General features: G+C 40.4%; 101 protein-coding genes and 1 tRNA gene (2 of these 102 only partly in view). 66 read left to right on the forward strand and 36 right to left on the reverse strand.

Features of this window, described 5'->3' with window-relative positions; genetic code table 11:
- From IPM34_07950 to IPM34_07960, 3 genes are all read right to left on the reverse strand, one after another.
- Positions 1-424, reverse strand: partial view of a tRNA-(ms[2]io[6]A)-hydroxylase gene (locus IPM34_07950; protein ID MBK8955472.1) — the 5' portion only. Its footprint begins 161 nt before the window's first position; the window shows 424 of its 585 coding nt (coding positions 1-424); its start codon is at positions 422-424; its stop codon lies off the left edge, out of view.
- Positions 425-632: 208 nt separating this feature from the next.
- On the reverse strand, positions 633-1,928 hold the full coding sequence (locus IPM34_07955) for an AAA family ATPase (protein MBK8955473.1): 1,296 nt from the start codon (positions 1,926-1,928) through the stop codon (positions 633-635).
- On the reverse strand, positions 1,925-2,953 hold the full coding sequence (locus IPM34_07960; protein MBK8955474.1) for a hypothetical protein: 1,029 nt from the start codon (positions 2,951-2,953) through the stop codon (positions 1,925-1,927). The genes IPM34_07955 and IPM34_07960 overlap by 4 nt, the downstream gene beginning before the upstream one ends.
- A gap of 65 nt (positions 2,954-3,018) precedes the next feature.
- Between IPM34_07960 and IPM34_07965 the strand changes: the two genes are divergently transcribed.
- The 3 genes from IPM34_07965 to IPM34_07975 are packed head-to-tail and all read left to right on the forward strand — an operon-like array spanning position 3,019 to position 8,559.
- Positions 3,019-5,763 (forward strand): hypothetical protein, encoded by a 2,745-nt coding sequence (locus tag IPM34_07965; GenBank protein ID MBK8955475.1) that lies wholly within the window; start codon positions 3,019-3,021, stop codon positions 5,761-5,763.
- Positions 5,760-7,820 carry a hypothetical protein gene (locus tag IPM34_07970; protein ID MBK8955476.1) on the forward strand — a complete coding sequence of 687 codons (2,061 nt, stop codon included), beginning with the start codon at positions 5,760-5,762 and terminating at the stop codon, positions 7,818-7,820. Before IPM34_07965 ends, IPM34_07970 begins: the two co-directional genes overlap by 4 nt.
- Complete coding sequence (locus IPM34_07975) at positions 7,807-8,559, forward strand: methyltransferase (GenBank protein MBK8955477.1); 753 nt, start codon at positions 7,807-7,809, stop codon at positions 8,557-8,559. Before IPM34_07970 ends, IPM34_07975 begins: the two co-directional genes overlap by 14 nt.
- On the opposite strand, the gene IPM34_07980 is transcribed toward IPM34_07975, so the two are convergent.
- From IPM34_07980 to IPM34_07995, 4 genes are all read right to left on the reverse strand, one after another.
- On the reverse strand, positions 8,537-9,871 hold the full coding sequence (locus IPM34_07980; GenBank protein ID MBK8955478.1) for an MATE family efflux transporter: 1,335 nt from the start codon (positions 9,869-9,871) through the stop codon (positions 8,537-8,539). The two genes, IPM34_07975 and IPM34_07980, sit on opposite strands and share 23 nt — an antisense overlap.
- 79 nt (positions 9,872-9,950) lie before the next feature.
- Entirely contained in the window at positions 9,951-10,196 is a 246-nt protein-coding gene (locus IPM34_07985; GenBank protein ID MBK8955479.1) for a DNA-binding protein, read from the reverse strand.
- A gap of 95 nt (positions 10,197-10,291) precedes the next feature.
- Positions 10,292-11,404, reverse strand: a complete 1,113-nt coding sequence (gene ald / locus IPM34_07990; protein MBK8955480.1) for an alanine dehydrogenase — start codon at positions 11,402-11,404, stop codon at positions 10,292-10,294.
- Positions 11,405-11,862: 458 nt separating this feature from the next.
- The gene (locus IPM34_07995) at positions 11,863-12,690 is read right to left on the reverse strand and encodes a 1,4-dihydroxy-6-naphthoate synthase (protein ID MBK8955481.1); all 828 of its coding nucleotides are present in this window, start codon (positions 12,688-12,690) and stop codon (positions 11,863-11,865) included.
- Between the two features lie 2 nt (positions 12,691-12,692).
- On the opposite strand from IPM34_07995, the gene IPM34_08000 reads away from it, so the two are divergent.
- Entirely contained in the window at positions 12,693-13,394 is a 702-nt protein-coding gene (locus tag IPM34_08000) for an RNA pseudouridine synthase (protein MBK8955482.1), read from the forward strand.
- A gap of 139 nt (positions 13,395-13,533) precedes the next feature.
- On the opposite strand, the gene IPM34_08005 is transcribed toward IPM34_08000, so the two are convergent.
- Positions 13,534-13,686: a hypothetical protein gene (locus tag IPM34_08005; protein ID MBK8955483.1), complete on the reverse strand. Its 153-nt coding sequence runs from the start codon at positions 13,684-13,686 to the stop codon at positions 13,534-13,536.
- Positions 13,687-13,689: 3 nt separating this feature from the next.
- Here IPM34_08005 and fsa point away from each other — a divergent pair, with 3 nt between their 5' ends.
- On the forward strand, positions 13,690-14,361 hold the full coding sequence (gene fsa / locus IPM34_08010) for a fructose-6-phosphate aldolase (protein MBK8955484.1): 672 nt from the start codon (positions 13,690-13,692) through the stop codon (positions 14,359-14,361).
- Here the strand turns inward: fsa and IPM34_08015 are convergent.
- Positions 14,347-15,195 (reverse strand): nucleoside phosphorylase, encoded by an 849-nt coding sequence (locus IPM34_08015; protein ID MBK8955485.1) that lies wholly within the window; start codon positions 15,193-15,195, stop codon positions 14,347-14,349. The two genes, fsa and IPM34_08015, sit on opposite strands and share 15 nt — an antisense overlap.
- Before the next feature lie 12 nt (positions 15,196-15,207).
- On the opposite strand from IPM34_08015, the gene IPM34_08020 reads away from it, so the two are divergent.
- Positions 15,208-15,582, forward strand: coding sequence for a hypothetical protein (locus IPM34_08020; GenBank protein ID MBK8955486.1), 375 nt, complete (start codon positions 15,208-15,210; stop codon positions 15,580-15,582).
- 2 nt (positions 15,583-15,584) lie between these two features.
- On the opposite strand, the gene IPM34_08025 is transcribed toward IPM34_08020, so the two are convergent.
- Positions 15,585-16,070 (reverse strand): hypothetical protein, encoded by a 486-nt coding sequence (locus IPM34_08025; GenBank protein MBK8955487.1) that lies wholly within the window; start codon positions 16,068-16,070, stop codon positions 15,585-15,587.
- 36 nt (positions 16,071-16,106) lie between these two features.
- On the opposite strand from IPM34_08025, the gene IPM34_08030 reads away from it, so the two are divergent.
- Positions 16,107-17,096, forward strand: a complete 990-nt coding sequence (locus tag IPM34_08030) for an acyl transferase (GenBank protein MBK8955488.1) — start codon at positions 16,107-16,109, stop codon at positions 17,094-17,096.
- On the opposite strand, the gene IPM34_08035 is transcribed toward IPM34_08030, so the two are convergent.
- The gene (locus tag IPM34_08035; GenBank protein ID MBK8955489.1) at positions 17,093-18,529 is read right to left on the reverse strand and encodes an N-acetylmuramoyl-L-alanine amidase; all 1,437 of its coding nucleotides are present in this window, start codon (positions 18,527-18,529) and stop codon (positions 17,093-17,095) included. The two genes, IPM34_08030 and IPM34_08035, sit on opposite strands and share 4 nt — an antisense overlap.
- Positions 18,530-18,660: 131 nt before the next feature.
- Between IPM34_08035 and IPM34_08040 the strand changes: the two genes are divergently transcribed.
- The 9 genes from IPM34_08040 (at position 18,661) to IPM34_08080 (ending at position 27,505) form a co-directional block, all read left to right on the forward strand.
- A complete protein-coding gene (locus tag IPM34_08040; protein ID MBK8955490.1) occupies positions 18,661-19,302 on the forward strand; it encodes an ABC transporter permease in 642 nt (213 codons plus the stop codon).
- On the forward strand, positions 19,303-20,397 hold the full coding sequence (ccsA, locus tag IPM34_08045) for a cytochrome c biogenesis protein CcsA (protein ID MBK8955491.1): 1,095 nt from the start codon (positions 19,303-19,305) through the stop codon (positions 20,395-20,397). It abuts the gene before it with no gap.
- A gap of 53 nt (positions 20,398-20,450) precedes the next feature.
- Positions 20,451-20,663 (forward strand): CcmD family protein, encoded by a 213-nt coding sequence (locus IPM34_08050; protein MBK8955492.1) that lies wholly within the window; start codon positions 20,451-20,453, stop codon positions 20,661-20,663.
- Entirely contained in the window at positions 20,653-22,077 is a 1,425-nt protein-coding gene (locus tag IPM34_08055) for a Glu/Leu/Phe/Val dehydrogenase (protein MBK8955493.1), read from the forward strand. The genes IPM34_08050 and IPM34_08055 overlap by 11 nt, the downstream gene beginning before the upstream one ends.
- 473 nt (positions 22,078-22,550) lie before the next feature.
- A complete protein-coding gene (locus IPM34_08060) occupies positions 22,551-23,036 on the forward strand; it encodes an Lrp/AsnC family transcriptional regulator (protein ID MBK8955494.1) in 486 nt (161 codons plus the stop codon).
- Positions 23,037-23,058: 22 nt separating this feature from the next.
- A complete protein-coding gene (locus IPM34_08065; GenBank protein MBK8955495.1) occupies positions 23,059-23,850 on the forward strand; it encodes a TraB/GumN family protein in 792 nt (263 codons plus the stop codon).
- Between the two features lie 32 nt (positions 23,851-23,882).
- Positions 23,883-26,240, forward strand: a complete 2,358-nt coding sequence (locus IPM34_08070; GenBank protein MBK8955496.1) for a TonB-dependent receptor — start codon at positions 23,883-23,885, stop codon at positions 26,238-26,240.
- Positions 26,230-27,168, forward strand: a complete 939-nt coding sequence (locus IPM34_08075) for a DUF4249 family protein (GenBank protein ID MBK8955497.1) — start codon at positions 26,230-26,232, stop codon at positions 27,166-27,168. Before IPM34_08070 ends, IPM34_08075 begins: the two co-directional genes overlap by 11 nt.
- Before the next feature lie 25 nt (positions 27,169-27,193).
- Complete coding sequence (locus tag IPM34_08080; protein MBK8955498.1) at positions 27,194-27,505, forward strand: gliding motility protein GldC; 312 nt, start codon at positions 27,194-27,196, stop codon at positions 27,503-27,505.
- Between the two features lie 7 nt (positions 27,506-27,512).
- Here the strand turns inward: IPM34_08080 and fdhD are convergent, their stop codons facing one another.
- The gene (gene fdhD / locus IPM34_08085) at positions 27,513-28,382 is read right to left on the reverse strand and encodes a formate dehydrogenase accessory sulfurtransferase FdhD (protein MBK8955499.1); all 870 of its coding nucleotides are present in this window, start codon (positions 28,380-28,382) and stop codon (positions 27,513-27,515) included.
- A gap of 218 nt (positions 28,383-28,600) precedes the next feature.
- On the opposite strand from fdhD, the gene IPM34_08090 reads away from it, so the two are divergent.
- Positions 28,601-30,352, forward strand: a complete 1,752-nt coding sequence (locus IPM34_08090; protein MBK8955500.1) for a M28 family peptidase — start codon at positions 28,601-28,603, stop codon at positions 30,350-30,352.
- 349 nt (positions 30,353-30,701) lie between these two features.
- On the opposite strand, the gene IPM34_08095 is transcribed toward IPM34_08090, so the two are convergent.
- Positions 30,702-32,387, reverse strand: coding sequence for a formate--tetrahydrofolate ligase (locus IPM34_08095; GenBank protein ID MBK8955501.1), 1,686 nt, complete (start codon positions 32,385-32,387; stop codon positions 30,702-30,704).
- A gap of 33 nt (positions 32,388-32,420) precedes the next feature.
- Here IPM34_08095 and IPM34_08100 point away from each other — a divergent pair, with 33 nt between their 5' ends.
- Entirely contained in the window at positions 32,421-33,536 is a 1,116-nt protein-coding gene (locus IPM34_08100; GenBank protein MBK8955502.1) for a PD40 domain-containing protein, read from the forward strand.
- Positions 33,537-33,565: 29 nt separating this feature from the next.
- Here IPM34_08100 and IPM34_08105 read toward each other — a convergent pair whose 3' ends face one another.
- Entirely contained in the window at positions 33,566-33,913 is a 348-nt protein-coding gene (locus tag IPM34_08105; protein MBK8955503.1) for a hypothetical protein, read from the reverse strand.
- A 380-nt stretch (positions 33,914-34,293) separates the two neighbouring features.
- Complete coding sequence (locus IPM34_08110; protein ID MBK8955504.1) at positions 34,294-35,400, reverse strand: endonuclease; 1,107 nt, start codon at positions 35,398-35,400, stop codon at positions 34,294-34,296.
- A gap of 13 nt (positions 35,401-35,413) precedes the next feature.
- Between IPM34_08110 and IPM34_08115 the strand changes: the two genes are divergently transcribed.
- From IPM34_08115 to IPM34_08150, 8 genes are all read left to right on the forward strand, one after another.
- Positions 35,414-35,764, forward strand: a complete 351-nt coding sequence (locus IPM34_08115) for an MmcQ/YjbR family DNA-binding protein (GenBank protein ID MBK8955505.1) — start codon at positions 35,414-35,416, stop codon at positions 35,762-35,764.
- Complete coding sequence (locus IPM34_08120) at positions 35,755-36,819, forward strand: FAD-binding oxidoreductase (protein ID MBK8955506.1); 1,065 nt, start codon at positions 35,755-35,757, stop codon at positions 36,817-36,819. The genes IPM34_08115 and IPM34_08120 overlap by 10 nt, the downstream gene beginning before the upstream one ends.
- 122 nt (positions 36,820-36,941) lie before the next feature.
- Positions 36,942-38,042 (forward strand): Re/Si-specific NAD(P)(+) transhydrogenase subunit alpha, encoded by a 1,101-nt coding sequence (locus IPM34_08125; GenBank protein ID MBK8955507.1) that lies wholly within the window; start codon positions 36,942-36,944, stop codon positions 38,040-38,042.
- Positions 38,043-38,044: 2 nt separating this feature from the next.
- Positions 38,045-38,344, forward strand: a complete 300-nt coding sequence (locus IPM34_08130) for an NAD(P) transhydrogenase subunit alpha (GenBank protein ID MBK8955508.1) — start codon at positions 38,045-38,047, stop codon at positions 38,342-38,344.
- Positions 38,344-39,756 (forward strand): NAD(P)(+) transhydrogenase (Re/Si-specific) subunit beta, encoded by a 1,413-nt coding sequence (locus tag IPM34_08135; GenBank protein MBK8955509.1) that lies wholly within the window; start codon positions 38,344-38,346, stop codon positions 39,754-39,756. Before IPM34_08130 ends, IPM34_08135 begins: the two co-directional genes overlap by 1 nt.
- A gap of 367 nt (positions 39,757-40,123) precedes the next feature.
- Positions 40,124-40,504, forward strand: coding sequence for a hypothetical protein (locus IPM34_08140; protein MBK8955510.1), 381 nt, complete (start codon positions 40,124-40,126; stop codon positions 40,502-40,504).
- Positions 40,505-40,540: 36 nt separating this feature from the next.
- On the forward strand, positions 40,541-46,876 hold the full coding sequence (locus IPM34_08145; GenBank protein MBK8955511.1) for an HYR domain-containing protein: 6,336 nt from the start codon (positions 40,541-40,543) through the stop codon (positions 46,874-46,876).
- A gap of 508 nt (positions 46,877-47,384) precedes the next feature.
- Positions 47,385-52,022: a T9SS type A sorting domain-containing protein gene (locus tag IPM34_08150; protein ID MBK8955512.1), complete on the forward strand. Its 4,638-nt coding sequence runs from the start codon at positions 47,385-47,387 to the stop codon at positions 52,020-52,022.
- 69 nt (positions 52,023-52,091) lie between these two features.
- Here the strand turns inward: IPM34_08150 and sppA are convergent, their stop codons facing one another.
- The 6 genes from sppA to IPM34_08180 are packed head-to-tail and all read right to left on the reverse strand — an operon-like array spanning position 52,092 to position 59,723.
- On the reverse strand, positions 52,092-53,870 hold the full coding sequence (sppA, locus tag IPM34_08155) for a signal peptide peptidase SppA (GenBank protein MBK8955513.1): 1,779 nt from the start codon (positions 53,868-53,870) through the stop codon (positions 52,092-52,094).
- A 3-nt stretch (positions 53,871-53,873) separates the two neighbouring features.
- Positions 53,874-54,524: a deoxynucleoside kinase gene (locus tag IPM34_08160; GenBank protein ID MBK8955514.1), complete on the reverse strand. Its 651-nt coding sequence runs from the start codon at positions 54,522-54,524 to the stop codon at positions 53,874-53,876.
- Positions 54,508-55,011: a 2-amino-4-hydroxy-6-hydroxymethyldihydropteridine diphosphokinase gene (gene folK / locus IPM34_08165; protein ID MBK8955515.1), complete on the reverse strand. Its 504-nt coding sequence runs from the start codon at positions 55,009-55,011 to the stop codon at positions 54,508-54,510. The genes IPM34_08160 and folK overlap by 17 nt, the downstream gene beginning before the upstream one ends.
- Positions 55,004-56,548, reverse strand: coding sequence for a M28 family peptidase (locus IPM34_08170; protein ID MBK8955516.1), 1,545 nt, complete (start codon positions 56,546-56,548; stop codon positions 55,004-55,006). The genes folK and IPM34_08170 overlap by 8 nt, the downstream gene beginning before the upstream one ends.
- An 11-nt stretch (positions 56,549-56,559) precedes the next feature.
- Positions 56,560-57,897, reverse strand: coding sequence for an RNA methyltransferase (locus IPM34_08175; GenBank protein MBK8955517.1), 1,338 nt, complete (start codon positions 57,895-57,897; stop codon positions 56,560-56,562).
- Positions 57,894-59,723, reverse strand: coding sequence for a UbiD family decarboxylase (locus IPM34_08180; protein MBK8955518.1), 1,830 nt, complete (start codon positions 59,721-59,723; stop codon positions 57,894-57,896). The genes IPM34_08175 and IPM34_08180 overlap by 4 nt, the downstream gene beginning before the upstream one ends.
- Positions 59,724-59,828: 105 nt before the next feature.
- Between IPM34_08180 and IPM34_08185 the strand changes: the two genes are divergently transcribed.
- The 16 genes from IPM34_08185 to IPM34_08260 all read left to right on the forward strand — a co-directional run bounded on the left by IPM34_08185 (position 59,829) and on the right by IPM34_08260 (position 76,934).
- The gene (locus tag IPM34_08185) at positions 59,829-60,623 is read left to right on the forward strand and encodes a thymidylate synthase (GenBank protein MBK8955519.1); all 795 of its coding nucleotides are present in this window, start codon (positions 59,829-59,831) and stop codon (positions 60,621-60,623) included.
- Between the two features lie 208 nt (positions 60,624-60,831).
- Positions 60,832-62,238, forward strand: a complete 1,407-nt coding sequence (locus IPM34_08190; GenBank protein MBK8955520.1) for a c-type cytochrome — start codon at positions 60,832-60,834, stop codon at positions 62,236-62,238.
- Between the two features lie 22 nt (positions 62,239-62,260).
- On the forward strand, positions 62,261-65,452 hold the full coding sequence (locus IPM34_08195; protein ID MBK8955521.1) for a 4Fe-4S dicluster domain-containing protein: 3,192 nt from the start codon (positions 62,261-62,263) through the stop codon (positions 65,450-65,452).
- Between the two features lie 17 nt (positions 65,453-65,469).
- Positions 65,470-66,891, forward strand: a complete 1,422-nt coding sequence (nrfD, locus tag IPM34_08200) for a polysulfide reductase NrfD (GenBank protein MBK8955522.1) — start codon at positions 65,470-65,472, stop codon at positions 66,889-66,891.
- 27 nt (positions 66,892-66,918) lie between these two features.
- Complete coding sequence (locus IPM34_08205; GenBank protein MBK8955523.1) at positions 66,919-67,440, forward strand: DUF3341 domain-containing protein; 522 nt, start codon at positions 66,919-66,921, stop codon at positions 67,438-67,440.
- A gap of 2 nt (positions 67,441-67,442) precedes the next feature.
- Positions 67,443-68,222 (forward strand): cytochrome c, encoded by a 780-nt coding sequence (locus tag IPM34_08210; protein ID MBK8955524.1) that lies wholly within the window; start codon positions 67,443-67,445, stop codon positions 68,220-68,222.
- A 31-nt stretch (positions 68,223-68,253) separates the two neighbouring features.
- The gene (locus tag IPM34_08215; protein MBK8955525.1) at positions 68,254-69,582 is read left to right on the forward strand and encodes a hypothetical protein; all 1,329 of its coding nucleotides are present in this window, start codon (positions 68,254-68,256) and stop codon (positions 69,580-69,582) included.
- Between the two features lie 25 nt (positions 69,583-69,607).
- The gene (locus IPM34_08220; GenBank protein MBK8955526.1) at positions 69,608-70,795 is read left to right on the forward strand and encodes a cytochrome c oxidase subunit II; all 1,188 of its coding nucleotides are present in this window, start codon (positions 69,608-69,610) and stop codon (positions 70,793-70,795) included.
- A gap of 31 nt (positions 70,796-70,826) precedes the next feature.
- Positions 70,827-72,677, forward strand: a complete 1,851-nt coding sequence (locus IPM34_08225; protein ID MBK8955527.1) for a cbb3-type cytochrome c oxidase subunit I — start codon at positions 70,827-70,829, stop codon at positions 72,675-72,677.
- Between the two features lie 23 nt (positions 72,678-72,700).
- On the forward strand, positions 72,701-73,591 hold the full coding sequence (locus tag IPM34_08230) for a protoheme IX farnesyltransferase (protein MBK8955528.1): 891 nt from the start codon (positions 72,701-72,703) through the stop codon (positions 73,589-73,591).
- Between the two features lie 77 nt (positions 73,592-73,668).
- Positions 73,669-74,172 (forward strand): cytochrome c oxidase subunit 3, encoded by a 504-nt coding sequence (locus IPM34_08235; protein ID MBK8955529.1) that lies wholly within the window; start codon positions 73,669-73,671, stop codon positions 74,170-74,172.
- Positions 74,173-74,186: 14 nt separating this feature from the next.
- On the forward strand, positions 74,187-75,029 hold the full coding sequence (locus IPM34_08240) for a cytochrome c oxidase subunit 3 (GenBank protein ID MBK8955530.1): 843 nt from the start codon (positions 74,187-74,189) through the stop codon (positions 75,027-75,029).
- A gap of 20 nt (positions 75,030-75,049) precedes the next feature.
- A complete protein-coding gene (locus IPM34_08245; GenBank protein ID MBK8955531.1) occupies positions 75,050-75,526 on the forward strand; it encodes a cytochrome C oxidase subunit IV family protein in 477 nt (158 codons plus the stop codon).
- 36 nt (positions 75,527-75,562) lie between these two features.
- On the forward strand, positions 75,563-76,147 hold the full coding sequence (locus tag IPM34_08250; GenBank protein MBK8955532.1) for a hypothetical protein: 585 nt from the start codon (positions 75,563-75,565) through the stop codon (positions 76,145-76,147).
- Between the two features lies 1 nt (position 76,148).
- A complete protein-coding gene (locus IPM34_08255; GenBank protein MBK8955533.1) occupies positions 76,149-76,679 on the forward strand; it encodes a DUF420 domain-containing protein in 531 nt (176 codons plus the stop codon).
- Positions 76,680-76,688: 9 nt separating this feature from the next.
- A complete protein-coding gene (locus IPM34_08260) occupies positions 76,689-76,934 on the forward strand; it encodes a hypothetical protein (protein ID MBK8955534.1) in 246 nt (81 codons plus the stop codon).
- Positions 76,935-77,023: 89 nt separating this feature from the next.
- On the opposite strand, the gene IPM34_08265 is transcribed toward IPM34_08260, so the two are convergent.
- Positions 77,024-77,521, reverse strand: a complete 498-nt coding sequence (locus tag IPM34_08265) for a hypothetical protein (protein ID MBK8955535.1) — start codon at positions 77,519-77,521, stop codon at positions 77,024-77,026.
- A 60-nt stretch (positions 77,522-77,581) separates the two neighbouring features.
- A complete protein-coding gene (gene ung / locus IPM34_08270; GenBank protein ID MBK8955536.1) occupies positions 77,582-78,259 on the reverse strand; it encodes a uracil-DNA glycosylase in 678 nt (225 codons plus the stop codon).
- Positions 78,260-78,312: 53 nt separating this feature from the next.
- Between ung and IPM34_08275 the strand changes: the two genes are divergently transcribed.
- The 3 genes from IPM34_08275 to IPM34_08285 all read left to right on the forward strand — a co-directional run bounded on the left by IPM34_08275 (position 78,313) and on the right by IPM34_08285 (position 81,601).
- Positions 78,313-80,397 (forward strand): hypothetical protein, encoded by a 2,085-nt coding sequence (locus tag IPM34_08275; GenBank protein ID MBK8955537.1) that lies wholly within the window; start codon positions 78,313-78,315, stop codon positions 80,395-80,397.
- A gap of 180 nt (positions 80,398-80,577) precedes the next feature.
- Positions 80,578-80,651 (forward strand) — tRNA-Arg (locus tag IPM34_08280).
- A 194-nt stretch (positions 80,652-80,845) separates the two neighbouring features.
- A complete protein-coding gene (locus IPM34_08285; GenBank protein ID MBK8955538.1) occupies positions 80,846-81,601 on the forward strand; it encodes a hypothetical protein in 756 nt (251 codons plus the stop codon).
- 226 nt (positions 81,602-81,827) lie between these two features.
- Here the strand turns inward: IPM34_08285 and yajC are convergent, their stop codons facing one another.
- Together yajC and IPM34_08295 are read right to left on the reverse strand one after the other, a co-directional pair.
- On the reverse strand, positions 81,828-82,109 hold the full coding sequence (gene yajC / locus IPM34_08290; GenBank protein ID MBK8955539.1) for a preprotein translocase subunit YajC: 282 nt from the start codon (positions 82,107-82,109) through the stop codon (positions 81,828-81,830).
- Positions 82,110-82,169: 60 nt separating this feature from the next.
- Positions 82,170-82,637, reverse strand: a complete 468-nt coding sequence (locus tag IPM34_08295) for a DUF1573 domain-containing protein (protein MBK8955540.1) — start codon at positions 82,635-82,637, stop codon at positions 82,170-82,172.
- Between the two features lie 27 nt (positions 82,638-82,664).
- On the opposite strand from IPM34_08295, the gene IPM34_08300 reads away from it, so the two are divergent.
- Positions 82,665-83,195: a hypothetical protein gene (locus IPM34_08300; GenBank protein MBK8955541.1), complete on the forward strand. Its 531-nt coding sequence runs from the start codon at positions 82,665-82,667 to the stop codon at positions 83,193-83,195.
- Positions 83,196-83,201: 6 nt separating this feature from the next.
- Positions 83,202-84,131, forward strand: a complete 930-nt coding sequence (trxB, locus tag IPM34_08305) for a thioredoxin-disulfide reductase (GenBank protein MBK8955542.1) — start codon at positions 83,202-83,204, stop codon at positions 84,129-84,131.
- 5 nt (positions 84,132-84,136) lie between these two features.
- Here trxB and IPM34_08310 read toward each other — a convergent pair whose 3' ends face one another.
- Both IPM34_08310 and dapB read right to left on the reverse strand, forming a co-directional pair.
- Positions 84,137-86,086 carry a DNA primase gene (locus IPM34_08310; protein ID MBK8955543.1) on the reverse strand — a complete coding sequence of 650 codons (1,950 nt, stop codon included), beginning with the start codon at positions 86,084-86,086 and terminating at the stop codon, positions 84,137-84,139.
- A 49-nt stretch (positions 86,087-86,135) separates the two neighbouring features.
- A complete protein-coding gene (gene dapB / locus IPM34_08315) occupies positions 86,136-86,858 on the reverse strand; it encodes a 4-hydroxy-tetrahydrodipicolinate reductase (GenBank protein MBK8955544.1) in 723 nt (240 codons plus the stop codon).
- Between the two features lie 150 nt (positions 86,859-87,008).
- Here dapB and IPM34_08320 point away from each other — a divergent pair, with 150 nt between their 5' ends.
- Positions 87,009-87,866, forward strand: coding sequence for an acetyl-CoA carboxylase carboxyltransferase subunit beta (locus IPM34_08320; protein MBK8955545.1), 858 nt, complete (start codon positions 87,009-87,011; stop codon positions 87,864-87,866).
- 12 nt (positions 87,867-87,878) lie between these two features.
- Here the strand turns inward: IPM34_08320 and bshC are convergent, their stop codons facing one another.
- Positions 87,879-89,495 (reverse strand): bacillithiol biosynthesis cysteine-adding enzyme BshC, encoded by a 1,617-nt coding sequence (bshC, locus tag IPM34_08325; protein MBK8955546.1) that lies wholly within the window; start codon positions 89,493-89,495, stop codon positions 87,879-87,881.
- A 48-nt stretch (positions 89,496-89,543) separates the two neighbouring features.
- Here bshC and IPM34_08330 point away from each other — a divergent pair, with 48 nt between their 5' ends.
- Positions 89,544-90,596 carry an ABC transporter permease gene (locus tag IPM34_08330; protein ID MBK8955547.1) on the forward strand — a complete coding sequence of 351 codons (1,053 nt, stop codon included), beginning with the start codon at positions 89,544-89,546 and terminating at the stop codon, positions 90,594-90,596.
- Here the strand turns inward: IPM34_08330 and IPM34_08335 are convergent.
- Entirely contained in the window at positions 90,586-91,221 is a 636-nt protein-coding gene (locus tag IPM34_08335) for an outer membrane beta-barrel protein (GenBank protein MBK8955548.1), read from the reverse strand. The two genes, IPM34_08330 and IPM34_08335, sit on opposite strands and share 11 nt — an antisense overlap.
- Before the next feature lie 105 nt (positions 91,222-91,326).
- On the opposite strand from IPM34_08335, the gene IPM34_08340 reads away from it, so the two are divergent.
- The 6 genes from IPM34_08340 (at position 91,327) to IPM34_08365 (ending at position 97,205) form a co-directional block, all read left to right on the forward strand.
- Entirely contained in the window at positions 91,327-91,923 is a 597-nt protein-coding gene (locus tag IPM34_08340) for a YihA family ribosome biogenesis GTP-binding protein (protein MBK8955549.1), read from the forward strand.
- A 2-nt stretch (positions 91,924-91,925) separates the two neighbouring features.
- Positions 91,926-93,638 carry a 1-acyl-sn-glycerol-3-phosphate acyltransferase gene (locus IPM34_08345; GenBank protein MBK8955550.1) on the forward strand — a complete coding sequence of 571 codons (1,713 nt, stop codon included), beginning with the start codon at positions 91,926-91,928 and terminating at the stop codon, positions 93,636-93,638.
- A 23-nt stretch (positions 93,639-93,661) separates the two neighbouring features.
- On the forward strand, positions 93,662-94,207 hold the full coding sequence (locus tag IPM34_08350) for an exonuclease domain-containing protein (GenBank protein ID MBK8955551.1): 546 nt from the start codon (positions 93,662-93,664) through the stop codon (positions 94,205-94,207).
- On the forward strand, positions 94,200-95,297 hold the full coding sequence (gene mnmH / locus IPM34_08355) for a tRNA 2-selenouridine(34) synthase MnmH (protein MBK8955552.1): 1,098 nt from the start codon (positions 94,200-94,202) through the stop codon (positions 95,295-95,297). Before IPM34_08350 ends, mnmH begins: the two co-directional genes overlap by 8 nt.
- The gene (gene selD, locus IPM34_08360; GenBank protein MBK8955553.1) at positions 95,275-96,348 is read left to right on the forward strand and encodes a selenide, water dikinase SelD; all 1,074 of its coding nucleotides are present in this window, start codon (positions 95,275-95,277) and stop codon (positions 96,346-96,348) included. The genes mnmH and selD overlap by 23 nt, the downstream gene beginning before the upstream one ends.
- 194 nt (positions 96,349-96,542) lie before the next feature.
- Positions 96,543-97,205 carry a hypothetical protein gene (locus IPM34_08365; GenBank protein ID MBK8955554.1) on the forward strand — a complete coding sequence of 221 codons (663 nt, stop codon included), beginning with the start codon at positions 96,543-96,545 and terminating at the stop codon, positions 97,203-97,205.
- A 198-nt stretch (positions 97,206-97,403) separates the two neighbouring features.
- On the opposite strand, the gene IPM34_08370 is transcribed toward IPM34_08365, so the two are convergent.
- Positions 97,404-97,847 carry a hypothetical protein gene (locus IPM34_08370; GenBank protein ID MBK8955555.1) on the reverse strand — a complete coding sequence of 148 codons (444 nt, stop codon included), beginning with the start codon at positions 97,845-97,847 and terminating at the stop codon, positions 97,404-97,406.
- Positions 97,848-98,007: 160 nt separating this feature from the next.
- Between IPM34_08370 and IPM34_08375 the strand changes: the two genes are divergently transcribed.
- The 8 genes from IPM34_08375 (at position 98,008) to IPM34_08410 (ending at position 102,850) form a co-directional block, all read left to right on the forward strand.
- On the forward strand, positions 98,008-98,601 hold the full coding sequence (locus tag IPM34_08375) for a hypothetical protein (GenBank protein ID MBK8955556.1): 594 nt from the start codon (positions 98,008-98,010) through the stop codon (positions 98,599-98,601).
- Positions 98,602-98,607: 6 nt separating this feature from the next.
- On the forward strand, positions 98,608-99,210 hold the full coding sequence (locus IPM34_08380) for a hypothetical protein (protein ID MBK8955557.1): 603 nt from the start codon (positions 98,608-98,610) through the stop codon (positions 99,208-99,210).
- A 354-nt stretch (positions 99,211-99,564) separates the two neighbouring features.
- The gene (locus IPM34_08385; protein ID MBK8955558.1) at positions 99,565-99,924 is read left to right on the forward strand and encodes a hypothetical protein; all 360 of its coding nucleotides are present in this window, start codon (positions 99,565-99,567) and stop codon (positions 99,922-99,924) included.
- A gap of 151 nt (positions 99,925-100,075) precedes the next feature.
- The gene (locus tag IPM34_08390) at positions 100,076-100,594 is read left to right on the forward strand and encodes a hypothetical protein (protein MBK8955559.1); all 519 of its coding nucleotides are present in this window, start codon (positions 100,076-100,078) and stop codon (positions 100,592-100,594) included.
- 4 nt (positions 100,595-100,598) lie between these two features.
- Positions 100,599-101,114 carry a hypothetical protein gene (locus IPM34_08395; protein ID MBK8955560.1) on the forward strand — a complete coding sequence of 172 codons (516 nt, stop codon included), beginning with the start codon at positions 100,599-100,601 and terminating at the stop codon, positions 101,112-101,114.
- Positions 101,115-101,369: 255 nt separating this feature from the next.
- The gene (locus IPM34_08400) at positions 101,370-101,960 is read left to right on the forward strand and encodes a YtxH domain-containing protein (GenBank protein ID MBK8955561.1); all 591 of its coding nucleotides are present in this window, start codon (positions 101,370-101,372) and stop codon (positions 101,958-101,960) included.
- A gap of 19 nt (positions 101,961-101,979) precedes the next feature.
- On the forward strand, positions 101,980-102,420 hold the full coding sequence (locus tag IPM34_08405) for a hypothetical protein (GenBank protein ID MBK8955562.1): 441 nt from the start codon (positions 101,980-101,982) through the stop codon (positions 102,418-102,420).
- Between the two features lie 25 nt (positions 102,421-102,445).
- The gene (locus IPM34_08410; GenBank protein ID MBK8955563.1) at positions 102,446-102,850 is read left to right on the forward strand and encodes a hypothetical protein; all 405 of its coding nucleotides are present in this window, start codon (positions 102,446-102,448) and stop codon (positions 102,848-102,850) included.
- 276 nt (positions 102,851-103,126) lie between these two features.
- Here the strand turns inward: IPM34_08410 and IPM34_08415 are convergent, their stop codons facing one another.
- The 3 genes from IPM34_08415 to gyrA form a co-directional block, all read right to left on the reverse strand.
- A complete protein-coding gene (locus IPM34_08415) occupies positions 103,127-103,603 on the reverse strand; it encodes a nucleoside triphosphate pyrophosphohydrolase family protein (protein ID MBK8955564.1) in 477 nt (158 codons plus the stop codon).
- A gap of 91 nt (positions 103,604-103,694) precedes the next feature.
- Positions 103,695-104,987, reverse strand: coding sequence for a hypothetical protein (locus IPM34_08420; GenBank protein MBK8955565.1), 1,293 nt, complete (start codon positions 104,985-104,987; stop codon positions 103,695-103,697).
- A gap of 82 nt (positions 104,988-105,069) precedes the next feature.
- Positions 105,070-107,637, reverse strand: coding sequence for a DNA gyrase subunit A (gene gyrA / locus IPM34_08425; protein ID MBK8955566.1), 2,568 nt, complete (start codon positions 107,635-107,637; stop codon positions 105,070-105,072).
- Positions 107,638-107,771: 134 nt separating this feature from the next.
- Between gyrA and ubiE the strand changes: the two genes are divergently transcribed.
- Both ubiE and IPM34_08435 read left to right on the forward strand, forming a co-directional pair.
- Entirely contained in the window at positions 107,772-108,551 is a 780-nt protein-coding gene (ubiE, locus tag IPM34_08430; GenBank protein ID MBK8955567.1) for a bifunctional demethylmenaquinone methyltransferase/2-methoxy-6-polyprenyl-1,4-benzoquinol methylase UbiE, read from the forward strand.
- 17 nt (positions 108,552-108,568) lie between these two features.
- Positions 108,569-109,240: a PorT family protein gene (locus IPM34_08435; GenBank protein MBK8955568.1), complete on the forward strand. Its 672-nt coding sequence runs from the start codon at positions 108,569-108,571 to the stop codon at positions 109,238-109,240.
- Here IPM34_08435 and IPM34_08440 read toward each other — a convergent pair.
- On the reverse strand, positions 109,212-109,811 hold the full coding sequence (locus IPM34_08440; protein ID MBK8955569.1) for a DUF479 domain-containing protein: 600 nt from the start codon (positions 109,809-109,811) through the stop codon (positions 109,212-109,214). The genes IPM34_08435 and IPM34_08440 overlap by 29 nt on opposite strands.
- A gap of 75 nt (positions 109,812-109,886) precedes the next feature.
- Here IPM34_08440 and ychF point away from each other — a divergent pair, with 75 nt between their 5' ends.
- Positions 109,887-110,981, forward strand: coding sequence for a redox-regulated ATPase YchF (gene ychF, locus IPM34_08445; protein MBK8955570.1), 1,095 nt, complete (start codon positions 109,887-109,889; stop codon positions 110,979-110,981).
- 14 nt (positions 110,982-110,995) lie between these two features.
- Here the strand turns inward: ychF and IPM34_08450 are convergent, their stop codons facing one another.
- Entirely contained in the window at positions 110,996-111,889 is an 894-nt protein-coding gene (locus IPM34_08450; GenBank protein MBK8955571.1) for a class I SAM-dependent methyltransferase, read from the reverse strand.
- A gap of 67 nt (positions 111,890-111,956) precedes the next feature.
- Positions 111,957-115,343, reverse strand: the 3' portion of a protein-coding gene (locus tag IPM34_08455) for a gliding motility-associated C-terminal domain-containing protein (protein MBK8955572.1). The gene runs 234 nt beyond the window's last position; the window shows 3,387 of its 3,621 coding nt (coding positions 235-3,621); the start codon falls outside the window, past its right edge; it ends in the stop codon at positions 111,957-111,959.

Here is a 115,343-nt window from a genome sequence, read left to right on the forward strand (position 1 = left end):
AGAATTTTTTCATCTCCGGATCATTTAAATGTTCTTCAACCAAACGGAATCGCTCAGCACCTCGGGTTTCGGCAACAGAAGCAATCAGAAGCCGATCCAGAAAACGTTGCTCAATTCCCGTGTGGCAATGCTGAAGTAAGGCCTTTATGTAAGGATCTTCACTCATGCTATGCGGTAGTGATACAGCCCGTTCTTGCATGATCTCATAGACCATTTTAAAATGTTCGAGTTCTTCCAATGCCGTTTCTATCAATTCGGGGATGATCTCTTTGCGATTTGGATATTTAGCCACGAAACTCATCGCCATGGCGGAAGCTTTACGCTCGCAATCAGCATGATCCTGCAAAAAGCTGTTAAAATCATTCATGACCGCTTCTATCCATTCGGGCGGACTTGGAAATTTAATATCCAGATTGAGTTTCAAATTTTTTGGGCTTAGGTAGTGGCGCGGAACATCAGGTACATCAATGCCATCAATCCGAATGCTATGGCAATCATGATCCACACTAATTTTTTTCCAGCCTTTTGATCGTGAATTCTACTGTGTCGCTTATGGGTAGACATATATTCCGGAATTTAACGGTAAATGTAAAGGTTTTTTCAGGGTAAATCCAAATAATACCCGATATCATTTAACGGTATAAGTTCATGAAATCGACTACGCGCTCATCCATCTTTATATCGCTGAATTTCAGGGGCCTCGCCAGTTGCAATCCTTCGAGCGTAGTGCACCGGCTCAAGGCTACATAGGCCTGTCCGAATTCGAAAGCTCCGGGTCCCATATCGACAAGCACATGCTCGAAGGTTTTTCCCTGACTTTTGTGAATGGTAACAGCCCAGGCCAGCCTTAATGGGAATTGTCTATAGGAACCCGTAATTTCAGTTTCCAATGCGGAATAAGCGCCGGAAGTGGTTTTATACCTGATCATTTCCCATTCGTATTTTTCAAGACTGATGATCTTACCAGTGTCTTCCAGTTCGATTTCTACACGATCGTTATGTAATTTGTATATCATAGCCAGGCTTCCGTTTACAAACTGTTTCTGAGGATCATTGCGCAGCAACATCACTTGAGCGCCTTCCTTTAATACTAAATGTTCATCGGCCGGGAACTGAGAGGGATGGATGCTCCCTGTTTTATGAGCCTGATAGACTTTTGATTCTCCGGGCAAACGCTCCAGCTTGCTGAGATTGATCGATTGTGCAATGTTGTTCAGGGTACACAAATGTATGCGGAATACATGCTCTTCATCTTTTGTTCCCAATGGAAAATACCGTTCATTGATTTCATCGAGATCGGTTTCGTCCAGGTCGTTATTCCTGATTTTGTTAAGCAATCTTATGAATTGTAATTCCTTTTGTCTGTATATTTTCGAGAGCTCGATCATTTCAAAATGTTCGAGTTGTTGAAATACTTTGGATGAAAAGAAATAAGGACTTCCAAAATTGTTTTGCAAATAAATTTTTTCTTCCTGGGTTGCTACAACAGGAGGCAGTTGGTACAGATCTCCAATCCAGAACATGGGTTTTCCACCAAATGCTTTGTCGGTTTGAAGTGAGAATCGAAGCACTTGATCGATGTGATCCATCAAGTCAGACCGTACCATTGAAATTTCATCAATGATAAGCCAGTCAGCACTTTCAAGCAGACTTCGTGCAATTTTTTTATAATGGTCGCGGGTGATAAAACTGGCAGGAAATTTGAAAAAACTGTGGATCGTCTGGCCTTTGATCTGAATGGCAGCAATCCCTGTCGGGGCTAAGAAAATTGCTTTTTTATCAGACATTCTGCGAAAGGCATTCAGTAATGTCGATTTACCGGTTCCCGCTTTACCTGTTAAAAAATAATTTCCTTCTGTTCGGTCCAGGCAATCGAGCACATAATGCTGTTCAGATTCCAGTATGAGAACGGAAGGATCAGACATCATTCAGTTGAAAAAATGCAATAAACCGGAAAATGATCGCTGTAGCCATAATTGTAGATGTTGCCTGAAAAAGTTCTTTTTGGATAATTTTTGTAATGCCCTTCTCTTTCGAGCATAAAAGTTTTCCGGAATATCCTGTTTTTGCGGAATTTCCAAATTGATTTTGTGCCCAGCATGTTTTCAGAAATCAGAATCTGGTCAAACAGCCCCCAACTATCGTTAAAAGCTCCTGTGCCTTCTCCTTTTTGATAATTTTCAAAGAAGGGATTGTAAAAATCAAAGGCGTCCAATCCATTGCGCCTGGATTTCGCAGATAACACTGAAATGAGCGAATTATCGCTTGGGTTGTCGTTCAGGTCTCCCATAACCAACATGCCGGCTTCCGGATGTTGCAGCCTGATGGAGTCGGACAATTTTTTATTGATCCTCGCGGCCTCTTCACGAAATGGTTTGGTAATCATTTCGCCACCTCTTCTCGAAGGCCAATGGTTGACGGTAATAAACAGAAGTTGATCCTGTAACATGCCTTTAATGAGCAGTATATCCCGGGTGATCCGCTCCCGTTCTCCATCGGGAGGCAAAACAACCGGATAAGCTTTCACCTGGATGACGTGGAATAAATCTGAACGATACAGTAATCCTACATCAATGCCGCGAAAGTCTCTGCTATTCCGATGCACGATTTTGTAGTATTTGTCTTTGATGGCAGGATGACGGACCAGGTCCTCAAGAACTTTTTGATTTTCAATTTCGCAAACCCCCAGAATGGCTAAAGGTATGTTCTGTAGTTCTGTTTGGATGCTCCTGATTACCTTGGATAGACGGTCGAGTTTATCTTGATATTTATCTGTCGTCCAGTTCTTTTCGCCACCCGGGGTGAACTCTTCGTCTTGGACATCCGGATCGTCATGGGTGTCAAACAGGTTTTCGAGATTGTAAAACCCTATGGCCAGCTGCTTTTCCTGACCATTGACCATTATTAATGGAATCCAATAAAAAGTTAACAACAGGATTGATTTTGCTCTCATTTATTTTTTGTTACTTTGACCGAAGATTGCGCAAATAAACCAAATTTACCCGGAATTTCAATCCAATGCAGTTAAACTCGTTTCTTTATTTGGTCATCTTTCTAACAGCCGGCCAGATAAATCTTTATTCTCAAGTAATTCAGGCAAGATTACTGGATAACGTCGATCAAAAACCTGTCGGTAATGCCAAAGTTACCGAACTGGTGTCCGGTGCCAAATTGATATCCGATCAGGAAGGATATTTGCAACTTGATCAGACGAAACTCGGTCTGAACATCAGATTGGAGATCATTGCCGATCAATACAAACCCTATTATTTGCAATTGAGTGTTGCCGACTGGGGCCAAAATTTGCAGGAAATTTATTTGCAACCGGTTCCCCACGCAGTCGAAGCACGTCTGGATATCATCCAAAATGAAGAAACAGATGATGAGTCTTCAGGCGACGTATACAGTCTGCTTTCTTCTTCCGAGAATGCCTTGTTGAGAGTGGCAGGTTTTGAGTGGAGTGCCTTCCGGTTTAAATTGAAAGGATTGCCCAATTCATATGATCAATTGGGATTTAATGGTTTTTTACTCAATGATCTCGAATACGGAAGATTGCCTTTTCATTTATTTTCGGGACTAACACTTGTTAGTAAATACTCCGAAGATTATGTAGGATATAAAGAAAACCTGTTTGATTTTGGAAGTGCTGGTGTCGGACAATGGATTACTTCGAATCCGGCGGCATACCGAAAGGAATTTGCAGTGAACTATGGCGAAACAAATCGCAGTTACGATAGACGCATTGGTGTTCATTTTGCGTCCGGGATCAGATCAAAAGGATTTTCGTGGATTGCAGGGGGTACAAGAAGATGGGCCCAGGAAGGTTTTATTCCAGGAAGCTTCTATGATGCCTGGGGTGCATACCTGGGTTTCACAAAGTCGTTTAATGCTAAAAATCAACTCAGCTTCATGGCTCTTTATGCCCCGGTGATCAGAGGCAAAAGCAGTCCTGGTACGCAGGAAGTTTACGATCTTAGCGGGGATCATTTTTATAATTCATACTGGGGCTACCAAAATGGAGAAAAACGGAACAGTAGGGAAGTAAAGACCAACAGTCCGGTAGCCTTCCTCAACTTCCGGTCCAACATCAGCGAATTCCTAAGTTTTCAAACAGGAATTATGGCTGTGCGGTCTCAACGTTACGATAGTCAGTTGGATTGGCACAATGCACCGGATCCGCGTCCGGACTATTACCAAAAATTACCATCTTCAATTGAAGACAGTTCGGTTGCAGCGATGGTAACTTCCCAATGGAAGTCAGATGTAAACATCCGTCAGATCAATTGGGATCGACTTTATCAGGCAAACTACAACAATATACAGTCGATACAAGGTGCCGATGGGATTCAAAATCATGTAGTGAACGGAAAAAGGGCTGTTTACTGGATCAGTAAACGGTTTTCAAACTTTACTGAATTTGAACATTTTGGTAATTTAAACTGGATCCGTAAACGTCATGAACTCAATTTAAAATACAGAATCGAATTTTCAAATCTTCAGCAATACCTCGAGGCTAGTGATTTGTTGGGAGCAGATTTTTTGGTCGACGTAGAAGATTTTATAGATGATCCTGCAAAACAACATCCGGATGTATTGCAAACCCAGAAAATTGTCACAGAGAATGAAAAGTATGGGTATAACTACGAAGTTGCATCGCGTCAGACAAGCGCAACTGCAGGATATGTTTATTACGGTAGAAAATTTGATTTAAATCTTGCTGCCCATATTAAAAATGCCTCATTCCAGCGAGAGGGCTTTTGGCAGAATGCTATCTTTTCGAATAGTTTGGGTAAATCAGATTGGAATTCTTCGTTCGGATGGTCTGCACGATTGTCGGGAACCTGGAAAATAGACGGCAGAAATTATGTTCAAATGAATGGTGCGTATCAAAAGTTGCCCAACAGATTTGATCAGATTTTCATTAACCCGGAATGGCGGTCAGATGCCTTCCACATCAAAGATCAAACGGAGATTCGATCTTCAGATTTGACATATCACCACAGAAGTCCCGGCTTAAAAATTCAACTGGGGGCTTATTTTGTTCAGCTGCAAAATCAAATCATCAACAAGAACTTTTTTCTCGACGATCAATTGGAATCAGCGGCCAACGCAGAACTTGCCGATGGAAGCCTCATTAATGCATTTTATACAAATTACGACCAGAATCATTTAGGCATTGAAGCTTCATTGGAAATGAAACTTGGTGCTGGATTTAAAGTTCTTGCTGCAACTTCATTGGGCGATCACTACATCAGTTCCCGACCTACACTGCATATCAATGATAAACTCAGCACAGCTACCGCAACGCATGTGATCTATATCAAAAATTACAAAGTTCACGGCTCTGCAGAAAGTGCTGCAAGCCTTGGTGTTTTTTACGATCTTCCTAAAAGTGGGTTTGTTACCCTGACAGCAAATTTTTTAGACAGGCAATTCCTCGAATTAAATCCATTGCGAAGGATAGCTGAAGCCGTCGACGAAGTCGATAGAAATTCTCAGCAATTTGCTGATATCCTTGCTCAGGAAAAACTGCCATCTGCATTTTATCTCAATTTGTTTCTGTATAAGCCATTCAAGTTGTTTGGGGAATCGTTTACAGCTTCGATGAGCGTGCAGAATTTATTAGATAATAAAAATCTGAAAAGCGGCGGATTTGAACAATTCAGATTTGATTATGAAACAAAAAATCCAAATGCATTTCCTTCGAAATATTATTACCTGCAAGGAATCAACTATTTTATCAGCTTAACTTGGAAAATATGACAATTTTAAAAAACAATACTGGCGATTTCAATTTTACCAGCTTGCTTATAGCTTTATTATTCTTAGGATTTGCGTCTTGTGTCGACAGGGAATTTGACGAACCACCCATTATTGTGGATACCCTGGATTTTCCTGCCACCGGTACAATTGCGCAATTAAAATCCTATTATGCTGCCGGAAAATTTGTCGAAATCCCGGTCGAACTGGATATTCATGCAGTTGTTGTTGCTGACGACCGGAGTGGAAATTTTTACAAAACTCTAATCATTCAGGATTCTACCGGAGGGATTGAACTTAAACTCAATCGCATTGGCTTATATTCAAGTTTTCCCGTTGGGATGAAAGTGGGACTGAGATGTCAAGGACTGACCATTGGCGATTACAATGGCTTAATTCAACTCGGATTGGGAACTTATCAGGATGGGAGTTTTACAAACATTGCCGGGATCGAAGATGTGCTGATTGAGAACTATTTATTCAAAGGACCTAAAAACCAAACCATCACTCCGAAAATCAAAACAATCAATACGCTAACGGCACAAGACATTAGTACGATAGTTCAATTGGAAAGATTGGAATTTTCAAGCGGTGAACTCGGAAAAACATATGCTGATGCTGTAGGTCAGAATTCCGTAAATTTAATCCTTACCGATTGCGATAAAAACGAAATCATCCTCCGCAGCAGCGGGTTTGCGGATTTTGCCAACATTCAAATTCCGGAGGGGAATGGACCAATTGTAGGTATTCTGGGTAAATTCCGAACAGATGTGCAATTGTTTATACGGGATACCAGCGATATAAAATTTTACGGACCAACCTGCAATACAGGTCCCGCTAATTTGCGGGAAATTTCTATACAGGCTCTGCGTGCATTGTATTCAGGTGCTACTACTGCTGCTCCCGACAGTACAAAAATAGTTGCCACGGTGATCAGCGATAAAGAGCAATCCAACATCACTAGCAGAAATGTGGTTGTTCAGGATGCAACGGGGGGTATTGTGGTACGCTTTCTCACCAGCAATACATTTGCATTGGGAGATCTGATTGAAATAAATATCTCAACGCAGGAATTATCTGAGTTTCAAGGCTTGCTTCAGTTAAATAACGTCGATATCTCCCGTGCAAAGAAGACAGGAACAAATACCATTACGCCTGTAGTCAAAACCCTTGCAGAAGTACTGTCAAATTTTGAGGCTTTGGAATCCACGCTGGTGGAAGTGCGAGATGTGCAGATAAATAAGGCAAGCGGCAGTAACTTTTCCGGTACTTGCATTTTAACGGATGCCACTGGAATCATGGATTTGTTTACGCAATCTTATGCCGCTTTTGCAAATTCTAATTTTCCGGTTGGTAATCTTAAACTGGTTGGATTTATCAATCAGGGAGGTAGTTCTCAAGCCAAACAAATATCCATAAGAAATTTGAATGACATTACGGGAGGCAGTAATCCGACCGCTGAATACATTACTATTCTTGCTCTGCGGAGGTCATTTTCCGGTTCAACAAGCTCTGTACCTGCCGGTAAAAAAATTAAAGGAATCGTAGTCAGCGACAGAACTCTTGAAAATACAACGCTTCGAAATATTCATATTCAGGATTCGACCGGAGGGATTGTAGTGAGGTTTACGGCAAATCATAGTTTTAATTTGGGCGATGAATTGGATATAGATATAAGCGGACAAGAATTCACCGAGTTTCAAGGCTTGCTTGAAGTCAACAATGTTCCCTTGGATAAAGCAGTTAAAACAAGTACAGGCCAAATTCAGGCAAAGACTTACACCATTGCTGATGTGCTTGCAAATTTTGAAGATCTCGAATCCAGTCTTGTCATCATTCAGGATGTTCAAATCTCCAAAGTCAGCGGAACAACATATTCCGGAAGTTGCGTGATTACCGATGCGAGCGGACAAATGGAACTATACACCCGGCCTGCTGCCTTGTTTTCAAATCAGGATTTCCCAACAGTAAAAGTCAGGATTACAGGTATAGTCAATCAGGGAGGTGCGCTATTAGTCAAGCAAATCAGTATCAGGAGCCCTGGCGATGTCCAACCCTGATACCACTGGTTTGCTTTCAAAGCAATTCAGATTTAAGCAATTTTCCATTCATACAACGGATCGGGTATTTCCTGTAACGACAGATTCCGTTTTATTGGGTAGCTGGGTAGGAACCTCGGGTGTTCACAAGGTCCTTGATCTTGGTTGCGGCAGCGGTATTTTAAGTCTGATGATTGCACAACGCACAAGCGATGATTGCGTTGTCATTGCTTTGGATCATCATGCTGAAAGTATCGAAATTGCAATGGGAAATTTTATGCGATCAGACTGGCGACACAAGCTTTTTGCGTTGCAGTTGAATGTAGTCAATTTAATAGAAAAATTGGGTACGGATCCATTTCAAAAACAGTCGTTTCAATTGATCATTTCCAATCCGCCTTATTTTAAAAAATTAAAGAATTCGCCAACGGAAATGAAGTCGAGAGCGAGACATCAATTGGATTTTGATTTCGAAGCACTGGCCAGACTGGCTTCTTTTTATTTGGCACACGAAGGGAATCTGGCCGTTGTCATTCCCCGGGACCTGGAGTACAAACTAACAAGTGTTAGTAGTAAATATGGTTTGTATCTGAAGCGGAAATGTACGGTGAAGCATTCATCGAATTCCGAACCGGGATTGTGTTTGTGTGAGTATGGTCCCCACAGCAGTCCATTTGAATTTACGGAGCTGACTTTATACGAAAACGAACACACGAAAACGCCTGAATTTCGGGCACTCACTCAGGACTTCTATTTATAGGCAAATTTGTAATTTTTAAAAACCTGGTCAGGAGCAGGATGCCCATGAAACTCAAACAGACAATAAATCCAATCCATATCCCGACGACTTCCCATTTAATCCAAACACTGAAAATATAACCGGCGGGAATTCCTAAAAACCAATAGCACAAGGTGGTATATAAGGTCGGCACTTGAACATCCTGGATACCTCTGAGGATGCCGATTCCAACCGCTTGCAGCGAATCTCCGAGTTGAAACGCAGCGGCAAGACAGAAGAGCAGAGCAGCTTGTTGAGCGACTTCCTTTTCATTTGTAAAAATTAAGGGGATCCAATTTCTGAATACAATAAATGTGGCTGCACAGATGATTCCATATACAATCGCCATTTTGAGTACAGTGATTCCGATGGTTCTCACCAGCGTGAGATTTCTTTGACCATAGGCTTCACCAACGCGAATGGAGCCCGCCGTAGATAATCCCATGGAAACCATAAACGTTAGAGCGGCTACTGACATGGATATTTGATGAGCCGCTTGTTGTATGGCGCCAAACCATCCAACCATGATTCCCAACACTACAAATGCACCCACCTCGCTGCAGTATTGCCAAGCCGAAGGAATGGCGAGGCGGAGTATTTTATTGATTTTAGTTTTGAGCAGTTTTCTTTTTTCGAGCTGATACTTTTTATACTTGGGATGCTTGATTACGTAAATTCCAAGAGCCAGAGCTATCATGATCCTGCTGATAAACGTGGCAATGCCTGCACCTTCCAGTTCCATTCTTGGAAAGCCAAAAGTTCCATATATCAGAAAATAATTTAACAGTGCATTGAGCGGAATGGATGCCAGTGAAAGGATCATAGGGACTTTGGTGTGATTAAGTCCATCGCAGAATTGCTTGATGCTTAAAAATACGATCATGGGTACGATCGACCAGAGCATCCAGTTTAAATATGGCCTTCCCAAATGGCTGACCTGGGGGTCCTGTTTTAAATGATAAATGACGTCGCCACAAAAGAAAAGAATGGTGACGACTAAAAAACTCAACAAGGTATTCAGGAATACCGCATTGTTTAACAATGAGCCACTGAGTTCTTCTTTTCCGGCACCTCTTAATTCTGCAACCAAAGGAGAAATTGCAACGGTAAATCCCATCGACATGACTAAAGGAAAGCCGATCATGTTATTGACCAGCGACGCTGCTGCAAGATGAACATAACTGATCTGGCTGACCATGGCGGAGTCGATGATATTTAAGATCATCTGCGAAAGGTTTCCCAGAATAATGGGGATGGCCAGCGCGATCAATTTTTGTTTTTGAGAGGTCTCCAAGTTGCAGCGTTTAAAAAAAAAGGGTTTGCTGTCGTATGGCAGGCAAACCCATAAATTAATAGGTAAGGAAATATTTATTTTAATTGTCCTGGGAACTTTCTTGTAAGATTTGTTTGGCCATATTTAAGATGGTCAAATCCTCGATATAAACAATTCCACCATGGGGTCCTGGTTGAATATGATTTCCGGAATTTTCCATATGGTGAGCGCCGAAATAATTTCGAACGGTTTGTTCATCCAGATTTAACTGGTCAGCTATTTTCTTGATACTGCCAGTTGGTAAACTGTGTTTGATCTTTCTGAGTTCGTCTAAAGTGATGTTCATAAAGATGAATTTAGGTGATTAAAAATTGGACCCTTGAAATTAATACGTTCCAAAGGATCTTCCAAGTATTTTATACAAAAAAAATCTAAGAAGGTTTAGAGAAACCCTTCTACAGCATGATACTCAAGGTCAAATGCTTCTGCTACGCCTTTATAAACGACTTTTCCCTGAATCACATTCAAACCCAGACTTAATGGTTTGCTTTCCCTGCAGGCAGTTTTCCAACCTTTGTCGGCAAGTTGTATGGCAAAAGGAAGTGTTGCATTGGTCAAGGCCAGAGTAGATGTGAATGGTACTGCTCCGGGCATATTGGCCACGCAGTAATGCACGACATCGTCTATGATATAAATTGGATCGTCATGAGTAGTGGGCTTACTGGTTTCCATACAACCCCCCTGGTCGATCGCCACATCCACCAGAACAGTGCCTTCCTGCATTGTGGACAGCATATCCCTTGTAATCAGGCTCGGGGCTTTTGCGCCGGGAATTAAAACTGCTCCAACGATGAGGTCATGGGTTTTGATAAGATTTCGGATGGTGAGTTCATTGGAATACATCGTCGTTACATTGGATGGAAGTACATCTGCCAGATAACGCAATCGAGGTAAATTAATATCGAGAATGGTAACTTGGGCTCCCATGCCTGCAGCCATTTTAGCAGCCTGAGTCCCAACAATTCCACCACCCAAAACCAAAACTTTAGCGGGTGGCACTCCGGGAACGCCTCCGAGTAATATTCCTTTTCCTTTTTGAGGCTTTTCTAAAAATTTGGCACCTTCCTGAATGGCCATTCTCCCTGCTACCTCAGACATGGGTATCAAAAGCGGCAAACTTCGATCGGCCAATTCAACCGTTTCGTAGGCAAGACAGACCGCTCCGCTTTGAATCATGGCCTCAGTAAGCGGCTGGTAGGAAGCAAAGTGAAAATAAGTAAAAACGAGCTGATTTTCCCTGATCAATCCGTATTCAGATGCAATCGGTTCTTTGACCTTCATGATCATATCGGCTTTGGCATATACAGAGCCAATATCCTCGAGGATTCCGGCACCGGCGTTCAGATAATCCTGATCGGAAAATCCGCTTCCAATGCCTGCAGTGGATTGTACATAAACTTCATGGCCTCTTTTTTTAAATTCAAGGGCTCCTGCTGGCGTCAACGCCACGCGGTTTTCATTGCTTTTAATTTCTTTGGGAACTCCAATAATCATAGGGGACTGTTTTCGACAGGGCGAAAATACGACAGATGGATAAATTACGCCTTTTTATAAAAAAAGATAGCCCGTATACAGTTATACGGGCAAATCTTCATTTAATAACCAAAACTCAAAACTCGAATTAGTTTATCCAAGAATCATGCCAATTCCGGTCAATGAAGAATTATGAAAAGTATTTTAAAAATGAATTCCCTGTATATGGGAGAGAAGAGCAAAAGATTATTGCGATAATGGAAGATTGAGATCGCAGTGGGGTAAAATTCAAACAGAGGTGGGCTTAAATAAAAAAGCTCGTGACGTTTCACGAGCAAAAACGAATTTTACATTTAATAACCAAAACTTACACGGTGTAAATTTAATACACATTATTCAAATATTTAATATATAAATGTTTATAATTATTTAATATAGATATATTTATATTAATTAATATGTAAAAAAAAGAAATACAATTAAATAAACAAGCTCTGTCGATTCGTTTGGTCCGTATTTTCTAAAGAATTAAGTCTCAAAATGGCCGATTTTCCCGTTTCCCCCAGTTCGGAACTGTATGCATTTACATATAATTCAATATGTGCTTTTATCACTTCTTCAGCCATTTCCTGAGCATGGGACCGTATAAAAGGAAGTAATTCATCGTAATGAGCATAGGCAAAACTCAGGCTTTCGCGAATTTGGGCTTTGATGAACTGCTTTATGGAGTCGTCGAGTTCGCTTTTTATAGCGATTAATCCAAGTGGAATGGGGAGTCGGTTTATGGTTTGCCATAATTGGCCCAGATCCGCTACCAGCTCAAGTCCCTTTTCCCGATAGGTAAACCTGGATTCATGAATGATAATGCCGGCATCAAATTCCCCATTCAATACGGCTTCTTCTATTTTTGAAAAGCATATTGCTTCAATATGCACACATTCGGGAAATAAACTTTGAAATAACAATTGTGCAGTGGTGTCTTTACCCGGACTGGCTATTTTCCAGTGTTTTTCCGGATTCGTGCGGCGTGGTGTTTTGGATACAAGTAAGGGTCCGCAATCTTCACCGAGCGCTGCTCCAACCTCGAGAATCTGATAATGGGGATGAATCCTGTGCGCCTGACTCGCACTGATTTTGATCACATCGTAATCTTTTGTCATCGCAGCTTCGTTCAACTTCTGTATATCGAGGTAATTTACCTGCAATTCCAGCTTGTTGGAGTCTTCAATGAAGCCCAATATCCAGGCGCCGAAGATAAATGTATCATTCGGACACGGAGAAATCCCTACTTTTAAGCACTTGTTCATCTATGTTACAACTCGATCCAATCACCATTTACGAAGACAACCATTTGATCATTCTGGATAAGCCTTCGGGTTTGCTTTCCCAGGGAGACCAGACAGGCGACCCCAATTTATTTGATCTTCTTAAAGATCATTTGAAGATAAAATACCAAAAACCCGGAAATGTTTACCTGGCTTTGATAAATCGACTGGACAGACCGGTAAGTGGCTTGATCATTTTTGGCAAGACCTCCAAGGCAGCCTCGCGTTTGCATAAAATGATGCTTGAGGGCAATTTTCAAAAGAAATATCTGGCTTTATGCGAAGGGCATCCTATGATAGAGAAAGCTACATTGGAGCACTACCTCATTAAAGATGAAGCAAAAAACAAAACGAAAGTGTACGAGGCGCCCAGACCAGGCGCTAAAAAATGTTTATTGTCGTATGCCACCCTGGCCAATATTCATGGAAACAGTCTCTTGCAAATTGATTTGATGACCGGCCGTTCGCACCAGATCAGGGCACAATTGGCTCACATCGGCTGTCCGATACTTGGGGATACCAAGTACGGAAAACAAGTTAAAGGTATCGAAAGCGATCTGGCTCTTCATGCCTACTCTTTGAGTTTTGAACACCCGGTCAGTAAAGAGCAGATGCACCTGGTTTCCCTGCCAAAAGATCGAAAATTCTGGTATGAATTTAAAAATTTCCTGAATAAGCTGAGTTAAATAAACCTGTCATAAACCAAGGGATTCACCTGGCGTACAGGAGGCTCATTTTGAAATTTTATCTAAAAAAATTTAATTTTAAAGTATTGTGCGATAAGGCTTTAGCATTAACTCATGCGCAGAAAGGTGACCGGACTGGTCAGCAGAACCACATCGCTCCTGTGAATTCGATTATTTTTGCGGCGTAAGAGTTCACGACCAGCTCCCGCTGAATCCCCCAGGGTAGAAATGCAGCAAGGGTGTGTGGTTGAGCGGTGCGATGAGCTCTTACATTTTTTGCTAAAATTCCCAACTCATGAAATTTTTTATTGATACTGCCAAGCTGGACCATATTCAAGAAGCCAAAGATTTAGGAATTTTAGATGGGGTGACGACCAATCCCAGTTTGATGGCGAAGGAAGGGATTACCGGACGAGAGAATATCTACCGCCATTACAAGAAAATCTGCGATCTGGTTTCCGGTGATGTAAGTGCGGAAGTCATTTCAACGGATTATCAAGGCATGATGAAAGAGGCCAGGGCTCTTGCAGAAATTGCCGAGAACATAGTGGTTAAAATTCCGATGATCAAAGATGGGATTAAAGCGATCAGTGAGTTGACCGCTTTGGGAATCAAAACCAATTGTACACTCGTATTCAGTGCCGGTCAGGCTATTTTAGTAGCCAAAGCGGGTGCAACATACATTTCTCCATTTATTGGGCGTATAGACGACACCAACTGGGATGGGATGCAGTTAATCAGCGACATTTTTGATATCTACTCCCTTCAAAGTTATGAAACCGAAATTCTCGCTGCTTCCATTAGGAATGGTTTGCACATAGTAGAAGCAGCTAAGGCAGGCGCAGATGTGGTCACTTGTCCTTTGGATGCTATTTTATCTTTACTCAAACACCCATTGACCGATATCGGTCTGCAAAAATTCCTCGAAGACCATCAGAAAGCTCATGAATTGTCAGGAAAAGCTTAAGATCTTTTCCAGACTGAGTTCAATCATTTTTTGGATGGTTTTTTCCGGATGTACAGAAAATTGTTGGGTGACGCGATTTGCCAGGATCGCATTGATTGATAATGCACGGTGGCGAAAAAACTTAGACAAGCCATATATACCGGCAGTTTCCATTTCGAGATTGGTGATTTTTCCAAATTCGGGGCTACGATATGTACTCCAGTCATTTAAATAATTATGGGTACCGATCCCGTTGACCCGGCCCTGGGGTCCATAAAATCCATCGCAGGTCATGGTCGTACCTTCCAGAAATTCATGGCTTTGAAAATGATTCATTAATTGATGATCGCATGCCACCTGAAAAACGGGGACCTCCGGGAGATGATTTAAAAATTTGTTGAATTCCAATATCCGGATTTCCGGACAGGGATAATGCGATAGGAAACAACTTCGGTGAATTGCATTGGAGCTGATCAAAATGCTGTCTACAGCAATTTCATGCTGTATGGCACCTGAAGTACCCAGTCTCACAAAATTCAAAGTGGTAGTTTGCTCTTTCCTGCATTGATTTGCTACATCCCAATTGAATAAATAATCAATTTCATTGATCACAATGTCGATGTTATCTACGCCGATTCCTGTAGAAACGATACTGATCCTTTTGGAATTGATGACTCCGGTAACGGTTCTGAACTCGCGGCATTGTTTTTGCGTTTCTATGGAATCAAATAAAGCAGAAATCTGATGCACGCGATCGGGATCTCCTACAGTGATGATGGTTTCCGCAAGCTCTTCGCGATGCAGATTTAAGTGGTAAATACTGCCGTCTTTGTTGAGTATCCAGTGGGTATCCATAATTTAACGATAATGAAAAAAATAAAAATATTTCATCTGACGCATTGCGGAACCTGTAAAAAAATATTAAGTGAGATCGATACGTCGGAATGCACCTTGCAAGATATCAAAGAATCTAAAATAAAAGCTTCTGAATTGGATGCGATGGCTAAAATTACAGGTTCGTATGAATCTTTGTTCAGCAGAAAAGCAATCAAATATCAATCCCTCGGATTGAAAGATCAAAATTTAAAGGAGCATGATTTCAGAAAGTGGATTCTCGAGGATTATACTTTTTTGAAAAGGCCGGTGGTGTGGGGTAAAAAGCAGGTTTATGCGGGCCATACAAAAGAAGCTATAAGTGGAATGAAAAATTTAATCGAAGGCCATACTGCAGGGGATCGTTAAGTTCAGATACAAAACAGGGTTATTTTATCTGTAACTACTTCATTGCTCATGTTACCGGCACGATCGAGAATGTGAATTTTTAATCGAAGGCTATCCTCCGGAAATTGGGGTGGGGAGCTACAGGGCGGTATGCCATTGGGGAATAAACAGCAACTGGTGAATAGTAAGATCTGTATCGTTCCTTTTTGTACGGCACCATTAGAGGGGGGAAGTTCAGGGATCTTGAACTGATCGTACAGAAGATTTGTGCGATTGTCGAATACTTTGATTTCCGATCTGGAATCGTTAACCCCATATCCAAAATCACCATCGCCATCTTCAAAGCGAAATTGCAGCCATACGGAGTCCTGATTTAAGTCTCCCTGTTTCATAGCATGTTTACTCAAGCCGATGATTTCTATCTTTGGCGTTTCATCGCCTTGATTTTCCTGGCTGCAACTGAATGTTAGGGTAAGCAGCACCGTGAAAATATAAGGCCAAAACTTCATCCTAGGGCTTGAATTTAAACAGGAATTATACATGCCATGTCTGTGAGTTTCGAAGATACAATATTTAAAGTAAACGAAAATTCTTTCGAGGAGATTGCATTGAATTTATTCAGGTTTCAGGCACACCACAACCCTGTTTATTCCGAATACTTGGAAAGACTTTCAGTAAAAGTTCAGGATGTAGATCATTCCAGTCAAATTCCATGTTTGCCAGTGGAAGTTTTTAAATACCGGGATATCAAAACAGGCTCCTGGGTGGAAGAAACATTTTTTGAATCCAGCGGGACCTCCCGGCAAGTGCCTTCCAGGCACTATGTAAAATCGCTAACCTGGTATCACAGAGTTTGTAAACATTGTTTTGAATATCATTTTGGTCCAATAGAAAGCTATGTTTTTTTTGCTTTGTTGCCGGGTTATCTGGAGCGCAAACATGCTTCATTGGTCAACATGGTTAAGTCTTTCGTTGATGCATCAGACCAGTCATATGAAAAACAGTTTTTTATTCGTGAATTCCATCAACTTCGGGAAATTTTAAATTCGAATTTCAATGGAAAAAAACCCTTGCTTTTCGGTGTTCGGTTTGCACTCCTCGATTTTGCTGAAGCTTACCCGGGATCTTATAAAGGATTGACTGTTATTGAAACAGGTGGGATGAAAGGTTGGCGTCGAGAAATATCCAATCTGGAGTTTATAGAAAAAATAAAAAACAAAATGACAGGCATCTCGCTGGCTGCTGAATATGGTATGACCGAACTTACAGCTCAGGCTTACGGTCTTGAACCCGAGCGGTTGAAAGCCCCCCCGTTTTTAAAATTTTCGATCACACATCCCACTATTCCCGGAGTGCTGTTAGAGAAGGGGAGCAGAGGATTACTGCGGATCATCGATTTAAGCAATATACATACATGTGCATTCTTGCAAACATCTGATATGGCTTGCATTTCAGATGATGGATCGTTGCAAATTTTAGGCAGAGCTGAAGTTGCCGAACAACGGGGCTGCGCGCTGCTTTACGATCGAAGTTAGTTCATAAATCCCTCAGTGATCCAATCGGCTAGCAGTTGCCTGTTTTTTGGAAACAGAATGCGCTTTCGGTCTTCCGGATTGTGAATGTTGGCCAATTCAATAAAAACAGGTTCCGGATCCGAGTTGCGGACGACATAGAGAGGGCGGGCACTCACCGTGCCATCGTATTCCCGGTTCTTTCGGTAGACCTGGTATTTATCTTCAAAAACTTTTTGGATGTCTATGGCTTTGTTCTTACTGGTCTGACTTTCCGATTGATAATAAAAGAAGACATCCTGCCTGTTGACTTCACTTTGGGCATCAATATGCAGGGATAACATCCATTGTTTTGTATAACCTTTCTTTTTGTATTTCTTATAAAGCTTATTCACTTTCGTGATTCCCTGTTTTAATCGTTTTTTCTGATTAACAGGAATTTTAAGTCCGCCAATGTTGGTTTCATCCTGATCGCATTCGAGGTACATTTCATCTCTGATTCCGTCATTTTCGTCTTCGACGATGATGTAAACGATTGCCCCTTGTTCCATCAGATTTTTAGCTAAACGCAAACTGACATCATAGGCATATTCATCTTCGCAAATGGTATAAGCGCCATCGACATTTTTAGCAATAGCGCCCGGATCAGGCCCTCCATGGCCGGGTACAATATAAAACACCTGATTGCTTAAAGACTCATTTTTAATTTCGACAGATTCATATTTCTTTCCAAACAACGGGACCTTCAAAGTATTCGACGATGCCCTGACGGCACTTCCAACCAAAGATTTTGAATTTGCAGTTAAGCGGACTTCAAGTTCCCTGATTTCACTTAAACTGAGTTTACGATCTGCAACCAGTTTTGATTCTATCGAGGTTTTTCCCATGCCGGCAATTAAAAATTGTTGTTTGCGATCGATTTGTTTTGTTGCAACGGTTTCTTTGATTTTGCCTTTACCTGGAGCATTTTCCAAATTTGTTGATTTCTTTTCACTCGGATTTTTTTGATGAACAACGGTCTGCTCTATTTTACTCCAGCCCTGAAGCATCTGTTTTTTTTCAGGAACATAAATTTTTTTCGCTTTTTGATCAAATCCCGATTTTAATTTTTGTTCGCTTAGAAACTGATTGTAATTCTCCAGTCCTTTAACCAAAATGGCATCTTTCCATCCCATACTGCTTTTGATGCTTTTACCATCGTAATTATGAATGGTAAGGGGTAATTTGTAAGTTTTACCTTTAATAAGTTCAACATTGGGCTTTAACTTGTTAAAACTGTAAAAAAGTTTTAGATTGGAAGGGTCATCCAATAATCTGTATTTTCTCAACAGCGAATAGACGCCATCGCCATCTGCAGCTTTTACGGTGACGTATACAGATTTTGACTTCGGAACAGGATTTGATGATGCCATTCCCGGAAGGAGACAAAGAAGCATATATATGAGGAAGATCCGCATACTAAAATATTTTGGCTTCAAATATATTACGAATATTTATAATTTATAAAACATTGTATAACATTATTTTATAATTTAAAAAAAATCATTATATAAACTACTGATATTCAGTTTAATTTTGTTTGGAAATCATGTTGCAATTAATCAAAAAAGAAGCCCTGGCGGAATGGAGAAATCCTTATCAGATTGGGGGCTTGATGAGTTTTCTGGCTGGAGTCAGTTTTCTGGTTTACTTTTTCTCCGGGCGCACAGATCCCAAAGTTTGGAATTTGCTTTACTGGCTGGTTTTTTTATTTCTTTGTTTTTTCTCCGCCGCGAGGGTTTACGAAGAAGACAATCTGAAATACAGAATTTACAACCATCAGCTCTATCAACCCATGCAGCTGTTCCTGGCTAAAATGGTATACCTGGGCTTTTTGCTGTTTGCTTTAGGCATGGTTCTGCTCTTCGTTTACAATATTCTATTGCCAATACCCGGGGGGGCTGATTGGAAATGGTTGCCGTTGTTGGTCTTGGTAAGTTTTGGATTTGCCTGCCTTACTTGTTTTACCTCATTTATTGCAAGCCATGGACAGTCCAGGCAAATGCTTATGGTGGTGATCACCCTTCCTCTATGCTTCCCTTTGATGGGTACAGCTTTTGCATGTTCAGCCGGGATTTTATCAGGACAAGAATTGCAAATGGTCCTTTCTAAATTATATCCGGTTATTGCTATTGATTTGTTTGCGTTTGCATTCGTGCTATTCCTCTTACCTTTGACCTGGAAAAATTAGATGATGACCCCCAGGCATTTGTGGTGGAAAATATTGGCTGCACTCCTTTTTCTCGTGGTACTCCACCGGGGACTGCTTACCCCCTTGAAACACGGCTTGGTCGATGTGCAGCCTTCCCGGTTTCTTGCTGGTGAAGACATCAGTTTTGATATTTATGCTTATAACAGCAATTACGATCTATGTAAAGATTCCCTACAAGTATATCTGCGACCTGTACCCGGTGAAATACATGGATCTTCTATATTAATGCTCGCAGCAAACAAGGTTGAAGCAATAGATCACGCGAAACTTCGCGCTTTTTTCAAACTTCCAAATTTTAATCCCGATATCGTCGGCGTCAGTTTATTCAGCGTACTCGTAGACAATCCCGTCGATGGAGCTGCAGTGATTCCATCGAAAGTGATCATCCAACAGGATAGCATCAACCTGGAAAGCGGCCTGGCTTCGTGGACCTCGAAGGAAAAACCGGAATTTCATTTTAAAAACAAGTTCCATTTTCCATACAGAAACATACTTGTAGAAACGATACGAAATACGTTTTTTCATGTATCGCTGTGGTTTGCTATGTTCCTGCTTCTGGGCATGTCTGTTTATTTCAGTTTCAAATATTTAAAAGACCCCAATCCGGATCACGACCTCAAAGCATTTGCTCTGATGAGAACGGCACTGCTTTTTGGATTGCTCGGATGCATCACAGGTTCCATTTGGGCCAGATATACCTGGGAAACCTGGTGGATCACCGATATTAAGTTAAATATGGCAGCATTGAGTATGTTGATTTATATCGCTTATCTGGTCCTGCGCGCTTCTCTCGAAGACATGGACAGGAAGCGTAGAATTGCTGCTGCCTACAACATATTTGCACTGATCGCTGTCATTCCTATGATCTTTGTTTTGCCCAGACTGACGGACAGTCTCCATCCGGGTAATGGGGGGAATCCAGCTTTTGGGACCGATGATATGGACAATGCCCTGAGGCTTATATTTTATCCGTCTGTTTTGGCATTTATGTTGTTGGGTTTGTGGTTGGCAAGTTTGTTGTACAGAATAGACCGGATCCATGCAATTATTTCTGAAAAAGAGAATAATTACTGAAATACTTCTCCGTTTGAAAATTATACCCCAATTTCGCCCAGTATTTTCCTAAAATGGTTAATATCTTCCATCAGATCCGCAATTTCCTAAACACCAATGCACCTGGATTTTTTATCTTAGGTTCTGCCGATTTTATGAGGCAAACCGGTAAAATTCATGTCGTATATGCTGTTTTGACGGTTATTTTCCTCGGTATCGTTGTTTTTTTACTCTTTCTTGAAAAACGTTTAAAAAATTTAGAAAATAAAACAGACCATGAGCAATAATAAAGTTCAATCCTTTTTAGCCAGTGTCAACCAGAATTTTGATAAAGCGGCATCCTTTACAAAAATACCCAAAGGCATCCTCGAGCAAATAAAGGTCTGCAATGCCGTTTACGAAATGAAATTTCCGGTTCGCATTGGAGACAATATTGAAGTAATCAATGCTTTCCGGGCTCAGCACAGCCATCACAGGCTTCCGACCAAAGGAGGTATCCGATACAACGAACACGTCGATAAACAAGAAGTGGAAGCACTTGCAGCGCTAATGACCTACAAATGTGCAATTGTCGATGTTCCTTTTGGGGGTGCTAAAGGTGGAGTTAAAATCAATCCGAAATTATATACAGAAGATCAACTCGAAAAAATCACGAGGAGGTATACCACTGAGCTTATCCGTAAAAATTTTATTGGCCCGGGCCTTGATGTTCCAGCTCCAGATTACGGAACGGGCTCTCGTGAAATGGCTTGGATCTACGACACATTTTTAACGTTCAGAGGTGGAGATATAGATGCTGCCGGCTGCGTAACGGGCAAACCGATCAACCAGAATGGGATCCGTGGTAGAACAGAAGCTACAGGAAGAGGTGTCTATTATGGATTGCGCGAGATGTGCGATACAGAAGATGCTATGCATAAAATTGGTCTCACCAAAGGGCTTGCGGGTAAAAAAGTAGTGATCCAGGGTCTGGGAAATGTAGGCTCATATACCGGGTCTATCATGCAGGAAGAGGGGGATGTTAAAATCATCGCAGTAAGCGAATACGAAGGCGCTATTTACAATGAAAATGGCATCAATTTTTCTGAATTATTAAAATTCAGAGATGAAAACAACGGAAGTATTGTTGGTTTTCCGGGATCAAAAACGCTGAATAGCAGGGAAGAAGCCCTCGAGCTGGAATGTGATATCCTTATTCCGGCAGCATTGGAAAATCAAATTACCTTCGAAAATGCAAACAACATTAAAGCAAAAATAATAGGTGAAGCGGCTAATGGTCCGGTCACTTCAGTAGCAGAAGAAATTCTACTAAAAAAAGGAATATTCATTGTTCCGGATATGTATCTCAACGCAGGGGGTGTAACCGTTTCTTATTTTGAATGGCTGAAGAACCTTTCCCACATGCGCTTTGGCCGGATGGAAAAACGATTTGATTCAAACACTTATTCAAACTTTGTGGGCCTCATCGAAAAACTTACATCCAAAACGATAGGTGAAAAAGAAAGGCAATTCCTTACACGTGGAGCAGACGAAATCGATTTGGTGCGTTCGGGACTTGAAGAAACGATGGTGACCTCTTTTCAGCAAATTTGGGAGACCTACAAGCAAAATTCCAATATCGACGGATTGAGAAGTGCGGCTTTTGTCGCGGCACTGGAAAAAATCTCCAACGACTACGCAAGTCTGGGTATATTTCCATAGCCAGTATTTGTTCCAGTATCCTCCAGGCCTACATGCCTGCATGCCTCCAGGCCTACAAGCCTACAAGCCTACAAGCCTACAAGCCTACAAGCCTTCATGCCTCCATGCCTCCATGCCTCCATGCCTATATGCCTATATGCCTATATGCCTATATGCCTATATGCCTACATGCCTACATGCCTACAAGCCTCCAGGCCTCCGTGCCTACATGCCTACATGCCTCCAGGCCTCCGTGCCTACATGCCTACATGCCTACATGCCTACATGCCTATATGCCTACATGCCTACATGCCTACAAGCCTCCAAGCCTCCAAGCCTCCAGGCCTCCGTGCCTCCAAGCCTCCGTGCCTAATCCCCAGGAGAGTTCAATTAAACAACCAGTCGCGGGCCTTTTTTAGTTAATATGGCATTTTTCAAAATAATATTCTAATTTTGCCGTTATTTACTGCTAATTACAAATTATTATTTTATTTATGGCTGATAAACTGGACAAAGTAGACATTCGCATTCTCAATTTTTTACAAGAGAATAGCAAAATAACCAATCTTGAATTGAGCAGGAAAATTGGTTTGTCTCCTGCTCCAACATTAGAAAGAGTGAAAAAGCTCGAACAATTGGAGATCATCGAGAGCTATCATGCTAAAATAAACCCCAACAAGGTCAATTTATCAATAAGCACTTTTGTGCTAATCAATCTGGCCTGGCATATTCCCGGAGCAATGGATAGCTTTGTTGCAAAAATTAAAGAGATCGATGAAATCACAGATTGTTATGTGATCACGGGCGATGCCGACATTTTAATGAGGGTCGTTTGCAAGGATATTCAGGCTTATGAGAATTTATTGTTCAGAAAATTATCCCAGATCAAAGAAGTTGAGCGCTTGAAGACTTTGATGACCTTGTCCATTGTCAAGTCTTCCAATAAATTGCCAATCCGCCTGGAAGATATAGATTCCTGATTATTCAGACGCTCGTCAAGGAATGGCATTGAGTAATGGATTATTGTGGTCCATCCAACAACCGGAAAGTAAACCATCCTATTTATTAGGAACGATTCACATGAATAGTGTTTTTTTTGAAAGGCATTTCATGCTTTTTAAAAAAATTTTATCAGAATGCCACACATTTGCAGCTGAGGTAAATCTTGACCAATTGCAGGGTATTCCAATGGCAGAATTATTCAGAATGAATGATCTGCCAAGCTGGTTTCAACTTCTTAGGGAAAACCAAAGAGTAAAACTCGAAAAACGTGCTTTGCAGTATTTTAATATTCATATTCAGGACTATCAGTCCTATCATCCCATTTTATTGATTCATTTGCTGACATTGCAAATGATTGAGATTCAAAATGCAAAAAGCTTCGATCAGTCGCTTTGGGAGCTTGCTGATGATTTGGGTCTTGAAAAAACAGGTTTAGAATCGATCGAACAACATTTTGATGCCATGCATTCATACCCGGTGCCACAACAAATCAAAATGTTAAAAAAGTTGATTGCGAATCCTGTAAAAGCCCGTACCCGGTTGAAACAAATGGTGAAGCATTATAATCAACAGGATATAAAATACCTGTATCAGGAAAGCAAACGAATGTTAGGCAGCCATCGAAAGTCTATGTTGTACGACCGCAACGCCATCATGGTTCAAAAAATTCTTAATGAAATGCAAACCAAAAGCTGCTTTTTTAGTTGTGGAGCAGCACATTTATATGGATCTTTTGGTGTCCTCCGGTTGCTTAAAAATAAGTCCTGTTTATTAAAACCGATTCCATTGTAATTTGTTTTCCTTTTTTTACAAATTCGGTACCCATGAACGCCCTCAAAATAGCAAGCTTGGTTTTCTTTTTCTGTTGGGATGCATCTGCACAGCAATTTCATACGCTGAGTGGTTATGTAAAAGAGCAGGAATCCGGAGAAACCATGATTGGAGTAAACATATTTTTAGCCGATCAGCCTCATATCGGTACAGTAAGTAATTTGTACGGATTTTATTCGCTTACATTGCCCAAAGGCACTCATACATTGGTTTTCTCTTATTTGGGTTATCTGCCTTTTCCATTAAAAATTGAACTCGACAGCAACATCCATCAAGACATTTTAATGTCCCCAGGAATTCAGATGAAGGAAGTTGTTGTGTCGGCTGAAGATCCGCGGAAAAATGTGGAGAACACCGAAATGGGTACGATCGATCTCGACATGGAAACTGTCAAAAAGTTGCCGGCTTTGTTCGGAGAAGTTGATCTTTTGAAATCATTGCAATTGTTGCCTGGAATATCATCTGCATCTGAAGGCACTGCAGGAATTTATGTGAGAGGTGGCGGACCGGATCAAAATCTCGTTTTGCTGGACGAAGCCATCGTTTACAACACGGGTCACCTTTTTGGATTTTTCAGCGTATTTAATTCAGATGCGATAAAAAATACAACCCTCATCAAAGGAACCATTCCTGCACAATATGGAGGTAGAATTTCATCGGTAATTGATGTACAGATGAAAGAAGGCAATTCAGAAGATTTTGTAGCTGAAGGAGGGATAGGGTTGATTGCCAGCAGACTCACGGTCCAGGGACCTCTTGCTTCCGGTAAAAGTAGTTTTATCGTGTCTGGAAGAAGAACCTACGCACTGGATCTCGCTCAACCGTTTATCAATAAGACAAAATTCGAAGGCACTAATTATTATTTCTACGATCTGAATGCAAAAGTCAATTATAAATTGGGAGATCGCGATCGGGTATATCTCAGCGGTTACTTTGGAAGAGATGTTTTTAAATTCAGAAATGTGGAGCGCGATTTCGGGATCTCTCTCCCTTATGGAAATTCTACGGGAACCATACGATGGAATCATTTATGGTCTGACCAATTCTTTTCCAATGTCTCTTTGATCACAAACAATTACGATTTTAATTTGTACGGCGGACAGGAGAGTTTCCAATTTGATATTAAATCGGGTGTTCGCAATTTTACGTTAAAGACGGACGCAGATTATTATCCAAATCCACAGCATCAATGGAAATTTGGATCCAGGTATACTTACCATAAACTGAGTCCGAATGTTGTTACAGCAACCAGTGGCGATGTAAACTTTGAAACTGAATTTGAACCAAAATACGGACACGAAATTGAGCTTTATGTTCAGGATGAATGGAGCATCCACAGCCATCTGAAGTTTAATTTAGGACTCAGATTATCTTCATTCTTGCATGTGGGTCCATACAATTCAATAATTCAACAAAAAGAATTTAATAGCAATGAATTGGTGAAAACCTATTTCAATCCGGAACCCAGGATCATAGCCAACTGGATACTGAATCAAAGCAGTTCCATAAAAACCGGATTTACGCTTTCCAACCAATATATACATCTGGTCAGCAACTCTGGCAGCACCTTGCCGGCTGATGTCTGGGTGCCTAGCACGGAATTGATCAAACCACAACAAGGAGCTCAGGTTGCCATAGGGTACTTTAAAAATTTCGACGACAATTCTTTCGAAACATCGGTAGAACTGTATTACCGGAGAATGAACAATCAACTGGATTACCGGGAAAGTTATGTTGAAAATTTCAGCTCCGATGTCGAAAATGAATTCATATCCGGCAAGGGAAGGGCCTATGGATTAGAACTTTTCTTAAAAGAGAACAAAGGCAGTTTTACAGGATGGATCGGTTATACTTTTTCGAAAACTGAACGGTGGTTTGATGCCATCGAAAATGGAAGGATCTATCCGGCTGTATACGACAGGCCTCATGATTTGTCGCTTGTGCTGAACTACAATTTATCGAGAAACTGGAATGTTTCAGCAAGTTTTATTTATGCAAGCGGGAAGACATTTACCCCTATCAAGAGTTTGTTTATCATTGAAGGACGGCCAAACATAGAATACGGACCAAGAAACAGTCAGCGCTTGGACGATTATCATCGAATGGATTTGTCGTTTGTTTATGAAAACAAAACAAAGAAAAATAAATCATTTCATTCGAGTTGGGCATTCAGTATTTATAATGTGTACAATAATAAAAATTCATTTTTTACATACACCGATTTCAATTCAGACATTCTTACCGGCAATGCATCAGTGAAATCATATGAAGTTACCATTTTTACCATTATTCCGTCTGTGACCTGGAATTTTTATTGGAACCTTTCTAAAAAGAAATCAAATGATGAATAAATTTAACCGCATCCTAACATACGTTAGTGTCGTTTTATTTGCGGCATGTGAAACAGAATATTTTCCCTCCACAGATATATATGAAAAGCAGTTAACAGTCGAGTCTTATCTTGAATTGAGCAATGAAACAGTACCGCCGTTCTGCATCCTGACATCCTCTATTCCTTATACCTCAGGCCTGGATACTGGTGTGATCAATAATATCTACGTAAGAGGCGCACAGGTTTCAGTTGAATACAACAACCAAAAAGTGATCTTACAGGAATTCTGCCTCAGTCAGCTTCAGGAGCCTTTCCGGTCTGAGTTGATCAGGCAATTTGGTTTTGATCCCGATAGTGTTCAGACTGATTTTTGCGCTTATCTGGATATCGCAAGGGAAATAGTGTTGCAGCCTGGAGATTTTTATACTTTGGAAATTGTATTCAATGGCGATACAACGCGGTCCATCGCTCAAATGCCGCTATACAACAATATTGATAGTTTCTGGTTTGAAAAGCCTCCCGGGAGAAATAACAACGATACCTTTGCACAGCTGTATTGCATTATTTCCGATAATCCTTTAGTTGCTGATTACTACCGCTATTATACTGCGGGTCAAGGTGAGCGGCTGATACCCGATCTGAATTCTGTGACCGACGATGTTTTTTTTGATGGCAAGTCCTTTGAATTTTCATTGTTTAAAGCCAGAGGCCTGGATGAAGAATTTGATGATAATACAGGATTGTTCCGCAGAGGAGATACCATCCGTGTCAAATGGTGCAATATCCCCAAAGAACATTTTCAATTCTGGAATTCTCTGGAAGCTTCGCGGACAAGGCAAGGTCCATTTTCTTCTTATGTCAGGATAGAGGGAAATATTCCAGGTGCCTTAGGTATCTTTGGCACACAACATTGCAGAACTTATACTTTAATTGTACCAAAAGAGTAGTATGGATGCTTATAAAATAATACAAATGAGAGTTCGACTGGATGAGGGTCAAATACCAGCTTCCATAGAGTGGAGAGCAGACGAAAACCAGGAAAACTGGATAAAAGCTAAAGCCTTTTTGTTGTCGATTTTCGAAGAAGATTCCAGAAATACGATGAAACTCGATTTATGGACTTCAGATTTCCAAATGGGGGAAATGGATCGATTTATGTTTTATACCTTGAGGTCATTATGTGAAACGTATTTAAGAGCTACGAATAATGTAGACTTGGCAAATGATTTCAATTCGTTTATCGAACATTTTGGAAAGCAAACTGAATTGTTGCAAAAGTCTTAGTTAGCGTTTAAATCTTTATTTTCGAAAATTCAGACACTCTTTGAGGATGGGTGTAAATATTGGCTTGATCTGATTTTAGAAATCCAATCAATGTCATTCCATAAGCATTTGCTGTTTCGATGGCCAGGCTGGAAGGTGCACCGATGGACGCGATGACCGGACAACCAATCATACAGGCTTTATATATCAACTCAAAACTGGCCCTGCCACTTAAAACGATGATGTGATCACCGAGGGGTATTCTGTTATTCTTTAGCAACATTCCACACAATTTATCCATGGCATTATGTCTCCCGACATCTTCAGCCCACAGCTCTAAATGTCCGCTGGAATCAAATAAAGCACAGCAGTGGATACCGCCCGTTTGGTTGAAGGAAGCTTGAACTTGCCTGAGCTTTTCGGGCAACGCGTAAAGCGTTTGAATAGGAATTACGGCTTGTTCATTCCGGAGTAAATACACACACTGGTTCATCAATAAATCAATAGAGGCTTTACCGCAAATTCCGCAACTGGAATTGCTGTATCCCGTCCGACTCATGTGTTCGGTATGGGGTAAAATTCCTTTTTTAATATGGATGACAATGGTCTGTTGTTCGATGCATTCTCCGTGGCAATCAAATCTGAATTCCAGTTGACTTACATCTTCGATGGGGTGTTGAAGTATGCCTTCATTGTGTAAATATCCCAGTACCAATTCTTCATCCTGGCCTGGTGTGCGCATGGTAATGCTCAGGGTATTTACTACTTGCTTCTCGTGTTTATAATATTTAAGTACCATTTCCAGAGGTTCTTCTACGCTAACCACATCATCAACGATTTGATGCGTTTCTTTTGATTTAAGGATTTTAATGTGTTTAAGATGAGGTTCGTGGTTCATTGTTCCCATTAAATTGGAATTCCAGGTACGATTGATTGCTTTGACGATTCAAATATAATCTTATATGTGGTATGATAGTATTGGCTTGGGGGGAGGATTTAGAACCGCGGCATCCCTAATATGGAAGGATCAGGGCACTATTTTGATTTCTGTTAATTTTCTCCGATGATTGTGAAGACTGCGTTTAAAAAATTACCTTCGAACTAAAATAAAAACAAATGAAAGCTCAATTCATCTTTTTAGTATGGGCATTATTGCTGAATTCTGGTGCTGCCGCACAAACTAACTTTAGCCTTTCAGACCCATCATTGAAAAATCTGCTTACCGGAAATTTTCGGAGCGATTCATTTGACAACAGAACGATACTTCCAAATGCAGAATTACCAGCCAATTTGGTCAATTTAATTTCAGTCGATTCTTTAAAAAAGCACCTGGAGGCCATTGTTTCTTTTCAAAACAGAAATACGATAAATGACGATGTCGTGTTTCCTGAAAAAGGAATTCGCGCAGCAAGAAATTATTTAATAAGTCGATTGAATGCCTGGAATTCTGAACCCGGATCATCGCTCATTCCTGGAGAATTCTCATTTGACTATACGATGTGCCAAAGATTAAGGCATACACAAGCATTTGCAGTGATTCCTGGCACAGGCGATAAAAGGAATGAATTGGTCATCGTTGAAGCGCATTTGGATAGTCGCTGTGAAGTGCTTTGTGATACTGCCTGCCTTGCTGAAGGTGCAGACGACAATGCAAGTGGATGCGCTTTGCTGTTGGAAATGGCAAGAGTTATGAAATCAATCAAACTAAACAGGACCTTGGTTTTGATCTGGACGACAGGTGAAGAACAAGGATTGGGAGGGGCCCGTGCTTTCGCGACTTTTTGCAAAGAGAACAACATCGTCATCAAAGCTGTATTCAACAATGATATAGTAGGCGGCATAGAATGCGGGATGACTTCTTCTCCTCCCGGCTGTCCGGGTCCGGCCCTCGTCGATAGTTTGAGATTGCGCATTTTTTCAGCAGGGATCACTAACAGTATGCCTAAAAATCTGGCCAGACTAACAAGGTTATTGGTTGAAAGGAATCTGGCACCAGTTTACCCTCAGGCGCCAGTTATTGATGTCATGTATGGCGAAGACAGAACCGGACGCGGAGGCGATCATATACCTTTTCGCGAACAAGGTTTTACTTCCATCCGATTTACTTCATCTTATGAAAACGGAGATGGCAATCCCAGTCAGCCCGGATATGAAGACCGGCAACACAGCACTCGCGATATCCTGGGAATGGATACAAATGGCGATGGTAAATTGGATAGTTTTTTTGTAAATTTTAATTATTTGCGCAACAACACCCTGGTCAATGCATTGTCTGTTTCCAATGCCGCAAGTAATGAGCTTAGTCCTTTCAATCTGTCTCTTACAGCCAAGCCATTTACCCTAATTGCTGAAATAACGAATCCTCAAAATGCAAAGCAGTTTGTTTTCGGTCTGCGCAGGATCAATAGTGTTTATTTTGATACAATCTTTATTTCTGACCAGCCTCAGGTGGAAATAACAGGCCTCATTCCTACGCAATATTATGTTGCGGCAGCGGGTATCGATGATCAGAATTGGTTGAGTATGTTCGGACAAGAATACAACATTCGCATACCAAATAATACCTCGGGAAGCGAAGAGAAAAACGAAGCAGTTGAATTGTGGCAAAACAAACCCAATCCATTTGATGAATTGACCATGATCCCTATACAGGTCAACAATCTTGCTGTGATCAAATCAGCTTATTTGAGCATTCACAACGAAGAAGGAAAATTAATTAGAAACATCCCTCTGGAATTACAGCATGGAATGAATGAGGTGATGTATGATTTTGGCTGGCATGAATACGAATGTGGAACCTATATGTATACACTCTACATCAATGGGAAAAAAGTGGATTCAAGAAAAATGCTTTTACTGAATTATTAATTCTTGAACCGGAAATTTCGAAACTTCGAAAAGTTCATTTTCATAAAAACCAATTCCATTTATTTCCCGCTCCTGCCCGACTGATATTTTGTTTTAAAATAATGGAAAACTTGTTCGGTCAGGCGGGGATTTCGCAGATTTACGCAGATCTTTATATTTAACTTATAATAAAAAGTCAAAAAGTCAAAAAGTCAAAAAGTCAAAAAGTCAAAAAGTCAAAAAGTCAAAAAGTCGAAATCCCGAAAAGTCGAAAAGCCTTCCCAATAAAATTATATAGTTTTTTTACAAAATGAATAATCACGAACATTTTATCGGGATGTCGAAATTTCGAAACTTCGAAAGGCCGCTCTTAAAACAACCCGCTGATCACCCCATGCTCATCGATGTCAATTTTTTCTGCGGAAGGTTCGTCCGGTAAACCAGGCATACGCATCATTTCTCCGGTGATCGGTATGATAAATCCAGCGCCTGCCGCGATTTCAATTTGTCTCACCGTTAGTGTGAATTGTTTTGGTCTTCCAATGAGATCCGGGTTGTCAGAAAGTGATTTTTGCGTTTTTGCAATGCAAACCGGAAGTTGTGTTAAATTTAAACTTTCTATTTTTTTAAGATCAGCCTTTGCTTCTACTGAATACTCAACTTTGGAAGCCCCATAAATTTTTCTTGCAATGGCATCAATTTTTTCAATGGGTTGCCAGTTGTTGTCGTAACAGGGTATAAACGGACTGGTCCATGTATCTGCGAGTGCTGCTACTTTTTCTGCAAGTTCCAAGGCTCCATCGCCACCTTTTGCCCATACTTCTGAATAAACGGCTTCAACTCCGAATTTTTCACACGAAGCTTTGATCGTTTGCAATTCTTCGTCAGTATCCGCAGTGAAACGGTTGATGGCAACAATGGCGGGTAATCCAAATTGTTTGGCATTTTCAAGATGTTTTTCCAGATTTTCACAGCCTTTGCCAACAGCCGCTGCATCTGGGTCAGACAATTTTTTTAAAGACTTTCCTCCATGATACTTCAGAGCTCTCACTGTAGCTACAAGGACCACGGCATTCGGGGATATTCCTGCTGTCCGGCATTTGATATCGAGGAATTTTTCTGCTCCGAGATCAAATCCAAAACCGGCTTCAGTCACTACATAATCAGATAATGACATTCCCATTTTTGTGGCGACTATGGTGTTGGTGCCTTGAGCAATATTTGCAAAAGGTCCACCATGGATAATGGCTGGATTTCCCTCAATGGTCTGCACGAGATTGGGTTTGATCGCGTCTTTCAACAAAGCGGCCATGGCTCCTTCAGCTTTGAGATCGCGTGCGTAAATCGGTCTTCTGTCCCAGGTGAAGCCCACAAAAATGTTTCCCATGCGTGTTTTTAAATCCCTGAGATCCTTAGCCAGACACAGTATGGCCATGATTTCAGAAGCGGCTGTGATATCAAATCCTGTTTCTCTGGGAATTCCATTACCGGTTCCACCAAGTCCGATCGTTATTTTTCGCAACGAACGATCGTTCATGTCCATAACCCTTTTCCAGGAAATAGTCCTTGGATCCAGACCTAATCCGTATTTTTTATTTTGAAGATTGTTGTCGATGAGTGCCGCCAGCAAGTTATGTGCTTTTTCAACCGCTGCAAAATCCCCGGTAAAATGTAGATTAATGTCCTCCATGGGCAATACCTGAGACCATCCTCCACCGGTAGCGCCGCCCTTCATGCCGAAAACCGGTCCGAGAGAGGGTTCCCTCAGAACCACTGTCGTTTTTTTACCGATTTTATTGAGGCCTTCCGACAATCCGATGGATGTAGTGGTCTTGCCTTCTCCTGCAGGGGTAGGAGAAATGGCTGAAACCAGGATCAGCTTGCACTTTTTAAGTTTTTGCTCATCGATGAGCTCCAGGGGAAGTTTAGCCTTGTATCTGCCATACAACTGCAGTTGATCTTCATTTAAATTCAGCTTTTCAGCTATTTTTGCGACCGGAGTCAGCTTTACCGACTGGGCAATTTCGATATCAGAGGGTACTTTCGCTTGATTCATGGGCTAATATTCAAAAATATGTATATATCAAAAATGACACCAATTGTGTTTGGAGCCTTAATTTTCTTTTTAGGCTGTAAAGCAAAAGAAGAGCAAAAACCCGAAGTACCGGTCTCCCATGCAGGCACAAATATCGATAGTGCGGCCGGAGTGGTCCATTATCCCGAAGAAATTCACCTCAAAAATGTTAAACAGCTGACCTTCGGAGGAAACAATGCCGAAGCTTATTGGAGCTCTGATGGGCAAATGTTGGTTTTTCAATCCGATAATCCGAAATGGGGTGTTTCCTGCGATCAGATCTTTGTTTTTAATCCATTCACTGAAGATCTTTCTAAAAATCCTCCGAAAAGAATCTCACTGAGAGATGGACGGACCACTTGTGCTTACTTTTTGCCTGGAGATTCTTTAATCATATTTGCTTCGACACATTCGGATACGATTGGTTGTCCACACGTTCCACCGCGCAAACAAGGGGGAAAATACGTCTGGCCGATTTATAAATCCTACGACATTTATGCCGCCGATCTTCGCGGTAATTTGAGAATCCAGTACACCAATTCCGAAGGTTATGATGCAGAACCAACCGTGTCTCCGAAAGGAGATAAAATTGTTTATACGGCCCTCAGACAAGGAGATTTGAATCTATGGACCATGGATGTCACGGGAAAAAATAAGAAGCAGGTAACCTTCCTTCCCGGGTATGACGGAGGCGCATTTTTTTCGCCCGATGGAAATTCATTGGTTTTCAGAGCTTCAAGGCCGCCTACTTCAGAAAAGCGAATGGAATACTATAAATTGTTGGCGGAAGGATTGGTTGAACCTACCGAAATGGAAATCTTTACCTGTAATGTCGATGGGACCAATCTTAAACAGATCACCCAATTAGGTAAAGCCAACTGGGCGCCATTTTATCATCCTTCAGGTAAAAAGATTGTATTTTCTTCAAACCACGCCAGTGAAAGGGGCTATCAATTTAATTTGTTTATGATCAATACGGATGGCACAGGTCTGGAGAAAATTACTTTTGATAAGACTTTTGATTCTTTCCCCATGTTTTCACCCGACGGCAAAAAAATTGTATGGTCATCCAACAGAAATAATGGAGGAACGCACGATACCAATTTGTTTATGGCAGATTGGGTAGATTGATATTCTATTATTTTGGGTTTAGTTGAGCTTTAGTTGAGGTGATCGATCTCAAACAGCATGCCTTTCTTAGCGTCGTAACTGGCAACACCAGATTGGAGGTATAATTCTTTTTTATAGGGAAATTGACGGGCGTCGATGATGTAAACTTTACAACCAATGGCTTTTTGTAATTCTTCATTGCGTTCCTTCCAGCAAAAGGCAAGCTCCTCCGTGGTTTCGTTGTAATCTTTCTTCCATTTGTTGGTAAACATGACTTCGAGGTAAATCACGCCGTTTCTGAAATTGACCAGCCTGCTGCACAATCCGTAATTGATCCTATAAACGACATCCGATTTTAACAGATGTTTTCTATTGATTTCTTTGATATTAATTGCCATGATAGGGCATGCACATAAATTATGCCACATTTGGAAAAGGGAGCAAAAAATCATACCAATAATATTAAAAATGCTTGAATAACAGCTATATACAATTTATAAAATATTATAATATGTAAATTTGAATTTATTGTTATCTTCATGGTGATGGGCTCGCTTTAGACTCTTCACCTCACCCCAGGCCCCCTGCTTGGTCGGCAGACAGGCTCTCCCTGACCAAGAAGGGGAATCCCTAAAATAGAATAAATCAAAAACCGAAATCGCTCCCTTCTCCACGCCATCCCGATACATTCGAATCGGGAGAGAAGGGCTGGGTATGAGGTAGATATTTTACAACATCGATTAGTATAACCGACTGTTCATTAAAATCCAATCTTGAATTAATATTTCAGCACTCTTGCTTTGTTTAAAAGTCTTCCTTCAGCTGAGATTGTCAAAGTGTAAAATCCGGACGGAATTTCTTGCAGATTTAATTCAAATTTAGATGTACCGGATGCGTTGAATCGTTTCTTGAGTCTTAAAATTCCGTGCATGTCAAAAAGTTGTACCTCTTGATCTCTGATGAAAACATTCGTTTCTACGAACAACTGTTCGTTGCAGGGATTGGGATGAACCCTAAAAGGTGTGGCATGTTGATTTTCTGTTTGCGTGATCGCATGGCATTCAGGAAGGGTAGGACAGTAACACCTTCTCGCCAGGCTGCAATCCAATACAAATGGATTGGGTTTCTGATCCTGATATTTTGCAATGAGAAAAGTTCTGTGATATTCAATAGAATCGACCGGATCCTTCAAATGCCAGGAGCATAAAGTTGATTTCATGTTTTCAAAAAATGCTGCGTCGGCCTGCAATTCATACATATTGAAAAAGTAAAAAATAGCCCGCGCAACATTCCCTTTATGATCTTCGCGTGGTTCAAACAGTCCGCTGATGGATTCACTGTATTCGTCTTTGTCTTTTGTTGGGATAAAATTCTGCGATTGTGATTTGTAAAACCATTTGCTGGTTTTGTTGTCGTCAATTTCACCAAATGGATAATTACTTCTTGCTTCGTTAACAGCAGCTCTTGCCGGATACAAATGATGCATATCGGATTTTGCATTTCCATTCTCTGCGCCCTTGCTTTGCGGGAAACTATGTTCGCAGTTGATGCCGTTGTCGTTTCCATTTTTTGATAAATAACCAATCGGATCCGAATAATTGGGATCGAGGTAAAGACTGTGCCTCGTATAAACACAATCCACGCTGTCCGTTCTGTTGTATATTTCCTTGTACATCTTCACGCGCGCTGCGCTGTAATCCAATACATTGACAGGTTTATATGCCATCACAAGTTTTTGGATCAGGAAATATCCGCTGTCTGTTGGAAATATTTTTTGCTGCTGATACTGGCATGCGGGCATGGAGCATTCAAAGAAATAAAGCACAATCGAAATAGCCAGGGTTTTCTTTAGTAAAAACATTTGGTAAATATCGCAATTTTGCATGGAAATTGAAATAATGAACATTGAAGAATTCAGGGAATACTGTCTGAACAAGCCTCATGTGACCGAAGACTTTCCATTTGGGCCGGAAACACTGGTTTATAAAGTGAAAGGCAAAATATTTGCAATCACGGGGCTGAACGATGAACGCTTTAAAGTAAACCTCAAGTGCGAGCCTGAAAAAGCCATATTGCTCCGGGATTCTTATACCGAAGTTCAACCCGGCTACCACATGAATAAGAAACATTGGAATACCGTCGACTTTGAAGGACGGGTTGGAAATCAATTGCTCAAGGAATGGATTGATCATTCCTTTCATTTGGTAGTAAAATCTTTGAAATTTAAAGACCAATTTGAATGCCGGTAACCGATTATCTGATCGTTGGAGCTGGAGTTGCAGGATTGACGCTTTCAGAATACATGGATGCATCGCAGCTGGACTTTTACCTGATGGATTCTGACCTTCCCGGAAAATCTACCGCGGTAAGTGCAGGTTTAATAAATCCCGTCACAGGGATCCGCTTTGTGCTGAGTTGGAAATTTCCGGAACTCGAAAATGAATTCATCCGGTTTTACCGGTCTCTTGAAAACAAATATCAGATTAAACTTTTGGCGGTTATTCCTTTGTATCAACACCTGAAATCAGATCTTGAATGTAATGCCTGGATGATCAGAAATCAGGACCCCTTATACGAAAAATATATCGCCGAAATCACATTGGATTTTCCAGATACGTTTGTGGCCAAAAAGGGAATGCACTTCGGAATTATGAAGAATGCCTGGAGGGTCGATGCGCGAAGTTTACTAACAGTTGTTAGTAATAGTGTCAGACAGCTTGGAAAATGGATAGATGAAGTATTTGATTATAGTCAATTAGTGCACAGCAATGGTCAACTTTTGTACAAGGATCTCGTGATTAAAAAGGCCATCGTTTTTGCAGAAGGTTTCAGGATAATTCACAATCCATATTTCAACAAATTGCCTTTTATGCCATTAAAGGGCGATTGTACTATTTTTTATTCGAAAGAGCTGAAATGGGAATTCATTTTGAAAGATGAGTTTGCAATTGTTCCTATGGGCGATGATTTTTATTGGTGCGGGTCCAATTTTTCCATGCACGACGATGGTGTTCATGTAGATCCCAAACTTGCCCGTGAGCGACGCTTATTTATTGAAAGTTATCTTCATGTAGATTACGAAATCATTAATGATTTTTCAGGTATTCGCCCAGCCATTCGCGACAGGAGACCAGTCATTGGTTTTCATCCTGCAGACGGCCAACTGGGCATTTTCAACGGATTGGGTACCAAAGGATTTTCTCTGGCTCCGTATATGGCTAAACTTTTTACCGAGCATTTGATTCAGGGCTCCATGTTGCCTAAAGAGGTTTCGATTTTAAGGTTTTTAAAATATTTCCACTAAACAGTCAGAACGGACTTTTAAACACGTATTGCCATTTAATAAGACCACTTTAACCCCAAGACAAAATTGTCTTTTATTATGACCGAATTGGATTATTTTTGCACCTTCAAAAAATGAAGCAAATGATTCTTGGGATTCTCAAAGAGAGCAGGGAAGGGGAGTTGAGGGTGTCAGGGACACCACAGGTGGTTAAACAATTGATTGCAAAAGGCTACCAGGTATGTGTTGAAAAATCAGCAGGTCTTGGATCTGCTTTCAGAGATCAGGACTACGAACTGGCCGGGGCTCAAATTATAAATGACAAAAATGAGTTGTTGCAAAAAGTGGACCTTGCTGTTAAAATCAACCCACCTACCTCTGAGGAGATCAAAGCAGGAAAACCAGGTTTAAGCTGGATGAGTTTGATGTACCATTTATTGAATCCCGAGTTGTGTCAGCAAATCGCCGCTGCCGGGCAATCCGCAATTTCAATGGATGCCATTCCGCGGATCTCCAGAGCCCAGAGCATGGATGTGTTGAGCAGCCAGAGTAATTTAGCCGGGTACAAGGCAGTGCTGCTTGGTTCTGATTACATGACCCGGGCATTTCCTTTGATGATGACTGCGGCCGGCACGGTAACACCTGCGAAAGTTTTGATTTATGGCGTTGGTGTTGCAGGATTGCAAGCCATTGCCACAGCGAAAAGATTGGGTGCTGTCGTGGAAGCCACAGACGTAAGAGCGGAGACTAAGGAACAGGCTGAATCGCTCGGTGCAAAATTCATTTCCGTAGAAGATAATAGCGTAACCACAGAGGGCGGATATGCAAAAGAAGTTACCGCTGAATATCTCGAAAAGCAAAAAGCCGCAGTCAACAAATCTTTGTTCAATGCCGACCTGGTGATCACAACTGCCTTGGTGATGGGCAAGAAAGCTCCAACATTGATCACGGCTGATCAGGTGCATCAGATGAAATACGGTTCCGTAATAGTAGATATGGCAGCCGAGCAGGGAGGAAATTGCGAGTTGACCAAAACAGGAGAAATCGTACAGGCAAACGGCGTGCGCATAGTGGGTATTACCAATTTACCTTCGAGTCTTGCCACCAATGCAAGCGAGTTGTATGCTAAAAATATTTACAATTTACTCACCCACCTTTCAACAAAAGACGGATGGGTCGATGATTTTAACGAAGAGATCACTCAAGCCACACGTATTGTTCACCAGGGAAAAATTTTAAAATAATAATGGGTATTCTACAATTGATCAGTGAAAACATTGAAATGATCTACCTGATCATTCTCATGATATTTGTGGGTATTGAACTGATATCACACGTGCCTTCTGTTTTACATACACCGCTCATGTCTGGTGCCAATGCCATACATGGAGTGGTTATCATTGGAGCCATTATTGTAATGGGCCAGGCTCAGGAAACGCTGCATTTGATTTTGGGATTTATAGCAGTTGTTCTGGGGACTCTGAATGTCGTTGGAGGATTTGTGGTGACAGATCGAATGTTGGAAATGTTTAAGAAGAAAAAATAATGGAACATATACTGGAGATCCTATACTTGATAGCCGCTGTAACATTTATGGTTGGACTCAAAATGTTAAGCAAACCCGATTCTGCGAGAAATGGAAATACCATTGCAGCTGTAGGCATGACGCTGGCTATTTTTGCAACTATTTTTTTATACACCAATAGCGAAGGCCAGCATCTTGGAAATCTGCTCTGGATTTTTGTTGCACTGATCGTCGGAACTGCCATTGGTTATGTGATGGCTAAAAAAGTCCAAATGACTGCCATGCCACAAATGGTATCTTTTTTCAATGGAATGGGAGGTGCTTGTGCCGCGATGATCTCTTTGATCGAATATGGACACCTCGCCCACGACCCAAACCTGGCTTCGAGCGAAACCTTTTCTCAAAAAATCGTCATCATTCTGGCAGGTTTGGTCATCGGTTCTGTTTCTTTTGCAGGGAGTATGATCGCCTTTGGTAAATTGGAGGGTAAAATAAACGACTGGAGTATTAAAGGGCAACAGTTTCTGAATATCGGTTTGCTGCTTGCGATATTAGTTTCTTCGGTTCTTTTTGCCGTCGGACAACTTGGTGGAGATCTTTGGTTTTACACAATTCTGGCTTTGTCCCTGATCTATGGATTACTTTTTGTTTTTCCGATAGGAGGAGCAGATATGCCTGTTGTCATTTCCTTATTAAATTCATTTACAGGCGTAGCTGCAGCTTGCGGAGGTTTCTTGTACGACAATTATGTAATGCTGATCGGAGGAATTTTAGTGGGTTCTGCCGGAACGATTTTGACAGTGGCCATGTGCAAGGCCATGAATCGCTCGCTGACCAATGTTTTAGTTGGTAATTTTGGGGGAGGAAGCTCAGGTGGTGGTTCGGGCCTTAATGTCCAGGGTAATATCAAAGAAATTGGGATGTCGGATGCTGCAGTCTTGATGAAATATGCAAAGAAAGTGGTTATTGTTCCCGGTTATGGATTGGCTGTGGCTCAGGCACAACACGTTTGTCATGAAATCGAAAATCTGCTCGAGGAAGAAGGAGTGGTGGTAAAATATGCCATACATCCTGTTGCCGGACGGATGCCCGGTCATATGAACGTATTGTTGGCTGAAAGTAACGTCAGTTATGACAAACTCGTTGAAATGGAGGACATCAACCCTGAATTTGCTACAACAGATGTCGTTCTTGTGGTGGGCGCAAATGACGTGGTTAATCCTGCTGCCAAAACCGACCCTGCAAGCCCAATATACGGCATGCCGATTCTGGATGTTGAAGATTCAAAGAGTATTATTGTTCTAAAACGTTCCATGAAGGCCGGATATGCAGGAATTGACAACGCCTTGTTCTTTGAACCCAAGACCTTTATGTTATTTGGGGACGCAAAAGAATCGCTTACGAAACTCGTTTCTGAGATCAAAAGCAACTAAATAAGCGCTGGCTAAGAAGCTAAAACACTCACTTTCAAGAATTTCCCAATACTATTTTAACATATGTGTAAATTGCTGGGAATTAATATTTTAAAAATATTTTAATTTTATTCCTATTATTTTTTGGAAATGTTATAATGTACTTTACATTTGCACTGGATTGGTTCGAAGGGGCCAGACCGTAGACATTTTACATAACCAAAGCTTAAGACGAAATTTTACGGACGAAGCATCCATTTGATTTCTGTCATTTTTTTCAAATCTTCTAATAAGTAATTTAAACTTATTAGTACCTGTGGTGTATCCGCAAAATCGTTTCAGGTTTTGGTTATTGATTTTTGAATTAAATTTAATAAACCATAATCTCATGAAAAGATTTAGTCTTTTATTCGTTTCATTTTTTCTCTTCGTTTCAGTAGGGCTGCAGGCGCAATCAGTTCTACCCAATCTGAAATCGAGTGAAATTTCAAAGCAGTTACTTGGAGTTGAATTAGATAACCTCAAAACTGCATTTAACAACAATCCCAGCGATGCAATTGAATCGAAATTGGAATTGTATTCACTGGCTTTGAGTTTTTTAAATGAAGCTACGATCATTCCAAGCACAACCGATTATGCAGTCACTTCTGCTTTCCTCAATCACGAAGTGAACAGATACGGGGCAAACGATACAGAAGCATTGATGCGTTTTCAGCGCAAGCACTGGAGGCAGGAATTCAATGACCTGGTCAATTTTTTAAAACTCTAATTCCCACATAACCATTAATAGCCAAAACTCAATCTCATGAAAAAGAACTTATTTGGAGCATCTCTAAAGAGTATTTTACTTTTTGTGGTTGCATTTTTTAATGTGACCGGTGCAGATGCACAATTTTACACACGAACTAATTGTACAGACCCCTACGTCCAAATTCAAGGACAGGCAGGTACCACTTTAGTAGGTAGAGGTGACGATGTTTTTTTTACGGTCAATTTGCCATTTACATTTAATTACTACTGTAATAACTATACAAATATCAAAGTAAGCAACAATGGCTTTATTGTATTTCCAAGTACAGGAACGACTAGAGCCCTTACCAACACAAATTTGCCAACTGCAGCAACACAGATTGGAGCAGCCATGTATCCTTTTTGGGATGATTTGGATTCAGGGGCAGGAACTTTACCTTCCGCAAATTCTGGTATATATTCCAGGACAGATGGGACAGCTCCCAATAGGATTTTTACCATTGAATGGTTTGAAAATGGGCATTTTAATGAAGTTACTAACCAGTTTGTAACTTTTCAGGTAAAACTATATGAAACTTCCAATCAATTTAAATTTCAATACCTGGATGTTTTCTTTGGAGGAACACAAGCAGGCTTTGACCGAGGTTTGAGTGCTACTGTTGGAATCGAAAACATAGTTGCAACTCCAAGAGAGTTTTCTTTGTTGAGTTTCAATACCGCTTTCTTAAATAATGGCGATTGCTTCCTGTTCACACCCCCACCTCCGGCTTGTCCTGGATTCTCAGTCCAAAACATTACAGTTGGGATGGCTCCCGGTACATGTGAAGCTAATGTCAATTTAAGTGATTATATTACTCCGAGAGGTTGTACTGCCATATTCGATCCACCCGGACCAACTTTTAAAGGGGGAGTGACCACAGTAACAGCTAAGAATGGTTGCATTACCCTGACCTTTACAGTGACCGTTGCCGATATGGAGCCTCCTGTAATAGTAGGTTGTCCAAAAGCAGTTATTCTCAATTTAGGTCCCGGCGAGTGCGAGGCTTCATGGGATGCCCCACCGCTTATGGCGATGGATAATTGTTCTGGAACCCAATTAGGGGGAGTAAGAATGACTTCCGTAGGCTGTACTTTAGGAGCCAATAACTTCCTTACCGCAGGAGGATTTTTCATCGGTCTGATGTTTAATATACAAAATACAAGTGGGCAGCTCCTTGCAGCAACTGGCTTGAGTTTTATGCCTCATAATGGTGTCGGTAATTTATACAGAATTTATTCGACAACCAATCCTGGAACCTGGCAACCCGTTGCAAACATGGCAGGTGCGTGGACTCAGGTGGCAGGAGATATGGTGAAAATAGGGCAATCAACTTTTCCACCACCAAACCCAAGATTGTTGACCCAATTTGATTTTACCACTCCTGTTTTACTGGGACCTGGTGAATCAAAGGGTATGGCAATTTATGGTGCCGGCCCTGGGATTTCACAATATTACGTAAATGGTGCGGCTCCTTGTTCGACCACACCTCAGGGTGATGCCAATTTAAAAATTGACGTAGTTGGCGGTAGGGTTCAATTTGGTACTACTTACTTCCAGGTATCCGGTACATTTCAAATACGGATGTTTAATGGAGACGTAAATTATCAGTTTGCTACAACCATGATCGATGTTGTTCAAACATGCGGTCAACCTTATGGACCCGGCACTTACTTCCCGATTGGATGTACTACCTTGTGTTATATGGCCACAGATGCTCAGGGCAATACTGCAACTTGTCAGTTTGATGTGTGTGTTAATGAGTATGCGAATACAGTAACACAACTCGCCTGCAATGATGAAATTCAAATCAGCTTGGATGAAAATTGCTTTGCTACCATCTCTGCTGATGAAGTATTGACTGGTGGTCCATACAGATGTTACGATGATTATATCGTTGAGATCAGAGACTGGATCACAAATGCTTTAGTCGACAGACAACCCAATGTACCTGGTGCTCAGGTTGGATCTCAGGATATCGGCAGAGAGCTAAAACTCACCGTTCGCGATCCACAGACTGGGAATACTTGTTGGGGACATGCAACTGTAGAAGATAAATTACCTCCGGTGCTTACTTGTCCTCGGGATACTTGTGTGCCTTGTTATTCTCCAACAACACCAGCCTATACGGGTTCGCCAGTGGTATTGGAAAATTGTGGTACATACAGCCTCACTTATAAAGATGATGTTACTCTTTTAACTTGTGCAGATGGGTTTGACAGGATCATTAGAAGAACATTTATCGCTGTTGATCCTTATGGAAACAGAGGCACATGTTCGCATGTTATCAATGTCAGTGTTGGAACCCTCAGCGATATTGACGTTCCTTTAAGTTGGGACAATATTGAGAACCCAATGTTATCATGCGACGGAAAAATTGATCCTAATAAGAACTTAACTCCACACTATCTGCCATCTCCTTATTGTGTAGATGGGTACCTGCTCGATTCTGCACATTGGTTTGCCACCGGTGGATTCCTGCCAAGTCCGGCAGGAGATCTTGCAGGTGAGCGTTTGCCAAGAGTTCTCGGCTGGAATTGTCTGGATTCAGGTCCCTATCAAGGGCATCCAAGTCCATATCCTGTTTATTATCCTGCACATCCAAACTGGAGGCCTAATAATCCGATTTGCTGGGGCCCGGATGAAATCGTCATGTGGCATGGAACCGGTTATCCCGGTGGTGCAAATTGCAGAAATCTGGCAGTAAACTATGTAGATATTGTAATTGACATACAAACTTCTAATTGCGATGCTGGTCCAGTGGGATGTTACAAACTACTTAGAAAATGGACTGTGATGGATTGGTGTACCAGCCTCATCGGAGGAACCAACCAAATCATTAAAGTTGCCGATGCGGAAGGACCTAAAGTGCTTTATCCTGATACAGTCATCGTGAATATGGAAGTATGGACGTGCACTGGTCGCTGGGAAGTACCACCAGCATGGTTAGTCGACAATTGCAGTAATGAAATTCATTATACGGTTGAAGTCGAAGATGGTACCGTTTTGGGTAATGAAACCACTGGATATGTGGTTGTGAATATGCCAAGAGGAATTCAGAATGGCTACATCGTTGCTGAGGATTGTTGCGGAAATATTACCAAGAGGAGAATTGCTTTAGATGTTCAGGACAATGTTCCTCCGATCGCTGTTTGTGAACAAAGAACCGTTGTATCTATAAATGGAAATCAATCGCCCGGAGAAAACTTTGCTAAGATCTTTGCTGAATCTTTCGATCAGGGAAGCTTTGACAATTGTGCTCCACATATTTTCTTCAAGGTTATTCGCATGAACCACCTGAGAAGCACAAATAATGGAAGCAACGCCAATCAGGCTGATGATGGTACAAATTGTGCCGGAATCAATGGCGACGACAACGCTATTCTCGATGGTAACCAAATCTATTTTGACGATCATGTAAAATTCTGTTGCTCCGACGTAGGCAATACAGTTATGGTAGTCTTCCGCGTATTCGATCGCGAACCAGGAGATGGTCCGATTGCTCCGGCTAGGATGAACCCGGGAGGAAACCTGTTCAACCGTTTTAGCGATTGTATGGTTGAAGTTGAAGTACAGGATAAAAGCGTACCTACCGTTGTAGCTCCACCTAATATCGTTGTGAGCTGCTGGTTCTGGTTTGACGTAGATAAACTCGACGATCCAAACGATCCTACATTCGGTAGGGTAGTGACCGATCTTAGCGATAGGCATAAAGTGGTAACCAACGATTTGGTTTGTTATAACTATTGTGTAAGAAATGATATAACCGGTTATCCTGGATATGTTCCCGGAGCACCACCTTCAAACCCACCAGCCTGGAACAGAGCATGTGATTACTATCGCGCATTGTTCGATACAGCACATGCGGATAGAAAACACGAATTGACCTGGGGATTTGATGGATATGTATTAAGTACTTGTGGAAATACTCCAACGATCAGTGTAAACGACAATCGCGAATGCGGCCAGGGTCAGTTGACTCGTACCGTTGTGGCACGTGGTCCTAATGGAATCAGCGTAACATCAACTCAGACCATCTGGGTTGTTGATTGCGATCCATTCTATATCAACCGTGCTGACAATTGCGATCCCGATGATGATATTACCTGGCCAGGCAACTGTACAGGTCAGGCAACTACAATTCCAGGTTGTGGAGCGGACCTGAGTCCGGATAATCCTCTCTTGGGCAGACCTGTTGTTGAAAATGGTGCCGATGATCTTTGTGCATTGATCAGTATTGAGCATTTTGATGAAATCTTTACGATTGAGCCAGATGCATGTTTCAAAGTTCTTCGGAAATGGGTGGTAATCGACTGGTGTCAGTACGATCCAAGTCTGGATCCTGTCAATGGAAGATGGGAGTATCTCCAAATTATTAAGGTAACAGATACTGACAAACCTTCTGTTTCAATTAACATCGGAGACTGCGAACCAGCTACCAAAACCAATGGTATTTGTTATGGTCATTTGTCAATCGTTGCCGATGCTACCGACAATTGCAGTCCATTGGATTGGTTATTCTACGATTATAAAATTGACTTTTTCAACGACGGAAAGGGAGCTTATTCCGGAAATGACGCAGTTGTTGGTCCATTGACCCGCAAAGAGTTTGCTGCAGGTAGAACTCCATTGTTCCACGATAATCCTTTTGCCGACAATGCAAACAATCCGTTTGAAGCCAGTGGTACCTATCCTGTAGGTATTCACAAAATTTGCTGGCACGTGGAAGATGGTTGCGGAAACGTTGGAATCAATTGCCAGTTGTTCGAAATTAAAGACTGCAAAGCTCCAACGCCTTATTGTTTGACAGGTATTATTACTGTACCCATGCCAACCAGTGGTTGTGTAACCGTATGGGCAAAAGACCTGGACAGAGGAAGTTTTGATAACTGTACCGATGCCGATGATCTGTTGTTCTATTTCGACGGTGATCCTACAAAAACGGGCATTACAATTTGTTGCTCAGATTTTGTTGCTGCAGGAGCTAATGACGAATTGGTTGTTGAAGTACAAATGTGGGTTGAAGACGAAGAAGGAAATACAGACTATTGCAAAACGGTTGTAATCGTTCAGGACAATCAGGATGTTTGTCCTAATACCGGTTCATTCAACGGTAGGATTTCCGGTGAGTTGAGAACTGAAAATAACGATGAAATGGAATTATCCAATGTTCAACTTTATGTTTCAAACAACATGAAGAAAGAAATAATGACAACAAATGTTGGAAACTATCTCTTTGGTGACCTGGAGCCTAATTCCTACAACGTTAAGGTAAGCAGAAATGACGACCACACCAACGGAGTGAGTACAGCGGATATCGTTAAAATACAAAGACATATTTTAAGTATTGAGCCGTTAAACAGCCCATATAAACTCATTGCTGCGGATGTTAACAACAGTTCTAGTATAACCGCTTCTGACGTTACTGAAATCAGAAAACTGGTTTTGGGTGTAAATGCACAATTCACGAAAGTTCCATCCTGGACATTTATACCTAAAGCATTTGTATTTCCTAATCCACAGCTTCCATGGAATGGTACTCCTCGCGAAGCAGGCATTACCATCGTCAACGATGAGAAACACATCGTAGATTTTGTAGCTGTGAAAATGGGAGATGTGAATACCAACGCCAGAGGTCATCAGGTTTCAGGCAGTACAACCAGAAATAATGGTAAACTGAATCTTGAGATCGAGAATAATCAAACTGTTGCTGGTGAACTATACAGAGTTGAATTCAAATCAAGCAACTTCACCAACATAACTGGTTACCAGTTTACATTGAAATTCGATCGTCAGGCTTTGAGTCTGGAAGGAATTGAATCAGGTGTTCTGGCTGTAGATGAAAATAATTTTGGTAAGAACAGACTGGATGAAGGAATCCTGACAACCAGCTGGAACCATAAATCTGCTTTGAGCTTCGATTCAGATGCAACGTTGTTCACACTTGTTTTCCGTGCTTCAAATCAAGCTAATATTGGTAGTTTATTGGCCGTAACTTCAGAAGTTACAACTGCTGAAGCTTACGATGCAGCTTTGAATATTAAAGATGTAAATCTTGGAGTGCGTACAGACAAAGGTTTGGTTGAATCCGGTGTATTTGAGTTGTACCAGAATTCACCTAACCCATTCGCAAAGGAAACCGTTATTAGTTATCGTTTACCAGAAGCAGGTGCTGTAAAAATCAGCGTATACGATGTTACTGGCAAGGTTCTTAGGGTTTACGAGACTCAGGGAACCAAAGGTCTGAACACATTTAAGGTTCAGAAATCAGAACTCAATGCAGGCGGTGTCTTGTATTACCAATTGGATGCAGTAAACCATACTGCAACTAAAAGGATGATTCTTATAGATTAAGCACAAGTCTAATTCTTTATAAAAGGGGAACTCATTAAATTGAGTTCCCCTTTTTGTTTTTGGCATGATTTTAGTAAAACAATTAGAGGATTCCTGCCAGGGAATTCAAAACCTTGTTTACCTACACCAATAGGTAGGTTGACATGCGATATATTTTTCTAATTTGACCCGTTCTTTGGTTCCTGAATCGCCAGGGGTTTAAATATTTTACAACTTTAAGATCAATGAGATTAGATATAATCTTAAAAAAAATATCAAGTTTCTCTTGACTCCCTAATTCATTTGTTAGATTATTGTGTTGTCGCTTGAATGATCCAGTGGATGGATTGAAATAATTTATTCTCCACGATTTAGATCAAACCAGTGAAGTAACACCCGTTTTTTAACCTCTGCTCATACTCAGTTTGTAACCATTCTCAGTACTCAATGTCTGGAAATCATGATGTCTTTTCCGGACCAGATGAAGCAATTTATTTTTTTTAAGAGTACAATAACAAATCTCTAGTGTATGATTAGACTATGCTTACTTAATTTGAGAGGACAGTTTCAAAAGAATTGTCTGATGCTGATGGTGGCTTTGTTCGCAGTATTGCATATTCATGCTGCAAATGAGCCCAAGGACCAGGCTTTTGTTTCACAATTGGTTTGTCACGACCACATTCAGGTGAGTTTGGATGAAAATTGCAGGGCTACCGTGTTGCCACAACACTTGCTCGAACAATTTGGATTCAACGTCCTTTATGAAGTGATAGCAAGAGACTGGGTAACGAATAAACTTGTAGACGAAGATCCAAATACGCCTTTCCTGCAATTAGGAGCTGCGCAGATTGGAACTTGTTTGCGGGTGACGATTCGCGAAATCTCCACAGGAAATTCCTGTTGGGGAAAAGTGTGTGTTGAGGATAAACTGCCTCCAAGAGTGGATTGTCCGAGAGATCTGACTATTGAATGCTATGAAAGCTCAGATCCTTCGTTTACTGGAACCCCCGGTGTTTATGAAGCTTGCGGTGGCTATACCCTTACTTATAAGGATATCGTATCGAAAGGTTCTTGCCAGTCGGGCTATGATAAAATCATTTCCCGCCATTTCATCGCGGTAGATGAGTCCGGAAACAGGGACACTTGCATTCAAACGATCACGGTTGCTTTAGGGGACCTGAACAATCTGACTTATCCTTTAAATTACGATGGTTTATTGTTGCCGGGTCATACATATGCCTTAAGTTGCGATGCGAAGTATGATTCAAAGAAAAATGTTTCGTCTCATATTCTTGCATATCCAGATTGTGTAGACGGATATTTATTAGACTCATCCATTTTTATTGGTTCAGGACAAAGACTTCCTAAAAAATTAGGCTGGAATTGTATCGACGTCGGACCCTTTGCAGGGCATCCAAGTCCACATCCTGTATATTATCCTGCAAATGGCGCTTGCTGGGATGATAATGTTGTGATGTGGGAAGGTACCGGGGAGCCTGGTAATGCAGGTTGTTCCAATATTGCTACAACTTTCCGCGATATACGAATTGATATTTCAAAACCAGGTTGCGATGCAGGTCCTGTTGGATGTTACAAATTGCTTCGCGTTTGGACATTATTGAACTGGTGTACCGGTGAAGTAAAAGACACCAACCAGATCATAAAAGTTATGGACCTCGTTCCACCTACTGTTCTTTACCCTGACAGCCTTGTTATCAATACAGACCCATGGCGATGTGAAGGTCGCTGGGACGTTGCTCCAGCATGGGTTCTCGATAATTGCTCCAATGAAGTACATTATTCCATCAGAGTGGAAAGTGGTACAGTTCTGGGCAATGATGTTCAAGGTTATGTCGTGGTAAATCTTCCTCTTGGTATCCAAAACGCTTACATTGTTGCAGAGGACTGCTGCGGTAACATTACCGAGAGAAGAGTCGTCCTCGATGTACAAGATAACACTCCTCCAAATGCTGTTTGTGACAGAGAAACTGTAGTTACATTAACTGGTTCTCAAAGTCCTGGAGATAATACAGCAAAAGTTTATGCCAGCACATTCGATGATGGTTCATTTGACAATTGTTCAAATCATCTCTATTTTAAGGTGATCCGCATGGACGAGTTGTTGGGTACTAACAATGGTAGCCTAAGTAACAATGATGGATTTTGCAATGGTGTCAATGGCGATGATGACAACTCAGCTATTGGTAATCAGATTTACTTCGATGATTATGTAAAATTCTGTTGTGCTGATGCCGGGAAATCAATTATGGTAGTTTTCCGTGTATTTGATCGCGATCCTGGTGCAGGTCCGGTTCATCCATATGCGATGAATCAAAACGGTTACTTGTTCAATCGATTTAGCGATTGTATGGTAGAAGTAGAAGTGCAAGATAAAAGCATACCTACTGTTGTAGCACCACCAGACATCGTTGTCAGCTGTATGTTTTGGTTTGATATCGATGCCATAAAAGATCCCAATAACGATGTTTTTGGAAAAGTAGTTAGTGATCTGGCTTGGAGAGCTAAGGTTAAGACCACAGATTTGGTATGTAGCCAATATTGTTCGAAGAACACAATTACTGGATATCCTGGATATATTCCAGTCTCTCCTCCAAATCCAATTCCTGCTCCAACCACAGCATGTAATTATTACAACAGCTACTATAATCCGGCGCATCCCAATAATAAATATGAGCTGGTATGGGGATTTGATGGATATATTTTGTCCTCATGTAATGCAACTCCCGAAATTGAAGTGCGCGATCTTAGAGAATGCGGACAAGGAAGAATTTTACGCGATGTTTCTGTTGCCGGACCGAATGGTCAGGTGATTACCGCTACGCAGACCATTTGGGTCGTGAATTGTGATCCATTTTATGTCAATAGAGCTAACTACTGCGATGATCAGGATGATATCATTTGGCCTGATTGTGAAAGAAATGGTACTTTTATTGAAGGCTGTGGAGCAGACATTAGCCCAGATAATCCTGCGCTGGGAAGACCGGAGATCGTTCAAGGAGCGAGAAATCAGTGTAGTCTGATTGCTGTTGAACATTTTGATGAAGTATTTACCATTGAACCGGATGCTTGCTACAAAATTCTCAGAAAATGGGTGGTTATTGATTGGTGTCAGTACGAGCCTAACAGCTCAGCCACAGAAGGAAGATGGGAGTTTACTCAAATCATAAAAGTTCGCGACTTGGATAAACCAGTGATTAATAATATCGAGTTGGGTCAATGTGAGCCAGCAGAGAAATTAAATGGAATCTGTCACGGTCATTTGAACATAATTCCTGAGGTAACTGACAACTGTACACCAGAGGATTGGCTGAACTACGAGTATAAAATTGACTTGTATAACGATGGTAAAGGCACACATTCTGGTAATGACCTTCAAGTGGGTCCTTTGACCAAAAAGGAATTTGCTGCAGGACGTACACCGTTGTTTAACGACAATCCTTATGCTGATGATAATAACAATCCTTTTGATGCAAGTGGAACTTATCCTGAAGGTGTACACAAAATTTGCTTCTATGTAGAAGATGGATGTGGAAACTTAGGTACGGGCTGTACTTTATTTGAAATTAAAGACTGCAAAGCACCTACACCTTATTGCTTAACAGGTATCATTACGGTTCCGATGCCAACATCCGGATGTGTTGACATCTGGGCCAAGGATCTGGATTTTAATAGTTTTGATAACTGTACTCCTAAAAATAAATTAAAATTCTATTTCGATGGAGACACCAGCAAGAGAAGCATTCGCGTATGCTGTGATGATTTCGTTGCTAAGCAAAAGGCGGATGAACTCACTATTGATGTTCAGGTTTGGGTAGAAGACGAAGAAGGAAACAGGGACTACTGTTCTACAGTAGTGATTGTTCAGGACAATCAGAATATCTGTCCGAATCCTCCTACACTCAACTCCGGAAACGTCAATGGCTTTGTAAAGACCGAAAACGGAGAGTTCACAGCAAAAGCGGCAGTTGAGTTGTTTAATGCCAATACATTGGTTAGACAATCTACTACGAACAACAATGGCAACTACCTGTTTGGAGATCTGAATTTGAATTCAAATTACATGATCAAATCTAAAAGGCTTGATGATGCTGCAAATGGTGTAACCACAGCAGACATCGTTAAAATTCAACGCCATATTCTTGGTATGGAGTTGTTGACCAGTCCATATAAGCTAATTGCTGCAGATGTAAACAAAACATATTCTATTACGGCTGCCGATATTTCTGAAATCCGCAAATTGATCCTTGGTGTTACTGCAGAATTTCCGAAGGTGAGTTCGTGGTTGATGATACCATCCGACTTCACATTTAGTAATCCTCAGCAGCCCTGGGATTTCCCAACGGAGAAGAATTTCGTGACCTTGAACCCATCTACAAAAATTGATTTTGTAGCTGTTAAAATGGGAGACGTCAATAATTCTGCTTCTGCGAGTGGTTTATTGAATGTTACCGGACGTAATGCAGATGTACTGAATTTGCATATCGATGACAGATCTTTAACTGCAGGTGAAACTTTCAAGATGACATTTAAGTCTTCTGATTTTAACCAGATCAGTGGAATGCAAATGACCCTGAAATTTGATCAGGATGTGCTATCCTTTGAAAGTTTTGAAGCAGGTGTTCTGCACCTTGATGAATCAAATTTCGGTTTCCAGAGCATGGAAAGTGGATTGATTGCCTTCAGCTGGAATGATCAGGTAGCAGTATCTGCTGAGAATGAAGAGGTATTGTTCACTTTAACTTTCATTGTTTTGGCAAATAGCCAATCATCAAAAGTAATCAGCCTGAACAATGCGATTACAGCAGTTGAAGCTTACGATCATGCATTGAATACGAAGGATATTCAATTGACAGCACGTTCCGGTAAAGAGCAAAAACAAACAACTGTTTTCGAGCTTTATCAGAATACACCTAACCCGTTTGATAAGCAAACAACAATTAGCTTCAAACTGACAGATGCCGCTGATGTTCAATTGACCATCTACGACGTCACTGGTAAGGTGGCATACTTGAATCAATTCAGTGCTCATAAAGGCACGAATTCTGTTAAAATCGATAAAACTGATTTGCCAGGTGGCGGTATTTACTACTACCAGTTGGATGCTGCAGACCGAACTGCAACCAAACGCATGGTTATACTCGACTAAACTAATGCAGTTTCAATAAGAAAATGAAAAGTCTCCGTTCAAATCTGAACGGAGACTTTTTTTTATTCACTAGAGAGAAATCAGGAAAGGCAATCTCATTTGTGCTTTGCCGGAATACTCTTCAAGCTTTTTTAGTTCGGTATAGACCGGCCCTAATTTTCCCAATTGAGTTTTGATAAGCAATTCCTGATTGGAGGAATTCGTTTCATTTTTACCCTGGAGTTCATCGATGAATTTTTGAATGGGATCTTTTTGTGTTGGGAATTCACTAATCCTGTATTTTTCGAGGCTTGCCATCCTTCCTGCGATCTTGATGGCATCTTGCAAGGAACCGGTTTGATTGGCAAGATTTAACTGGACTGCCCTGGTTCCACTCCAAATCCGTCCTTTCGCCAGTTTGCGTGTTTCTTCCGGGCTAATACTCCGGCCTTCTGAAACTATATTTAAAAAACGCTGGTAAACATTTTCTATATTTTCTTCGAGTATCTTTTTCTCCATCGAACCCCAGGGAAATGTGAGTTGAAATGTATTGGCATAGGCTCCGGTACCAACGGTATCAAAATCGATCCCTATTTTGTCGCCGGATAATTTGCTGAAGTTAGGAACCAGAGAAAACACTCCAATAGAGCCGGTCAGGGTATATGGATTGGTTACAATGGAATCTGCAAAGCTCGAAATGTAATAACCACCGGATGCTGCATAATCTCCCATAGAAACGACGACCGGTTTGCCGGCTTGTTTGATAAGTTTTACTTCCTTTAAAAAGTCATCGCTCATGATGGCTGATCCGCCAGGAGAATTAACTCTCAAAACCAGCGCTTTAATGCTGTTGGTTTTTCGAATTTCGCGTAAAATATTCAGGTATTTTCTTCCAATTTGACCTTCCGTTCCGGGATCATCGATAATATCGCCTTCAGCATACAGAACTGCAATTCTGTTGGAGCTTGAGTAATCTTCGTCGCTCTCTTTTTTTGAAGCGTAATATTTTTCTATTGCAACTATATTGATCTTCGCTGATTCTTCAATTTTCAATCGGGTGCGGATCGAATTATAAACATCGGCTTCATTTGACAATTGATCGACGAGTTTGTTGCTTTTTGCTTTCTCAGGGGCATAACTCAGAAATTGATCAAAATTATTTTTGAGTTCATCAGTTGTCAGATTTCTCGACGCTGCCACTTCATGAATGTAGTAATTAAAAATTTCATTTTGATATTCCCGAAGTTGTACTCTGTTGCTGTCGCTCATCTTATTCATCCTGAATGGTTCCGTTGCACTTTTGAAATCTCCAGCGTAGTAGATATTGAAATCCATGCCGATCTTATCTGCAAACTCCTTAAAATGCGGAATAGAATAACTAAAACCTTTTAAGTCTACGAATCCGATTGGATGTAAATGAATTTCATCAGACACCGATGCCAGGTAATAACTTTTGTGGTCCAATAGTAAATGATAGCTGACGATGAATTTTCCACTTTCTTTAAAAGATATCAGCGCATCGCGTATCTCTTTAAGAGTCGCATAGGCATTTGCTGATGAATTTAAGTTCAGATAGATTCCTTTAATCTTTGGATCCTTGGCGGCTTTATGAATCGTTTTAACCAGATCGTGCAAACCGATCAGGGGTTCTGTATTAAATTCGAAAGGATTGATCGGAATGTTATTACTTTGTTCAGGTATGGGGTCCTGAAGGCTGAATTTTAACACCGTAGGATCTTTGATTTCCGGACCGGCTTTTTCACCGGCCATAATTCCTGCACCGATAGCCATAAATATCAGTACAATTGCAACCATGGCCAACAGAGCGCCAAAGCAAGAGGAAAATACATTGGAGAAGAATGATTTCATAATTTATAGATTTAGAATTTTAATGTGATGCAAACCTGGGGAATACGATTTTAAAAGAATGTTTTTTAATTCTGTGTAAATGTGATTATCCTTAATAAAATCCTGGTCCTGTAAATCGACGACGACTACGGGAATTTGATTTTGATTTTTGAAAAAGTAAAAATAGCTTTCCTGAATTTTAGAAAGATATTCGTTGCTGATGTGGGTTTCAAACAACCTACCTCGTTTGTCGATATTGCTTTGAACCTGAGGTATGTCTCTGTGAAGATATAAAATAAGATCGGGTTTTGGAAGGCTGTGTGTAAGCGCTGTGTATATTTTAAAGTAAAGTTTGTATTCTTCTGCATTGAGATTAGATCTTGCAAAAAGCAAACTTTTCAATATGGTGTAATCAGAAATAGTGAATGCGTAAAATAAATCCGTATGGGAAACTTCCAGCTGTATTTGTTTTTGGCGCTCTGTTAAAAAGAAAAGTTCGACAGTAAGCGCATACCTGACTGGATCTTTGTAGAAGTATTCAAGAAAGGGGTTTTGTGCAAATTCTTCCAATACGATTTTACAATTAAAATCAAGCCCTGTCATTTGACAAAAACTGGTTTTTCCCGCCCCTATATTACCCTCGATACAAATGTATTTATTAGGAAAATGTTTCATGTTTGTTTAATTTTATAACTGTGCAATTGTCGTTACACAACCGGCATAGTTTGTCTATCGATAACTTGAATCTGGGATGGATGTATTCAGGTATGATCTCTGATAAGGGTTTCAATACAAAATTTCTTTTATGAATTTGCGGGTGGGGTATAGTAAGCTGTTCATTTTCCATGACGTCGTGATTATAAAAAAGGATATCGATGTCGAGAGTTCTTGCTTCGTACTTGGTCTGGCGCGTTCTTCCAAATTCAAGTTCTATCACATGGATGGCGGTCAAAACTTCGAAAGGATTTAATTCTGTATCGGCAACCGCTGCAGCGTTTATAAATAGATTTTGATTGTGGTTTCCCCAGGGCTCTGTTTCGTAGAAAGAAGAAACTTGTAATACATTTATTTTGGAATCAGCCAATAAATTCATGGCTTTAATAATATTATCTGACCTGTCTCCAAGATTAGAACCGAATCCTAAAACAACCTGATTAGTCATATGCTACTAGTTTTGATACAGAATATTCTGTTCCGCTTTGTATCCAAATGAAGTAGCTGCCTTCTGGTAAATCCGGAGAAGGGAGGGTGCATTGATTTTGGATATCCAAAGCTTTGAATTTGTAAATTACCTGGCCAAACAGATTTAAAATCGTGACCGTGGCATCAAATGTAGGTTTATTAAGTACCAGGTGAATAGAATGATTTATTAAACTTACAGTAGATTTAAGATTGTTTTTTTCATGGGTACTTGTAGAAAGTTGAATGGGAATCTCCAGGCATCGTGCATGTTCAAATTCTCCAAGTTGGAGCAAGCTTGCCAATGTTGCCTTAACCACATTCGACATGAAATTAAAATTCAAGTAATGTATAGAGTCTGAAGCACTGTGATATTTTTTATTTCTGAAATTGGCTCCGTCTGTCAGCATCAAAGCAGGAATGCCCCGATCCCAAAAACTCGCGTGATCGCTACGTCTGAGATCCGGTGCGATGCTGCCGTTGCCAGGAACTTCCAGAGAGATTACCCGTAATGCCGGTACATATGCTGCTGCATTCTGATCAAAAATAGTTTTTAATGTGGATGAACTCGTGTTGGCTACATTGGTGATGAAATTTCCTTTCCTCTGATCCTGGATGACCTTATTGTAGGCATCGGGGAAAAGTATATTGAAGCCGGTTGGTAAATCCTGAGTATTGGGTTCTTCAGTATAAAATCCGATCATTTCAAAATTGAGTACAGCTTGAACCGTTTCGCGTTTAGACAATTGATTCGCTGCGTAAAGCAGACTTCCCAATAAACCCGCTTCTTCCAAATCAAATGCGAGATATCTGATTGTTTTATTGGAGCAATAGTCGCTAAGAATCCTGTGGGCCTCAAGCACACCGGCAATGCCTGAGGCGTTGTCATCCGCACCAGGAGATGATCCAAAGCTGTCGTAATGGGCGTCGACAATAATAACTTTAGAGGGGTCTTGAAAGCCGTATTGGGAAGCTTCAATATTCACAATAGTCAGCGGAGGCTGTTGTGCTGTCAGCCTTTGCGCTTTTGTTTTTGAGTTCAGACGCTCAAATATATAGTCTCTGGACGCATCGTAGAACGGGCGGTCTGTTGTATTCCTCCGACCTTGAAGAATATTTAATGATTGGATGAGCTGTGCAGAGTCTACCTGATCAACCAAATTTTGTATATCCAAAATTGCTTTATCACTTGCTTTGAGTAATAGGCGCAGCTTGGTATGACTGAGCATGGGGTCGATAGTGACTTGTATCGACTTCTGCACTCCCTGCAGCACAGGATATCCGATATCTCCTGAAACCTGGATTGGAATTATTTCTTCATGCAAGCTTGCAGGGTCAAGACTGAAGATCTTAATCTGAATTTCGAGCATAAGGTCGTCAGCATCGGTGGCATCGAAATTGATGTTGATCACATTTCCCTGGAACTGCACATTTTTCTGGATGATTTCCGGAAGGATATTTTGTCCGGAAATGACAAATGGAAGCAAAATGTTGAAAATGAACAATAATTTGTTTGTCATGTTGCTTGAATTTAGTAGTTGAGAATTCTGTAATGTTTAGGATAATAATTTTTCCAACCTGCCGGATTGGATTTTAACCAACCCAGTGTTGCTGAACGGTATTTTACGAGCTGCCACTTGTCATCAGAATTAAGTTTGAGCGGAAAGTGTAAACATTTAAGGTAGTTCAGGGCTTCATTTTTATCCAGCTGAATTTCTTGCAAATGTGGCGAACGATCGTTAGCTTGTGATAATCCGTGTGCGGGGATAAAATCATCGCCTTTAATTTGTCCCAGGTGAACTCCTGAATTCCAGACATTTAAACTTTCTAAACACCGGGTAGAATTATATGTATGTATTGGAAGTTTAGCAAAGATGTTTTTATTGATTTCAGAAAATATAAACTCTTTACTTTTTATTAACCAAGGCTTTAAATAATCAAAAGCATGGGGATCCTGAATTTTAAATTTTTTAGAGGCTGGTTTTATTTTGTTGGGTTCCTTTTTTCTGAGGACAGAAATGGTAAGTCCTTCTCCTTTTATTCTGTGGGGCAAACACCGATAAGTAAAAATCCCATTATGCTGATTGGATTGCCATAAATTAAATGGCTGACTGATTTCAATGGTTTCAAATGAGCCGTTGTCGATGAAAGGCTGAAGAACCTCTTCGTTTTCCAAAGTGTTGTATGTGCAGGTTGAATAAATCAGTAAAGCGTTTTCATTGCAAAGCTGGCTGGCAATTTGGACGATCTCTTTTTGCATTCTTTGGCAACTTTGGATTTTTTCCGGCGACCATTGTGCCAATGCTTTTGATTCTTTGCGAAACATTCCTTCTCCACTGCAAGGTGCATCAATTAATACCAAATCGTACGAAATATCTGTCCGCAGAAGATATTTTAAATCACCTTGAGTAATGGTCACATTTGGGCATCCCCATTTTAACATATTGTGTTGAAGTGCTGCAGTTCTTTGAGAGTCAAATTCATGACAGTGAAGAAAAGCCTGATCTGAAAAATAAGATGCCAGCAAAGTTGATTTACCTCCGGGTGCGCTGCAAAGATCCAACACAGTGATGTCTTTTGATATATTCAAATAATTTAAAAGATAATCGAGGAACATGGAAGAGGCTTCTTGTACGTAATAATGACCTGCATGGAAAAATGGATCAACAATAAAAACCGGCCGTTCATTCAGATAATATGCATTTTGACACCAGGGTACCCGTTCTCCCAGTAGCAATTCGTTTTCTTGTTTGAATGGATTTAAACGAATACTCGTTGCAGGTTCACTTTGTAAGGCATCGATGAATGAAGGACATTCCGAACCCAGGAGTTGTTCCATTTGGAGTTTAAATTTTTCCGGAATGTTCATTTGATCAGATTTTTAAGTTGACCATGTTCGTGTAGTATTTGATCCACCTCGCGTTCTACATCCGGATCTGATTCCAAAACCGGAGCCTGATGTGGTTTTGTCCGGGCATCAATAACCAGAGGAGGAGAACATGACCAATGTTTAAAATTATAATGCGGGCGCACACCATAAACATCATGCGAGGGATTACTTCTCGTGAAAGCCTCCCAAAGAAAATTTGAAAAATCGGAAGCAGTAAATTCAGAATCATCGGTAAGGACAACCAGCGGGAATTTTTCAAATTCACTTTGACCAAGAAATTCAATTAAGGGTTTTATTTCTTGGTCGACTTGTTGGTAATTGGTAAAGGCTGTTCCTTTTATGGCAACGATCCCGGCTGTAATCAATCTGGGATTGGAAAATGGTGTTGGAATTTTATCAAAGAGATGAATTTCTTCGGAGAGTTTACGTTGTGGGTCGCGATTGCATGCGATCACTAATTTGGACCCTTCGTTAAAACCCGAACCCGAATAGTCAAGCGTATCTATTGTAGTTTGGGTTTGAAAGTGCAGGTCTTTGGTAAAATCGATGCGTTCCAAAACATATTTTAGAAACTCTTCGATGTGATGAATATCAGGTGGTGAATCACTTCCATCGGCTGCAATGATCAGATATTTAGCCAGAGAAGTTTGGCCTTTTCCAAGCAAGTGATTTGCCTGTGTCAGAATTTCTTCCGGTTTGCGCTCTCTGAATGGCATATACCTCTCACTTCCAACAGCCAACAACAATGGATGTACTCCTGCAACATCAACCGCATGCACTTTTTTGATACCTGGAAATTCAGATTGAGTGAGTTCAGACACAAACTCGTGAATCAGTGCACCAAAAGAGGAGTCTTCCTGAGGGGGTCTTCCTACTACAGTGAAATGCCACAGCGGATCTGCTTTATGCCAGACTTTAAGATCGCCAAGAACAGGAAATGGATGTTTTAAACTGTAGTAACCCAAATGATCTCCGAACGGACCTTCTTCTTTGAGTAGGCCTTCTTTGACTTTTCCCGTAATGCAAAAATCTACATCAGCTGGTAAAAAATATCCTTCTTGTATAGTATAGTGATATCTTCTGGAATTCAACAGACCTGAAAACAGGATTTCGCTTAAGCCTTCGAGTAAAGGGAAAATGGAGGCCAGTGTATAGGCCGGAGGCCCGCCAACTCCTATGCTTATTTTAAACTCATGGGCGGATTCCAGGTGCATGCGATGATGTACGCCGATTCCCCGGTGGAGTTGGTAATGTAAGCCAACCTCTTCATTATGAATATAGCTGTTGCCGTCCAGTTGAATCCTGTACATCCCGACATTCGCTTGTTTTGGCAAAAGCGAATCTGGCGGAAAACTAATGACCTGAGGAAGTGTAATGAATGATCCTCCATCTCGGGGCCAAGAACGGATCTTTGGCAGTTCGGATAAGGTGCAATGATGCTTCAGGGGAGAATGGTTTTGTTTTTTAGGCAAAGAAGCCATCAGCCAGGGAAGGTGTTTCAGAAGTTGAAATGGAGATTTTAAACCGGAGAGCGGATCGATTTTCAACTTAACCAGCCATTCAAACCTGCGTATGACATCTTCAAAAAGATAAAAGCTTCTTTCCTTAGTTCCAAAAATATTAGAAACAGCCTGGAAGGGACTGCCTTTCACTTTTTCAAATAATAAAGCAGGTCCACGGGACTGATAGACACGACGGTGTAATGCTGGAATGACCAGGTCCGGATCCAATTCTTTCCGGATCCTGATCAGCTGACCCGTCTTTTCCAGATCATCGCAACAGTGCCTTAGGCTCTGATAAGTCATTGAGTTTGATTCCGTGTAAAGTTAAGCCATTAGAAGGAGTCTATAAATAATCCAAAAAATTATATTATAATTATTTTAATATGTTACTTTGCGCATTAATTAGCAATGGAGGCATATCTCACACTACTCGAAAAAGTATTGAAAGAAGGCATAGAACGTCCGGACAGGACCGGAACGGGTACCCGTAGTTTGTTTGGTTATCAGATGCGGTTTAACCTGGAGCAGGATTTTCCATTGCTCACTACCAAAAAAATGCATCTCAAATCAATCATCTACGAGTTGTTGTGGTTTTTAAGGGGCGATACCAATATTCGATATCTAAACGAGAGGGGTGTTAGCATTTGGGATGAATGGGCCGATGAAAATGGCGAATTAGGCCCGGTTTATGGTAAACAATGGAGAAGCTGGCCAAGTAAAACGGGAACGCCTATTGATCAGATTTCAAATATCCTCGATGAAATAAAGAGCAACCCGGGCTCGAGGCGATTGGTGGTTTCTGCCTGGAATGTCGATGAATTGCCCCAAATGGCATTGAGTCCCTGCCATTGTTTGTTCCAGTTTTATATAGCAGATCAGAAATTGTCCTGTCAGTTATACCAGAGGTCGGCCGATGTGTTCCTTGGAGTTCCTTTTAATATAGCCTCATACGCTTTGCTCTGTATGATGGTTGCATCGGTAACAGGACTTAAGCCGGGTGAATTTATACATACTTTTGGGGATGTCCATCTCTATCTCAATCACATCGAGCAGGCTCAGGAGCAGTTAGCGAGGAAACCTCTGTCATCCCCGCAATTGTGGATCAATCCCGAGATCAAGGACTTATTTGCATTTGATTATCAAGATTTTAAGCTAATCAATTACGAATCTCATCCTGCCATTAAAGCTCCAATTGCGGTCTGATAATTATCAAAACATCGAAATAAAAATAAATTTTAAACTAATTTTAACGCTTTGCTAAAACCCGGAATTGAACTTTTTAGATTTCTATGAAACTTATCTGGCATTTAATTTTGGAAAATCCAATTCTGCGGTATTTTTGCAGCCGAAACATCATGAAAAGCTTTAATATTTGCTTGCTTCATTGTAACTTACTATATACCAATCTTTTATGAGCTACAAGAAATCTTTTTCAACCATTTTTTTGGTTTTGTTGACTTTCTTGGCTCCTTTTTCCGCTCCGGATATCGAAGTGGGTAAGGATCTGTTTAAAAATAATTGCGCGGCCTGTCATAATAAAAACATGAAAGACGCACTTACCGGGCCACCCCTGGGCGGAAGTGCTGAGAAATGGGCCACATATCCGAAAGAAGATCTCTACAAATGGATCCGCAATTCTCAGGCCATGATCAAAGCAGGTCATCCAAAGGCAACAGAACTATGGAACCAATACAAACCAACGGTTATGACCGCCTTTCCGAACCTGACCGATGACGACATAGAAAGTTTATTGCTATATATCGATGGAGTATATAAAGGAACTTACGGTCCAAAAGTACTGGTTCCTAACGATGGGCCGGGAACAGAAGCTAAAAAAGAAAGCGGATTTTCATTTTGGATGTTCCTCATTTTTATTCTTCTGGTTGGTCTAGCATTGTTTTTGTGGAGACTTACAGCCGATCTGGTATATAGTTTGAAAGTCAATGCAGGTGACCAGACTGCACAAAAAATAACAACCTTCCAATTCCTATCCAGCAAATCTGTAGTGAGTTTTGTCATTTTTGCTTTGGTATTATTTGGAGGTTACACTACTATAAACAATGCCATTTCACTTGGCAGACAGCAGAATTATGCTCCGCAGCAACCCATCAAATTCAGCCACGCCACACATGCAGGACTCCACAAAATAGATTGTAATTATTGCCACGATGGAGCAAGAAGGTCTAAGCAATCATTGATCCCTGCTGCAAATACCTGTATGAACTGCCATGCTGCGATTAAAAAAGGGAGCACTTATGGTACCGCAGAGCTTACCAAAATTTATGCTTCTATCGGATTTGATCCTTCTTCAGATAAGTACATTGATAATTACACGGCCATGTCGGAAGATGATATCGCAAAAGTTTATAAAAAATGGATTGAAGACAATTATATAAAAGACAATAATCTGGCTTCAACATCAGAAGGTACCAAACGCGAAGCAGAAAAACAGTGGGAAGAGATCAAATCTTCACTCACCAGCGAAACCAAACCTGAAATTCCGGGTCCGATCGAATGGGTAAGGATTCACAACCTGCCGGATCACGTTTATTTCAACCATTCCCAGCATGTGTCCATCGGCAAAATCGATTGCCAAAAGTGTCACGGCAAAATTGAGCAAATGGACCTGGTAAAACAATATGCTCCATTATCCATGGGTTGGTGCATCAATTGTCACAGAGAAACCGATGTCAAATTTGCAGACAATAAATACTATGAAAGTTACAAGACCTATCACGATGAATTGAAGAATGGGAAAAGAGCAACGGTAAAAGTGAGCGATATCGGAGGTCTTGATTGTCAAAAATGTCACTATTGATTCATTACAACACAAATCGCAGATGAAACATAACGAATCAAATATTTGGGTAGGAGAAAAGGATTTATTGAGAGATGAATCTTTTATTTCAGAAATCCAAAGCGAAATATCGATGGAAGCTTCTACATCTGTAGTAGAAGATGACCGCATGGGAGCCCTGGAAGCCAACAGAAGGGATTTTCTGAAAATGCTGGGATTTGGAATCGGTGCGGCTACGCTTGCATCTTGCGAAATCCCCGTTAAGAAAGCTATTCCCTATGTCATTAAACCCGACACGATTGTTCCCGGTATAGCAAATTATTATGCCTCCAGTTTTGTAAACGGAGGTGATTATTGTTCTGTGTTAATCAAAACCAGAGAAGGCAGGCCTATTAAAATAGAAGGCAATGCATCTTCAGGGATTACCAGGGGAGGTACCAGTGCACGGGTGCAGGCTTCTGTTTTAAGTCTGTACGATTACAACAGGATTCAGGGACCGGGAATGTTGAAAGATGGAATGCCGGAACTTACAGATTGGGTATCGTTTGATAAAGAAATTACGGGTCAAATCAATTCCGGGAGCAAGATCAGGATTGTGAGTTCAACGATTATGAGTCCATCAGCACTGAAAGCCGTGTCGGAATTTACCGCAAAATTTCCAAATACCAAACACATCATGTACGATGCTGTTTCGTCTGCAGCTTTGCTGGACGCAAGCAAGGTTTGCTTTGGAGAGCGAGTCGTTCCAGATTATAAATTTGATCAGGCGGAACTTATCGTAAGTTTTAATGCGGATTTTCTGGGGACCTGGATTTCTCCGATAGAGTATGCTGCGCAATATGCCAGCAAACGCACTTTGAAAAAAGACAACTATCGTATGAACAGACATGTTCAGATTGAGTCGCACCTTTCGCTTACAGGATCCAATGCAGATAACCGCATTCTTGTTAAACCTTCAGAGCAAAGCGCAGCTATTGCACATTTATACAACGAGATTGCAGGTAAAAGCGGACGTGCTGTGCAGACTGCACCCAGTCTCAATGACAGAGCTAAACAAGCGATATCTAAACTGGCTGAACAGCTTTTAGCAAATAAATCTGCATCTCTGGTGGTTTGTGGAAACAATAACCTGGGCGATCAGATCCTAACATTCGCGATCAACGACATGTTGGGCAATATCAATAAAACAGTCAGATTTGAACGCTGTTCACTGCAGCGCAAAGGAAGTGATCAGGATGTTCAACAATTGATTGCGGATATGAAATCCGGCAATGTCGATGCTTTAATTGTTTGGAATGCGAATCCATGTTACGATTTACCGAATGCTGCAGAATTTGCAGAGGGCATGTCCAAGGTTGGATTAAGCATTAGCATGAATGCTACTGTAGACGAAACTACGCATGCATGTAAATATGTAGCGCCCGAACATCATTATCTTGAATCCTGGGGTGATGTAGAAGCCAAGAGCGGACAATTCAGTTTTATTCAGCCGGCTATTCATCCCATTTTCAAAACGAGACATGCGGGTGAATCATTTTTGAACTGGTGTGACAGCAGTAATCTCAACAAACAATCGGAGCAGGCATATTACGAATACGTGATGAAAAACTGGGCAGACAAAACGGGTTCAGCTTCACAAAATTTCCAAACTGCATGGGATAAAATGTTGCACGATGGGGTTTATGAAGTAGCTACTAACGAACGTTTGTTAGTTTGCAATGCCGATGTCAACCTGGCTTTCTCCAAGTTAACCAAACCCTCTGAAAGCGCTTTGGAGATCAGCTTTTATGAAAGTGTAAGTTTGGGTTCCGGAGCATATGCTACAAATCCCTGGCTGCAGGAATTGCCAGATCCGGTGATGCGTACAGTTTGGGGGAATTATCTGGCGGTGCCGTTAACGTTTGACGGAGATCGCAGATTTCAGGCGATGAATCAGGTAAAGGAAGATGGCGAAGAGTTGGAATTGACTGTAGGTGAAAATAAGTTTAAAGTAGCCGCTGTGAAACAATTCGGACAAATGCAGGGCACTGTCGCCATTGCATTGGGATACGGAAGGCAGCATGCAGGTGATTGTGGAAGCGGAGTGGGAACGGATTTTAACGCGTTATGTTCTTTGGCAGATGGTTATGTTCAATATTTCCATACATCCGTTAGTATGTCGGAATCTTCAAAAACGATTGAAAAGAATTTTGCCTGTGTTCAGCACCACCATACATTTGGGGTAACGGCCGTCGAAACCAGTTCCGGAAAGGTCATAAATGCAGATGAAGCAGCCCTGGTGGACGATGCATTTAAAGGCTTGACAAAGGGTTATCAGGGATCTCTGACAGATCGTTCCATCATCAGGCATTCTAATGTAAAAGACGTAAAAGAAAATATAGAGAAATTACAGAAGGAAAGAGAACATCACCAGCATTTAAATTCTCATACATTATATCCGGGACACGATTACAAATATAACGCAGGACATCATTGGGGAATGCACATCGATCTCAATGCCTGTATTGGTTGTGGAGCTTGTGCCGTGGCATGTATGGCAGAAAACAACGTACCGGTGGTAGGGAAGAAAGAAGTGTCCCGTCATCATGAAATGACCTGGATTCGAATAGACCGGTATTACTATGGCCATGTCGAAAGTCCAAATGTGGTTTACCAACCCATGATGTGTCAGCATTGCAACAATGCGCCTTGCGAAAATGTGTGTCCGGTTAATGCGACCAATCACTCTTCGGAAGGATTAAATCAAATGGCTTATAACCGCTGCGTTGGTACCCGTTACTGTGCCAACAACTGCCCGTATAAAGTTAGAAGGTTCAATTGGTATGATTATACCACTGCGGATCTGTTCCCGGTCAACCAGTACAATCTGGCCAATGAAAAAAATCAACCTTTCTATTCCGATAATCTCGTTAGAATGGTTTTAAATCCCGATGTGACGGTACGATCAAGAGGGGTGATTGAAAAATGCTCATTCTGTGTTCAGCGAATTCAGGAAGGTAAACTCAATGCTAAAAAAGAGCAGCGGACATTGAGAGATCAGGATGTTAAAACAGCTTGTCAGACATCTTGTCCCACGGGTGCGATCACTTTTGGCGATATGAATAATCAGGATGGAGAACTGCATCAAAAATTGCAGAACCCTTTGAATTATATTGTTCTCGAAGAAATTAATGTTAAATCTGTTGTGAATTATACGATGAAAGTCAACAACAGAGACGAAACCTTAGATGCATAACTAAATAAATAAATCGCATGGCAGGAGGATTTGTAGCACCGGTAAGGAAGCCTTTGGTAGAGGGGCATAAAACTTATCATCAGATCACTGAAGATCTATGTGCACCTACCGAAAGAACACCCAGCAAAGAATGGATTATTGCATTCATTGTCTCGGTAGCCACTTTGTCCTTTGGAATATTTTGTATTCTTTGGACCATATGGATGGGAATTGGTTCGTGGAATCTGAACAGGACCATCGGTTGGGGATACGATATTACCAACTTTGTTTGGTGGATCGGTATTGGTCACGCCGGAACACTGATCTCTGCAATTCTTTTATTATTCCGTCAGAGATGGCGTACCGGTGTAAACAGAGCGGCAGAGGCAATGACCATTTTTGCGGTGATCTGTGCAGCACTTTTTCCATTGATCCACGTAGGAAGGATATGGGTCGTTTTTTACTTTTTTCCGTACCCCAATACAAGAGGATCCTTATGGCCAAACTTTAACTCACCGCTTTTGTGGGACGTTTTTGCGATTTCGACTTACTTTTCCGTTTCTCTGCTATTCTGGTATACCGGTTTGGTGCCCGATTTTGCAACCGTTAGAAATCGTGCCAGTGGATTTCGGAAAAAGATTTACAATGCTTTGTCTTTCGGATGGACCGGATCTGCCAAACACTGGCAAAGATGGGAATCGCTCTCATTGGTTCTAGCCGGACTTTCCACTCCCTTGGTTTTGTCGGTACATACAATCGTTAGTTTTGACTTCGCCACGTCTGTAATTCCCGGATGGCACACCACCATTTTCCCACCCTATTTTGTGGCCGGAGCCATTTTTTCGGGATTTGCAATGGTGCAGACTTTGATGGTTATGACCAGAAAGATCCTGAAACTGGAAGAATACATCACACTGGAACATATTGAATCGATGAACAAGGTGATCCTGGTGACGGGAACCATCGTCGGTGTGGCCTATCTTACAGAATTGTTCATTGCCTGGTATTCAGGTTATGTATACGAGCAATTTGCTTTTTTCAACAGGGCGATGGGGGTTTACTGGTGGTCATACTTTGGAATGATGGCCTGTAATGTGATCTCACCGCAGCTATTTTGGGTCAGGAAATTCAGGAGAAGCATTTTTGTAACCTTCTTTATGTCCATTTTTGTCAACATAGGGATGTGGTTTGAACGATTTGTGATCATTGCAACGACCTTAGCCAGAGATTATTTGCCATCGTCATGGAGTTATTACAAACCTACGTGGGTTGAGATAGGAATCTTTGTGGGTACGTTGGGCTTGTTTTTTACCTGCTATCTGATTTTTGTACGCGTAGCACCGGTTGTAGCCATTGCAGAAGTTAAACACATTCTCAAAGTAGGCGGAGATCAATACATAGGTGAAAAAGCAAACCAACATCACCATCATTCAGAACACACGCATCAGGAAAAACATTAAAAACAATTGAACTAAAAATATAAATAAATGCGACAGCTCAATAAAGATGTCATTTTTGGAATCTACTCAGACGAAGAGATTCTTCTGAGTGCAGTCAGGGATGCGAAGAGCAAACATCTGGAAATTATGGATGTCTATTCTCCTTTTCCGGTCCATGGAATGGATCACGCACTTGGACTGGAAGAATCGAGATTGCACCAGGCTGGATTTGTTTATGGGGCGTTGGGTGCTCTGATTGGTTTTCTGGGGATGACCTGGATCATGACCAGCGACTGGCCTATTATTTTTGGGGGCAAACCTTACTGGCCGGTTCCGTCTTTCATACCCATTACCTTTGAATGTACTGTTTTATGTGCAGCCTGGGGAATGACCATTACTTTTTACACAATTTGCGGCTTATGGCCGGGTGTAAGCAATCCACAGCTGGATTTGCGCACTACCGATGATAAATTTTGTATTGCATTTGATCGACACGAAGTTTCTGATGAGGATGCCAGGGCATTTTTTGAAGCATCAGGAGCCGAAGAAGTCAACACCAAAATGATTTAACGATGAAAATTCCAATGGATAAAATTCTGGTGATCATAGTTACGGTAGCTTGTTTCCAATGCCGTCCTGCTGAAGGTAACCGCACAGGAACCGAATACATGCCCGATATGGCGCACTCAATTGCTTATGAACCCAACCTGAATAGTTATTATTATTATCACTCCTGGGGAAGCGAATTGGAAATTGCGCAATATTCAACACCCCGATTACCGGTTCAGGGAACGAAGGCAAGAGGATCGATGGGATGGACCCATGGCAAACCCAATAACGATCTGTTTAATGGGAATTTGGCACATAATGCCATAGCCACACCTGTCAACGGATCTGTCGAATATTATTACGGCAATACGGAAGAAGAACGGACCCGTGCAACCAAAGAAATTACAACGAATCCGCTTCCTATCACCAAAGCAGGATTAGAGAACGGCAAAATGCTCTACGATATTTATTGTGGAATCTGTCATGGAGCCGCTGGTGATGGAGGAGGATATCTGGTGAGAGACGATGGAGGAAAATATCCTGCACAACCTGCAAATTTTCTTAAAGACGAATTTATCGCATCATCGGAAGGCCGATATTATCATGCCATTATGTATGGTAAGAATGTGATGGGGTCTCACAAGGATAAATTATCTTATGAAGAAAGATGGAATGTCATCCATTACATCAGGTCACTTCAGGCCGCTTCCAAGAAATTGAGTTATAACGAAAAAGAAAATACATTTTCGGGTTCTGCTTCCGTGAAAGATGCAGCAAAAACCATGGTGCAACCAACGAAGTGATGATTCATTAACTATAGAAAAGAAACAATCAATGAGTTCCGTACAAATACCAAACCGCGATAAGATCTTCCTTGGAATTTTGGGCTTTATAGGAATATTATCATTAGTCGCTATTGTAGCCAATGACGATGAACATCATACCCGTTTATGGAGCAGCCTTTTGCACAACGGCACTTTTTTTACACTGATCTCCATGATGGCCGTCTTTTTTATTTGTGTGAGTCGTACTGCATATGCAGGATGGAATGTCGGATTTAAAAGAGTGTGGGAAGCTATGTCTCAATTTTTATGGGTGGGTTTTGCCATTATGTTTCTCATCGCCATGGGTGTTTATATGGGTTGGCACCACCTTTATCATTGGGCTGATCCCGATGCCGTTGCAGGAGATAAAATTTTACAGGGAAAGTCTTCATTCCTCAATAAAAACTTCTACACCTTTGTCGGTTTGGGAATTTTAGCAAGCTGGATATTTTTTGCAGTTAAAATGCGTAAATTAAGTATTGAAGAGGATGATCATGGCGATGGAAAATTTGAGTATTACAAAAAAATGAAAGTATATGCGGCCATATTCCTTCCCATTGCTGGTTTTTCAAGTGCCGTGGCAATCTGGTTATGGAATATGTCAGTTGACCCGCATTGGTACAGTACCATGTATGCGTGGTATACCGGTGCAAGTACGTTTGTGAGTATGATTGCACTCACCATTTTATTTTTGATTTATCTGAAGTCAAAAGGGTATTACCACAATGTCAATCAGGAACATTTTCATGATCTGGGAAAATTCATGTTTGCATTTTCTATATTTTGGACCTACTTGTGGTTTTCACAATACATGTTGATTTGGTATGGAAACATCGGTGAAGAAACGGTGTATTTCAAAACCAGGATACAAGAATATCCCGTCCTGTTTTATGGAAATCTGGTATTGAATTTCGTTCTTCCTTTCCTGATATTGATGCGCAATGATAACAAAAGGAAATACGGTACACTGATTACTGTTTCACTCATCGTATTTTTTGGGCATTGGATCGATACTTTTCAAATGTTGAAACCCGGAGTACTCCATACTTCTCATGAAATGAGTATGGGAGGAACTGCTGAACATTCTTCCGGAAGTGTAATCCATGCTGATGAAGTAAACGCTTCACATGCAGCTGAAACTTCGCACGATGCCCATGCAGGAGATCATGCCGGTTCGAAACCCGAGATAGGCTATGTCATTCCCGGTTTGGCCGATATTGGATTGTTGCTTGGATTTTTAGCATTGTTTTTCACGGTGACTTTGCACTTTTTATCGAAAGCACCTTTGGTGCCCAAAAACGATCCTTACTTACAGGAAAGTTTACATCATCATGTTTGATTTTAAAAATAATAGATAAACGCTCATGACAGCTTTAATTACTATATTATCAGTTATATTGTTGTTTGTTGTTCTGGTTCAAATTGCCAAGATCAACGAGTTGACTGCTGGTTTGATACATCCGGATGAGCACGAAGAAAAAACCAGTCTTGCCAATGCGAAATGGATGCTGATTTTTGGCGTCGTTTTTATGGGTTCTTTTTTCTGGAGTGCCTTGTATTATTCTAACAGATTGCTTGGATACGGCCCCTTACAATCGGCTTCAGAACATGGTGGTTCAATCGATTCCATGTTTAATCTGACACTCATTTTTACAGGTATTGTCTTTGTGATCTGTCATGTGATTTTGTTTTGGTTTTCATACAAGTACCGGTTCCAGGCTGGACGTAAAGCTTTATTTTTTCCCCACGATAACAGATTGGAAGTGATCTGGACGGCAGTGCCGGCCTTAGTCATGACCATTCTGGTTGTGAAAGGTCTTGTTACATGGAATGCGGTCATGTCGGATGTTCAAAAAGGGGAATCCTATATTGAAATCGAAGCTACCGGTTGGCAGTTTGCATGGAATCTCCGTTATCCGGGAGCTGATGGCGAATTGGGTGTTAAAGATTTTCGACTGATCAAGCCTGGTGTTAATGAATTGGGACAGGATTGGACCGATGAGAGAAATCACGACGATTTTAATGCAGATGAACTTGTATTACCTAAAGGAAAAAAAGTGCGGGTACGGATCATTGGAAGAGATGTTCTTCACAATTTTTATTTGCCCCATTTTAGAGTAAAAATGGATGCCGTTCCCGGCATTCCAACTTATTTCATATTTACTCCTATAAAAACGACGGATGAATTTCGACAGGAGTTAAGAAAATATCCGGAATATCAAATGCCTTCAGACCCCAACGATCCCAGCAGTGAACCAAAATGGAAAGCCTTTAATTACGAATTGGCTTGTGCTGAGTTATGTGGGAAAGGTCATTATAGTATGAGACGCGTTGTTAAAATTGTCAGTCCGGAGGAATGGGAAAAATGGCACGCATCTCAAAAGTCATTTTACATGACCAGTATTCGCAATACGGAAGAGGATCCTTTTGCAGGAAAACCAATTAAAGCGGATGCGATGATGAAATCAGATTCCCTGGACACGAATAAAGCAAATTCAGTAGATTCTGCTGCTGCAAAATCTCCAGCAGATACTACTCTTAAATTGAATTAATACTTTTTGAACTAACAATCATTCAACTGCCATGTCTGCAAGCCATAACAAACATCACGAGACGGACCAACTCATAGAAAAGTTAGGTTATGATGATCATTTTCATGAACATCACCATGGTGATAAGTACCAGACTAATTTTTTAACGACGTACATATTCTCCCAGGATCATAAAATGATTGCGCGCCAGTTTCTCATGACGGGAATGTTCTGGGCGGTTGTTGGCGCAGCAATGTCTTTGATCTTTAGAATCCAGCTTGGGTATCCCGATGCTGATATTTCCTGGCTGAAACCTTTGCTGGGCAAATGGATCACAGTCAATGATGCAGGGATCGGCAGATTGGATGCTGAGTTTTATTACGCCCTGGTCACCATGCATGGAACGATCATTGTCTTTTTTGTTTTGACTGCGGGATTGAGTGGAACTTTCAGTAATTTATTGATACCGCTTCAGGTAGGTGCCCGGGATATGGCATCGCCATTTTTGAACATGCTGTCCTACTGGTTCTTTTTTATGTCATCAGTTGTTATGCTGTATAGTTTGTTCATCAGTACAGGTCCTTTTTCAGGAGGGTGGACCGGTTATCCACCTTTGAGTGCATTGCCGCAAGCTTCGATTGGAAGTGGAGCCGGAATGACTTTATGGTTAGTTTCATTGGTGCTTTTTGTGGTTTCGGTTCTATTAGGTGGTATGAATTACATCACTACTATTTTGAATTTGAGGACCAAAGGAATGACGATGTGGAGAATGCCTTTAACGATCTGGGCTTTTTTGGTGACTGCTATTTTAGGACTTTTGTCATTTCCTGTTTTGGCATCTGGTTTCTTTTTATTGATGTTTGACAGAAGCCTGGGAACGAGTTTCTATTTATCCGATATTTTCATCAACGGTCAGGCTTTAGACAGAATTGGTGGAAGTCCGATACTGTTTCAGCATCTGTTTTGGTTCTTAGGCCATCCGGAAGTTTATATTATCATATTGCCTGCGATGGGTATTGTCTCTGAAGTGATGGCCGTTCATGCAAGAAAACCTATTTTCGGATACCGTGCGATGGTTTATTCCATTCTCGCCATTGGTTTTCTGTCGTTCATTGTTTGGGCACACCATATGTTTATGTCCGGGGTGAACCCATTTATTTCAAATTTCTTTGTGGTCTTTACATTGATCATCGCAGTGCCGTCTGCAGTGAAAGTTTTCAACTGGATCAGTACATTATACGGAGGTAATATCCGTCTCAATACACAAATGTTGTTTTGTATTGGATTTGTGTCCATGTTTATTTCAGGCGGTTTGACAGGGGTTTTTCTTGGAAACTCTGCAATAGACATTCAACAGCACGATACTTATTTTGTCGTTGCCCACTTTCATATTGTCATGGGTGTCGCGGCATTCTTCGGAATGTTCGCAGGGGTGTACAACTGGTTCCCAAAGATGTTCGGTCGATTTATGAACGATACCTTAGGTAAAATTCACTTTTGGGTTACCATGATAGGCGCTTATGCTGTATTTGGGCCCATGCACTACCTGGGTATGGCGGGTGTACCAAGGAGGTATTACAGATTTGATAATTTCGATGCCTTCAAGGATTTCGACGATATGAATAAATTTATCACGATAGCTGCTGTGATCACCTTTATGGGTCAGATCCTTTTTGTCGTGAATTTCTTCTGGAGCATATGGAAAGGTAAAAAAATGACTGAGCAAAATCCTTATGGTTCAAATGCTTTGGAATGGACCACGCCAATTCATACCGGACATGGAAACTGGCCCGGAAAAATTCCAACCGTGCAGAGATGGGCTTATGATTATGGAAAAGATGGTAAAGAATTTATTCCACAACACATCCCACTGGAAGAAGGGGAAGAAGAAAGTAGTCATTAATCATCATAGAATAGTAAATAAGATTGAAAAAATCACAAGCATCGGTTGCGCCTTATTCTTTAGTTGAGGATATCGGAATACTGGTCAAATTTAAACTCAGTTTGATGGTTGTCATATCTTCTGCACTGAGTTATCTGATCCTGGCACGTTCTGAATTTCTTCTTCTGGAATTTGCATTATTGGTTGGTGGTGGTTTGTTTATCACATTCGCAGCAAATGCTCTTAATCAGAGCCTTGAAAGGGAATACGACAAATTGATGACCAGGACAGCAAACAGGCCCGTTGCAACAGGCAGAATGAGTCTTTCTTTTGGAGTTTTGATTGCAGGCATTTTTTGTACAATTGGGGTATTATTGCTTGCTCTTTTAAGTTTGCCTGCAGCGATACTGGGTATGGTTTCCTTTGTGATTTATGCATTTATCTATACGCCATTAAAACGGTATTCAACGATAGCAATTCCTGTAGGTGCAGTGCCAGGTGCACTGCCAACTTTGATTGCTGGTATTGTTGCCACAAATGGATTTACTATAGAAGCTATATGTTTATTTGGGTTGCAGTACTTGTGGCAATTTCCTCATTTCTGGTCGATTGCATGGATAGGTCATCAGGATTATAAAAGGGCAGGGTTTAAATTGATCAATGATGTCGGTGGACTGCCGGATCCAAAATATGGCTTGTATTCCGCCGTGTACGCTTCCTTGAGTTTATTTCTTGTTTTTCTTTTTAACGGATATACCCTTATCCATCCGGTTGTAATGATAGGGATGATAGCCTTGATTGCCATGTATTCATATTTTGGATGGAATTTGTACAAACTCAATAATGCTGTGGCTGCCAGAAAACTGATGTTTTCTTCGTTTATATATCTTCCTCTATTATTCATATTATTTTACGCAAATTCATTTTTTAATTAATGGCCTTATTTCAAATGATCGATAAGAATCTTGAACCTAGCAGATTTCATGCTAAGCGGTTTGGGCTTTGGATCGCAATGGCCTCAATCATTATGATGTTTGCGGCACTTACCAGTGCATATATTGTAAGAAAAGCGGCAGGTAATTGGTATGAATTCAAATTGCCGGTTCAGTTTTTTATCAGTACGATCTGTCTTTTAATATCTTCTTTTTTTATAGAAAGATCTTACAGAGGTTTAAAAAGCGGGACCCCTCAAACATATAAAACAGGCATTCTATTAAGTTGCATCTTTGGAATAGCATTTTTAGTATTTCAGGTTGTTGCCTGGAAAGCCTTAGTGGCCCAGGGGATCACCTTAGACCTGAATGTGAGCGGTTCTTTTTTATATGCCATGTCCGGTTTGCATGCCTTGCACGTTGCAGGCGGCATTGCTGCATTGATTGTTTCTGCATTGGTTGCTTTTTCTTTTCCATTTGAAATGTCAACCAACAGAATTTTCAAATTGGATTTGGTGAGACAATACTGGCATTTTGTTGATTTGGTTTGGATTTACTTATTGATATTTCTCATATTACAATAGATTAAAATTATTCAATGGCAACTGAGCATACTTTACACGCGCACGATACGCATACGGGAGAAGGAGCCTGGTCAGGAGGAAGAGAACCTTTTAAGGCGAGTTATGGCAAGTTGATGATGTGGTATTTCCTCCTCTCAGATGCATTTACGTTTGCAGGATTTTTGATCGCGTATGGAACATTAAGATTCAGCAGTGCAACCTGGCCGGTACCTGATTTTGTTTTCTCAACTTTACCGGGAGGTTTCCATCACAAACCTTTGATTTTTGTTACGTTCATGACATTTGTGCTGATCGTAAGTTCCGTTACCATGGTGAGAGCTGTTCAGGAAGGTCAACGTTACAATAAAAAGGGAGTAGCATTCTGGATGTTGTTGACCATAGTAGGAGGGTTGACATTTCTGGGCTGTCAGGCTTGGGAATGGACTACCTTGATAGGCGGCGAAAACATGTCGATTCGCGTAAATCCATTTGGAACTCATGTTGAATCGGGAACCTACATCGATGGAGACGGACATGATATCAAACCGGGAGATAGCTTTCATGCGGGTCAATCCTATCTCATACACAAACATGGAGATGAATGGGCTCCTTTGCGATATAAGACTGAAACCGGTGATATCAAAGAGCAGCAATTTGGACCCAAGGCCTTCGGAGCTTTATTTTTCTTCATTACCGGATTCCACGGTTTTCACGTATTCAGTGGAGTAGTGTTTTTAGCAATCATTTTGATTAATGTTTTGTCTGGTATTTATGCAAACCGGAAAAATCATTACGAGATGGTTGAAAAAATTGGTTTGTACTGGCACTTTGTGGATTTGGTTTGGGTATTTGTTTTTCTTGTATTTTATCTCCTTTAATAAATTTTATCTTTACTATAATGGCACATTTAAGTTACGAAGAAGCTAAAAAGACGGCGTTTAAAGGGTTTGTTTTGCTTGGAATTGTTACCGTAGTGGAGGTATTGATAGCCTTGCTTGGTAAAGGCTACATCATTGAGGGGTTTCATTTGCCTCGCGCAATTATGTACCTGGCGATGATTATACTTTCTTTATATAAAGCATATTTTATTGTGTACGAATTTATGCACATGCGATATGAAGTACCCGGTCTGGTAAAAAGTGTTTTACTACCAACCTTACTTTTGGTGTGGGCAATAATCGCTTTCTTTTCAGAAGGCCACACCTGGAATGTTTGGAGAGCAAATATTCATGACAGGCCGACCTTAACCTTGGAAAAAATGCAAATGCATCATAAAGATCCCCAGGATGCGCATCAGGTTAAAGAAACGCCGATGGCACACGACACGATGCAGCATAAATCAGATACTACATCCACCGAAAAGATGGAGCATTAATTTTTTTTTTTTTTTTCAATACATGAATAATTTGAGTTGAGAAAGCAGATTCAATTAGCGCTTATTCTGCTTATAGTAGTGGGCTTACCAGCATTTGCCTGGTATTATCTGAATAAAGGAACTCAAATGCGAAAATCAGCGATGGAGAATCTGAGTCCAAAAGCTGAAATGGGTAATTTTCAAACGGTTACAGAAAGAGATTCACTTTTTTACAGTCAAAGCCTTGCCGGCAAAAGGTGGATCATCGGAATAATTGGAGCCGATTCCTTGCGAAAGGGGCATATATCGGTATTCCAAAATTTGCTGAAGCAGGCTGAGTCCGAATTTTCCGTTCATGTGTTTACCATCGTTGGACTGGATCAAGGGGAGCTCATCGCTGAAATGAGCGCCAAATTAGGAATCGATAAGGAAAAGAATTGGATAAAGACCTACATGGCAGCCAATCACATCTACCCATTTTCTGAAGATGCTTTTTCCATTCCTGAATCGCATGCAAATCAGAACATCATTGCTTTGCTGGATGAAGAGGGTCGCATGCGCAATTATTACAAATTAGCAGATCGTGAAGAATTGAAATCTGCGGTAAGAGAAATACCGGTTTTTCTCAGTCTTAAAAATTAATATGTCCTGGAGTCCGGAATCGGTCAAGCGTTTAAACATTCTGGCGTATATAATAACGGCCATTGTTTTGCTGGTGGTTGCAAGTATGCGGCAGATTAAAATTGAGAGCTCCATCGATTTTAGTTTTTTGGCTGGTTTTCATTCAAGTTTGAATGCATTTACCGGAGTGTTGCTCATTATCGCCTATATTTTTATCAGAAAGAAAAACATCCCAAGGCACAGGCAACTGATGAGTGCTGCCATGATTTCCTCTTTGGTTTTTCTGATTTCTTATGTACTGTACCATATAACCACTCCTGAGGTTCGCTTTTGCAAAGAAGGCGCAATCAGAACATTGTATTTTGTATTATTGATTACACACATCATCTTATCTGCCCTGGCATTTCCATTTATTTTATTTACTTACATCAGAGGTCTCACCAATCAACACCCGGCACATGAAAAAATGGCTAAATGGGTTTTTCCGGTTTGGTTGTATATTTGTATATCTGGTCCTGTGTGTTATCTGATGTTGCTGCCATGCAGGATATAAAATTAAACTATGATTAATTTAAACCGGATCTTGCTCATCGTTATTTTAGTGGTAGCCATTTCGTCAAGTGGTTTATATAGCCAATGCCCGATGTGCAGGATGGCGGCAGAAACAAACCTTGGAAGTGGAGGAACAGCAGGAAAAGGCCTTAATGCAGGAATTTTATATTTACTGGCCATACCTTATTTAATGGTATTCGTGTTGGGTTTGATTTGGAGAAAACATCGCTCCAAACTGGCAAATTCAGATCGTTAAACAGAGCTTTTACAATTTTTTTAATTTGTTATAAAAAAAAAAGACCAACTTTCTAAAAGTTGGTCTTTAAAATACTGTTTATACTGTTTTTAGAATGTGTACCTGATAGCGAATCCGCCGGCTTCTTCTGAAAATCCATTTCCCCATCCAATAAAATGGAAAGTTGGAATCCAATCCACAGAAAGATTTATTGGCGCTCCGTCGAATTTGTAATCCAAACCGAGGTTTCCGCAAACTCCTAAAAAGAAACTACCATCGTCATCCAAATCGTAGTAATCCCAGTCACCTCCCCAGGAACCTAATTGAGCTCCAAAGCCCCAATACCAGCTCAAACCATCAACGGAGTTGATACGCTTATGTGTCTGGTACAAACCGGTCAGACTGAAATAACTGTAATCGTAAACTCCGGCTCCATAATTCCTGTAATTAAGGATGCCTTCAATTGCATTGGATTCATTCAAAAAATGCTTGCCAGTCAATGCCCATCCCCATGCTGCACGCAATCCAATGGCATTTTTATATTCTTGTGAGAATGCATTTAGACTCACACAGAGAAAAATGGCAAATAATAAACTTTTAAGCTTCATAAATAAGGTTTTAGTGTTTAAGAATAGTACAAATATACGAGATTTTAAATCTTTTAGCAATCAGTCCGGAATTTTCCATCGGATTTCTTTTATGCCGTGTGTTTTCAGGTAATGGTTGGCTTTGATGAAGTGGTCGTTTCCTGAAAATGCATTCCCTGCCAAAGGAGAAGGATGTGCACTCTCCAGAATCAAATGTTTGCTTTTGTCTATCAATTGATTTTTTGATTTTGCAAAATTTCCCCATAACATAAAAACAACATTTTGTTTGCGATTGCTGATATGTTTAATGACGGCATCTGTAAACTGTGCCCATCCCGAAGCTTTATGAGAATTCGGAGATTTATGAACAACCGTTAAGGATGCATTTAATAAAAGAACTCCCTGATCTGCCCAGCTCGTCAGATCTCCATGTTTGGGTATCGGATAGCCAAATTCTCTTTGAAGCTCCTTGTAAATATTAAGCAGGGAAGGAGGGATCGTAATCCCTTTGGGCACCGAAAAACTCAAGCCCATGGCTTCTCCCGGTCCGTGGTAAGGGTCCTGGCCAAGAATGACAACTTTGAGCATATCAAACCGGCATAAATTGAAGGCATTAAAGATCAATTTGCCCGGTGGATAAATGATTTTTCCTTGTGCAATTTCCGATTTGATAAAAGTGGTCAGGTTTTTGAAATAGTCAGAATCAAATTCATGGAGTAAAAGAGCTTTCCAGGATTCTTCTATATTTACTTGAACCATAGTATATTTGAATAATAGTATGCAGAAGTTTTCTGCACTCAAACATAGTGGATATGAAACGTATTTTGATAGCAATTTGTATTTATTCTGGAGTAGCTAATAGTCAACCCGTCAAACTTTGGACGAATCTTTACGGTGGCAAGGCTACTGATGTTGCAAGTGCCATGACTGTTCTTAATGATACTGCCGTTTTTAGCATCGGACGGACTTCCTCGACAGAATTACCTGGCCACAGAGGAGGTGATGATTTTATGATTTGTAATTTCAATCCGGATGGTGGATTAAATTACCTGAAAACATATGGAGGCCCTTCTATAGACCAGGCTAACACTTTGTTACAGGTATCAAATGATGCTATTTTGGTTGGAGGATTTACTACCGGTAGAGGGGGAGATGTAACGATGATTCATGGGCTTACAGACATCTGGCTTACTTCTATTAATCCAGCCAATGGAAATCTTCTATGGCAAAAGAATTTTGGTGGAACCAATAATGACCAGTTAAACCACTTGCATTTTCTCGAAACCGGAAGAGTTCTGATGGCAGGCCATACAAAATCAATAGACCGGGATGTGGTTACCACACCAAGTAAAGGGGGAAATGATATTCTGCTTTCTTCTATGAGCGAAGCCGGTGTGATCAACAAAACGGTAACTTTTGGAGGTACCAAAGATGAAACCGCCAGGAAAATTCTCAATGCAGAGGTTTTTGGTGGTCAGATGCTTGTTTTTGGAGAATCTGAGTCTTCAGATTTTGATTTTCAGGGAATGTCTAAAGGAGGGAAAGACATTTTTATTTTAAAAACAAACAGAAATTTAACCAAAATATTTATCAAAACACTGGGTGGGCCTGGTGATGATTTATTTGCAGATGCTGTTAAATTGCCAGACGATACTTATATGCTTTTTGGTACAGTGAGCACCAAAGGTGGAATTGTCGATACGATCAAAGGCGGTCGGGATATACTCATAGCAAAAATTGACATACAGGGAAATCTGCTGTGGAAGAAAATTTTGGGAGGAAGCCTTGATGATGTTGCATATCAGGCCCAATTGGGGGAAGATGGCCATATTTTGTTATTAAGTAATTCCAATTCCAACGATAAGGATATAAAAATAACTCCGCACGGCGGAACTAGTGATGTACTGTTAATGAAAATGGATACCGCAGGAAATATCTTATGGCAGAAGTATTATGGAGGTACAAAAGGAGATAATTCTTCAGCCATTACAACCGATAAAAGGGGTCATATTTATTTGATCGGCAGTAGTTTCAGCACTGATTTTGATCTGACTGCGGCAAATACAAATCCTCCGGATTTCTGGACGACAAAACTTTTCGAATGTCACCCTTTTTATGGAATGCACAGAGTTTCCATATGTGAAAAAGACAGCATTGAAATAAATGGCAGGCTTTATTTTAAGGGCTTTCAAAGTGGAATTGATACCTTCATTGGAGGAAGTGTTATAGGATGCGACAGCATTCTGACAGTAGAGGTTGATTTGATCCAGGCGGTATTAACGCAGGCTGAAGAAGTCTTGTGCCATGACTCGAGTTTGGTTCTATACAACATTTTCTTTGATAAAAATCATACGGAAGATACGTTTCATTTAGTTACACAGAACCATGGCTGCGATAGTCTGGTTGCATTTAAAGTGAGTTTTACAGACCCGCTGGAAGTTTCTGATACATTAATCATTAAGGATGACGGGACCGGAAAGGGATGCATTGGTGTGCAAATGAGCGGTGGTTGTGAACCGTATAAATATTTGTGGAGCACAGGTTGGCCAGGAAGTACGGTTTGTAATCTGCTTTCCGGTACTTATCAATTGAGCGTGACTGATTGCAACAATTGCATTCGCGAGTTTAGCTTTTTTGTACCCTCAACAGTGGGTACCCAGGAGAGGATATTACTGAAACCACAGATATGGTTCCGATCAAATTCGATAGAAGTGGTTTGGGAAGACCACATAATCGCTGATCTGAAGATTTTGGACATGCAAGGCAGGTCGATCCTTTCCAGTCAACCCAAGTCAAATAGCTGCCAAATGAAAATCGATATCCTCGCTCATGGGGTATATGTTCTTCAATTGTCGGATAAATCGGGAAACAGCGTTGTGAGCTTATTTGTCAAGTAGTTTGGGAGGTATTTCAGCTTATAATTATCTTTGCCCCGCTTTGGCAAGGTAATAAGCGATACCAAGTGCCCCAAAATCGGCTGATATTTATTGTAAATTAATGATTATCAGCTTAATATATGCAATTTTCCTTGTCCATTCCCGATCGTAAACTGAATGCAGTCGATGATTAAAGATTCAGGTCCCGTAGCTCAGCTGGATAGAGCAACTGCCTTCTAAGCAGTCGGTCACACGTTCGAATCGTGTCGGGATCACAAAAGCCGAAAGTTTTAAAGCTTTAAGGTAAGATGGTATAAAGTCCTAAGGCTAAAGCTTTAAAATTAAGAGTAAAAGAAAGATAAATGGCATTGGTAGCAGTTAGTCCAATTGCGATAAATGCAAAATGATCATATTAAAATGGCTGCTATTGTTGCGCTAAGCCCGTCTGTCATCATAAAAATGTTTACAAATGAAATTATTTAAATATTTCAGTATCTGTTTTTTAGGACTGTTTTTTCTATCCTTCATAATGAATTCATTGCAGGCTCAAGCCTATACCAAGGGTAGACTAAAAATGGAAGTTGAAAAAATAATTTTAAATGGGGAAGAAGCACCGGTCGATATGGGAGCTCATTTGGGAGATATAAGTCTGCAGATTTTTTCAGATGGCAATAAACAAAAAACATCCATGTCCATGATGATGATGAAAACGGAGACCTTTTACGATCCGGCTCTCGACAGCGTTAAGATGTATATGGACTTAATGGGTAAAAAATATCTGGTTGCGGATTCCAGATCATCAATCAATCAAAATAACAAGCAAAAAGGTATTGAGGATAAACTAGAGATCAAAGAGATGCGCGAAGACACCAAGGAAATTCTCGGATACAAATGTTACCGGGTAGATGTAAAAATGAAGGCTCCCGGGGAAGGAGCTTCATTGGAAGTGGATGCGGATCTCGATCTTAAATTATACGTTACTGAGCAATTAAAGTTTGATGCGTCGTATATAACCAATGGCAAGCAAAGCATTAATTTAAAAGGGACACCTTTGGAGTACAATATGAAAATGGGCAGCGGGAATTTTGCTATGGAAATGATCATGGTTGCCAAAGAATTTAGCAAGGAAATCAGCGAGAAAGACTTTGAAGTACCTCAGGGGAATTATAAAATTTACACTTCAGAAACATTTCAAAAGGAAATGTCGCAGATGAAGGGAAGGTAACTTTAGTTTTTAGTGCAGAGTGCAACAAGAGGTTCAAGCAAAAAGCTTAAAGCAAAAAGCTTAAAGCAAAAAGCTTAAAGCAAAAAGCTTAAAGCAAAAAGCTTAAAGCAAAAAGTCTAAAAGCCAAAAAGCCAAAAAGCCAAAAAGTCTAAAAGCCAAAAAGTCTAAAAGCCAAAAAGTCTAAAAGCCTAAAAACCTAAAAGCCCCAATGAGCTGAAAGCTCAAATTAAGTGTCCAAGTGATATTTATCTTTGATGGCATCGGTTGCTTCTTTCGATACCGAAGTTTTGAGAACTTTAATAAACGATTTTGAGTCGAGCTGCATTTCGACCACTAAATCTTCAATCTTTGTTATTTTTCCAATAATGCCCGATTGAGTAACTACCTGATCTCCTTTTTTGATTTCTGTAAGAAACTTATTTTGAGCTTTTTGTTGTCTGGATCTCGGGAGTATAAAAAATACATACATGATCCCAAACAAAATGATATACAGAATTAATACGCTCATGATAGAATATTGCGGTTTATTTGATTAATTGCAGCAAATTTAGTGAAAGCAACTGAATATTTACCTGAGCTGCTCATTCCTTGCGTGAATATTTGCGCTTACGCGAATAGTAAGTTTTGGAGGAAAACCATTTCCAGACACGATCAATTCTTTTTCGTCGTAGGCAATTTTCGATGCGGTCACGTATGTAAGGTTAATCCAGCCAGTATCGTTTGGCGCAAGCTTGAAATTCTTCATATCAGCAGAAATACAAGGGCATAATGGAGTTAATTCGGTAACGGTCAAAGTATCGGTGCCTGGATTGGAGATCATAAATGAATGACGCAAGGTATCGCCACGCAGGACATCCCCAAAATTTTTTTCAAGGACAGGAATGTTCATTTTGGCTTTTCCCATTGAATTTCCATGAACTGCAGTTGATTGAACAAGCGGAGAAGATTCGGTTTTGCCAGATTCTGAGTTATTTTTACAACCGACAATAAGCAATAAGAGGAATAAAATTATTTGGTTTCGCTGAAGAGTATTCATATTCAAAATTAAATAATTTCTAAAATTTTGAAACTATTAAAATCAATTTGCATTCTGGGTATGCCTGCAGCAGGCAAAACAAGCTTTGGAAGGATGTTGGCGACGCATCTGAATTTGCCATGGACCGATCTTGATTGCGATTTGGAACTTAGAACTGGCCTGCCCATAGGAAAAATATGGGATTTGCACGGGGAGGCATTATTTAGAGCGTGGGAAAGGTTTTTATTGTTGGAAATATTATCAAATGGCCCGAAAATCGTCAGTCTTGGTGGGGGAACCGCAGCATGTATGGATGGGATGTATTTAATAAGAGAGTTTTCATACTCCATTTGGCTCCACACGGATGCCTCTTTGCTCGAGCAAAGACTTGGTCAGATCAACAGACCTGTTTTTCTAAAAAGCGCAAATTCTGTTTACGATCAATTAGTCAGGCTTCAGGAAATGCGTAATCCCTATTTCAAAAGAGCGGACCTCACTATTGAAGTTTCAAGTAATGAACCAATTGACCTAAATTATGTTACAAATATTTGCCTCAAACAGGGCATTTTAAGCGAATAAGAAAATATGATCTATAACACCATCATCATTGGGTCTGGCCCCGCCGGTTATACCGCAGCGATCTATGCTGCGCGTGCAAATATGAAACCCGTGTTATTTACAGGAATTGAACCTGGCGGGCAACTGATGATTACCACAGAAGTCGAAAATTACCCTGGATACCCTCAGGGAGTGCAAGGGCCTAAAATGATGGATGATTTTCTCAATCAGGCATTGCGGTTTCAAACAGAAGTCAAATACGAAGTCATCGAGAAAGTAGATTTGACTGGTCCCGTACATAAAATCTGGACGGAAAGCGGCGAAGAGTTTCAGGCACATACCATCATCGTATCTACTGGTGCAAGTGCCAAATGGTTGGGAATTGATTCTGAACGTCGATTGATGAACAAGGGCGTTTCTGCTTGCGCAGTTTGCGATGGTTTCTTTTTTAAAGGACAAATCGTGTCCATCGTAGGTGGCGGAGATACGGCCGCTGAAGAAGCTTCCTATTTGTCCAAATTATGCCCGGAAGTTCATTTGTTGGTGCGCAAGGATGCAATGAGAGCTTCCAAAATTATGCAGGAAAGGGTCCTGAATAATCCCGTAATAAAAGTTCATTGGAATTCAGAAATTGATGAGATCCTTGGTGCCGAGGAAGTCGAAGGGATACGTATTCGGAATAACCAAAATGGAGAATTGTCACAGCTCGACGTAAAAGCCGTATTTGTTGCTATTGGTCACAGTCCGAATTCTAAGCCTTTTGAAGGTTGGCTAAATATGGATGACCAACTTTACATCAAGACGACGCCGGGCAGTTCAAAAACCAACATACCAGGTGTCTTTGCCTGCGGAGATGTACAAGACAGGATTTACAGACAGGCGGTTACCGCTGCGGGTTCAGGATGTATGGCTGCATTGGATGCTGAACGATATCTTGCCGAGCATGGCCTGATCTGATTTTCTTACTGAATAATGACGGTTCGCAACATTCCGGCGATTAAATTTCGTTCGTTGATGATGTGTTGATGCGATTTGAGTTCGATCTCCAATTCCTCTTCACTTAATTCGTTGGATTTGAATTTTGATTCGAAGTCAGAAATTGCTTTGTTGTATTTCTTGAGTTTAAATCTCAATATGGATTGATGAACATCGGCATAAAAATTCTGATCCGGTTCGTTTTGTGTATGCAGGTAAATGCCCAATTTATCCGACCAGTTAGAACTGTATTCGTATTTGTTGATTGAAAAATCAAGTGCCAATTCTGCAATAAGCTTGTTGGAATGACTCAAAAAATAATTGATATCGGGAAGTTGACCTTCGCTGATCTGAGATGAAATATCGAGTATGAATTGTTTGTAAAATTCATTTTCAAAATAGGGGAGGGTATCTGCAATATTGCTGATGATGTAACTTGCATAGGAGATCCCTTCCTGTTCATTGTACCAAAGATGTCCGTATAATATTAAAACTCTGCAAATATCTTTTTCCTGAAATTCATCCAGGCCCAGTACACTTGTCATTTGCTTTCCGGGCTGAGTGAGGGTATCGGATTGCTCTTTTAATATTTGTTCGTCATGATCCAGGGCTTTCCGCTTTTCCTGTATGGCTCTTTGTTTTTTTAAATCATTGAGAAATTTATTGCAAACTTCAATCAGGCTTTGTTCGTCAACTTTGGTGATCGACGAAGTTTCTTTTATATAAATAGATCTTCTGATGGGGTCGGGTATGATGGAAATGCTGCGCACAATATCCTGAATGACTATGGATTTTTTCACAGGATCATTCTGAATTCCCTGCAACTGACTGTTTAGCTTAAACAATATAAAATCTAATGCGTGTTCGGTCAAAAGATTTTCAAAAGCAGTGGTCCCCTTTTTTTGAATGAAACTATCGGGATCATCGTTGTCGGGAATTACGGCGATCCTGACATTCAGATTTTCCTGAAGTATTAAATCGACACCTCTTGTTGCCGCTTTGATTCCTGCAGCGTCTCCGTCATATAAGATTAAAACATTGGGTGTGATTCTTTTGATGGCCTGTATTTGCTCTTCGGTAAGAGAAGTGCCTGAAGAAGCAACGACATTTTCTATACCTGCCTGATGCAATGATATCACATCGGTGTAGCCTTCGACCAGAATGCATTGGTTTTTATCCCGGATGCTCTTCTTTGCAAGATGTAAACCGTATAAAGTTTTACTTTTCTGATATAATTCTGTTTCAGGGGAGTTGATATATTTGGCAATTTTTGCTTCGCTGCTTAAAATGCGTCCTGCAAAAGCAATGGGTTTCCCGGTGGAATTATGAATCGGGAACATCAACCGGTTGCGAAAAAAGTCTTTGTGATAAGGCGTAACAAGACCAAGCTTTTGTAAAAATTCTTCTTTGAACCCATTTTGATTAGCTTCATTCAACAAGGCATCGTTTGCATCCAGCGCAAATCCCAATTCGAATTTTTCAATGGTTGATTCATTATACCCACGTTGTTTCAAATAACCGAGTGCAACAGCCCTCCCCACAGGATCCTTCCATAAGTTGGATTTAAAATGCTCAAGAGCAAATTGATTGAGGATGTGTAAACTTTCGAGTTCTTTGTTTTCTGTGGAATAATCATCCGGCCTGTGGGTTTCTTCGAGTTGGATCTGATATTTTTTCGCAAGCTGACGGATAGCTTCCGGGAATGTCAGTTGTTCGGCTTCCATGATAAACTGCACCGGATGTCCTCCTTTGCCGCAGCCAAAACATTTATAGATATTTTTAGAAGGCGATACATAGAATGAAGGGGTCTTCTCTTTATGGAATGGACAGAGGCCAATTAAATTGGAACCTCTTGGCTTGAGGTCTACATAATCCCTGACGATGTCGTCGATTCTTGAAGATTCGATGACCGAGTCGATGGATTTACGCGATATCATAATTTAAAATGGGAATATGAAGTAGTAAACGTTTAATTACCTGAAAAGATCATTGCTCATTTAAGCCGAGAACATCCTGCATTGAAAAAACTCCTTTTTTATGAAGGATCCATTCCGCAGCCAGGACTGCCCCTTTTGCAAATCCATCGCGGCTGAATGCTTCGTGTTTTATTTCAATTTCGTCTATTGATGAAGTATACCGGATAAAATGAGTGCCAATAACTTCCGATTCGCGAACTGACTCAATGGGTATTACTTCGGACTGGATTGCTGGTTCGAGTTTCCAGTCTTCCAATCTTGGATTGATATGAAGAATATCATTTGCCAAACTGATCGCAGTGCCACTTGGAGCATCCAGTTTGTGTATGTGGTGAATTTCTTTCATTTTACAACGGTATTCAGGATGGGAAGCCATTAAAGCTGCCAGTTTTTTATTGAGATTGAAAAAAAGTTGCACCCCAACGCTGAAATTTGAAGAATAGACCAATGCACCAGATTTTTCTTTCACCAGAGCATTTATTTGGGTCCAATGCTCGAGCCAGCCTGTCGTGCCACAAACTACCGGAATCTGCTGCGCAATGCAAGCTTTAAGGTGTTCGACTGCTGATTCCGGTCTGCTGAATTCAATAGCAACATCGGAATGAGAAAGTGCCGTATTGAGCTGATCCCTGGCTTGCTGGTTTATTCGTCCGGAAATCTCATGCCCCAGATCTAAAGCTATTTTCTCAATGGCTTTGCCCATTTTACCATATCCGATGAGACAAATTTTCACAAATAATTGATTATAAGGTAATTATAATTTTAAAAAATCTACAGACTTCAAATTTAACAGATAATGTTAAAATAATAGGGATAGGTCAATGAATATGCTATATTTTTGCTTTGCAACTTTTTCGGATGAAAGGGGATAAATTTAGTTATAATGGGTTGGTTTAAACGACTCAAGGAAGGGATATCCACTGCTACCAAAGGAAAAAAAGAGACACCCGATGGCATTTGGTTTAAATGTCCGGAATGTTCGGAAATGACAACTACAAAGTTGCTTAAGGACTCTCTTTACAAATGCCCAAAATGCAACTACCATACGAGGATCAGTTCTGATCAGTATTTTGACATCATTTACGATGGCGATTATATCGAATTGTTTGATAATCTGGAATCTTTAGATTTCCTGAATTTTACTGATTTGCAATCCTACGGCAAACGTCTGGAAGAAGCAAAAAAGAAGTCAGGTTTTCGAGACAGTATTTCAGTTGCCGTTGGTAAAATAAACAAAAGGGAGTTAGTGACGACAGCCATGGATTTTACTTTTATCGGTGGATCGATGGGTTCGGTCATGGGAGAAAAAATCAGCCGGGCCATTGATTTCTGTATAGAACACAAGGTTCCCCTGTTGATCATTTCAAAATCGGGAGGAGCCCGAATGATGGAATCGGCATTTTCTTTAATGCAGATGGCTAAAACCTCGGCTAAGTTGACATTGCTTGCCAAAAATAAGATTCCTTATTATTCATTCCTTACAGATCCTACGACGGGGGGTGTAACGGCTTCTTTTGCCATGCTGGGCGATATTAATTTTTCCGAACCCAACGCTTTGATCGGTTTTGCCGGGCCACGCGTTGTAAAAGAAACCATTAAAAGGGATCTTCCGGAAGGATTTCAGAGGTCTGAATTTTTGCTGGAGAATGGGTTTCTTGATTTTATCGTAGATCGTAAAGATTTAAAGAACACTTTATCAGATCTCATCGAGATTATGTACCCCGCTGCGGTTGAAGATTGATGATTTTTTTCTCTATGGCCCCTGGATTTCTTCGGCGATCATAAATTCTGTAGGCTTAACTGCAAACCTTTCCAATAAGGCATCAAAATAATTTTCACCCCATTGAAAATAATATGGTAAAAAATTGAAATGCCGCTCCTGGGGTTTGTCTTCCGGAAACAAACTATCTTTTATTTTACTTATCAATTGGATTTCGTGATCCAATTTGGATTTCTGGTGCTTTCGTATTTTTTGTCCGATATGCTCAAGCGATTTTGAAATTTTTTGTGCTTCTGCTGTGATGCTCGCCTGAGTGGGTGCGTCCAGATCTTTAATCTGGTTTTTTAATTGGCTTAATTGTTCTTCTATATGGGCAAATAATGTTTCCTGCACCGGCGATTCTTCCTGGTGTCTGTTTAATAAAATGGATTCAAGTGCGTTTTTGGATTTAAAAAAATCGGAATTCTCAAAACCCGATTTGCTAATTTTAGCTGAAATAGATACATCAATATACCACAATGAATGTCTTCTGATCAATGCAGGGAATGGGATTTTCAAGGCCTGAAATGCACTGTATAACTGAAGCCAGTAATTTATTTCAGCAGCGCCGCCAATAAACGCTACATTCGGAAATAGCAATTCCTGATAAACCGGACGCAACATGACGTTGGGACTAAAATGTTCCGGATGCTGTTGAGCTTCGTTATAAATACTTTCTGCATCCCATTTCAAATCTGCATCGACAAGTTCAAAATGATTGGAGTCAATTTTTACAATTCTTTTTCTTCCCGTCGGGTGGTGATAAAATAAATTAATCTCTCTCGGATGGACTTGCAACGAATATCCATTTTTCAAAATGTCTTCGCAACTTTTCTTGCAGGTATTATAAATAAATTCTTCGCGCAGCTCTTTCAATAAAACTTCTGTCCATAAGGTTTTGGCTTGGGCATCGTCCGGATGAAAATAGATCAATCCATATTTTCCAAAGAGCATTTCGACAAAACTTTTGAAATACGTAGAGTAGGAATCTGCGTTTTCGGCTAGTTGTATCTGTCGATCCATAAACTCCCGGGCGAATGCATTGGCTTTGAATATTTCCTTGATTTCGTTAAATACCGTAATTAAATTGTGAACAGGTAGCCGTCCAACTGCCGATCCATATTGTTCATTCCAGACTATTTTTTTTGAAAAAATGTGAAGATGATTGATTTCTTCAAAATCATGGTCTTCGTTCCCTGCAAAATATACAGGGACAAAATTGTATTGAGGATATTGATTATTCAGGCGTTTGCACGTAGCGATTGTAGAAATAATTTTATAAACCCAATATAGGGGTCCGCCGAGTAAACTCGGTTGATGTGCGCAAACAACGGTGAAGCAATTGGAATGGAGGAGGGCTTCGATGTTCTTTTGTGTGGGTTCTGAGCATGTAAAATCCCGATATTGGTTTCTTAGTATTTCTACGAGTTTTTCCCTGCTTTTAAAATTTTTCCTTTCGCGTATGGCTCTTTCAAGTTGTTCGGTATCAGATATTGAATCGGTAAGGGGCAACCATATTTCCCGTTGAGTAAGATAGCTCAAATCAAATTTACTCAGTCCCGAAGTTTGTCCCGGGAGAATTTCCTGAAAAGAAAGTTTTAAATTATTCATGAGTGCACGGCAAAGGTATCTACTTTTACATTTTAAAGTAGAGCTATTGTGTTGCGTTACCTGCTAAATAAAGTGGCGATCTTTTTTATTTCTGTTTTTGCAGTCGTAGCAACCATTAGTTTTATTGTGTATCAGGCTCCTGTAGATCCGGCAAGCCTGCAATTTGGGCAGCGAACAGACCCTGAGGCTCTGGCTAAACTACGAGCTGATTATTTTCTTGATCGTCCTTTCGTTGTGCAAGTTGGCAAATATCTTGAGGATTTAAGCCCCTTGCAATTAATTCACGGAGAGGATAGCAGAAAGCTGGCATATAATTCAGTTACATTTTTCTCAATTGGTAAATACGAATTTATCGCAAAGTGGCCATATCTGCGAAAGTCCTATGTGAGTGGTGATCCTGTTTCTGATTTAATTCAGGAAGCGTTTCCATCGACCTTGGTTTTGGGGCTGGCTTCCATGTTATTTGCATTTATATTTGGTCTGCTGTTTGGAATTATTGCCGCTTTGAACCGAGATCGGTTTATAGATCAGTTCATTTTAAGTATGACGACATTGTTCTATAGTGTTCCCAGTTATATTTCTGCAATCTTGTGCGCAATTTTATTTGGATATTACCTGAGAGAGGAAACAGGACTTCCTATACAAGGCTCTATATATGGTCTTGACGATTTTGGAAATGAAATAACAGATTGGAGTAAGTTGGTTTTACCTGCCTTGGCTTTGGGGATCCGGCCCGTGGCGATGATCTGTCAAATGACGAGAGCTTCTCTCATTGACGCCATGAACGAGCCTTTTGCTTTAACAGCGAAGGCATATGGAATCAGAAAACCAACATTGCTTTTCAGGCAGGTGTTTCCCAATGCCTGGAATCCGATCATCACCACCTTAAGTGGCTGGCTGGCATCTTTGCTTACAGGAGCTTTTTTTGTGGAATATGTGTTTAATTTTCGGGGACTTGGCGACCTCACTATTCAAAGTCTGAGTCAGTTTGATGTTCCCGTTGTTTTGGGTTGTTGTGTTGTGACGGTCACCGTGTTTATCCTGATTAATTTGTTTGTCGATTTGCTGTATGCGCTCTCAGATCCGCGAATTAAAATTTAAAACTCACAGTACCCATCAGACGGGAAGCCTTGTTGTCAAATTGAAGTTTTTGCCCAAAAAACGTTACGTGATCTCCGTACTTGCTAAAATTACCTTCGTGTCTGATGTCGATTCCGATAAATGAAATATCAAATCCAATTCCAGCCTGATACCCAAATGTCGCCGCATTAAATTTATCGTCGTATCCATCCACATCGAATAATTCAGATGAGTTATTGATAAAAAAATGAGCTACAGGACCGGCATACAACCTGATCAAACCCGCTTTAAAACCGAATATCACCGGCAAATCCAGGTATTGATATTTCTCTGATTTGATGGAATCAATAGTATTGGGGACATTGAAATCCTTTACTTTAAAATTTGCTTTGTTGGAGTTAAACTGTAATTCCGGTTGAATGTAAAAATAGTTGAATTTTAACCGGAGGCCAACTCCAAAGTGGTATCCATAACTGGCTTTATCCAAATTGAATTGAAATGAGTCCAGAGTATTTTTATTGGTTATAATAAAGTCTGAGGCTTTTACATCCACACTATGCAATCCTCCGAAAACTAAAAGATTGAGCTGAGAATAGGATATGCTTGCCAGCGCTAACAGGTAAATGCTTATGCAATACTTTTTCACTTTGAATCGAGTTTATTACAAATATACGTTTTATTTAATAAGTTATTTTTTTCAAATTCCCTATTTAGGATATTCTTAACGACCTTTGCAAATCTAAATTGCAGTATGGAAGTCGAGTTTGTGGGTGCGTTTCCTGTGTATTCCAAAATTCCGGAAGGGAATTTGCCTGAGATTGCTTTCTGGGGCAGATCAAATGTTGGAAAGAGCAGTCTGATCAATTTAATATGCCAGCGCAAAAATCTGGCAAAAGTATCCGGTATTCCGGGTAAAACCCAGTCCTTCGTGCAATATAAGGTAAATGATCAATGGATGCTCATGGACCTTCCAGGTTATGGTTATGCCAGAGTCGGTAAAAAATTGAAGGCCCACTGGACTTATGAAATTCCTAAATATCTGAAAAATAGACACAATCTTTGCCTTTTGAATGTTTTGATCGATTCTTCTATTGAACCTCAGGAAATAGATCTTGAAACCATGCGTTACCTTGGGCAGTTGGGTGTTCCATTTTATATCATCATGACCAAATCAGACCGGTGTACCAAGCAAAAATTAAAACAATTTCAGAATGATTTAAATAAAGCGATGTATAACGATTGGGAATCATTACCTCCGCAATTTTTTGTGAGCGCTCAGACGGGAAATGGAAGGAGTGAACTGTTGGATGCATATCAGCAGATCCTGATTCAAATTAAAACAAACTGAATATGGCAAGCATGCAACAAAAGCCAGAAGATTATAAAGTATACGATCATTTGATCGGAGATATTCACCTTTGGCCATTGTCAAAATTTGTGATCCAGAGAAAAGCATTTCTGAATAAGTTGAACAGCGATGTTTTCGAACAGTTTAAGTTGCAAGGAGTGAACGAAGTCGATCAGGCTATTGCGAAAACTATGCACCAGGAAAAGCAACGCGTTAAGACAAATCCTTGGAAAGCAGATCCACCCAATGAAATCCAATATTACAGAAAGATTCAAAATGAATACAATGCAAATCAGTTGCTTGCTGATAAGCATAAAGGCAATCTCGAAACCCTCGGTCGTTTAATCAATCGCTTTAGTCAGGAGATTATATGCCATTTCAATCCGAAGACTTTTTTATTAGTGAGGAAATGGAGCGATTTTATTTTTCATACGTTGTTGTATTCTTTCAAATGGTCTGATATTTTCCGTATCAAGAAACTCAGAGAAGAAAACAGATCGGCCATTCGAATTAACGGATATACTTCGGAACTTCGCAATTTATTTAATGACCACATTGTCGTTCTGGTTCCTACGCACTCCAGCAATCTGGACTCCATTTGCATAGGTTACTCCATTGATTTGTCTTTAGGATTACCAGCATTTTCTTATGGTGCGGGTTTGAATTTATTTGACAGCGAATTTTTCGCATTCTTTATGAACAGGCTTGGAGCCTATAAGGTGGATCGGCGCAAAAAAAATCCTATTTATCTTCAGACGCTTACCGCATACAGCAAATTATCGGTATTTGAAGGAGTCAATACGATATTTTTTCCCGGCGGAACCCGTAGCAGATCTGGTGAAGTGGAATCTAAATTAAAATTGGGATTGCTGGGATCATTGATACAGGCACAGCGCATGTTGTTGGAAGCCAATTCTCCGCAAAAAATCGTCGTCGTTCCTGTAGTGCTTACTTATGAGTCGGTTTTGGAAGCCCGTTCCTTGATGTTGCAACATCTTTCCGTAAGCGGCCAGGAACGATTTACAGCCCGAGCGAAAAAACCAGGGTTCGGCGCTTATTATAAATTTTTATTCCGCGTATTAAAAAGTCAAAGCCAGATATACCTCACGTTTGGAAAGCCCATGGATGTATTTGGAAATCAATTGGATGATCAAGCCAACAGCCTGGATCATAAATCTCATGTAGTCCATTTGAAAGATTACTTCAGTACAAAAGGAAAATTTATCAAGGACGATCAAAGGGAAATGATTTATACGCGCGAACTCGGAGAAAAGATTGCCGAAGCTTACAAGATTTACAATTATGTTTTACCGGCTCATCTCGTTGCTTATGCAGCATTTTTGCTTTTGTCAAAAATGAATCCGCAGCACGATATTTACAGTTTGGTGCAACTACCAGAAGAAGAATATTTCTTTCCGGAAAAATCATTGGCTGATATTTGTGCCCAGTTGCAATTGATCTTGATTCAGCGAAGTGAAGAAGATAAAATAATTTATCCAAAGGAAATTGAAGGTAATGTTTCAATACTTATAGCCAAGGGTATTAAACATCTTGGAGTGTATCATCTGAAGCGTATCCTGGCTCAGGATAATTATGGCAGGTATTACAGTGAAGATTTTATCGGTTTGTTGTATTATGCCAATCGTTTACAAAATATTGAGCTTCAAAACGAGATAGACTGGAGTTCTGTTCAATGGGAATCAGATCGGTTTTAATTTCATAATTCAGTTTTCCCATCATGCATTACATCATTCTGGATCTCGAAGCAACCTGTTGGAACGATACCATTCAAAATCGCGAACAGGAAATTATTGAAATAGCAGCTTGCCGGATCAACGCTTACGGAAAAATTGAAAATACATTTACCAGTCTTATTAAACCACAAAAATATCCTTTACTATCATCTTACTGTAAACAACTCACGGGTATCGAACAAATAGAAGTGGACCGTGCTAAAAAATTTGATTGGGTCCTTAATGAATTTTTGAATTGGTGTGAGTACGATGAGATCAACCCCTTAAGTATCTTTACCTGGGGAAAGACAGACCTTCAACTGCTTACGCAGTCATGTGATATCTACCAATTGGAGATGGATTGGCTGGGGCAATACGTCGATATGAAATCCATTTATGCACGAATGAAAGGATTGCCCAAACTGGTGGGACTGGATAAAGCCTTGATGTTGGAAAATTTTGAATTTGAAGGCAATCGACACCGCGCTTTGCCGGATGCAGTGAACCTGGCAAAAATATTTGTAAAATACCTCGAAGAATTCAATGAATAATCCGGATGCGATCAATTTCGCAATACCTGTACAATCTGCAGTGCGGTATTTGCCATTTACTTCGGATCTGTATCAGGAGGGATGCATTCTTGTTGATGTAAGGTCGCCTTCTGAATATGCAAAGGGTCACATTCCAAATGCATTCAATCTACCCTTGTTTTCGGATGCAGAGCGAGCAGAAGTAGGTTTGCTTTATAAACAAAAGGGCAAACAATTGGCGACAATAAAGGGTTTGGAAATCGTGGGTAAAAAGTTATCTGAACTTGCAACAAATGCCATTCGATTGAGTCAGGGAAAAGAGATCTTCGCTTATTGCTGGCGGGGAGGAATGCGGAGTGCAAGCATGGCCTGGTTATTTGCAACCGCCGGAATTGAAACCTATGTGATTCAGGGAGGATATAAGAATTATAGAAATTATGTACTTAATGGATTCAGGAATACCGCAATAAATATTATTGTACTCGGTGGAAAAACGGGAACAGGTAAAACCAGAATACTAAACAGCCTGGAAAAAAATGGGGAGCCTGTTGTCGATCTCGAGAGAATTGCACACCACAAAGGTTCGGCATTTGGCTGGATAGGGGAGGAGCAGCAACCTACGAATGAACAGTTTGAAAATAATCTACATAAAGAATGGTGTAACATTGAATCGAAGTGGAATTATGTTTGGCTCGAAAACGAAAGCAGGTCGGTAGGCAGCAATTTTATTCCCCTGGATTTGTGGACACAAATGAAAGCATCGACCTTGATTGATGTAGAAAGATCTTTGGATCTGCGATTGCAAATTCTGGTAGACAGTTATGCTCAAACCCGTATTGATGATTTAATCGAATCCTTTCGAAAAATTGAAAAACGTCTTGGACATGAAGCCACTGCAAAAGCAATTCAATTGATACAGAACAATGATATTAAAGAAGCAGCAGCGATCGCGTTGAGATATTACGATAAATGTTATGCCTATAATCTCGAACAAAACAAGAGTCCGAAAATAGTGAAGTGCAAATTTGAAAATGAAACGGATGAAGATATCGTTAATAAACTCATTAAATTGAGAAAAGAAAACCAATATGGAAGAACGCATACCCATTAAATTGACACAATTCAGTCATGGCGCAGGCTGTGGATGTAAGATTGCTCCCGGAGTGCTCGAACAAATTTTATCGGGCCTGCCGGTAGAAAATCATCCGAATTTGTTGGTGGGCTATGAGAACAAAGACGATGCAGCAGTTTATGATCTTGGTAATGGAACGGCGATCATTTCAACCACTGATTTCTTTATGCCAATTGTCGACGATGCTTTTCAATTTGGACGCATTGCTTCTGTAAATGCGATCAGCGACGTTTTTGCTATGGGTGGCACACCCTTGTTGGCTATTGGTATATTGGGATGGCCGGTGGACAAGATTGATACGTATTGGGCAGGCGTAGTTTTAGAAGGGGCGAAATCCGTTTGCAAGGAAGCAGGGATTCCATTAGCCGGTGGACATTCAATCGATTGTCCGGAGCCTGTTTTTGGATTGGCGGTCACGGGTTTGGTAGCAATTCCAAATTTAAAAACGAACGCAGGAGCCAGGCCGGGAGACATCCTGTTTTTAACGAAAGGATTGGGTGTCGGCATTCTGACGACGGCTGAGAAAAAGGGGATGTTGATGGAAGAACACAAAGAAGTAGCAATTCAAAGTATGCTACGACTGAATGCCGTGGGTGCCAGGCTCAGTCAGATTTCTGGAGTTCATGCGATGACCGATGTTACCGGATTTGGACTGGCCGGGCATTTGTTAGAACTCTGCGAAGGCTCCGGATGTAATGCTCTCGTACATTATGTTAAGTTGCCATTATTAGAAGGGCAATTAGCCCATTATCTGGAACAGCAGGCGATACCGGGAGGGACCCATCGCAACTGGAAGAGTTACGGACAAAAGCTGCAACTGGCCGATGAGACCTGGAAATACATTCTGGCAGATCCACAAACCAGCGGAGGTTTATTGATTGCTGTAGCTCCAGAATCTGCTCCTGTAGTCCGGGAGATTCTGAATCAGGAAAATCTGTACAATGAGCCCATCGGTAAAATTCTTCAAAAGGAGCAATTGGCTGCAACAAGGGAGTCAGTAAAGGTCGATAAGAGAATCATCGTGGAATAGAGGCGTATGAGAGTGCCTACGAAATATGAATATGACTTGGAAACCAGGAGGCAGAGTAATCATAAAAGCATATTAACATAATATAAATTATGGGAAAAATAATAATTTGATTACTTACTTGAAATCCTGTATTTTTCTATTTCATTGAGCTATTCTTGAATAGCCATTCTTATTCACAAATAAATCAAATGGCCATGACTTCCAATTTATTCAGCCAAAGATTTGTAGCACTCAATTTTATTTTCGCTGCGGTCTTGATCACCACCGGTTATCTCATTCAGCCAGTCCATTTACAGGATGGATTAAATGTCGGCAATTTGCTCCTGGCTCACGAAAATCAGGATTTATTTATCTGGTCTTTCAGAATACTGGTGTTTGGAAATTTTATGGCCATCATGGGACTTACAGGATTAGGATCGCTGTTGCGAACAAATTCCATTCATCCGGTTTTACAACCGGGAATTATCGTTTGTTGTCTGGCATTGCTTCTAAGTTCGCTGGCTGAAGGATATTTTATGGATATGGGTGCCTGGGGCGGTTGGAAACTAACAACGATTGAACAAAGTAATCAGGAACCTTTTGTGGGAAGCATGGATGTCACTTATCAATGGGTAAGTTGTTTCCGGCGCATGGGTTACATGTTCTTTTGTCTGGGATTGATACCAGTTGGACTTGCTTTTAGCAAGGATTCATTTTTTTCAAAAGTAATTGGATATGTTGCGATGGCCTTCGGTGTGCTTGGAATCGCAGTCATGCTCATCGATGATTCGGGAACTGGTTTTTACCCGGTGGTCAGAACTGCCTATACTTTGTTCTTTTTATTACTTGCTTATCGGTGTTGGAATAATTTGAAATAGAATTCAAGCTTGATCGTCGATATTTTATTAAAGGCAGTAATCTTGGAACACAATGATAATCCTGCGTTTAAATTTAAAAACATACTCAATGTTTTTTTAAATAACCCTAGCCTATTGACAACGATTATTTTTTTAAATACTTGTTTGTTTATTGAATTTTAAATATCGCGATTTAAAATTCAAAACTTCAAATGCCTTTTATTGTTCAACAACAAGAAATTTCCAGATTGATATTTCCTTATATTTTTCGCAAAATGGGTAGTATAGTGGATATGGTAAGGAATATCTAGTAGAGTCGATGAATTGAAGAGTATTATTTGTATCAAGGTCAAAGAGGTGGAGAGAATATGAATATTCATATGGGATATAATTGTAACCAGGATCAATGTAGAACTTATATGGACCTGCACTTGAATTTTGAAATAAATTTTTATTAGAAACGAATATGGTATCTTTATTTTCTTCGATTATTAATAAGATCAGGTCAGGTCCATCATTCGCATCCCAAGGTTGACCTGAAGTATTTGCAGGAATTGAATCTACTTCTACTCTGATAAGTTTGGAGGGCCTTTCAGGGAAGTCATTATTAAAACATCCACCGAAAATTAATATTATGACGAAAGGAATTGATAATTTCAGCATTATTTGTAAGGTTCTTTAATGAAACGAAATTAATATTTTCTTATTATATTTGGAATAATATCATAAATTTGAGAAGCTCAAACGACATTAAATTAATAGAAAGGAATGTGTGCCAATTAGCCTGTTATCTTTACTTTGACCCATTTTAAAACTTTAATAAATGAAGATATTCGTTGTTATTGCGCTTTTATTCTTTCAGGTAAATCTTTTTGGCCAAATATATGCTGAAATAAATGCAGGAATAAATTATTCTAATGCTTTTCAAAGATTTTCTCCACTTAATATATACGACTTAGATAGTGATTTCGATTGGAAAGTCGGACTTGGATTAGGGATAAAAGTTAAAAACAAATGGATTTTAAAGTCGGGAATATATGCCTCGTTAAGAACTTCGAAAGGCGCAATTCTTTTTGGACCTCCTGGTTTTAAAGTTAGATCAACATTTTCTTTTTTTGAAATTCCGGTAATTTATTACCGGAATTTTCTTCACAAGAATTTGTATTTGGGCGGTGGATTTGTTAATTGCTTTCAAGTTGCACCTGCCACGCATTTAATAGATGAAAAGACATTTCAGATTGATTTGTCGTTAAATGCAAAATATTACCTAACTAATAGATTGAACGTTGAGCTATCTTACCAATTAGGGGATGTTTTTAGTTTGTTCAACACAGAAAAAAGTAGATATTTATTTTCTACCGGTAATTTATCTATCAATTTTGCATTTATTAGCATTAAAAATAAAATTACAAACTAATCAAGTATGAAGAATCTATTTAGATTAGTACTAATAATTGTGTCGAGTTGTCTTTTACTTGCCTGCGAGAAACATTCATTAGGTTTTGAAAGGGTAGTTAGCATTAATGAAATACGCGATTATTTACCCGATGCGATTTTTAAAAGTGGAAAAGTAGTCTATAAAAATCAGTGGGGAAAAGAGTGGATTCTTGATATCGTATATCGAGAATATATAAATAATTTAAGCTATAAAACAGAAGTATACGAAGCTGAAGAATTTAGAATTACATTGGTAGACACGAGTGTAAATTTTTCTATTGTTCTACAAGGAGGTGCAAATTATACTGACGGAGGATTGGTTAAAACATTAATATGTTACTTAATGCCTTTTAATGAAAGTGGCTCACTAATTTTTAATATTTTCTTTCCTTTAAGTGTTAAAAAGCAAAGAAGTTCAAATTTTGCGAGCTTAATAAGCATCAATAACAAAGAATATAAGGATGTGTATTTTGCAAAAAGTTCTTCAAGTCAGTTTTACTCGCAAATGTTTATCAATCGAAATGAAGGCGTTGTTGCATTTGAAGATAGATTCAATGAAATTTGGACTTTTGACCGATATATTGAGTAATTTTGTAATACGCACTCCCCTTTCTAAACTGCAATAAACAAAAACATGTATGCGAGCAACAATTTTTAACAATCGTTTCGCGGCCGCATAATTCGGTTTGTCAACCGTACTTATACCAATGGGATATTTATTGCTCCCGGTGGCGATTTAGGCCGATTTGAATTTTAAGTTCCTTGTTGACGGCACAAGAACATCAGACAGTCATTATCTGGTCATTCACGATCCTGGTTTTTGATAATTTTCTGGGCATTGTGGGATTGGTATCGCTGGGCGGATTAATGAGAAGCCTTGAGGTGTTTCTAGTCATGCAATCCGGGATTTTCGTTAGCTGCCGGGCTTTATTGGTTGGGTCGATTGCAAGAGGCATATTTTTTGGATATGGGTGCCTGGGGCGGTTGGAAACTGACAACGATTGAACAAAGTAATCAGGAACCTTTTGTGGGAAGCATGGATGTCACTTATCAATGGGTAAGTTGTTTCCGGCGCATGGGTTACATGTTCTTTCGTCTGGGATTGATACCAGTTGGACTTGCTTTTATCGAGGATTCATTTTTTCCAAAAGCATTTGGATATATTGCGATGGCCTTTGGTGTGCTTGGAATCGCAGTCATGCTCATCGATGATTCGGGAACCGGATTTTACCCGGTGGTCAGAGCTGTCTATACTTTGTTCTTTTTATTACTTGCTTATCGGTGTTGGAATAATTTGAAATAGAATTCAAGCTTGATTTTAGTTAAATTCAAAAATTAATATGATCTTTTTACAATCATTCTATGACCACGTTAAATAAATAAGTCCGGGTTTTTAATAAATTTTCTCTGAATATTTAGAGATTTTATATTATATTAGCCTGAAATTTACCAACATGGACATCTTCTATAATTCAAAGTTCCCTCTCCGTTTGGCACTGTTAGCCATCTCTTTGGTGAGCTGGAATCTGTTATTAACATTCTTTAATGGCTATGGGCTAAACAGCACTTCCTTGTTGATAAATTTTTCGCTTTATGCTGTTAGTTTTGCCGTACTTCTTATTCATTATTGGTACAGACCCAAATACTATGCCGACGATATCAAAATTCAATCGGAGGATCCAAAGCGGTTCTTTGAAAATCCGGAATTGATGGGGCAATTGGTATCACTTGCAGCCCATTATGGTTTTCAACGCCAGCAGGATTACCGGGAAGCCGCTGAAAAGAAATTGCTCACACTCTCCAGAAACCGGGATATACTGGAAGACCGGGGAGGGGCCAATATGCAAATCTGGAATTCTGAAAATGGGCTATTAAACATTCAAATCAACCTGAAGAACAGCAAGATGCCAGGGAATGCGTCGTACCAAGAATTTTATACGCTGAGTGAAGAAATCCGGGATTTATTAAAATGAAATAATGTCCACAATCCAAGTCATTCCAAGTACAAATTATTACCGAAGGTTAGCTTTTTGGGTTATTTACACTTTGGTTATGATTATGGTCTACGACCTTATTTTGAATAGGATTTCTCTGACCAGCATCTGGCTGGCTATTCCAGTTGGTTTGTTTTTTTATGGATGTCTTTCACTCATTGCTAAAATTCGCCCTGCACTTGTCGAAGATGAGCTTTTAATAAAGCTCAAAGACTCCAAAAATTTGTTTTCCAATCCCGATCTGCTGAGGAGCTTGGTCGTATTGGCCGGCCATTATGGTTTTAGGCGAATGGAAGACTATCAGGACATCATTAATGCAGCTGAACTGTTTATGGAGCGGAAAGATGGGGATGAGCTGCCGGCTACTTTAAGAATCTCACTCGCTGGGCAGCAAGAACTTGAAATTCATATGCAGCTGCTCTATCGCAATATTCCGTCCATCGGCCCATTCAATGAATGGAAAGCTTTGAAAAAGGAACTTCTCGAAATTCTGGGCTAAAAAACAAACCTGGATCAGATAACCCAGGTTTGTCAAAGGATGGTTAGCAATTTCCAAATATGTATCCGGACGAAATTGTTGGCATAAGGATAGGGCTTTTTTGAAGAATTATTTGGGCGATTGATTGAGTTGGGCTAATTACTTATTGAATGAGCTGTTTTCCTGATTAAGTACATAGTGCAATTTGAGCTGTTGGTCGATTTCAGGGGTATTTTATCCGCTAATCAGTTCTTTTGCAGTAAATTTGTCAATACTATGGGCATATTACAACGCATCAAATCCTGGTTTGTCTCTGAACCTCGCGAAGATTCCGGGTTTTCTCAACGAACGGACGATTTTGAAATCTACTCCCCTACCCCCAGGCAACCGTCTTCCGAAGTCAGGGCAGAAGCCTTCGCTGACAAAGCCAAAGAATTTATCTCCGGTACAGTTGATGAGGTAAAGCAGCAGGGCTCGGCATTGTGGGATGAGGTTAAAGAACAGGCAGGAAATCTGGAAGAATCCACCCGGGAATTTCGAGAAAATCTCAAACAAAAAGCGCAGGATGCGGTTGAAAAAGTGGAGGACTTTGTCGACAAAACACTTGAAAAAGCAAAGGCTTTGGAAGAACAGGAACGAAATGAAAACCCGGACAAGGACGGAGATGGAATCGCTGATAAACCAATCGATTTTGGAAAAGATTTAAAAAGCGGACATCCTGGCTTTTTCGAAAAAGCTGAAGCCTGGCTCAAAGAAAATGAAGGCCAAAAATTTAATCCGGAACCAGACAACAGCTCTAAAAAACTGGAACCCCTTGAATTGCCGAATGATCCTGAAGAGGAAAAGAAAACAGAATCCGAATTATAATTATTAAAAACAATACGATATGGGACTTAAAAATTTTCTGAATAATCTCTTTGGAAAATCCAAAGAAAGTACGCATCAGTTGATGGAAAAAGCTGAACAAAAACTCGATCAACTCGAAGACAAAGGGGAATTGATGGTTGAAAAAGCTAAAGATTGGGCCGAAGACAAAGTTGAAGATCTCAAAAAATCGGCTGCGGAAACCATCCATAAGGTAAAGGAATCAGAAACTTATAAAGCAGCGGAACAAAAAGTTGAAGCTGCATTGGATAAAGCGGAGGACTTTATGGAAAAGATTGAAGACAAATTCGAAGATCTGAAAGATAAAATCACCGGAAACGATGATAAAAAATCTGAATCTTCATCGGCAGATTCCGGTTCTTCACCCGCTTCAACATCACAAGACAGTCCAACAAATGAAGACTCAACAACTTCAGGTGATTCTGCCACGCCTGCTAGCTGATGCTACTTAACAAATTTGCTTTGTAATGAAAAAGATAGCATATTTCCTGGCAGCTTTGTTTGTGTTGGGTTTATTGGCATGTCGTACGGATCCCAAAGGAGGTCAAAAGAAATCATTTAAGGATGAATTTTATATTGACAAGGATTGGATTGAAGTTCATTTTGATAAAGCTATGCCAACCGAAAAGCTCGTTGAAATCCGGGAGCGGCTTGCTGGAGTGGGAATTGTTCTCAAATATCTGAACATACAAAGGGATTCAAATAAGCACATGACGAATTTTCAAATTGAGGTACACGACGGCAAAGGCAGTATAGCCAGATCCAGAACTGAATTTCTCGATGAAATCCCATACGGAATCAGGATTAAAAGAACAGAACCATCAAACGACCAGTTTAAAGTGGGTCCGCTTTATCAAAAGCGTCCGCAGTAATTGTTGAAAATTGTTTAAAAACGAAGTGCTATTTGGTTGTTTCCTGCAGAAGACGCAGAATAATACATTCAAACAAAAATGTACAATGTTCTTAGAAATGAATCAATTATTTTTTTAGAAACGAAGTGTTATTTGATTCCCGTAAATGACGCAAAATAGTTTATTCGAACAAAAGTGTATCGTGCTCTAAAAAAAATTTAAAGAACATTACACTCACCAATTAAAATTAAAATCTCATCTGCGTCATCTGCGAAATCTGCGGGAACTTTTTTCTTTTTAAATCAACTTTTGCAGATTTGCCGGACTGTAGTTGACTGACTTAAGGACTTTGCCATCTTCTTTCCGGTACACCAGAAACTTTCCATCTTTAATGATTATTTCTGATTCGACTTGCTTCTCATTTCTGTATTTTTCCTGGGTCTCTATCGCTTCCTCTAAGTTGCTGCATGCTTTGCTCATATTGGAGCGTTGAACCTCATCGAACAAGGATTTAAACTTAGAGCCTAATCCAAATTCGAGAATCGCACCTGAAAGCACATATTGCAGATCGCACAAGGCATCTGCAATTTCAACTATATTTTGTTGTTCGATTCCTTCTTCCAATTCGCGAAGTTCTTCTGCCAGCAAGGAGATCCGCAGTTTACATCTTTCCATGGAAGGGATCTGTGGTTCTTCAAGAACCGGCATATTGAATAAATGATGAAAAGCCCCTACCCCATTGAGTGCTTCAGGTTCTTCAAATTTTTTTATCATGATATTGGTTTGAGTCAATTGTGTAATGGTATAAAAAAAGAAGGTACAGTGTTGATGCTGTACCTTGCTTTAATTATTTATTTTTTAACTATTAGTTTCCCAAGGCTTCAAGTTTTGTCTTGTAAGCATTTGATTTATCGAACATGGATTTTTTTGCATAGATCTCTTTCAATGCAATCAAAGTATTTTTATCCTGAGGCTCCAGTTTTTCAGCCTGCTCAAAATATGGAAGTGCCTTATCGAAGTAACTTTCCATTTCTGCTTTTTTCTCGTTGTATTTTTTAGTGCCTTCTTTGGTATAATCAGAACTGAGTTTGTTGGCGTCTTTGGAAATCAATGCAGCTTTGTTGTAATACAGGGCACCAATGCTGTACAAGGTATTAAAATCGTTTGGGTTGATCCTGGCCGCTTCCAGATAATATTTTTCTGCGTTTGTGTAATGTTCATTTCCTTTTTCAATGTTACCTGCATCCCAGTCGGCTTGACATAAATTGTCGTACACATTGCCTAGTGTGGTGTATACCGACACATTGTTGGGTTCTTTTTCAATGGCCATTTTCAATTTATCCACCAATTCATTCAGTTTTCCTTTTTTTAGAAAATGATTGATTTCTGTAAAGAGCAATGAAGTTTCATTTGGAAATTTTTTGCGGCCTTCATCCAGTACCATCTCCGCTTTTGTTGAATCGATCGGAGCATAGTAACGATACAGGCCTTCATAAATGTAGGATTCATTGTAATTCAATGTCCTGAGTTCTTCCAGATAAGGAGCTGCTTCTGCAAGAAGATTACCGTTGACGGCACATGCAGCTGCGAGATATTTTTGCTTCTTCAGATCTTCCTCATTTGGGAAAATACTTTTTTGCCCGCCGGTGGTTACTATTTTGTCAATTTCAACCACGGCTGCAAATTGCTGGTATGCTGATTTGAAATCGTTAGCTTCATACGCTTTTAAACCATAATTATTAAGGGAACGGGAAGTCTCTGTAAGTGCTGCCAGTATTTCTTTGGTTTCATACGATTTGGTAGCCAGCTCTTTTGCTTTTAACCAGGATTGGTATGCTGTCATGGCGGCGTCGGCAAATTTCAATTGGTATGTTTTTCCAAACTGCTGTGTGATCAATATCGAATCGCTCTCAAATGCACATACAGCATTGTATACTTTTCCTTTAACGTTCCAGGTTTTGAATGCACCCGCTACACTGGGATCTGCACTGGCAGCATCGATCAGCGATTTGGCTTCCCATAATTTGGAAAGATTGGCCGCAGGATCCAAATAGTAATTGGCTAGCCTGCTGTCGGCTTTTTTAACGTCCTTCTGAGCTTCCTGTGCGGATAAGTTTGCGCAGAGGCTAAAAATAAAAAGGATTAGAAAGTTTTTCATTTTTATAGTTTTATGATATAACTGTTTAGACAACAAATTAATTCTTTTGTCAATTAGATTTTTGTTAAGATATTTTTAAATATTATTCTTCGCTGTCATCCGATTTTCCGGAAGTAAATCCTTCGTTTTCATTCGATTGAACTGATATCTGATCATTTTGATTTTCGGCCTGATTTTCAATCTGATCCTGATCCAGCGCATCTTCCACTCTTTCGATCACGGTGACATCTGCTATTTCATCGCCTTCATCCAATCGTATTAATCTAACGCCTTGCGTGGCCCTTCCCATAGACCGCAACTCGCTGATTTCCATCCGGATCACAACTCCCTGTGTCGTGGTGATCATGAGATCATGTATGTCACTTACATTTTTAATGGCAATGAGATTTCCTGTTTTATCTGTTACTTTTAATGTTCGAACTCCTTTTCCTCCTCTGTTGGTAACGCTGTAATCTTCAAGCGGTGTTCTTTTACCATTTCCTTTCTCGGATACCACGAGAATGGTAGTTTCAGGATCGTTGGGATCCACGCAAACCATTCCTATAACCTGATCATCGCTGTTTTCATCGAGTTTGATGGCTCTGACGCCTGCAGCATTTCTTCCCATCGCTCTTACTTTCGCTTCGGAAAAACGGATGGCTCGCCCTTTTCGATTTGCGATAACCACTTCACTTTGTCCGTTGGTGAGCCTTGCATCGATGAGTTGATCTCCTTCATTGATTGAAATCGCAATGATCCCGCTGGACCTAGGTCTGCTGAAATCTTCCAGACTGCTTTTTTTGATGATGCCATTCTTGGTACACAACATGATGAAGTGCGATTCCAGAAAACTTTTGTCTTCGAGATCTTCAATATTGATATAGGCTCTGACTTTATCTTCTTTTGGCAATTCAACCAGATTTTGGATAGATCTTCCGGTACTGGTTTTGCTGGCTTCCGGGATTTCATATACCCGCAACCAGTAGCATTTACCCAGTTCTGTAAATAACAATAGGTAGTTGTGGTTGGATGCAACAAACATATGTTCTATAAAATCCTCGTCTCTTGTTTTGCTTCCGGTCGATCCTCGTCCACCGCGGCTTTGTGTTCGATACTCTGTTGCTTTTGTTCTCTTGATATATCCCAAATGCGAAATCGTAACGATAACCTGATCGTTGGCGATCATGTCTTCTATATTGATATCTCCATCGACCTGGGTGATGTCTGTGCGACGAGCGTCGCCGAATTTGTCTTTGATTTCAGAAAGTTCTTGCTTGATAATTTGACGTTGAAGCGTTTCATCGGCAAGAATGGTTTCAAGTCTTTCAATTTCTTTGAGCAAAGCTTCGTATTCTTCCTTGATTTTATCCCTTTCAAGTCCGGTAAGTCTTTGCAGTCTCATGTCGAGAATGGCTTTTGCCTGAATTTCCGACAATTGAAACTGATTTATCAAACCGTTTCTTGCATCTTCTACCGTTCTCGAAGATCGTATAAGTTGTATCACTTCGTCGAGATGATCCAAAGCAATCAAAAGGCCTTCCAGGATGTGGGCTTTCTCTTTAGCGATGCGCAATTCGTATAAAGTGCGCCGAACAATTACTTTAATCCGGAAGGAAATAAATTCTGAAATCAATTGATGTAATCCAAGTGCTACCGGGCGTCCGTTGACCAATGCAATGTTGTTGATTCCTATACTGGTTTGAAGCGGAGTATATTTATACAGATTGCTCAACACCACGTTTGCAATGGCATCTCTTTTAAGCTCGATGATCACGCGAATGCCCTCGCGATCCGATTCATCGCGGATATCGCTGATCCCAACGATTCTTTCCTCGTTGACCAGATCTGCCATTTTCTGGATCATCAGGGCTTTGTTGACCTGATATGGTATTTCTGAGATTAAAATGATTTCTCTGTTATCGACCGTTTGGATTTCTGCTTTCCCTCGGAGCAGGATTTTTCCTTTTCCCGTTTCGTAAGCATCGCGGATGCCGCTGATGCCGTATATCGTTCCTCCGGTTGGTAAATCCGGACCCGGAATGATTTTTATGAGTTCTTCCAGACTTATATCGGGCTGGTCGATCATCGCAATGACACCGTCGCAGACCTCTGTCAAATTATGAGGGAGCATGTTGGTGGCCATACCCACTGCAATCCCTGAGGAACCATTGATAAGCAGATTGGGCACCTTCGATGGCAGCACGGTGGGTTCTTCCAGACTATCGTCAAAATTAAATTTCCAGTCAACTGTATCTTTATTGATGTCGTCGAGCAACTGATCAGATAACCTGGATAGCCGGGCTTCGGTATATCGCATGGCAGCCGGACTATCGCCATCCATCGATCCGAAATTGCCCTGTCCGTCGACAAGCGGGTACCTCATGGACCAATCCTGTGCCATTCTTACCATGGCGTCGTAAACGGAACCATCTCCATGTGGATGGTATTTACCGAGGACTTCCCCAACAATTCTGGCGGATTTTTTAAAGGGTTTATTGTAGGGCACACCCAATTCATGCATGCCATACATTACTCGTCTGTGAACCGGCTTCAGCCCATCTCTTACATCCGGCAAAGCTCTGGCAACGATAACCGACATGGAATAATCGATGTACGAACTTCGCAATTGTTCTTCTATACTGACCGGGATAATTTTGTCTTGTTCCTGCATATTTTCTTTTCCAAAATAAAGTGTGCAAAGTTACAAAACCGAATGCAGAAAATTCAGTGATTTTAAGAAAATAAATAAGTTTAAAAAATTAATTCACAATAAGTTATATATATTTAAAAGAATAATTTCAAAGCATGACCAGACATTCGTCGGGCGTCGCTAAATTTGTGCAAAATTTAAGATTGCAAACCGTCAATCCATACCAAAACGAAGGTTCCAAAAAATCTCAGGTTGCTCAAATGTTTACGAAAATTTCGGGCAGCTACGATTTTTTAAATAGTTTTCTATCTCTCGGAATTGACAGAATTTGGAGGAAAAAACTGGTTGCATCCCTTCCTTTTTTATCAGATGCTTCTGTTCGGTTTTTAGATCTTGCAGCCGGTACCTGCGCTTTATCGCTTGAAGCAGTAAAAAGCTACCCCCATGCACAAATCGATGCCGTCGATATTTCGGAAGGCATGCTGCAAAAAGCCGAGGTTCTGCTTCGTAAAAAGAATAAGCATGAGCAGATCCGTTTGAAATTGGGCGATGCGGAAGCGCTCGATTTTAGCAACGACACATTTGATGCGATATTTATTGGTTTTGGTGTCAGAAATTTTGAAAATGTAAATCTTGGCCTGGCAGAAATGTACCGTGTTTTAAAGCCGGGTGGAGCGTTGCGTATCCTGGAATTTTCAAAACCCCGCAGCGGCATCTTTAAATACTTATTCAATTTCTATTTCAGATTTATTTTACCGGTCGTCGGAAATTTATGGTCAAAAGATAAAAGAGCATATACTTACCTCTTTGAATCCGTGCAACAATTCCCGGATTACGAACGTTTTATTGCGATTATGGAGTCTGAGCAATTCGCAGATTGCCAATTCAAACCTCTCACATTTGGAATATGCACCATTTATTCAGCAAAAAAATAAATTTCCTTTTCGCTTTTTTGATCCTTCCTGTATTGCTGAGCAGTCAGGATCATGCCAAAAGTTATAATTACAATACGTTTAAGAATAAATCACATTATTTCGGGCTTACAATCGGATACAATTCGAGCGGGTATAAAATTGAACACTCCAGGAGGTTTATTCAGAATCCCGATTTCAGGTGGAATGAAGGGATCAGCAATCCGGGACTCACCTTGAGTATGATCACTAATTTCAAACTTGGGCAGAATTTTGATTTCAGGATTTTACCCAGTATTGCCCTATCCTACCGCACTCTGGCTTATCAGGCTCTAAACAGCGCTGTAGAGCAAAAAGAACGCAATGAATCGGTATTTGGAGAATTGCCTTTACTTGTCAGGTTTACCAGCGCACCTTACAAAGACAAAAGGGTTTTTGTTATCGGCGGAGTAAAATATTCATATGATTTTTCATCCAACAGCAAATCAGATAAAAATCAATTCAACATCGTCAGAATTTCACCTCATGATTTTCATTTAGAAATCGGAGCTGGAATGCAATTCTATCTTCCTTATTTTATTTTTTCTCCTGAGATTAAGTTTTCTCATGGACTGAATAATATCCTCATTTACGACTCAACACTTCCCGAGTCGACCATTATTGAAAAATTATTCTCTAAGAGTTTCACAATCTCACTTCATTTTGAAGGCTGATCCACTTTTGACATTCTTGTCGTAGATCCGGATATAGGGAATTGAATAAGTCCAGGTAATCATCCATATTTTTACTGAATGGATCCATAATTGCAGTAAGATCGCAATCGAATTTTAATTTCTGGTTCATTCGTCTTAACACCTGTTCAACACCTTCGAGTGTTCTGTATTGATCCATCCACTGATGGTCTACCATCGATTTTGTTATGGTTTTTGCAGGTTCTGGAATTAAATGAAGATTTTCAATTAATTTATCGTAATTCCAATCGGTGAACGTATCAAAGTGAGCAGCACCATATTTATTCCACAAGAGGTACATGAGATGATCGCAGACAACATCACTGACTACTGAAGCATACTTATGAATATAGGGATGAAAACTTGCATTCATTTTTAGCCAGGACGTGTGATTGTTTGACAAATGATCGATAAGTTTATGTAATTGTATACCGGCTTGTAATTCTGGAGGCTGTTTGTTTTTTAAAGCACGCGGCAGCAGATCAAATACAAAATTGCCCACCAGATAACCAGAGTTTGGGTAAGACAAGGATAAGTGTACCAGATAATTCATCAGATTCTGCTAAAGCTATATTATTCGGCGGATAAAAAGTATATTTTTCTAATTTTGCGCTCTTAAAATTTTAAAATGGGTTTGCAATGTGGAATCGTAGGTTTGCCCAATGTTGGAAAATCGACCTTATTTAATGCACTGACTTCTGCTGGGGCTTTAGCCGCTAATTATCCTTTCGCCACCAAAGATCCGAATGTTGGGGTGATAACGGTTCCGGATCTCCGACTCAATGCCCTCTCTGATTTGGTCAAACCACAGAGAATTGTTCCGACAACCGTTGATATTGTCGATATCGCAGGATTGATCAAAGGGGCATCAAAAGGCGAAGGTCTGGGAAATCAGTTTTTGGCCAATATTCGCGAAGTAGATGCCATCATCCATGTCGTTCGTGCTTTTGAAAATGACAATGTCGTTCATGTGGACGGTTCCGTCGATCCCGTGCGCGATAAGGAAATTGTCGACACGGAACTTATCCTTAAAGATCTGGAAACCATGGAAAAAAGACTCGACCGGATCCGAAAACAAACCAAAAGCGGCGATAAAGAAATTCTTAAGGAATTGTCTTTAGCGGAAGACCTCTATAAACATTTGGAAACAGGAAAACCAGCGAGGTCCTTTATTCAGGATGAGAGTACGATGAACGCAGTCAAATCGGCGATGCTGCTTACAGGCAAACCTGTTCTGTATGTTTGTAATGTCGATGAAGCTTCAATTCACACAGGAAATCAATTTACCAAGACATTTGAAGCAGCAGTTGCCGGTGAAAACGCAAAAGTCATTTTAATTTCAGCGGGTATTGAGGCGGAAATCACAGAATTGCCTGAAGAGGAACGGCAGGCCTTTTTTGATGAAATGAAACTCACCGAACCAGGGACTTATAAGGTAACGAGAGCTGCTTACGAGTTATTGAATCTCATTACATATTTTACCGCTGGTGAGAAAGAAGTGAGAGCCTGGACTGTTTTAAAAGGGTCTAAAGCGCCGCAGGCTGCCGGAGTGATCCATACAGATTTTGAAAAAGGATTTATTCGCGCCGAAGTAATCAAATACCAGGATTTTATTCAATACAAATCGGAAGCAGCCGTAAAAGCTGCCGGCAAAATGTCGACCGAGGGAAAGGAATACATTGTACAAGATGCAGATATCATGCATTTCTTGTTTAACGTCTGATCAGAAGCAGCAACTTAATTTTTCGATTTTTTAAAAATATACACCTGACTGGAGAATTTAGGTGTTTTTGCGAAGGCAGCATTGATGTTTGATAACATTCCGATGAGTCCGCCCAACAACAGCCCGAATATATTTTTCTTATATTTTTCGCTTAAGATGGAAACATAGAAAGCATCAAAAATCATGGGCTTGATTTCAACGCACTCCAATTGATGGTGTTTGGCCAGTTCAATAAGTTGATTCGGTTTAAAGTGCCATACATGTCTGGGTACATCATAACCTGCCCAAAATTCCCGATAATATTTTGCATCAAAGGAATCACAATTGGGCACAGCAATAATCAGGTAGCCCGAATCTTTAAGTATGCGATTTATTTGTTGTAATCTTGAACCGGGTTCGGGAACATGTTCGAGAACATGCCACATGGTGATCAGATCTGCTGTTTCATTTTTGATTTCTTCAAGATAGGATTCGGAATAACACGATAACTGAAATTTTTCGATCGACAGGTTTCTGGTTGTTTCATCCGGTTCGATTCCCGTGACCTGATAGCCTTGTTTTTTGCATGCATTCAAAAAATATCCGGCTCCTGATCCAATGTCGATCAATGTTCCACGATCAGATAAGTTTTTTAACCAGCGCAATTTCATCCATAGTGTCAGATGTCGAATGCTTTTGTACAATTTGTTGATCAAACCTTCAGAACTGTCGCTGTGCGATATATAGGTCTTCGACTGGTAGTATTTTCCCAGTTCTTGATTTTCTGGTCGTGGGCTGGTTAGCAATAATTTGCAATGTTCGCATTGCACGATTTCGAATGATGATCGACTTACCGTATAATCGATGCATGAAAATTGTTTCGTGAACTTCGAATGATTACATACCGGACAAAATGGGACGAAGTACATATATAGATTAGCTTAGGGCCTGAAATAAGTTTATTATGAATTGTTTAAGGTGCCAGGAGATCTGATTTTACTTGAGCAGCGAAATATTACCTTTCTTTACTTGCTCTTCCTGTCCCAGACAACTGAACCGGAGAATGTATCCAAAGACATCCGGAGAGAGTTTCTTGTTTTTATATGTTCCATCCCAGCAAAATACCGGATCAGTGCTTTGAAATATCTTTTCACCCCAACGGGAATAAATGAGCAATTCCATTTTGCTTACAGTTCCGGGTCTGGTTCTCACGCAAAGCTGCTCATTTTTGGAATCGTTGTTTGGAGAAAATGCATTTGGCAAAAAAACAGCATCAATACAACTTTGAACGACTATGGTAACAGAGGCGCTTGCCGTACACCCGGCCTCATCGGTTACAACTACAGTATATGTTGTTGTTTTAGATGGTGTCGCAATGGGATTGTGAATGCGTATATCATTTAAACTGCCATCATCCGGCGACCAAAGGTAAGTCCAGTTTGGATTGAATGTGGCCATAAGTTGAGAGGTCTGACCTCCAACAACAATTTTAGGTTGTGCGTCAACAACCAATGACAACTGAGGATCATTGATGGTGAGCAAATGTGTAAAACTCCACTCGCATCCTAGTTTGTTATTGATTGTAACTTTAAATTCCTGCGTTTTCTCCGTATATACTTTTACAATGGAGTCCATTGGATTTCCAATTATGAAATTTGCGGGTTCCCATAAATACATATACATACCTGGCGGTTGCACCTGAGCTGATAACATTGCTGTATCGTTTACGCAAATTTTATCATCGCCCTTTATAGTAGCTTGCAGTTCGTAAAGAATGACTTCAATGGTATCGCGGTCTGTACAACCATAACGATCGGTAACCTTGAGAATGAATCTCGATGTTTCGCCGATTTCAACTTCAATGACGGGTTTGTCTCCCAGCGTATTATTTTTTTCATCGCACCAAATGTATTTTACATCGGTTAGATTGGATGATCCCGATAAATTAATTTTTGCTTTCTCACACAGAAAGGTATCAGGTGTTGCATGTGATTCTACAAAAGGGGGAACAAGAACAAAGATGCTGTCGAACAATGCACACGAATCGGGAAAATCCTGATCAGTTACTTTTACATAATACCATTTGCTGATTGATATAGTTGCTTTAGGATTGGGACTGTTTGGATTATCCAATCCTTCTACGGGAGTCCATTCGTAATGATATTTGGGATCTCCTCCAGGATTGAGAAAAACGGATTCACCAAAACAGGAAATTACAGTATCTTTTAAATTGATTTTAAGTTCTACGACAGTAACTTCTGTCTCAACTTCCCGGGAACAGATGGTATCGGACTTTAATCGTATGATGTATCTGCCTGGTTTTGGATAAACGTAATCACCACTTTTCGCAGTTGAGGTTCCAGTGCCATCTCCAAAATCCCAAAATACCCTTCCAATGGTATTTGTACTGTATTTGATTTTCAGTGAACCACATTCGCTTTCTGCAAGTATCTCAGGAATCGGATGATCGATTGCGGTGATGATGATACTATCTTCAACTTCACAATCATACTGATTTTTTATATGGAATCGCAAAACATATCTTCCAGGGTTTGATACATAAACCTTTGTAGTTAAACTATTCAAGGGCCCTGTCAGAATTGGATTATTATCCCATATAATGCGAAGGGTATCTTTAGTACCTGTCGGTTTAATTTCAATAACGAGACTATCTCCCGCACATATTTGGTAATCGCCATTAAATTCAACATTAAATGCCTTGTACTTCACGAGGATACTTGTGGTATCAGGACATTGTTCGCTGGCTGAGCCTGCAATCACATAATATCTTGTGTCCTGCATAATGGTGTCCAGCAAAATAGAATCCTGTGAAATGAGTTGGGTGAATCCTGGATCTGTATACCAATAATAGAGATTTGTTGAATCTGCATGTGCTTTTAATCTTACAAAACCATTGCAATTTATACTATCGCCGGTAACCGATAATTTGATTCTTTCCTTAACCTTAATTTCAATTTGCTTGATAACCTGACATCCTCCATCGGTGATCGTCACCGTATATACAGTTGTGGTAAAAGGTTTAGCCCATGGATTAGCAGGATTGGACAGATTTAAACTATTTGTGGGACTCCAGTTAAATACGAGTCCCGGCTTTGCACTTTTTACAAGTCTGATAGAATCGCCTTTGCAAATCGATGCTTCATTGCCGATAAGTTCAGCATCTACAAATTTGAAATTAATGTCTTTAATGATTTCTGAATAGCATCCAAACGTATCTCTGATTTTTAAAGTGATCTCGTAAAAGCCCTCTTTGGGAATGGTAATCACCGGATTTTTTTCGTTGCTTCGTATGGAATCATTGGGTCCGAAAATACACCAGCTTGTTTCGATGATTTGATATCTGGATTGTGAGGAATCAATTAATTTTAATATACCAATCGTATCACAAACAAGTTCATAACTAAAGTCTGGTTTAAGTTGAGGGTCAATGACCCGGATCACTTGCTCAAATGTATCGACACATGTTACATTTTTTACAGCCAGCACTACTCTGTAGCTGCCTTCTCTTGGATATGTGAATGTTGGATTTAATAATGTAGATTGCCTGGATCTGTCACCATCCCAATCAAAGAACCAGGTGAACTCCAAGCCTGCGACGGACTCATTTTGAAACTCTACTTCTAATCCTTTGCAAATTTCTGATTTGACTGAAAATTTCGCAGTGGGTTGGACACCACAATTCACGACATTGACTTCAAAGTCTCTGCGGACTTCAGAAAGAAATTCACCGTTTCTGTATTCTTTTACACAAACCCCAACCAGAAATTGTCCCAGGATTCCAGGTGTAACTTTAAATAAACCGGTTGTTGGGTCAATAGTGGCAGGTGATCCAAACAGATTGTTTAAGCCGAATCCGGGAGCCCAATTCAGTAATGTATACGGTGGATTATCCGGTCGATCAGCAGGAAAAGTGATTGTTTTACCCAGATATGGTGTGCATAAACTATATACCAGTGAATCTCCATCTTCATCAGTCGCCGAATGATCAAAAATCATTTCTTTATTGACACAAGTATATATCGGTGGATATTCCAAACCAAAAGCAGGTGTTGAATTAATATTGTCTGCCGATAGCGGTTTTATTTCAGCAACAAAGGTGGTACCTACGCTGTCGGCATGTTCGATATTTGTCAGGGTGCTGTTCCTGCAGCAGCGCTGATAAACCAGGTAGTATCCCCTTTGTTCATAGGGAATCGTAAATGTATCGATGTAAGTACTTTGATGCACGCATACTTCTTTCAGTGGTCCGGGACAAATGTTGTCTGGCTTCTCCTGAAGGGTGTCATTATTCATTTGAGCCATCCTGAACGTTCCATCAGCACCCACACGGAAAGCTTTTTGATTGTCTCTGTAAAAAACTCC

It is taken from the genome of Saprospiraceae bacterium (assembly GCA_016716185.1).
GTDB lineage: Bacteria > Bacteroidota > Bacteroidia > Chitinophagales > Saprospiraceae > Vicinibacter.

Bases quoted from the DNA above. Each gene is read 5' to 3' on its own strand.
- IPM34_08195 (MBK8955521.1), top strand. From the start codon at position 62,261: ATGAAACATAACGAATCAAATATTTGGGTAGGAGAAAAGGATTTATTG.
- trxB (MBK8955542.1), top strand. From the start codon at position 83,202: ATGATCTATAACACCATCATCATTGGGTCTGGCCCCGCCGGTTATACC.
- nrfD (MBK8955522.1), top strand. From the start codon at position 65,470: ATGGCAGGAGGATTTGTAGCACCGGTAAGGAAGCCTTTGGTAGAGGGG.
- IPM34_08145 (MBK8955511.1), top strand. From the start codon at position 40,541: ATGAAAAAGAACTTATTTGGAGCATCTCTAAAGAGTATTTTACTTTTT.
- IPM34_08000 (MBK8955482.1), top strand. From the start codon at position 12,693: ATGTTACAACTCGATCCAATCACCATTTACGAAGACAACCATTTGATC.
- IPM34_07975 (MBK8955477.1), top strand. From the start codon at position 7,807: ATGTCCAACCCTGATACCACTGGTTTGCTTTCAAAGCAATTCAGATTT.
- IPM34_08400 (MBK8955561.1), top strand. From the start codon at position 101,370: ATGGGCATATTACAACGCATCAAATCCTGGTTTGTCTCTGAACCTCGC.
- IPM34_08365 (MBK8955554.1), top strand. From the start codon at position 96,543: ATGACTTCCAATTTATTCAGCCAAAGATTTGTAGCACTCAATTTTATT.
- IPM34_08410 (MBK8955563.1), top strand. From the start codon at position 102,446: ATGAAAAAGATAGCATATTTCCTGGCAGCTTTGTTTGTGTTGGGTTTA.
- IPM34_08320 (MBK8955545.1), top strand. From the start codon at position 87,009: ATGGGTTGGTTTAAACGACTCAAGGAAGGGATATCCACTGCTACCAAA.
- IPM34_08245 (MBK8955531.1), top strand. From the start codon at position 75,050: ATGGCACATTTAAGTTACGAAGAAGCTAAAAAGACGGCGTTTAAAGGG.
- IPM34_08110 (MBK8955504.1), bottom strand. From the start codon at position 35,400: ATGCAAAATTGCGATATTTACCAAATGTTTTTACTAAAGAAAACCCTG.
- IPM34_08025 (MBK8955487.1), bottom strand. From the start codon at position 16,070: ATGAAGTTTTGGCCTTATATTTTCACGGTGCTGCTTACCCTAACATTC.
- IPM34_08140 (MBK8955510.1), top strand. From the start codon at position 40,124: ATGAAAAGATTTAGTCTTTTATTCGTTTCATTTTTTCTCTTCGTTTCA.
- IPM34_07985 (MBK8955479.1), bottom strand. From the start codon at position 10,196: ATGAACATCACTTTAGACGAACTCAGAAAGATCAAACACAGTTTACCA.
- IPM34_08125 (MBK8955507.1), top strand. From the start codon at position 36,942: ATGATTCTTGGGATTCTCAAAGAGAGCAGGGAAGGGGAGTTGAGGGTG.
- IPM34_08345 (MBK8955550.1), top strand. From the start codon at position 91,926: ATGGCAAGCATGCAACAAAAGCCAGAAGATTATAAAGTATACGATCAT.
- ccsA (MBK8955491.1), top strand. From the start codon at position 19,303: ATGATGACCCCCAGGCATTTGTGGTGGAAAATATTGGCTGCACTCCTT.
- IPM34_08175 (MBK8955517.1), bottom strand. From the start codon at position 57,897: ATGAACATTCCGGAAAAATTTAAACTCCAAATGGAACAACTCCTGGGT.
- IPM34_08095 (MBK8955501.1), bottom strand. From the start codon at position 32,387: ATGAATCAAGCGAAAGTACCCTCTGATATCGAAATTGCCCAGTCGGTA.
- folK (MBK8955515.1), bottom strand. From the start codon at position 55,011: ATGACTAATCAGGTTGTTTTAGGATTCGGTTCTAATCTTGGAGACAGG.
- IPM34_08415 (MBK8955564.1), bottom strand. From the start codon at position 103,603: ATGATAAAAAAATTTGAAGAACCTGAAGCACTCAATGGGGTAGGGGCT.
- IPM34_08015 (MBK8955485.1), bottom strand. From the start codon at position 15,195: ATGGATACCCACTGGATACTCAACAAAGACGGCAGTATTTACCACTTA.
- IPM34_08060 (MBK8955494.1), top strand. From the start codon at position 22,551: ATGGCTGATAAACTGGACAAAGTAGACATTCGCATTCTCAATTTTTTA.
- IPM34_08340 (MBK8955549.1), top strand. From the start codon at position 91,327: ATGGAAGTCGAGTTTGTGGGTGCGTTTCCTGTGTATTCCAAAATTCCG.
- ubiE (MBK8955567.1), top strand. From the start codon at position 107,772: ATGACCAGACATTCGTCGGGCGTCGCTAAATTTGTGCAAAATTTAAGA.
- IPM34_08065 (MBK8955495.1), top strand. From the start codon at position 23,059: ATGGCATTGAGTAATGGATTATTGTGGTCCATCCAACAACCGGAAAGT.
- ald (MBK8955480.1), bottom strand. From the start codon at position 11,404: ATGATTATTGGAGTTCCCAAAGAAATTAAAAGCAATGAAAACCGCGTG.
- IPM34_08030 (MBK8955488.1), top strand. From the start codon at position 16,107: ATGTCTGTGAGTTTCGAAGATACAATATTTAAAGTAAACGAAAATTCT.
- IPM34_08035 (MBK8955489.1), bottom strand. From the start codon at position 18,529: ATGCGGATCTTCCTCATATATATGCTTCTTTGTCTCCTTCCGGGAATG.
- IPM34_08390 (MBK8955559.1), top strand. From the start codon at position 100,076: ATGGACATCTTCTATAATTCAAAGTTCCCTCTCCGTTTGGCACTGTTA.
- IPM34_08185 (MBK8955519.1), top strand. From the start codon at position 59,829: ATGGAGGCATATCTCACACTACTCGAAAAAGTATTGAAAGAAGGCATA.
- IPM34_08190 (MBK8955520.1), top strand. From the start codon at position 60,832: ATGAGCTACAAGAAATCTTTTTCAACCATTTTTTTGGTTTTGTTGACT.
- gyrA (MBK8955566.1), bottom strand. From the start codon at position 107,637: ATGCAGGAACAAGACAAAATTATCCCGGTCAGTATAGAAGAACAATTG.
- IPM34_08450 (MBK8955571.1), bottom strand. From the start codon at position 111,889: ATGTACTTCGTCCCATTTTGTCCGGTATGTAATCATTCGAAGTTCACG.
- IPM34_07995 (MBK8955481.1), bottom strand. From the start codon at position 12,690: ATGAACAAGTGCTTAAAAGTAGGGATTTCTCCGTGTCCGAATGATACA.
- IPM34_08055 (MBK8955493.1), top strand. From the start codon at position 20,653: ATGAGCAATAATAAAGTTCAATCCTTTTTAGCCAGTGTCAACCAGAAT.
- IPM34_08105 (MBK8955503.1), bottom strand. From the start codon at position 33,913: ATGGCAATTAATATCAAAGAAATCAATAGAAAACATCTGTTAAAATCG.
- IPM34_08210 (MBK8955524.1), top strand. From the start codon at position 67,443: ATGAAAATTCCAATGGATAAAATTCTGGTGATCATAGTTACGGTAGCT.
- IPM34_08405 (MBK8955562.1), top strand. From the start codon at position 101,980: ATGGGACTTAAAAATTTTCTGAATAATCTCTTTGGAAAATCCAAAGAA.
- IPM34_08440 (MBK8955569.1), bottom strand. From the start codon at position 109,811: ATGAATTATCTGGTACACTTATCCTTGTCTTACCCAAACTCTGGTTAT.
- IPM34_08395 (MBK8955560.1), top strand. From the start codon at position 100,599: ATGTCCACAATCCAAGTCATTCCAAGTACAAATTATTACCGAAGGTTA.
- fsa (MBK8955484.1), top strand. From the start codon at position 13,690: ATGAAATTTTTTATTGATACTGCCAAGCTGGACCATATTCAAGAAGCC.
- IPM34_08075 (MBK8955497.1), top strand. From the start codon at position 26,230: ATGATGAATAAATTTAACCGCATCCTAACATACGTTAGTGTCGTTTTA.
- IPM34_08295 (MBK8955540.1), bottom strand. From the start codon at position 82,637: ATGAATACTCTTCAGCGAAACCAAATAATTTTATTCCTCTTATTGCTT.
- selD (MBK8955553.1), top strand. From the start codon at position 95,275: ATGGAAGAACGCATACCCATTAAATTGACACAATTCAGTCATGGCGCA.
- IPM34_08150 (MBK8955512.1), top strand. From the start codon at position 47,385: ATGATTAGACTATGCTTACTTAATTTGAGAGGACAGTTTCAAAAGAAT.
- IPM34_08205 (MBK8955523.1), top strand. From the start codon at position 66,919: ATGCGACAGCTCAATAAAGATGTCATTTTTGGAATCTACTCAGACGAA.
- IPM34_08420 (MBK8955565.1), bottom strand. From the start codon at position 104,987: ATGAAAAACTTTCTAATCCTTTTTATTTTTAGCCTCTGCGCAAACTTA.
- IPM34_08170 (MBK8955516.1), bottom strand. From the start codon at position 56,548: ATGACAAACAAATTATTGTTCATTTTCAACATTTTGCTTCCATTTGTC.
- IPM34_08115 (MBK8955505.1), top strand. From the start codon at position 35,414: ATGAACATTGAAGAATTCAGGGAATACTGTCTGAACAAGCCTCATGTG.
- yajC (MBK8955539.1), bottom strand. From the start codon at position 82,109: ATGAGCGTATTAATTCTGTATATCATTTTGTTTGGGATCATGTATGTA.
- IPM34_08275 (MBK8955537.1), top strand. From the start codon at position 78,313: ATGAAACGTATTTTGATAGCAATTTGTATTTATTCTGGAGTAGCTAAT.
- ung (MBK8955536.1), bottom strand. From the start codon at position 78,259: ATGGTTCAAGTAAATATAGAAGAATCCTGGAAAGCTCTTTTACTCCAT.
- bshC (MBK8955546.1), bottom strand. From the start codon at position 89,495: ATGAATAATTTAAAACTTTCTTTTCAGGAAATTCTCCCGGGACAAACT.
- fdhD (MBK8955499.1), bottom strand. From the start codon at position 28,382: ATGAACCACGAACCTCATCTTAAACACATTAAAATCCTTAAATCAAAA.
- IPM34_08160 (MBK8955514.1), bottom strand. From the start codon at position 54,524: ATGAAACATTTTCCTAATAAATACATTTGTATCGAGGGTAATATAGGG.
- IPM34_08285 (MBK8955538.1), top strand. From the start codon at position 80,846: ATGAAATTATTTAAATATTTCAGTATCTGTTTTTTAGGACTGTTTTTT.
- IPM34_08135 (MBK8955509.1), top strand. From the start codon at position 38,344: ATGGAACATATACTGGAGATCCTATACTTGATAGCCGCTGTAACATTT.
- IPM34_08080 (MBK8955498.1), top strand. From the start codon at position 27,194: ATGAGAGTTCGACTGGATGAGGGTCAAATACCAGCTTCCATAGAGTGG.
- IPM34_08180 (MBK8955518.1), bottom strand. From the start codon at position 59,723: ATGACTTATCAGAGCCTAAGGCACTGTTGCGATGATCTGGAAAAGACG.
- IPM34_07970 (MBK8955476.1), top strand. From the start codon at position 5,760: ATGACAATTTTAAAAAACAATACTGGCGATTTCAATTTTACCAGCTTG.
- IPM34_08100 (MBK8955502.1), top strand. From the start codon at position 32,421: ATGACACCAATTGTGTTTGGAGCCTTAATTTTCTTTTTAGGCTGTAAA.
- IPM34_08215 (MBK8955525.1), top strand. From the start codon at position 68,254: ATGAGTTCCGTACAAATACCAAACCGCGATAAGATCTTCCTTGGAATT.
- sppA (MBK8955513.1), bottom strand. From the start codon at position 53,870: ATGAAATCATTCTTCTCCAATGTATTTTCCTCTTGCTTTGGCGCTCTG.
- IPM34_08225 (MBK8955527.1), top strand. From the start codon at position 70,827: ATGTCTGCAAGCCATAACAAACATCACGAGACGGACCAACTCATAGAA.
- IPM34_08265 (MBK8955535.1), bottom strand. From the start codon at position 77,521: ATGAAGCTTAAAAGTTTATTATTTGCCATTTTTCTCTGTGTGAGTCTA.
- mnmH (MBK8955552.1), top strand. From the start codon at position 94,200: ATGAATAATCCGGATGCGATCAATTTCGCAATACCTGTACAATCTGCA.
- IPM34_08050 (MBK8955492.1), top strand. From the start codon at position 20,451: ATGGTTAATATCTTCCATCAGATCCGCAATTTCCTAAACACCAATGCA.
- IPM34_08020 (MBK8955486.1), top strand. From the start codon at position 15,208: ATGAAAAAAATAAAAATATTTCATCTGACGCATTGCGGAACCTGTAAA.
- IPM34_08260 (MBK8955534.1), top strand. From the start codon at position 76,689: ATGATTAATTTAAACCGGATCTTGCTCATCGTTATTTTAGTGGTAGCC.
- IPM34_08310 (MBK8955543.1), bottom strand. From the start codon at position 86,086: ATGATATCGCGTAAATCCATCGACTCGGTCATCGAATCTTCAAGAATC.
- IPM34_08380 (MBK8955557.1), top strand. From the start codon at position 98,608: ATGAAGAATCTATTTAGATTAGTACTAATAATTGTGTCGAGTTGTCTT.
- IPM34_08370 (MBK8955555.1), bottom strand. From the start codon at position 97,847: ATGCTGAAATTATCAATTCCTTTCGTCATAATATTAATTTTCGGTGGA.
- IPM34_08040 (MBK8955490.1), top strand. From the start codon at position 18,661: ATGTTGCAATTAATCAAAAAAGAAGCCCTGGCGGAATGGAGAAATCCT.
- IPM34_07960 (MBK8955474.1), bottom strand. From the start codon at position 2,953: ATGAGAGCAAAATCAATCCTGTTGTTAACTTTTTATTGGATTCCATTA.
- IPM34_08090 (MBK8955500.1), top strand. From the start codon at position 28,601: ATGAAAGCTCAATTCATCTTTTTAGTATGGGCATTATTGCTGAATTCT.
- IPM34_08350 (MBK8955551.1), top strand. From the start codon at position 93,662: ATGCATTACATCATTCTGGATCTCGAAGCAACCTGTTGGAACGATACC.
- IPM34_08070 (MBK8955496.1), top strand. From the start codon at position 23,883: ATGAACGCCCTCAAAATAGCAAGCTTGGTTTTCTTTTTCTGTTGGGAT.
- ychF (MBK8955570.1), top strand. From the start codon at position 109,887: ATGGGTTTGCAATGTGGAATCGTAGGTTTGCCCAATGTTGGAAAATCG.
- IPM34_07955 (MBK8955473.1), bottom strand. From the start codon at position 1,928: ATGATGTCTGATCCTTCCGTTCTCATACTGGAATCTGAACAGCATTAT.
- IPM34_08235 (MBK8955529.1), top strand. From the start codon at position 73,669: ATGGCCTCAATCATTATGATGTTTGCGGCACTTACCAGTGCATATATT.
- IPM34_08375 (MBK8955556.1), top strand. From the start codon at position 98,008: ATGAAGATATTCGTTGTTATTGCGCTTTTATTCTTTCAGGTAAATCTT.
- IPM34_08255 (MBK8955533.1), top strand. From the start codon at position 76,149: ATGTCCTGGAGTCCGGAATCGGTCAAGCGTTTAAACATTCTGGCGTAT.
- IPM34_08130 (MBK8955508.1), top strand. From the start codon at position 38,045: ATGGGTATTCTACAATTGATCAGTGAAAACATTGAAATGATCTACCTG.
- IPM34_07965 (MBK8955475.1), top strand. From the start codon at position 3,019: ATGCAGTTAAACTCGTTTCTTTATTTGGTCATCTTTCTAACAGCCGGC.
- IPM34_08220 (MBK8955526.1), top strand. From the start codon at position 69,608: ATGACAGCTTTAATTACTATATTATCAGTTATATTGTTGTTTGTTGTT.
- IPM34_08240 (MBK8955530.1), top strand. From the start codon at position 74,187: ATGGCAACTGAGCATACTTTACACGCGCACGATACGCATACGGGAGAA.
- IPM34_08120 (MBK8955506.1), top strand. From the start codon at position 35,755: ATGCCGGTAACCGATTATCTGATCGTTGGAGCTGGAGTTGCAGGATTG.